A 114616-nucleotide genomic window follows, 5' to 3' on the forward strand; every position below is an offset into this window, starting at 1 on the left:
TGCAGCTCGACGTGTGCGGGCGTGCAGACGAGTTCGTCATAGCGCCGGTCAGTTCTTGCCCGGTTCCATTCGCGCGCCGCATTTCCCTGCAGCGGCGGGTGGCGGAGGCCCGGGTGCGCGTCCGAATCGAGTGTGATGAGGATTCCCTCTCCCGGATAGTCCAGACCGGGATACCACTTTGTGCCGCCGGCGTCCCTCCACGAGACATCGACGCGGGTCGCGCTGCGCTGGGGATCCACCATCCGGAAATAGCCCCGTTTGACCATGAGGACGCGCAGCCGGGGGATGGGTACGGCCCTGAGGCGGACCCCGGGGCCGTCCGCGGCTCCGGCACGCTGCGGGGTGATCTCAAAGCCAGCATCGGGGTCCCACGCCGCTCCGTGTGTTGCGGCCGACAGCAGGGCCTGCATCTCCGCATGGAGGAGTTCTTCCCGCGACCCGGGGGGCGGTTCGAGAAGCTCCAGGCAGGCGCGGATCACCCGTCTCGGGTCGTCCGAGGCCGCCCGGCGGATGTTCTCCACGGCGTCCCAGAGACGCGGCTGGCGGGTTGCCAGCCTTTGCAGCCTCCCGGTGAAGTCCTTCAGCCAGCTCTCCTCTCTGCCGGGGACCGGCGCGTCCAGCGATTGCAGGACGGCCATGATGGCCGGTATCTGAAGGAGCTGGTGCAGGCGTGTGTGCGCGGGTGGGAGCGTGAAGATGGCTTCGATGTCGGGGACGTAGAGATTGCTGGCCTGACGCTGCACAAGCACGGCGTGATGGTCACACCCCGTGCGCGTGGGAGGATCCTCGGGCCGCTCGCGCTCGGGAAACCGACCGCTGCAGGGCCACCTGCCCTCGTACAGCCGGGCGAGCGAAGCATCCGCCCCGCATAGCGGGCAGCGGACCCGCAGGTCGCGGATGCGGCTGACGCCGCCGAACCAGTGGAACCAGTCTCTGTGCTGGCACTGAGAGCCACGGCCGTGGATCAGCGAGTGCCAGCTGACCTCGTCCAGGTGACCCCTGCTGCAGGCCATGAGGAAGCGGACCGCCTGCACCCTCCTTTTCCCGCGCCCCCCGGGCCCGCACTCGGGACAGTCACGCGCGTAGAGGATGGAGTGCTCGGTGCAGATTGCCCACTTGGGGAAGGGCCGGGTGGGCCAGGGAGGATCGTGGACACCCGGAAGCCGGTACACCCGGCCGTCCAGCATGGCGGCCAGTCTGCCGGCAGAGATCTCCCTCTCCTGTGGATCCACCCGATCGGGGAAGTACCCGCAGTCGGGGTGGAGGATCATTCTCGGACCGTGAATGCTTTCCAGAAGCGCACCGGGCCCGTAAGTGATGAGGAACTGCGACTGGCGGACCTGCTGGCGGCCCATGGTCTTCCTCCGCGACCCGTCAGCCGGTGCTCACGGGCACCGTGTCCTCGACGTCCCGGAGCGACTGGGGTGCCATGTCGTAGACGGCACGACCGGCATTCCTGTGTTCGGCATCGCCCAGCACCACGCTGTGCTGCGGGGGATCCCCGAAACAGTACTCGACGTAAACGAGGTCATGCCACGCCGCCGACGCCTGAGCCCAACGGTCGAGAGCGGCGTCCAGGATCTGCCGGACGTGTCCGGGGTCAGGACGTCTGAGGCGCGGCTGTGCCGCGGCGCGGGCCTCAAAGGTCCCGGCAACCCACGCCTCGTCCTGGCGGCGGGAGCGCATGTCGCCTGCCGTTGTGTCCACATGCCAGGGGTGACCCGACTCCCTGGAGCACCGGAGCAGGGCGACGGCGGCCGGTCCGCCGGCCCGCCCGGCCACCTGCGGGGAGAAGGGCATCACGCTCACGGGCTCCACGAAGGCGTGAAGCCTGCGGTGGAACCCAATGAAGAACTCGTAGTGGCTGAGGTCCCTCGGCCTCGTCACCCGCAGGAAGGTGACCACCAGTCCGCCGCGGCCGCGGCCCACGCGCCCGGTGGCTTGGACGTAGGCCGAGGTTGTCTTCGGCTGGCCGGCCACAAACATCAGGCTGAGTCTCCGGACATCCACCCCGGTTCCGAACATGGAGGTGGTCAGCAGGATATCCGGGGCGCTGTCGGGCAGGCGCCGCTCCAGCCGGCTGAGGATTTCGGGCAGCTGGGTTGATCCGACACGGCTCGACAGCTCTATGAGGCCGTCCTCCGTGATGGGGCGCGGGTTCCCGTGGCCGGCGAGCGCGCCGCGGATCCATTCCTGGACGTCCTGCCGGCACAGGCTCCTGGCGCCGGCGAGCTCACGGATCGCGTTGAAGAACGCCACCAGGGTCCACCACGGATCAGCGGTGCTGTCTCCCAGGTCCAGGCGGACCTCGTGAGCGGACTGGAGAAGCCGCGCCATGATCCTGAACACCGGCGTCAGGGGGCCGCGACCGGGAGCGCAGACGCCGACGTAGAGGCGACCGGGCGGCCCCTCCTCAAGCGGGTGCGGCTCCCTCTCGCGGAGGAAGAAGCGGTCGTCCCAGCTCAGGCCGTGCGGCGGAAACACGTAGAGCCTCCTGAGGAAGAGGGATTCCACCTGGTCCTGCGCCTGGCGGATGGTGGCGGTCGACGCTATGTACTTCGCGTGGTACTCGGAATCGCTGCCCGCAGTTCGCCTGGCGCAGAGCTTGTCGACCACCGCCTCGTAGAGGCCGAACATGCTTCCGAGGGGGCCCTCCAGGAGGTGAAGCTCGTCCTGGATGATGAGCTGCGGAGGTTCGAAGGGAGCCACAACCTGTGCGAGTGCCTTGAGCACGGCGGGGCTTTCGGTTCCATCCCGGTAGTACCCCAGGAACGGATGGAACCGGTCGACGTTGCCGAATAATGAGGCCGCCCGCGGTTCCCAGGACAGCCTCGCGAACTTGTCCGCCGTTGCGATCACCACCGAGGGGCAGCGGCGGTAAATCTGCTCGTCCACGGTGAGAGCCGGGATGGGCACCGACACACTGAGGTAAGTCCTGTGACTGCCGGAGCCCGGGCGCACGAAGGCAGGTGCGGTGCGGAAGGCGAGGCCGTCCGGCGAGGTCACGGCCTGGCCACGGGGCAACACCAGCTGGTAGACCTGTGTGGCGCCCGTGTCCGCACCTGGGCCGGCGCTCGCGTCACACGGGACGCCCTCCGCCCAGAGCACCCCGTCATTCAGCGGGCACCGCGGCCGCGGGCAGAAGATGTCGAAATCGATTTCGTGAGCGCCACCCTTGGGCCCCGTGATCCTGCGGATGAAATAGCCGGGGCGCCCGGCGTGGGCGGTCAGCTGTACCCCGGACCCCTTCAGCACCGTCTCCAGCCAGTCGTGAATCTCGTCTGCCAGGACGTCCCGGCCGCAGGACAGGCGGACCTCCAGAGCAGCGGCGGTGCTGTCCGCCAGCCGAGTGAGGGAGACGTCGAGGACCTCAAAGGCGGGGTGGCCTGGCGATCGTCTCGCTGCCTGCAGGATCCGCTGGGGGCTCCGCGCTTCCACCAGCCAGGAAAGTGTGTGCACGCCCTGGGGAAGCGTGTCGAACGCCAGGACGCCGCCGCACGCCGGGCACTCCAGCACCTGAGCCGGCTCCCCCCGGTGGGCTCCACCGCCCGACGGCTTCTTCAGGGCGTACATGGCCCCAGGGTTCGAGGGCGGACCTGAACCGAGATGGTTCGGCGTGACGTTGCCGCCCACCCAGAGTCCTATGGCGAACCGCGCCGTGCCCCAGATGAATTGATCGCGGATGTTGCACCGGGCAGGCCTCCAGCCCACCGGCCCGCCGCCCCTCAGCCCGAGTACCCGGAGGTACTCGCAGGCGGTTATCATCCGGAGGGCGCGTCGGAACTGCTGGATGGTCAGAAGCCGGAGGGTGTACCTGGAAATCACGGCGGTGCCGGCCCCGTTGCCGACCCTCCGGCGCAGCGCGCGCCTCCGGCGGTACGCGATGGCGAAGGCCATCAGCGCCAGGTAGGCCTCCGTCTTTCCCAGTCCGGTGGGGACCCAGAGTAGGTCCAGGGCGTCCCTGTCGTAAGAGTCCGGCCTGACGATCGACTCCAGCACGCTCAGGATGAACGCGAGCTGGAACGGCCTCCAGCGGAAGGGTCCGGCCATTTCGCCGCCGGCCCAATGGTGCTGCAGGGACACCGCCCGGCAGGAGAAGCAGAAGGCAAGGCGGGCCTCCCTGTCGCTCAGCAGGAGCTCCAGCCCGGCACGCATCCGGCGGGCCGCGTCGCCGGCCTGGTTGAACAGATGCCAGACCGCATCGTGGTACCCGCGGCTCTCCAGGGCGATCCGATCGGCCTCCTGCTTCCACTCCGCGACCCGCTGCTCGAAGAGGCGGACGAGCGGCTCAAGGGCGCGGCGCAGCTCTTCCGGCTCCCAGCACTCGGCGAGAACATCCGCGCGCAGCTCGGGGGTGGATGGCAGGTCCTCCGGCCAGCCGGCGTCGGAGGTGAGCACCGCGTAAACCGGAATGAACTCGCTCCGGACGTGCGGGGCGGTGAACCTTTCCCGGATCTCCCGCGCCAGGACGGCACCATCCGGCCAGGTGAGGGCGCGGAGGTGTTCCAGCTGCTCCGGAGGAGCGTCAGTTCCGGGATCGCGCTCGGGATCCACCTCCCTCCAGACGGCGGAGCACATGTGGCCCCGCGCCCGAATCGCTCTGTGACGGTGGAGGAGCTCGAGGACCAGTGCCTCCCGGTCAGCACCGCCGGTCATCGGAGTCCGCATGGGCGACGGCTCCGGATGCGACAGCACCCGAAGCTGCGGCTGGAAGATGTGGTCCGCGGGGTCGGTCCGGGAGGACCGGCGCTGCAGCCGGTTTATCAGGTACAGCGTGACCGTCGCTCTCGTCCGCCGTTCCCCGGGAACCCACCGCGTCCGGATGTGCAGGGAAAGCTCGCAGTCGGGGTGCTGCTCCGGGAGCGCTCCGTTGGGGCCCAGGCATACGACCCGGGCCTCGCCAATCCCGACCGTCACATCGCCGACCCAGACCCGCGGGTGACGCCTCCACTCGCGGGGCTTCTGCCGGTCATCCTCCGGCAGGTACCGCGCCCAGGTGACGCACAGATCCAGGGACACCCGGGAGTCGGTCTCGACCTCGAAGGTGATCCCCATCCCGCAGGGCCGGGCAGCGGGGTCGAGCTCCGGTGGTGCCACGAAAGCGCCGGGTTCTCCGGCATCATCCGTGTCGTCCTCAGCTGACAGAAACTCCACCTCGTTCACCGGGATGGCCTGCTCGGCTTCGGGGTCACGGGACCGGGGGACATCTCCTTGTTCCGGCCGGGGTGCCAGGACCGCCGTCAGGTACAGCGCACAGGGGTCGTCCCGCCGGACGAGCTCCTCAGGCCCATCCCGCGGTCCGAGCAGGTCCCTGACAAGGTCCGTCAGGATTCGGAGCCTCGTGCCGTCCGCGAAGACCCCTCCGGATCCGGACATTCCTCCACACCCCCCTTCATGCAGGCGTCCTCCAGGGGGCACCGGGAGCACAGCGGCCCGCGCGGGCGGCACACCGTTGCCGCCAGGTCGATCAGGGCCCAGTTGAACTCCCTGGGCCGGCGCCGGTCCAGCAGGTGCTCCAGGAGCGCGGCCACCTCGCGGCTCCGCCGCGGCTCTCCCCGGCACCCGATTGCGAAGAAGCGAGACACAACCCTGGCCGTGTTGGTGTCAACGACCGCCACGGGGCGTCCGAATGCGAAGCACGCGACCGCCCTCGCCACGTATTCCCCGACTCCCGGAAGCGCCCGGAGCGCCTCGGCGTTCGCGGGCACCCTGCCACCGGCCTCGCGCCCGAGCAGCCTCCCCGCGCGCACCACGTCACCGGCTCGCCAGTGGAGTCCCAGGGGTCTCAGCACCCTCTTCACCGACCCCGGGGGCGCGTCTGCAAGGGACCGCGGGGTGGGGAAGAGCCGCAGGAAGCGCCTGAAAACCGGCACGACCTGCTCGGCTCGGGTTCTCCTGAGCATCATCTCGGCCATGAGCACGTGGTACGGATCGCGGGTGCGCCGCCAGGGGAAGCGCCTGCCCGCTGTTTCCCACCAGCGGATCAACCTCCGCCGGAACAGACGGGTGACCGCGGGCGGGAGTGGCACGGGTGGTCGGACCGCACCCCCCGCGGATGCGCTCATGACCGTGGCCCGCTCAGGGTGCGCACCACCGCCTCCATGACCGGAGGGCACACGGCGTTGCCCAGGAGGTGGATGCGCTGCCTGCGTGTGCCGTGACGGAGCACGAAGGAGGCGGGAAGGCCCATGGCTGCCCGGAGCTCCTCCGGTTGGAGCATCCGCATCAGCGGTGTTCCGGACTCCCACTTCACGATGGCGAAACGGTCGCGGGTGGTCACCGTCCGCAGCGGAACGTCGAGCCGCTGCCAGCCCCCGGCCCCATCCGTCCCATAGTACACGACCAGGAACGGTTCTCCGGGTCCGAGGGTGCGAATGGCCCGCATGGCGCGTTCCACCGTCGCCCGCGCGCGGCCCGGGGCGAACAGGGGAGTCCAGGCGTAGCGGCCGTCGAGGTCCACGACGCGCAGCGCCGGCACGAAACGGCGGCACCTCGGGATCACGGGAGGAGGCACCCGTTCGAGGTCGCACATGATGAACAGTCTCCTGCGCGACTGGGGCACGCCGAAGTCCCTCGCGTTCAGGATCTGCTCCCTGACCCGGTACCCGATGGAGGCGAGGCTTTCGAGCAGGCGGGGATACAGGTGCCAGCGTCGCATCTGCGGCACGTTCTCGATGACGACCCAGCGGGGCTTCAGGACGCGGGCGAAGCGCACCACCTCGAAGGCTGTCATGGAGCTGTCGTCCGGGATACACCACCCGCCCCTCGCGGGCGTGTGAGCACGGCACTCGGGGGAGCCGACGATCAGGTCCACGGCACCGACCTCGCGGGCGACCTGCCCCGCGCTGACGCGCCTCAGGTCGCAGCAGCGGGCGGCAGCCTCCGGGAAGTTGTCCCGGAACGTGCGGATCGCGAGGTCCCAGCGGTCGAACCCGGCCACAATCCTCGCCCCGGCGGCACGCGCTCCCACGCTTGAGCCGCCGGCCCCGCAGAACAGATCAACCGCGCGGATCACGCAGGCCATCTCCGCCCCACGGTTGCAACAAGCAGCCCTCTCCCCTTTTTGTTTGTCGCAATCCCCTCATTTCGGGTCTCGATCTTTCGAGCTGATGGAAGGGGCGCATACCCTTCTCATCGGAGCCGGGCGGGCGCTCGCATGGGACGTCCTCCTCATTCTCACTGGGAAGTGTTTCCCATCTTCTGCCTGGACGCTCCCACCAGCTCGAAGTACGGAGCGAACTCGGCCACCAGCAGCCCTCGTCCCGCGGGCGGCCCCTGGAAACCCGACCAGTCCTGCAACTTGGCATACACGGCGGTGAGCTGATTGGCCACGGTGCGGACGCTGCGGTGAAGGCGCCGGGCGATGGCGGCGTTGTCCAGGCCCTGGCAGGCCAGATGCGCCACTTCGCGTTCTGCGGGGGTTAGCCAGCGCTCCACGAACTCTCGCCGTCTGCGCATGCGTTCGCCCCTCACGATCTCTTCGTACCTGCGGATGGCCTCTGCGGGATCGTCGATCTCCGCGAGGGCCGCCAGCATGACCGCGGAATCCGTCCAGCGGAGCACCGGGATGGGAATCAAGCGGGCGGTCTTCCCAGGCGCCAGATGCATCTGGCGCGGAGCCCCCGGCGTCCAACCCTCGCTCAAGAGGTGCCACGCACGGTCGTCGGGGCCGAACAGGAGCTGTGCCACGACCATCGCCGCAACGCTCATCACCTTGCGGCCACCGGCCAAGCACAGGTGCACGGCCCCGTGGGAACGTTTGAGATCACGGACGGCCAGGTACAACACCGAGAGAAGCCGGCGAACGTCGGCCTCGGTGCGAAAATCGTCCAGGCCCCCAGCCTGGCCGCGCACTGGGATCGGCCGCAGCCGGATGGCCACATAGCGACCCGCCCTGAACTCCCGACGAATGCTGCGAACACCCTGCAGGACAGCCGCCGAGGTGGTGTGGACCACGGCCACTTCGCGGATGGGTCGGCGCCGTGCGAGGAGCAGGTCGAGGGCGATCGTAACGACCTGCGGTTCGTGGCCCAGAGTCGCCACCAGCGCCTCGCCGGTGGTGCCTGCGCGGCGGGCCGGAAGAGAACGTGGCGCGCGGAACGCGACGAGCGTGTCTCACCCCCTGAAGGGCAGGCCGATGCGGACCAGCCGTGTCCCTGGACGCAGAGAAGCCGCGTAGGGGCCCGCAGGATCTGGTCGGTCGCCGCCGTGTCCCTGCACGCAGAGAAACCGCGCGCGGCACATCCCGTACTGTGCTCCCCTATGCCCCGACGCCGCGTCTCAGGGCTGAATCGCCGCCAGCTCCCGCATGGCGGCCCGGATCGCGTCCTCCGGATACGCGAAGTCCTCGAGCTCCCCTGCCAGGTGCTTCTCGTAGGCGGCCAGGTCGAAGTGGCCGTGGCCGGACAGGCCGAACAGGATGACCCGCGGCCGGCCCTCTTGCTTGGCCTCCAGCGCTTCGTCGATCGCCTTGCGCACGGCGTGGGCCGATTCGGGCGCGGGGATGATGCCTTCGGCCCGGGCGAACTGCACCGCAGCGTCGAAGACCGTCCGCTGCCCGTAGGCCACCGCCTCGACGTAGCCGTGGTGGTAGAGCAGGCACAGCAGCGGGGCGTCGCCGTGGTAGCGCAGGCCACCCGCGTGGATCGCCGGGGGGACGAAGGTGTGGCCCAGCGTGTACATCTTGAGCAGCGGCGTGGTGGCGGCGGTGTCGCCGAAGTCGTAGAGGTAGTCGCCGCGCGTCAGCGTAGGGCACGCCTGGGGCTCCACCGCCACGAACCGCACGGCCCGCCCGCGGAACTTCTCGGGCATGAACGGGAACGCCAGCCCGGCGAAGTTGCTGCCGCCGCCGACGCAGCCGATGATCACGTCCGGTGCGTCTCCGGCCAGCTCCATCTGCTTACGGGCCTCGAGGCCCACCACGGTCTGGTGCATCAGCACGTGGTTGAGCACGCTGCCCAGCGAGTACTTGGTGTCATCGTGGGTGGCGGCGTCCTCGACCGCCTCGCTGATGGCGATGCCCAGGCTGCCGGGAGAGTCCGGATCTTGCGCGCGAATCGCCCGGCCGGCCTGCGTCCGGTCGGTGGGGCTGGGCAGCACCTCGGCGCCCCAGGTCTGCATCATGACCTTGCGGTAGGGCTTCTGCTCGTAGGAGACCCGCACCATGTACACGGTGCAGGCCAGGTCGAACAGCCGGCACGCCAGCGCCAGCGCGCTGCCCCACTGCCCGGCGCCCGTCTCGGTCGTCAGGCGACGGGTACCTTCCTGCTTGTTGTAGAACGCCTGGGCCACGGCGGTGTTGGGCTTGTGGCTGCCGGCGGGACTGGTGCCCTCGTACTTGTAGTAGATGCGCGCGGGCGTGTCCAGGGCGCGCTCGAGCCGCCGCGCCCGGTGCAACGGCGTCGGCCGCCACAGCCGGTAGACGTCGCGCACCGGCTCGGGGATCTCCACCTCGCGCTCGGTGCTGACCTCCTGCATGATGAGCGCCATGGGAAACAGCGGCGCGAGGTCTGCCGGGCCGATCGGCTGCTTGGTCCCGGGGTGGATGACCGGCGGCAGCGGGACCGGCAGGTCGGCGGCGATGTTGTACCAGGCCTTGGGAATGTCGTGCTCGGACAGCAGGATCTTGGTCGCGTCCATCGCGTCCCCCCTTGACCCGCACGCCCGCCGTCGCGCAACCGTCGCGTCAGGGTCGCGGTGGGTCGTGCGGGGCATCTGCGCTGTGAGGAGTGGGGTTCGGGCCGGAGGCGTCGGCTCCTGCAGCAGGACCCTCGGGGCCGAGGCGCACGAGGGCGACGTCCGCCGCTGCTGGTGCGCCGGGAGCCTCCGGTCCGGAGGCCGACGGCGCCTCCTCGGCGGCGGATGGCGTGGGCGGTGCGGGCGCCTCCTGCGGTTGGGAGCGCGCCGCGTCGAGATCGAGCGGCTGCCCGGGACGCCGGACGCGCACCTGCAGGGCGCGCAGGCGATTGAGCACCGCCGCCACCTCGTAGGGCCGCGGCAGCGCGTAGTCGCCCGATCCGCGTTCTCCCTCCGAGAGCAGGAGCAGGCCGCCGGCCTCGAGGTCGGCGAAGACCCGCGCCAGGATCTCGGCGATGGACGCCGCGCCGTCGATGTAGCCCTTCTCCACGGCGTAGAGGATCGCGTCGCCGGCCGCGCGCGCCTGGCCGGGCTCCACGAGTTGCGGCAGGCCGGCCAAGTCCACGCTCTCGCGCCCTACCACCAGCGCGCCGCGTCCGCGCATCTCGCTGGCGATCCGGCGCCCCCGCAGGCCGTTGAAGCCGCGCGGCAGCGGGCATCGGGGTGCGGGGACGGCGACCGTCGCCCGCCGTGCTGCCCGCGGTGCGCCCAGAGCCACCGCCTGCTGTGCCGCCGCGGTGGCCGCCCGCGGCTGAAAGGCGTCCATCACCAGCACGGTGTCGGCGACGGCGAGGAAGTCGCCGAGCCCCGCGGTGGCGACAATCGAGGAGATCTCCAGGTCCTCCCACAGGGGACGCACCACGTCCACCAGGCGGGTCAGAGGATCGTCCGCCGGCGGGACGAGCGCTTCCATGCGCGCGTCGCGGGTCAGCAGCGCGGCCGGCAGGTCGTCCTCGTCGAACACGAACAGGCTGGTCCCCACCTCGAGGGCCTCGGCAAGGGACGCCACGACCGACAGCGCTCCGCTGGCACGCTCGGCCGAGAACGCGCTGACCTCGGGCCGCCCCGGCACCCGGTGGACCATGGCGCTGAGGTCCACCCGTTCGATCCGACGGCCGGGTTCCGCGCGCACCATGACCGCGTCGGGGACGGTTGCCACCAGCTCGCGGCCGTCCCCTGGCACGTGCGGGTACACCCCGCGGGCGACCGCGGCCAGCAGCGTCGACTTCCCCGAGAAGGCGCCGCCGGTCACCACCGTCACGCCGCGCGGGATGCCAAGCCCCCGCACCGTCCCACGGTGCGGCAGCGAGACGGTCACGGCCAGCGCATCGGGCGCTTGTAGGGGCTGCGCCCGACCGCCGCGCAGCGGCCCGTCGCCTGGCGGCGTCTCGCGGGGCAGCACCGCGCCGTCGGCGAGGAACGCCACCAGGCCCAGCGCCGGGAGCTGCGCCTGCAACGCCAGGTAGTCCTCGACGGTCTCGACGAACCGGCGGCCGGCCTCGCCGTCCAGGCGTGCCCACACCAGCCCGGCCTCGACCACCGCGGGCAGTTCCTCGAAGAACAGCGTGATGGCGGCCCGGGCCGCGGCCTTCCGCCCCTCCGCGGGTAACCCGATGGCCACGCGCACCTCGACCCAGTCCTCGGCGATGGTACAAGCGGCGCGCCGGAGCACGGTCTGGCTGCCCGCGTCCACCGCCAGCGGCGGCGTCCGGCCGGTCCAGCGCGTGCGGACGTGCCGGCGAATCGCCTCGGCCAGCGCGCGCGCAAGGAAGTCCTCGAGAGCGGTTTTGCGCGGTGGCGTCGACCAGAGGGCCGGGGGTAGCTGCGCCTCGGCCTGGTCGATCCGCACGCGACCCCGGCTCGGCCCGGCCATGGGGTCGGGCTGGATGGCGTCGAGGTAGAGGACGAAGCGGTCGAAGCGGTAGGCGCCGACCAGGTCCTGGTAGGCCTGAAACGGTTTGTTGTTGGCGACGATCAGCTTGTCGCGCAGGCGGTCCGATGGCAGCATGCTCGCGTGGGTGTCCTCCAGCGTCGTCTGCGCGGGATGCGCGTCAGCGCGAGGATAGCACAGCCTGGCCCGTAGCGGCGCGGGGCACCACGGGCAGCGGCCCGGCCGCGGCGCGGGGGCAACACGGTGCGCCCCGGGCGGCGCGCAGGCGCTGACGCACGAGCTGCAACGCGCGCTCGAGCTGGCTGTCGCGCCCCTGGTCGAGCTCGGCGAGGCCCAGCGCGACCGCGACGTGCGGCGTCACGCCCACGCCCTCCAGACGGCGCCCGCGGCCCGTGGCCAGCCGCCGCACCGTGATCAGCAGCGCTGACCCATCAGCCAGCTCGAAGGTCGCGCCCGCATCCACGGTCCCGCTGGTCCGCTCGCCCACCAGCGTGGCGCGCTCGTGTTCCTGCAGGGCCGCCGCCAGCAGTTCCGCCGCGGACGCAGTGCCCTCGTCCACCAGCACCACCAGCGGCACGTGGCCGGGCAGCACGGGCGCCGCCCACGTCCGGACGACCTGCGTCGCGCCGCCCCGCCGGGTCTCCTGCAGCACGGGCACGCCGGGGGGCAGGAGGGCGTTCAGCACGAGGAGCAGTTCGTGCACGTAGCCGCCGGTGTTGCCCCGCACATCGAGGACCAGGGCCCGCAGGCCGCTGGCGAGCAGGCGCTCCAGGCGCTGGCGCACTTCCCGCCCCACCCCGTCGGCGAACAGGCTGTGCAGCTTGAGGTACCCGACGCCATCGTCGAGCACTCTGGCGTCGAAGACGGGCGGCACGCGGATCGGCGCGCGGACGACGGACACGGCCGTCGGCTCGGCGGCACCCGGTCGTTCTACGACGAGGGTGACGGTGGTCCCGGCCGGTCCCCGGATCATCCCCGACACCTGCGTGATGTCCAGGCCGGCGGTGGGCACGGCGTCGATGCGCACCACGCGGTCGAACGGCCGTAACCCGGCGCCCTCGGCCGGCCCGCCGGGAATCACGTCGCGGATGTAGACGCGCCCCTCGCGCGCCAGCAACACCACCCCGATGCCCGAGAACTGCGCCTGCCGGCTGGCCTGGGCGCGCAGGCGCTCGTATTCCTCGGGCGGCATGAACCCCGTGTGGGAGTCGGCCAGCACCGCCGTCATGCCCCGGATCGCGGCGTGGGCGAGCGCTGTGCGCGTCAGGCGTCCGCTGGCGGCTTCTGCCGCAGCGTCGAAGCGCGCGCGGAAGGCCGCCTGCGCCTGCGCGTCGGGCAGGTCGGCCGGCAGGTCCGGCAGGTCAACGCCGATCCCGGCCGCGACCAGGGCGGCGCGCATGCCACCGATGCCGCCGTTCAGCAGCGGGACGACCTCGAGGCGGTCGACGTAGTGCTGGCGCAACAGCGCCAGCGCCTGCAGCACCAGCCCCGCGTCGGCCTGCACGGGGGCGGCCGCAGCTGGCGGTGCCTGGAGCGGCACCACCGGCACAGCGGCCACCAGCACTGCCCCCAGCAGCCAGACCGCGATGGAGAGCGGGTGGCGCCTGGTCACGGTGTACGCCCGCCTGGCGGGCCCTCGCGCCGCGACGCGGCCGCAGGGCGCACGCGCTCTGCCGCCACGGCCAGGGCACGCAGCAACTGCGGGTCGACGCCGCGGTCCAGGTCGGCGGCGGCGAGCGCGACCGCGTGGTCGGGCCGCAGGCCCACGCCCTCCAGGCGCTGCCCCAGGCCCGTGGCCAGCCGCTGCACGGTGACGCTGAGCGCAGAGCCATCGGAGAGGTCGAGCACGACGCTCGCTTCGACGGCACCGCCGGTCGGCGTGCCCACCACGGGCGCCCCCAGGTGCTCGCGCAGCGCGGCCGCCAGGAGTTCCGCGGCGGACGCCGTGGCCTCGTCCACGAGCACGACGACGGGCCACCCAGCGGGCAACACCGGCGAGCCCGCCGTGTGCACGATCTCCGTGCGACCGCCCCGGTTCGTCTCGCGCAGAATGGGGCGCCCCGGCGGGAGCAGGGCGCCTAGGGCCGCGGCGAGCTCGTGGACGTAGCCGCCGGTGTTGCCACGCAGGTCGAGCACCACGGCGCGCGCGCCCTTCCGGACCAGGTCGGCCAGCGCCCCCCGGAACTCGCGGCCCGAGCGCGCGCTGAACTGGTAGAACTGAAGGTAGCCGATCCCGTCCGGCAGCACGCGCGCCGCGAAGACCGCCGGCACCTGAATGGGCGCGCGCGTCAGCGTCACGGCCAGCGGCCCGGCGCGGCCCGGCCGGTCGAGCACCAGCGTGACCGGCGTCCCTGCTGGCCCGCGTATTGCGCCCGCCACCTGCTCCACCTGCATGCCGCCCGTGGAGACGGCGCCGATGCGGGCGATGCGGTCGAACCGTCGCACGCCAGCACGCGCCGCCGGGCCGCCGGGGATCACGTCGCGGACGTAGAAGCGGCCGGCGCGCTCCAGCAACACGATGCCCGCGCCCGTGAACCCGGGCTGGCCGCGCTGGCGCAGCTGGCGCTCTCGGTTGGCATCGGGGGGCAGGAAGCCGGTGTGCGAGTCCCGCAGCACAGCCGTCATTCCGCGGATGGCCGCATAGCTCAACGCCGTGCGCGACAGCCGGCCGGCGGCTGCAGCGGCCGCGGCGTCGAAGCGGGCCCGGAACGCCGCGTCGAGGCCTCGGACGTCGGATCCGAGGGGCGGCACGGGGGTGGCCACGCCTGCAGCGGCCAGCGCCGCGCGCAGACCGTCCAGGGCGCCGTTCAGCAACGGCGCGGGCTCCACGGGATCCACGTACCGCGCCCGCAGCACGCGCAACGCCTCGAGGACAAGCCCGGCGTCCGCCGCCTGCGCGGACGGCCAGCCCGCCGGCGCCACCAGCACCAGCGCGACCAGCGCGACCAGTGCCAGCAGCCGGGAGCGCCCCATAAGTACTCCCGATCGGACACCCATCCGCCCATGCACGGGTGCGATCAGTGCCAGCAACCGGAAGCGCCCCATCAGAGCACCGGACGGAACGGGACGAGCCGGATGAGGTACGAGTTGAGCAGGAACAGCAGGTCGGTGACCATGGCCACGCCCATGACGAGCAGGAAGATGCCGCTGGCGGTGGTCACCGCCCGCGCGTGCCGTCGCAACCAGCCCAGGGCGTCGACGGCGGCGACGAGCAGCGCCGCGGTCACGAGGAACGGGATGCCCAACCCCATCGCGTAGGCGAAGAGGAGCAGCGCGCCGTGGGCGGCCGTCTGCGTCGCCGCGGCCAGCGTGAGCACCGCGGTCAGCACCGGGCCGACGCACGGCGTCCAGGCGAAGCCAAACGCCATCCCCACGGGCACGGCGCCCAGGAGGCCCAGGGGGCGGCGCGGCAGGTGCCAACGGCGTTCACGCGCCAGCCCCGGGACGCGGATCACGCCCAGAACCGCCAGGCCCAGCGCGATCACCACGGCGCCGCCAACCCGCGACAGCCACTGCCGGTTGCCCAACACCAGCTCGCCCAGCACCGAGGCCGACGCGCCCAGGCCCGTGAAGACCACCGAGAACCCCAGCACGAACAGCGCGGTGGCCAGCAGCACCCGGCCCGCGTGCTGCCGGCGCTGCTCGACGCTCAGCTCCGCCAGGGAGAGGCCCGAGACGAACGACAGGTAGCCGGGGATGAGCGGCACCACGCACGGGCTCAGGAACCCGAGCACGCCCGCCGCGAACGCCAGCACGAGATTGACTTCTGCCACGACGGGCCACCTCCTCGCCCGGGCTGCGCGCCCCGTCTGCCGGCCAGACCGCCGCGCTCCCTCCTCCAAACGCGCACGGGCGGTGTGCTATGCCGCTTGGGCCCGGCGGCGGAGACCGCTCCTCCCAGCGGGCAAGGACGCCCGCCGACGCCCACCTCCAGCGCCTGCGCGACGAGCCGCTCCTCCCAAGGTGCAGGGGCCGCCCTGAACCCCAGACCGCCCGCTGGCCGCCCTGGCTGTCGACGCGCGCAGCCCGCCGACGGGTCACCGCGGCGCCGCCAGCGCCGCCAGGGCGATCACGTCTCCAGGGCGATCACGTCTCCTGCGCGCACCCCGAGCTGTGCGGCCGCGTCACCCCGGTTCACCGCCACCTCCACGGTGCCCGCGCTGCTCACCAGCGCCAGGACCTCGCCTGGGGCGCCGTCGGCGTAGGTGCGCACCCGCCGGACCGGGGTACGTCCTCCACGATACACCAGGGCGACCCGCTCCGGGAGGTCAGCGAGCCAGGTCCCCGGGATGTCGGTGACGAGGTTTCCGAAGGGATCGCAGTAGACCACCCGGCCGCTCAGGCGCCCGGGCGCCCGTGCGGGCGATGCGACCTGCGACGCGACCGGTAGCGCGACCGGCGCGGCGATGGGCGACGCGAACGCCTCGGGGGGAACGCCCGACGCGACGGCAGCCGCCGCCGGCGCGAAGACGTCGCGGCCGTGGAACGTGGCCGACGGCGGCTCGCGCACCAGCCGGGCCGTGTCGATGGCGAACGCCTGCGGGCGCCCCACCGCCGTGGCGGCGGGTACCAGCAGGCCGTTGTCAGGACCGACGAACCACTGCCCGCCCGCAGCGATGACCAGCCCGCGCCGTGCGGTGCCGACGTCCGGATCGACCACGGCCAGGTGGACCGTGCCCGCGGGAAACGCCGGCGCGGCCGCGGCCAGCACCGCGGCACCGCAGGCGACGTCGTGCCGGGGGATGTCGTGGGTGATGTCCACCACCACGGCGCGGCTGGCCCGCAGCAGCACGCCCCGCACCTCGCCCGGGTAGGGCGACGACGACCCGAAGTCCGAGAGCAGCGTGACGATCGGCACCGGCGCGCGCAGACGCCCGCGCCCTCAGGCGGCGCACCAGTGCGATGCCAGGTGCGCCAGCACGTCGGCGCAGGTCACCACCGACGGCACGTCCACCCACTCGACGGCGGCGTGGGCGCCCGCACCGCCCGGCCCGAACATCACCGTGGGGATGCCCGCGGCGCCCAGCAGCGCGGCATCGAACCACGGGTGCTCGCCCACCAGCCGCGGCGACCGGCCGCACACCGCCCGCACGCTGTCGGCCAGGGCGCGTACCACCGGCGCCTCGGGCGATACCTCGAAGGACGGCCGGCTCATGACGAGCTCGACGCGCGCCTGGAGCCCGGGCGAGCGCTGCTGCGCCTCGGACACGGCGGCCTCCAGTTCGGCGAGGACGTCCGCGTCCTGCTCGCCGGGCAGCAGACGGCGTTCCACCTCCAGGACGCAGCGGTCGGGGTACGTGCTCCACCCGACCCCGCCCGCAATGGTCGACGCGTGCAGCGAGGGCCGGCCGAGCAGCGGATGCGTCCGCTGCGGGAGCACCTCGCGCTCCAGGCGATCCAGCGCCACCAGCACGTGGCCCATCCGCGTGATGGCGTCGTCGCCGGCATCGTACCGGCTGCCGTGCGCGGCGCGGCCGGCGGTCTCCACCCGGGCCCAGAGGAATCCCTTGTGCGCGATGCACACCTCCAGCGCCGTGGGCTCGGTGATCACGGCGGCGTCTGCGCGTTCGCGCCGGATCAGGTCGAGAGCGCCCAGGCTCGCGTGCTCCTCGTCGACCACGAACGCCGCCACCAGCTCTCCGGCGGGGAGGCCCGCGGCCGCCACCACCCGCATGGCCTCCACGATGGCGGCCACGCCGCCCTTCATGTCGTACGCGCCGCGGCCGTAGAGGCGGTCGCCCTCCAGGCGGGCCGAGAACGGCTCGGCCATGCCCGTGGTCGCCACGGTGTCGGTGTGTCCGCACAGCAGCAGCCGCCGTCCGGGCCGCGCACCGGCCAGGCGGGCGACCACGTTGGGGCGCCCCGGCGCGACCTCGTCGAGGCGCACCTCCAGGCCCGCCGCGCGGCATTCCGCTGCGAGCAGCGTGGCCACCGCGCCCTCGCCGGCACCTCCTGGCGCCAGCCCGGGGTTGACCGAGTCGGTGGCCACCAGGGCCCGCAACAGACCCACGATGCGCGCGCGGTCGGCAGGCATCACGCCGGCGCCTGGCGTCCGGTTGCGTCCGCCATCTCGCTCCGCATGCGCACGCCGGTCCGCACGGCCCCGCCCGCGCCCGCGGCGGTGTGCCCCACGGCCCCGGCGCACGGGTGGATCGGTGGCGCGTCGCCGACAGCGGACACCGCGTGCTCGCCGCCGGCGATCGCACCCACAATGCGCAGCACCTCGGTGCCGTCCGCCACCGCCTCGGGCAGCGTCGCGCACACGCCCGCCGGCGTCAGATCGACCTCAGCGGCAAAGCACCGGATGTACGGGCGCAACGTGCCCGGCCGCGCCGCGCCGGGCGCTGGATGGTCGCGGATCGTCCCGCGCAGCGCAGGGTACGCGTGTTCCAGCGCGTCGAGGACGTCACCCAGCGTGAGCGGTCCGGTAGGCCGGGCGACCGTCACGTCCACGACGGCCGACGACAGCCCGCACAGCCGTCGCAGGTGGGTCGGCAGCCAGACGCGCACGGCGACCGTCGTCATGGCGCCGGACCGAGGGTCTGCACCTCCACGGACAGCACCGGAGGCAGGTGTGTGACGACCGCATCCCACCGATTCCCGGCGTCCCGTGACGCGTAGAGCTGCCCGCCGGTGGTCCCCATGTAGATGCCGCACGGGTCGAGCCGATCGACCGCCATCGCCTCCCGCAGCACGTTCACGTAGCAGTGCCGCACGGGTAGCCCCCTCTCCAGCGGCTCCCACACCCCGTCGCCCCGCCGGCTGCGCCACACCCGCAGGGCGCCGTCGGGCGGAAAGTGCTCGGTGTCGCCGGTCATCGGGACCACGTAGATCGTCTCCGGCTCGTGGGCGTGCACCGCGATGGGGAAGCCGAAGTCCGACGGCAGGTTGCCGCTGATCCTGGTCCACGAGCCGCCGGCGTCGTCGCTGCGGTAGACGCCGTAGTGCTTCTGCATGAACAGCGTGTGTGGCCGCGCCGGGTGCATGGCGATCTTGTGCACGCAGTACCCGGCTTCGGGCTCGGGCGTGGCCAGGTAGGGCGCGCGCAGGCCGCGGTTGGCGACCGCCCACGCCTGGCCGCCGTCGTCGGAGCGGAAGACGCCTGCGGCGGAGATGGCCACGTACAGCCGTCCGGGGTGCCTGGGGTCCAGCAGGATGGAGTGCAGCCCCAGGCCACCGGCCCCCGGCGCCCAGGCCGGGGCCGTGGGATGCGTGCGCAGCGCCGGCAGCTCCGTCCAGGTGATGCCGCCGTCAGCCGACCGGAACAGCGCCGCGTCTTCCACGCCGGCGTAGACCGCGTCCCGGTCCTCTGCCGAGGGCTCCAGGTGCCAGACCCGCTTGAACTGCCAGGGCTGGGGCTCACCCGCAAACCCCTGGTGCACCGCATCGCCGTCGGCGTACGTGAACTGGTTGCCCACGGGCGACCAGGTGCGCCCGCCGTCGTCGCTGCGCTGGACGACCGTCCCGTGCCACCCCGTCCACAACGCCGCGTACACGCGGTCGGGATCGGCCGGCGAGGCCTCCACGTGGAACACCTCCCACCCGCCAAACAGCGGCCCGGTCACCGTCCAGTCACGCCGGTCCGCGTCGGCGGTCAGCACGAACGCGCCCTTCCGTGTGCCCACGAGCACTCGCACTGTCGTCACCCCGCCACCCCCCTGACACATCCTGAAGGCCGCGTCCCTGACGGTTCCCGAACGAAGGTGAGCGGCCCGCTCGCACCCTCGTGACCCCTCCCCCTGATGCGTCCCCGCGTACGCGTGCAAGGCCCCGGCACCGGGGGCGGTGCCCCAATCTACACGGGCAGCATCGCCGCCAGCACCTCGACCAGATGCTGTGCGCGGCGGCCCGTGCCATGGGCGATCTGCTGACGGCACGAGACGCCCATCGCCACAACCGTCACCTCCGCCGGCTGGCGTCGGACCGCGGGCAGCAGCCGCCGCTCGCCGATGGCGAGCGAGAGGTCGTAGTGCTCGCGCTCGAACCCGAACGCCCCGGCCATGCCGCAGCACCCGGCATCCACGACGTCGACCTGGCAGCCTGCGGCGCGCAGGACGCCGGTGGCAGCCTGCAGGCCCACGAGCGCCTTCTGGTGGCAGTGCCCGTGGAGCAGCACCTTGCGCGGGGCGCCGCCTGCCACGGTCGCCGGCGTTGGGGTGGGCGCACCGCCCACCGGGACGGGCTCCGCCGCGGTGGCGGCGGGCGCCCACCCGTAGCTCTGCACGTGCCGGAAGAGGAACTCGTCGATCAGCAGCGCTCCCCGCGCCACCGCCCTTGTGTCGTCGTCCGCCACCAGGTCCGGCGCCTCGTCGCGGAAGGCGAGCAGGCACGACGGCTCGCATCCGACGATCGGCACGCCGGCCCGGACGTAGGGCAGCAGCCGCCGCACGTTCTCCCGCACCTGGGCGGCAGCCCGGTCCAGGAGCCCTTTGCTGATCATCGGCCGCCCGCAGCAGACCACCGGCGGCACGTGCACGGTGTAGCCGAGGTGCTCCAGCACCTGCACCGTGGCACGGCCGACTTCCGGGTAGTGGAAGCGCAGGAAGGTGTCCGCGAAGAGCACCACCTGCGGCCGCGGCCCGCCCTCGACCCCGGGGACGCCACCCCCGCCGGCCTGATGGGGACGGCGGCGGCGCCACCAGGCGTCGAAGGTCGGCCGCGCGAAGGCCGGCAGCGGCCGACGGCGATCGATGCCGACCAGGCGCTCCAGCACCCAGCGCGTTGGGGCCGCCTGGGCGATCCACGTCGACAGCGGGGCGAGCGCGGCGCCGGCACGGCTCAGGCGGTGGATGTCGGCGAACAGCCGTGCCCGCACCGGCACGCCATGGGTCGCGTGGTACCGTGCCAGGAACTCGTACTTGAGCTTGGCCATGTCCACGTTGGCGGGGCACTCGGCCTTGCAGCCCTTGCACTCCAGGCACAGGTCCAGCGCTTCGTACAGGCGCGGGCCCGTCAGCTCCTCGGGCGGCAGCACCCCGGAGAGCACCGCCCGCAGCAGGTTGGCGCGCCCGCGGGTGGAGTGGCGCTCTTCCCGCGTGACCATGTACGAGGGGCACATGGTCCCCTCGGTCGTCTTGCGGCAGGCCCCGACCCCGCTGCACATCTCCACGGCGGCTGCCAGGCCGCCGTCCCGGCTCCAGTCGAACCGCGTGGGCACCGCCAGCGTGCGGTACGACGGCCCGTAGCGCAAGTGCTCGGTCATGGGCGGCGCATCCACGATCTTGCCCGGGTTGAGCAGGCCATGGGGATCGAAGGCCTGCTTCAGCCGGCGAAACGCCCCGTAGAGGGCCGGTCCGTAGTAGCGCTCGAGGAACCACGAGCGCACCAGCCCGTCGCCGTGCTCGCCCGAGAAGGCGCCGCCGAACTCCAGGACCAGGGCCCCCACCTCCTCGGCGATGGCGCGCATCGTGGCGACGTCCGCCGCCTCCTTCAGGTTGAGGTAGGGCCGCACGTGCAGGCAGCCCACGCTGGCGTGGGCGTAGATCGCGGCCTGCACACCGTGGCGCGCCAGGATCGCCTGCACGCGCCGGATGTAGGGCGCCAGGCGCTCGGGCGGCACGGCGGTGTCCTCCACGAACGCGATGGGCTTGCGGTCCCCCTTGACGCCCTGGAGCAGGCCCTGCCCGGCCTTGCGGACCTGCCAGATGTTGTCCTGCGCCGCCGGGTCCTCGGCCCGCACCACGGCATAGCCCGCGCCGGCCTGGCGGAGCGTGCGCTCGGCCGCGTCCAGCCGCGCGCGCACCTCCTCGGGGTCGTCGCCGCTGAACTCCACGACCAGCAGCGCCGCCGGATCGCCCTGGACGAAGGTCATGCGCCGCGCGTACTCGAGCTGCGCGCGGGTCATCTCCAGCACGTGGCGGTCGATCAGCTCCACCGCCGACGGCCCATGCGACAGGAGCAGCTGCGTGGCCTCCAGGGCCTCGAGCAGGTCGCGGAAGTGCACCACGCCCACTACGGCGTGCTGGGGCCGGGGCACCACGCGCACCGTGGCCTCGGTGACGATGCCCAGCGTCCCCTCGGAGCCCACCAGCAACCGGCTCAGGTTGAACGGGCGTGCGCGCAGCTCGGGCAGGTTGTAGCCGGCCACCCGGCGCAGCAGGCGCGGGTAGCGCCGGTCGATCTCGTCGGCGTGGGCCTCGAGCACCTCCAGGACCGTGCGGTAGAGCTCGCCCTCGCGCGACGGGGCCTGGCGCCTGGCGTCCAGCGCCGCGTCGTCCAGGGGGCCGGTGACGAGCTCGCTGCCGTCCCACAGCAGCACCCGCAACGCCACCACGTGGTCCACCATCTTGCCGTAGACGATCGACCGGGCGCCGGCGGAGTTGTTGCCGATCATGCCGCCCAGGGTGGCGCGGTTGCTGGTGGCGGTGTCCGGTCCCAGCCGCAGGCGGTGGGGCGCCAGCGCGGCGTTCAGGTGGTCCTGCACGACGCCGGGCTGCACGCGCGCCACCCCGGCCGCAGGGTCGATGGCCAGGATGCGATCCATGTACTTCGAGCAGTCGATCACCACCGCCCGGCCGATGGCCTGCCCTGCCAGGCTGGTCCCGGCGCCCCGCGGCAGCACCGGCACGCCCTCCTCGGCGCACAGCCGCAACGTGGCGGCGATGTCGTCCGCATCGCGGGGGATCACGACACCCAGCGGCATGATCTGGTAGATGCTGGCGTCGGTGCTGTAGAGGACGCGGGAGATCTCGTCGAAGCGCACCTCGCCGCGGACGGCCGCGGCCAGATGGCGGGTCAGGCGCTCGAGGCGGTCAGGGGCTGTGCTGGTCATGGGTGCGGCCGCGGCGGGATGCCCCTGGCATCGTGTGAACGCACGGTGCCAGCGGGCATGGCTTACGCGCTCCGTTGCCTGTCGAAGACCTCTTTTGCTGCTGCCAGGGCGTCATGAGTCGCGGGGACACCCTGGTAGGGCGCGAGCTGCACGATAGCTTCGACGATCTCGTCACGGGTCCAGCCAAGCCGGAGCGCGGCCCCCACATACCCGCGCAGCTGCGCTGAGCGCCCTTGAACCGACAGGGCTACCAGCGTGATCAACACCCGGGTCTTGAGATCCAGCTGTGGGCGCCCGTAGAGGTCGCCGAAGACACTGGCGTACACCCACTCTGAGAAGAACGGAGCCAGCTCTTGCGTGGCCGGCGTCCCCGGCGGGACACCAGGTCCCATGATCTCCTCGCGCATGCGACGGCCCCGTGCCACACGGTCAGCTCCCACGGGCAGTGTTTCGTCCCTACGCTGGTCCATAAGTCCTCCTTGAGCGGTCGGGCGCGTGCGCTCCGACGCGTAGGATCGCGGGTACCGGAGCGCCCAGACGGCTACCGTCGGCGGAGCCCCAGTTCGTCGATGATCCGCGTCAACCGAGCTTCCTCGCCAGCGAGAAACCGGCGGAAGTCCGCGGGCCCCAGATAAAGGTCGACCGCCTTGGCGTTGGCGTTGAACCGTTTCCACGCGTCGCTATCCAGCGCCTTCTGAAACGCCACGGTCAGCACCGCGATCCGCGACGGCGGGACGCCGGCGGGTGCCAGCACGCTCCGCCACTGGGTATAGACGACGTCCCAGCCTTTCTCCTTCAGCGTAGGCACCTGCGGAAAGATCGGACTGCGCCGCTCGCTGGCGACGGCGAACGGCACGATGCGCCGTGCCTCGATGTGCTGAAAGACCTCGGACACGTTGCCGACGAGCACCTCGGCGTTCCCTCCCAAGAAGGCCAACGTGGCAGGCCCGCCGCCCTCATGCGGAATGTACTCGACGTCGATGCCCGCTTCTTTCTCCCAGGTCAACACGACGAAGCTATCGATGCCACCAATCGCCGAACCGGCCACACGCACCCGGCGGGGATTCGCCCGGGCGAACGCCACGAGCTCCTCCGGCGTCTTCCACGGCGCGTTCGGCCGCACCATGAGCCACTCCTCCTCGCCGTGAATACGCGCCACCGGGTCGAAGTTGTCCCACTTGAGCTGGGGCTGGTTGGCAATGATGGGCGTGATGATCGACGACCCCGCGTGGGCGAACAAGAGCGTGTAGCCGTCCGCGGGGCGTGTCGCCACGAAGGCGTTGGCGACGGTTCCGCCGGCTCCTGGCCGATTCTCCACCACGAGCGGCTGCGGTAGAATCCCTTTCACGGCATCGGCCAGCGCGCGCGCAAAGACGTCTGCACCACCACCAGGCGCAAAGCCTACGACGAACGTCACGGGGCGCGTGGGGTAGTCCACCGGCCCCGCCAGCCCTCCGGTGGCCAGCGCGGCCACCGTCCCGCCGACCGCCGCTACGAGTCGCCAGCGCCGTAACGCCCACAGGTCGTTGCGTGCCATAGCTCTCCCCCCTCCCGGAGACGTTGCCAAGCGACGTGCCCTACGTAACGACCGTTCGCCGCGTGCGCCACAGCGCCCGCACGTACGGCACCGCAGGATAGAGCAGCGCTGCCAGCGTGAGGCCCAAGAGCGCCGCCGACGCCGGCCGCGTGACGAAGATCGTCCAGCTGCCATGCGCGATCAGCAGCGACCGGCGCAGTTCGCTCTCGACGAGGCCGCCCAGGACCACGCCGAGCACCGCCGCCGACGGCGAGAACCCGTATCGTCGCATCACGTATCCGACAAGGCCGAAGACGAGCGCCAGGATGGGGTTCAGCAGAAAGAGGTCGGCTGCGTAGGTTCCGATGACGATGAGCGCGAGAATGGAGGCCACGAACACCGGTGGGGGGAGGCGTAGGACCAGCAGGCACAGGCGCAGGATGACGATGCCCACGGGAATCATGAGTAGATTCACGAGGACGAGCCCCGCGAAGAGCGTGTAGACGAGCTGGCTGTGGCGCGCCAGCAGAAAAGGCCCGGGCTGGATCCCGTGCAGGATCAAGGCGGCCAGCATCACCGCCGCCGAGTTCGATCCCGGGATTCCCAGGGCCAGGGTGGGGACCAAATCGCCCCCCTGCACCGCGTTGTTGGCGGTCTCGGGGGCGGCCACTCCCTCCAGCGAGCCCCTGCCGAAGAGGTCGGGACGCCGCGACCAGCGCCGCGCTTCGTTGTACGCGACGAACGATGACGCAGTCGCTCCGGCGCCAGGCATGATCCCGACGACCAGTCCCACGATTGTTCCAACCAGTGTGGCCCGCGACACGCTGCGAAGCTCGGCCAGCGTTGGGAAGGCCGTGGACGCTGTCCTGACCGCTACCTGCGTTTGCCCGGCGGGGTGCGCCAGCTGATGGAGCATCTCCGAGACGGCGAAGAGCCCCACCATGACCGAGATGATGTCCAGGCCCGCCGTGAGCTCGGCGCGACCGAACGTAAAGCGGAGGGACCCGGTGAGCGTATCGAGACCGACCGTCGTGAGCAGCAGGCCGAAAAACCCCGACGCCAGTCCCTTCAGCATGCTGCGCTCGCCCAAGCTCGCTAGCAGCGTGAGCCCCCACAACGCCAGCAGACACACCTCTGGTGACCCGAACGCCAGCACCACATTGCCCAGGGGCACGACCAGAGCCATCAGGACCACGACGCTCGCCAGGCCGCCAATGGTGCCACACACCAGTGAGACCCCCAGCGCCTTGGCCGCACGGCCCTGTTGGGTGAGTTCGTATCCGTCCAGCAGCGCCGCCGCTGCGCCCGGGGTCCCGGGCATGCGCAGCAGGATGGCGGGGATCGAGCCCCCGTAGTTCGCGCCAGCCCAGACGCCGGCCAGCAGCACCAGGGCCATAGCAGCATCCAGGCCGAACGTGAAAGGGAGCGCCAGCGCGGTGGCTACCGCGCCGCTGATCCCCGGCAGGGCGCCGCCGATGACGCCCCAGGCCACCCCGATCGTCATGATGAGCAAGCCGGGCCCACTCAGGGCCACGCCAAACCCTCCCAAGAGCTGCTCAGCGAAGCTCACGGTGCACGCATCACCACGGAAGCCTTCCGTCCAGGAAACCGTCTGGAATCGGTACCCGCAGGCCGAATCGAAAGGCGGCGTAGAGGACGACCGTAACGAGCAACGGCGCCAGGCCCACGGCCCGCCGCGAGGCGCCGCCATGGAGCGTCATCACGCCTATCACGTAGCACGGGGTCGTCAGCAGGTAGCCCACGCGCTCGAAGAGCGCCAGGTACACAGCCGTCAGCGCGACGCCCGCCACGAGCCGCCGCAGCGAGCCCGCCACGGGCGTTTCCATGGCGTCGCCGGGCTCCACGTCCGACATGGGTAGCCGGCGCTCGACGGGGTTGGGGCCTGTCACGGCTAGCACGCCAAGTGCCAATCCACACAAGGCAATGCCGATACCGAGTCCCATGGGAAACGCACGTGGACCGAGCGGGTCGGTCGGCACACCGGGGGGAATCCGGGACGCAGCCACACCGACGAGCACACCGAAGCCCATGAGGACCAAGGCGGTCACGCCGTGTTGCCCCGCGTCCCGATCCGTGGCCTGCCCGCCCCCCCTTCGGGAAGTCCCCGGTGTCCGAGATGGAACACTGTATGTCGTACGAGACTTTTTAAGAATTCGGCGCGTCGCGTGGGACTCCCTCCCGTTCATGACGTCTCTGGGGACGTGTCTGGCGGGAGAGCCGAAGGCCCTCGGGCTCCCAGAACAACTCGGTGAGGTGATGATCGTTCACGCGCGCATAGGCAATCGTCTCTCCAGTCATGCCCTCAGGGTGACAGATTCACTGAGCCGTTGGGGGTGACAAAATCAATGAGCTATTTCAAGCCAGTACAAGCGTGTTGACGCCCGCACGCGACCATGGTACCGTGAGGGTGGCAGGTCCGGCGTGTCTGCACGTTCCTCAGGCGTGTTCCCCACGATCCGCAGGATGTGAGCCCGACGGTCTCTGTACGCTACACGAAAGGCAGGCATGGCACGATGGCCACAGGCACGGTCAAGTGGTTCAGCGCGGAGAAGGGCTACGGCTTCATCGCCGTCGAAGGCGGCAAGGACGTCTTCGTCCACTACTCCGCCATCGTTGGCGAGGGCTTCAAGACCCTCGAAGAGGGCCAGCGCGTCCAGTTCGACATCGTCGACGGGCGCAAGGGGCCGCAGGCAGCCAACGTCACGGTCCTCTAAGCCGTCACCAGGATCGCGCACACCGCGCAGCGCCCTCCCACGCGTGCCGGGGCCCGGGCGCTGCGGCTGTTCACGTGCGCCGGCGGACGCGCGCACCGATCCCGCCGGAGGGTGCGCAGGCAGTGCTGGCATGCACCCGCACGCACGGTGGTGACGCGCTGCGAGCGGGCACGGCGGGCTCCGGCAGGTGTCCGGAGCCCGTTCGTTGCCGGACGGGCCGACGCCCTGGTAAGATCGAGCTGCACCGCACCGCGAGGCGGGAGGGCGCATGGTCGCCGTCGACCTGCTCGACCTCGGCTTTCGGATCTTCCTCCTGCTGATCCTGGCACGCGTGGTGCTCTCGTGGGTGCCCGATCTGGCCGTCCGCTTCCCGGCCGTGGCCCACGTCGTCTGGCGCCTCACCAACCCGGTGCTGGACCCGGTGCGGCGCTTGATGCCGCCGGTGGCCGGGCTGGACCTCTCGCCCCTGGTCGCCATCCTGTTGCTGCAGCTGCTGATCGTGCTGCTCAGGGAGGCGCTGTTGAGCCTGCTGTGAGGTCTCCCGTGGAGGGCGTCCGATGGTGCAGGCGTACGTGCTGATCCGCATCCTGCCCGGCAAACTGGCCGAGGCCCTGGCGCAGATTCAGAAGACGCCGGGCGTGAAGATGGCCCACGCCGTCACCGGGCCCACCGACATCATCGCCTTCGTGGAAACCGAGAGCATGGATACCCTGGGCCGGTTGATCGTCTCGCGGTTCCAGGAGACGCCCGGCGTCACCCGCACCACCACCTGCGTGGTGACGCCAGTTAGCGAGGGATAGCCAGTCCGCGCGGTCGACGCGGCCGCGGGCAGCCACGTCGGACGCTGGCCCGCACGGCCAAGGCCAACGCACGGAGGACGCACAGGGGGGCGCGGCGACCGGCTGCGGTCGCGAGGCCTGTACCGGGGTGATCGCGGCTGCCGGGCGAGGGCGCCTACACGGAGCCGTCCGGGCGCGCAGGCGCATCGTCGGGTGGACGGCGGCGCGGGAGCGCCCAGACTGCGACCAGCCCCACGGCCGACAGCGCCAGGAGTACGCCCAGCGTGTGCGCCAGGCCGATGCGGTCGGCGAGGGCGCCCACCGCCGTCAACGAGATCCCCGCGATCCCCCACGCCATGCCCGTCACCATGGCGCTGGCGAGGCTCGCGCGCCGCGGCAGCACTTCCTGCGCAATGGCCACGTTGACGGGCGCCGAGAGGTAGAAACTCATGCCCCCGAGCGCCAGGGCCACCAGCCCCCACGGGCTCGTGGTGGACGTGAACAGCAACAGCAGCGGCGTGCCCACGACGAACGACAGCGCGAGGATGGCACGTCGGCCCAGCCGGTCCGAGAGCGCGCCGCCCAGCAGCCCGCCCAGGGCCCCGATCCCGCCGAAGAGGAACACCGCCGTGGCACCCACCAGCAGCGACTGCCCCCGTTCCCGCAACAGCAGCGGCAGGAAAAGGATGAAGGAGAGGATGATCACACTGCGGATGACGACGATGAGCCAGACGAGGGCCAGCAGCGGGCCGTGCCGCCGCAGGTCGCTGGCCAGGCGATCGGGCGCCGGCGGGAGCGTGCCCTGCCAGGTGCGCGCCCGTGCCCACAGCACGGCGCAGGCGAGCAGCCCTGGCACCGCTGCGGCGACGGTGCCGTGCAGCCCCAGGACGCCCACGATCGGCGCCACGAACAGGGGCCCGAGCGCGTAGCCCAGTTCGCCGCCCGCCACGAACACCGAGAGCGCCGTGCCGCGCCGGGCGCCACCGACCTCGCCGGCCAGCGCGAACGCCTGGGGGTGGAACGACGCCACGCCGAGCCCGGTGAGGAACAGGATGATCAGCATCAGCCCGTACGTCGGCGCCAGCCCCACCAGGCCCATGCCGAGGACCGTCACCGTGGGTCCCAGCACGGCGAACGCCGGTCGGCGCACGCGGTCGGCGGCGAGCCCAAACAGCGGCTGGGTGAGCGCTGCGGTGGCGTTGAACGCGGTACCCATCAGGCCTGCCAGCGCCAGCGACAGGCCGAACTTGGCCACGACCAGCGGCAGCAGGGGCGCGAGGAACGCGGCGTAAAGGTCGTTGGTGAAGTGGGCCAGGGCCATGGTCCACAGCCGGTCCCAGGCCACTGGCCGCGGGCGGGACGAACGGAGCGACCTGCGAGGCGCCTGCACGACGACGTCGGGCATGAGAGCTTCAGCGTGCTGCGCCGCGCAGGCGCGCGGCCGGACGCGCCGCGCCACGCCCCGGCGGCGCCGCAAGGTGCGCGAGGCTCGCCGCTTGGTCCGGCACTCGCGCTCGACCATGCGGCGTCCGCTGCCTGCGCTGGCAGGGGTACGCGCGGCCCGCCGCCGCGCCCGGCACCCGGATGGCCGGTCCCGCGACGTACAGGGCGGGCCTCAGCGTGCGCGGGACGCGCGGCGCGGCGGTCGGACGACCTTGGGCGACCGGGCCGCGCGGCGCCCGTCACCGGTGGGGAGCGTCTCCTCCCACGTCACGATGCTGTGGTAGAAGACGCGGTCACCCTCCTCCAGGCCCCGCGTGATCTCGGTAATGTGCATCGTGGTGGCGCCGAACTCCTTGAGGGCGTACTCCACGGCGGCCTCCGGCTTGGCGTCGTTGCCGCACGTGAAGATGTCCAGCGCCACGTAGCCGTACTCGGGCCAGGTGTGCACCGACAGGTGCGATTCGGAGATGACGACCACGCCCGAGACACCGTTGGGAGGGAAACGGTGGAACGAGATCGCCCAGACGGTGACGCCCGCCACTTCGGCCGCACGGACCAGGATCTGCTCGACGGCCTCGACCCGCCCAATGATCTCCGGATTGCACCCCGAGGCCTCGGCCACGTAGTGGTGTCCGACCGGTTCCATCTCCCACCTCCCCCGTGCCACGCGTGCCGTCGACCGAACGACCACTCATGGTACGGATCGCCGCGCGCGGTGTCAACGCGACCGACGACGCCAGCGTCTTTCGGCGCGCACAGACACTTCCCTGCCCGCGGCCCGCGGGCACGGCGCGCGCAGCGACGGCCGCGCTCACAGACGCAGTCGAGGATCCAGGGCGTCGCGAATGGCGTCGCCCAGCAGGTTGAAGCCCAGCACGGTGAGCATGATGGCCAGCCCGGGGAAGGTGACGCTGTGGGGCGCCAGGCGGATGTACTGACGGGCGCTGGAGAGCATCGTGCCCCACTCCGCCGCCGGCGGCTGCGCCCCGAGGCCCAGGAACCCTAGCGCCGCAGCCGACAGGATCGCGGACGCGAACTGCAGAGTCGACTGCACGATGATCACCGCCATGGTGTTGGGCAGGATGTGCCGCCAGAGGATGCGCCGGGCCGACGCGCCCAGCGCCCGGGCGGCCTCCACGAACTCCTGCCCCCGCATGGCCAGGACCTGACCGCGCACGAGCCGGGCGTAGACCGGGATGGACACGACGCCCACGGCCACCATCACCTGCGGCAGCCCCACGCCGAGGATGGCGACGAGCACGATGGCCAGCAGGATGCCCGGAAAGGCCAGTAACACGTCGATGGCGCGCTGGACCAGGAGGTCCGGCCATCCGCCGAAGTAGCCCGAGAACGCGCCGACGGGCACGCCGACACTCGCACCGATCGCGACCGCAATGGCCCCGATGACCAGCGACAGACGGGCACCGTAGACCACGCGGCTGAGGAGGTCGCGCCCGAGCTCGTCGCGACCCAACCAGAAGTCACGACTGGGGCCCTGCAGGCTGGCCTCCAGGGCGATCTCGTAGGGATCGTGGGGCGCCAGCCACGGCGCGAAGAGCCCGGCCGCCAGGAACGCGGCAAGGATCCCCAGACCCGCCAGCCCAGCCCGGTGGCGCCGAAGGTGGCGCCAGACGGCGTAGGCCCGTGCCGGCTTGACGTGAATCATTCGTAGCGGATGCGCGGGTCCACCACGGCGTACAGCACGTCGACGACGAGGTTGACCACCGCGAAGGCGAAGGCCACCACCAGCACGGCTCCCTGCACCACCGGGTAGTCGCGGGCCAAAACCCCCTCCACGAGCAGCCGGCCGATGCCCGGCCAGGCGAAGACGCTCTCCGTCAGGACCGCGCCCGACAGCAGGGTGCCCATCTGCAGGCCCACGACCGTAATGACGGGGATCAGGGCATTACGGAAGGCATGGCGGTTGACGACCACGCGCTCGGCCAGTCCCTTGGCGCGCGCCGTGCGGACGTAGTCGGCACGGAGCACCTCGAGCATGCTCGAACGCGTCATGCGGGCGATGATCGCTGCCGTGGCCAGGCCCAGCGTCACCGCCGGCAGCACCAGGTGCAGCGGTGTGCCGGTCCCCACCGCGGGCAGCCACCCCAGCCACACCGCGAACACCAGGATCATCATGAGGCCCGACCAGAACACGGGCATCGAGAGCCCCAGCAGGGCCGCCAGCATCACCAGGGTGTCGATCACCGAGTACGGGCGCATCGCCGACACCACCCCTGCCGCGATGCCGACGCTGACGGCGACGGCGAGCCCGGCCAGCGCCAGGGTCACGGTGTTCGGGATGCGCGCCCACAGCTCATGGGTGACCGGTGCTCGGGACCGCACGGAGCGGCCGAGGTCGCCGCGCAGTAGATTGGCCGTGAACGCGGCGAACTGCACCAGCAGCGGGCGGTCGAGCCCGAGTTCCCGGCGCACCGCCTCCACGAACTCCCGGGTGGCGGCTTCGCCGGCGATGACCTGGGCCGGGTCGCCCGGGATGACCCGCACCATGGCAAAGACCACGAAGGCGACGCCGAAGACCACCGGGACGGCCAGCAGGAGCCGCGTCGCGATGTACCGCCACATCCGAGGCTGGCGCCGGGGCCGCGGAGCGCGGCCCCGGCGCCTGTCAGCGCGGGGGATCCGCTACCGGCGCAACCACGCCGCGCTGGCGATGATCCGCTCGGAGGGGTGGACGACGACGCCCTGCACGGTGGTGCGCAGGCCGGTGACCTGCGACTCGCTGTGCAGGAAGACCCATGCAGCGTCCTCCATGATCAGCCGCATGGCCTCGGCGTAGATCCGGGTACGCTCGGCCTGGTCGACGGTGGTCCGGCCGCGGTCCAGCAGCGCGTCGACCCGCGGGTTGCTGTAGAAGCCGCGGTTGAAGCCCACCGGCGGGAACTGCGAGGTGTGGAACAGGGCGTACAGCCCGTAGTCCGCGTCGCCGGTCACGGTGCCCCAACCGAGCATGTACATCTGGATGTCGTTCTGCTCCCTGGGCCGCGCGGTCAGGGCGAGGTAGGCACCAAACTCGAGCGTCCGCAGTTCGAGCTCGATGCCGGCCCGGCGCGCCAGGCCCTGGATGCTCGCTGCGATCTCGGCGTCGCGGATGTACCGTCCCGTGGGGTGGTGGAACACGGCGCGCAACGGGCGTTCGCGGCTGTACCCGGCTTCCCGCAGCAGCGCTTCGGCGCGCTCCAGATCCCACGGGTAGGTCATGATCTTCGAATACCCTTGCACGTTGGGCGCGATGGGGGCGTCGGAGACGCGCGCCGTACCCGCCAGCGCCGACCGCACGATGGCCTCCTTGTTGACGGCGTAGTTGAGCGCCAGGCGGACACGCCGGTCGTTGAAGGGCGGCCGGGACACGTTGAACGCCGCGTAGATCGTCCGCAGGCTCGTGTCGACCGACACGCGGATGTCCCGGCTCCCCCGGAGTCGGTCGATCTCGCGGGGCGGGACGCGCACGGCCACGTGCAGCGACCCGGCCTCCAGCGCCGCCAGGCGCGCGCCGTCGTCGGGGATGACGCGGAACTGGACCTCGTCCAGCAGGGCCCGCTCGCCCCAGTAGTCGTCGTTACGGACCACCACCACGCGGTCCCCGCGTACCCACTCCCGGAACCGGAAGGGCCCGGTGCCCACGGGCTGACGCGCGTAGTCGGCGCCCAGGCGCCGAATCGCCGCGGGGCTCTGGATGCCGGTGCCGCTATGGGTGAGGTGGGCCAGCAGGGGCGCGAACGGGGCGTCGGTTGTCAGGCGCACGGTCATGGAGTCGACGACCTCCACTCGCTGCACACGGCTGATGAGGAAACGCCACGGGGCGCGCGTCGCCGGATCGAGAATCCGGTCGAGGTTGAACTTCACGGCCTCCGCGTCCAGGGCGGTGCCGTCGTGGAACCGCACACCGGGGCGCAGACGGATGGTGAACGTTCGGCCGTCCGGCGCGACCTGCACGCCTGTGGCAAGGCGCGGCTGGACCTTGCCCTCGGGGGTCAGCTCGAAGAGGGTTTCCACCATGTGCTCCATGATGGTCGCCGTCGGTGCGTCGGTGTACAGGTGTCCGTCGAGCGTGGTGGCATCGGTGCCCTGCCCGACGATGAGCGTCCCACCGCGTTGGGGCGTGACGGCCGGCGCCGCGCCGGCCGAGAGGCTTCCCAGACCAAGCACGCACACCAGGACTGCCATCACCGCGTTCCGCATGATCGCCCCCCATGGATGGGCGCGGCGGCGACCGTCGCCTCGCTGGCGGCGCCACGCCGCGCGGCCCCTGTGTCACGCCATCTATCTTCCTTCAACTTCTTTCAACGGCGATGACGCGATCCTTGCTTCCCCCGCCACGCGCGGACCACCTCGAGCCCGACGGGCAGCAGGGAGACCGCGATGACGCCCGCCAGCACCAGCGTCAGGTGCCGTTGCACGAGGGGGAGGTTGCCGAACCAGTAGCCGCCGAAGACGAAGATCCCCACCCACAGCAGCGCGCCCGTCACGTTGTAGACGGTGAACCGGCTGTAGGTCATGCGGCCCACCCCGGCCACGAAGGGCGCGAAGGTGCGCACGATCGGCACGAACCGCGCCAGCACGATGGTCTTGGCGCCGTGCCGCTCGTAGAACGCGTGGGTGCGGTCCAGGTGCTCCTGCCGGACGTACCGGCCGGCGGCGACCAGCCGGGCGCCCAGCGCGCGCCCGACCCAGTAGTTCACCGCGTCGCCGACGATGGCGGCGGCGGTCAACAGCGCGGCCAGGGCCCAGACGTTGAGGCCGCCGCGGGCGGCGATGGCCCCGGCGGCGAACAGCAGCGAGTCGCCCGGCAAGAACGGCGTCACCACGAGCCCGGTCTCGGCGAAGATCACCGCCGCCAGCACCGGATAGGCCCACACGCCATACGTCTGGACCACCGTGTTCAGGGAGCGGTCCAGGTGCACGAGGACGTCCAGGGCGCGCGCCAGGAACTCCACGCCTCGCGACCGGCTCCGGGGTCAGGACGACGGGGGCGCCGCGTTGGCCGCCGACGGCTGCGTGCGCCGCAGGGCCCGTGCGCGGTCCAGGGCGGCCGTGGCGGCCGCCAGCAGGGTCTCCGGGTCGGTGCCGGCCTCCGGTGCGGTGGCCACCGCGCCCTGCAGGCTGACGAGGATGCGACGGGAGCCGGCCGGGAGCGGCGTGGCGCCCGCCAGGGCCACGAGCCGCTGCAGGGCGGCTTCCGCGGCCGGACGATCGGTGCGGGGCAGCAGGGCTGCGAAGTCGTCGCCCCCGATGCGGAACAGCAGGTCGCCCGGCCGTACCGCGCCGTCCAGCAGGCGGGCCAGCTGCTGCAGCACGGCGTCACCCACCAGGTGGCCGTGGGTCTCGTTGATCTGCCGGAACTGCACGATGTCAAGCAGCAGGACGCTGAACGGCGTGTTGGCGCGCGCCTCGCGCCGGAACTCCTCCTCGAGCCGCAGGTGGAACTGCCGGCGGTTGTACAGCCCCGTCAGGGGGTCGGCCACGGCCAGACGCTCCACCGCCACCATGGCGTCGTCGAGCCGGCGCTCGAGGTCGGCGATCTTCCGCTGCGCCGCCCGCGCGGTGGCCACACCCCACGCAGCGACACCGACCAGGAGCCAGACCGCGCTGCCCAGGGCAAGGCCCATCGCCTCCGTCTCGGTCGCCTGCGCGAGCGCGGCCACCAGCACCCCGCCGGGCACCATGGCCGCAGGCGCGAGCAGCGCGTCGATCCCGACCGGCGGCCGCACGACGGGCCGCCGGACCGGCGCAGCCCGCCGCATCGCCGCCGCGACGGCCGCCCACACCACGGTGTAGACCGCACCGCCCAGGGCCACGGTCCACGCGCTGAACGCGTCGGCACCCGCGGGGGGCGTCACGGCGCCCGCGCCGCCCAGCGCGAGGACCTCCTGGCCCAGCGCGGCACCGATCCTGGTCGGCGCGCGCCGCTGGCGCACGCCGTCGACCACCAGACCGGGCACGAGCACCAGGAGGGCCGCAGGCCAGCCATAGCGGAACAGCACGCCCAGCGCCAGCCCGCCAAGCGGGGTGACCCCGATCCCCGACGGGAGCGCGATGCGCAACAGCGGCGTCACCGCCGACGCCACTCCCAGCGCGATCCAGCCCGCGGCGGACACGGCAGGCCGCGCGGTCGCCGCCAGGACCAGCAACACCACACCGACCACCGCCAGCGCCACCCCCAGCGGGCCCACCGCCCCCGCCGCCCCGGTCGGCCCGGTCGTCCCGTGCGCGCGCGCCGGTGGGGCGGCGGGCTCAGACGTTCCCATAGTGGTGGAAGAACCGGATGGTGGCCTCGATGCCCCGCGTGAAGTTGCGCAGGGCGAACTTCTCGTTGGGCGCGTGCAGGTTGTCGTCGGGAAGGCCGAAGCCCATCAACACCGCGGGCACCTGCAGGGTCCGCACGAACGCCCCCACCACGGGCACGCTCCCGCCCTCCCGCACGTAGACCGGCGGACGGCCGAACGTCTCCTCCAACGCACGGGCCGCGGCCCGTGCGGCCGGCGCATCGGGCGACGTCACCACCGGGGGCGTCGACGCGAGGTGGCGCACCTCCACGCGTACGCCGGGCGGCGCCTGGCGCTGCACGAACCGCGCGAAGCGCCGGAAGATGCGCCCGGGCTCCTGGTCGGGCACCAGGCGCATGGAGACCTTGGCCACCGCCCGGGCGGGAATCACGGTCTTCATGCCCTCGGCGGTGAAGCCCCCGGCGATCCCGTGCACGTCCAACGTGGGCCGCACCCACAGCCGCTCGAGCACCGGCACCCCGGCCTCGCCGGGCGCTACGTCGGTGCCCAGGGTCGCGAGGAAGGCCGCCTCGTCGAACGGCAGCCTGGCCCACGCCTCGCGCTCGGCGGGGGCGGGCTCCTGCACGCGCCGGTAGAACCCCGGCACGCGGATGCGACCCCGGCGGTCCTTGAGGGCGGCCACGATCTGCGCCGCCGCGCCCACCGCGTTGGGCGCCGCGCCGCCGAACTGGCCCGAGTGCAGGTCGCGCTGCGCGCCCCGCACCTCGATCTCGGTGTAGAGCAACCCCCGCAGCCCGGTGACCAGCGTGGGCAGATCGGGCGCAAACAGCGCGCCGTCGCTCACGAGCGCCGCGTCGCAGGCCAGGCGCCGGCGCCGCCGCGGCACGTACGTCGCCAGCGTGGGGCTGCCGATCTCCTCCTCGCCTTCCAGGAGGACCTTCAGGTTGACCGGCAGCCTGCCCGCCGTGCGCAGGATGGCTTCGACCGCCTTGAGGTGGACGAACAGCTGTCCCTTGTCGTCGGACGCGCCCCGCGCGTAGAGGACGTCGCCCTCCACCACCGGGTCGAAGGGCGGTGTGCGCCACAGCTCGAGCGGGTCCGGCGGCTGGACGTCGAAGTGCCCGTAGCACAGCACCGTGGGCCGCCCCGGCGCCCCCATCCACTCGGCCAGCACCAGCGGGTGGCGGGTGCCCGCCTCCACCCGTGCGCGCAGCCCCAGAGCCTCCAGGTGGGCGGCCAGCCAGTGCGCGGCGCGTGCGACGTCCGCCGCGTGCGCCGGTGCCGTGCTGACGCTGGGGATCCGCAGCAGCTCCTGCAGCTCGTGCAGAAACCGCGCCTGGTGCTCGCGCGCGTAGGCCAGGGCCGCGTCCACGCTCGCCACAATTCGACGCACGGGGCAGCTCTCCTGGAGCCGCCGCAGCCCGTCCGGTCGACTGTTTGCTGTGCCGGTCGCGTCCAGGCGTTCCCGGGATGGTGCGCGGCCTCGGCGGCCCACCCGCGCCGCCCCGGCATAGACTGCGAGGGCGGCGGCCTGTTTCGAGGGATGGTGCGCGGCCCCGGCGGCCTACCCGCGCCGCAGGCGCACCTGCAGCCGCACCGTGATCGGGTCCTCGGCCACGAAGATCAGGAAGCGGGGGATGGGAATGCCAAACGCCGAGAGCCGGATCGTGGTCTCTGCCGTGGCCAGGTACGCGTCGCCCAGCGCCGTCACCTCCAGCGGGATCTCGACCTCGCGCGTCACGTCGCGGATCGTCAGTGTCCCACGTGCCATGGCCGGAATGCGCAGGGCGGTGAGGCGACCCTGGGGGACCACCGTCCCGCGAAACACGATCTCCGGGTACCGGTCGGTCTGCAGGAAGTCCCGCCGCATCTGGGCGTCGCGCAGCCCGATGCCCGTCGACAGGGCGCGGGCGTCCACCCGGGCCTCCACCGTGGCCGCGAACGCGTCACCGTCTACCTGCCGGACGTGCACCGTGCCCGTGACGCGGTCGGTGCCGCCGGTGAACCCGCCGCGGTTGTCGCGCATGACGAACTCCACGCGGCTGGCCCCCGGCTCGATCTGGAACGCGCCGACCGGCACCAGCGTCGCCGCCTGCGCCACCAGCACCGCCATCCAGACCATGCCCCGCGCCATGGCGCCCCCTGTACCCGGGCTGCATGATCAACGCAGCGCGCGGCCCGCGCGTTCCCCGCCCGGCAAGGGTCGGGATGCTGCAAGGTTCATGGCGCGCCCGCTGGAGCGCGCGGTCCCCGCACGCAAGGGTCGGAAGCGCGCGCCGCGAACTGTCACCATATGGTCCTGCGCCTGTGGCTCGCCCGCCTGGCCGAGGGGCCGACGCGCGCGCGTGTGGCGCGCTGGCTGCTCGCCGCGTGCGCCGCCGGCTTCGTGCTCACGCTGGGCGCGATGCTGCTGGCCGGCGTCGGGCTCGATCGCTGGCTCTTCGCCCTGATCGTCTGGAGCGCGCTGATCTTCATCCCGCTGCGCATCACGCTGGACGCCTCCGGACCGCTGGGTGCCCGCGCCCTGGCCACCCTGCGACGCCGCCTCGCCGGTGACCCGGCGCGCTACGACCGCCCGGAGTGGCTGCCGGTGGTGGTCGGCGAGCTGTTCGCCCGTCGCGTGACGATGCCGCGCATCACCACGCCGGCGCACGCCCGGAAAGCGCATGACGCCGCCACCGCGGTCCTGCGCGGCCTCGTGGGCCGGGCCGATGCGCACACCCGGTTGGGCGACGCCATCCGCCTGACGGTGGCCGCCGCCGCGGCGGAGGCGATGCAGGTGAGCGCGCTGGCCAGCGGGCCCGCGGCCCAGCCCATTCAGGCGCGCTGGGACGGTGCGCGCGCGCTCGGCACGCTGGCGGCGCTGATCGACCTGCTGGCCGCCGCGTTCGCCGACCGCTGGGACCGGCCGCCTGTCGTGCCCGACCTGGCCGGCCGGCCGCTGCGCGACTTCTTGGATGCCGCGCTGGACTACTGCGACGAGGCCGCCCTGCAGGTGGACGCGCTCCCGTGGACCGAGCCGCCGCTGCTGCCGCTGCTTGCGCCTGCGGCTGTCGACGAGGTCCGCACCGCCTGGCGCGCGTTCGTGGACGCACAGCCGCCGGCGACTGCGGCTCTGCAGGCGTTCGTGCGCGCCGTCTTGCCCCCCGCGTAGTCAGCTGGCGTCGGCCGCCAGCCGCACCGCTGCCCCGCCCAGCACCTTGGCCGCCACCGGCAGGGCGTCTTCGTCGAAGTCGAAGCGGTTGGTGTGGTGCCGGCCGTCCAGCTCCCGCGCCCGGTTGCTGGACCCCACCACGAAGTAGCAGCCGGGCGCCCGCTCGAGGAAGTACGCCATGTCGTCGCTGCCGGTCGTGGGCCGCATCTCCTCGACGCGGCCGGGTCCCACGACCTCCTCGGCCACGCGCCGCACGACGTCGGTCACCTGGGGATCGTTGCGGACGACGGGGCAGCCCAGCCGTGTGGTCACCGCCGCCCGCGCCCGGAGGGCGCCCGCCACCCCTGCGGCGATCTCCCGAATGCGCCGCAGCGTCTGCTCGCGGATCTCCGGGGTGAAGGTGCGCACGGTGCCGCGCAGGTCCACCCGGTCGGGAATGATGTTGAAGGCCGTGCCGCCCTGGATCGTCCCGAACGACACCACGGCGGCGTCCAGCGGCGGCGTCTCCCGGCTGACGATGGCCTGCAGCGCCACGACGACGTGCGCGGCGGCCAGGATGGGGTCGGCGGCCTGGTGGGGAATGCCGCCGTGGCCTCCCCGGCCCTCCACGCTGAGCTCCAGCTCGTCCGCTGCGGCGAACACCGGCCCGGCGCGCACCCCGACGACGCCAGCCGGCAGGTCGTTCCACAGGTGCAGGCCGACGACGGCGTCCACCTTCGGGTCGTCCATCACGCCGGCCTCGATCATGGGCCGGGCGCCGGCGACGATCTCCTCGGCAGGCTGGAACGCGAAGACGTAGGTGCCCGGCAAGCTCTCCCGCCGCCGGGCGAGCAGCTCCGCGAGAACCACCGCGACCGCGGTGTGCCCGTCGTGCCCTCAGGCGTGCATCACCCCGGGGCGCTGGCTGCGGTAGGGCACCGCGTTGGCCTCGTCGATGGGCAGCGCGTCGATATCGGCCCGCACCAGCACCGTCCGCCCCGGCCGCCCGCCCCGCAGCACCCCGGCGACACCGGTGGTCGCGAGCCCGGTCCGCACGGCCAGGCCCGCGGCCCTGAGTCGCTCGGCCACGATGCCGCTGGTACGCACCTCCTGGAAGCCCAGCTCCGGATGGGCATGCAGATCCCTGCGCAGCGCCACCAGCTCATCGCGCGCCGCGTCGATATCCGCGAACAAATGTTCGACCAACGTCGGTGCCCCTCCCCTCCGCGCCATCTGCCGTGCAACTCACAGGACGAACAAGCCAAGCCACGCCGGCCGCGTTCCCACTCCCCCATGGAGATGTGGGTGCCTCACAGTTCGAGGAGGCACCCGAGAATCCCCTGTCATGGCCCGTTGTAGCCCCTTCTGGCCATGTCTGGCCTTCGTCCGGCACCGGATTCGGCGCCGAAGACAGGAAGCCTCCGCCAGGTTGGGGAACATTGAACCGTCATGGCGCTGTGGCTGCAGGAAGGCGACGTCGAACGACTGCTGGCGATGGACGACGTGATCGCCGCGGTCGAGCAGGGGTTCCGCTGGCTGGGAGAGGGGATGGCGGTGAACCAGCCGCGCACGCGCGCGGTCACCCCGCAGGGCGTGCTCCACGTGATGCACGCCGCGGTCCCGCCGCTGGGCGTGGCCGGCCTCAAGGCCTACGCGACGACGCCCGGTGGCGCGCGCTTCGTGGCGCTGCTCTACCGGCTGGAGGACGGTGAGCTGCTGCTGGCGGCTGAGGCCGACCGGCTCGGGCAGCTGCGCACGGGCGCGGCGAGCGGTGTCGCCACGAAGGTCCTGGCCCGTCCCGACGCGGGCACGCTCGGCGTCATCGGGAGCGGGTGGCAGGCCCGCACACAGGTGCAGGCGATCGCGCGGGTACGGCCCATCGCGCTGGTCAAGGTGTACAGCCGCACGCCCGAGCGCCGCGAAGCGTTCGCCGCAGAGCTCGTGGACGCCCTCGGCGTCGAGGCGGTCGCCGTGGAGCACGCGCAGGAGGCGGTCACCGACGTCGACGTCGTCGTGACGATCACCTCTGCGCGCGATCCGGTGCTCCACGGTGCCTGGCTCGCGCCGGGCGTCCACATCAACGCCGCCGGCGCCAACGCGGCCACGCGCGCGGAACTCGACGCCGAGGCCGTGCGGCGCAGCCAGCTCATTGCGGTCGACGCGCTGGATCAGGCCCGGGTGGAATGCGGCGACCTCCTGGCCGCAGAGCGTGCCGGCGATCCCGTGTGGTCGCGCGTCGTGGAGCTGGGGGCGATCGTGGCCGGCCGCCAGCCGGGACGGACGGCCCCCGAGCAGATCACGCTCTTCGAGTCCCAGGGCATCGCCACCGAGGACGTGGTGACCCTGGAACTGCTGTACCGACGTGCGGTCGCCGCCGGGGTGGGGCGGGAGCTCCCCACCTCGCCCGCGGCCGTCCGCGTCCGCCGGTAGCCGTTCCGGCGCGGCCGCGCGGTCGAGGACCCGACAGGCGGCGTCGATGCGGTCGTGGGCGTTCCCTGCGCCAGCGCGTCGGGGTGACGCTGTGCTGCGCGACGCCGGTACGAACGCCTGTCCCCTGCGCTCGCAGGCCGGGGGTAGGGCGACGAGCTTGAATGCGACAGGCAAGCACCTGTCTCCTGCGCCCGACGGCGGGTGGACCCGGGGTGTAGTTCTCGCTCCAATGGCGTGAGCCCACCCCTGTGCTCGAAGGCGGGTGGGCCCGGGGCCAGGCCAAGGGTCAGGGATTGACTACCTGTCTCCTGCGCCCGAAGGCGGGGGACCACCAGGGGGGAGCACATCGTGGCCGTACGCGTGCTCGTAGCCGATCCGTTGACGCACCGGTGCGACGCGCTGGCGGTGGGAGTGTTCGCGGCACCGGGACGGCTCGAAGGGCTGGCCGCCAAGATCGACCAGGCCCTGGGCGGCTCGCTGGTGCGCATCCTCACCGAAGAGCGGTTCACGGGCGAGGTCGGCAAGGTGCTGGTCGTGCACACGCACGGCCGCCTGCCGGCCGCGCGCATCGTGGTGGTGGGGCTGGGCGACCGTGACGCTTTCTCCCAGGATCGGCTGCGCCTGGCGGCCGGCGCTGCGGCACGCGCCGTGCAGGAACGACGGCTGGGCCGGCTGGCCTACCCGCCCGTGCAGTACAGGGACTGGGAACCTGCGACCATCGCCGCCCTGCGGACCGAGGGCGCGTTGCTCGCCACCTACCGCTTCGGCAAGTACCAGAAGGAGCGCCCCACCGAGGTGCACATCGACCTGCTGGCTGCCAACCGCGCGGAGGCCACGGCCGTGGAGGCGGGCCGCCGCCGCGGCCAGATCGTGGCCGAGGCGGTGAACTACGCGCGCGACCTGGTCAACGAGCCGCCCAACGTGCTCACCCCCGACGCGCTGGCCGCAGAGGCGCGGCGCATCGCCAGGAACACCAGGCTCAAGGTGCAGGTCTGGGGCCCGCAGGACCTCAAGAAGCGCGGCATGGAGCTCACGCTCGCCGTGGGCGGCGCCAGCGCCCACACGCCCCGCTTCATCCAGATCGAGTACGCGCCGCCCAAGCCCCGCCGCACCGTGGGCCTGGCCGGGAAGGGTGTGACCTTCGACACCGGCGGCGTCGACCTGAAGACCGCCGAGGGCATGGCCACCATGAAGTCCGACATGGCCGGGGCCGCCGCGGTGCTGGCCACCATGCAGGCGTTGCCGCTGCTGCAGGCGCCCGTCCGGGTGCTCGCGGGCATCGCCGCCGTGGAGAACGCGGTGGGCAGCCGCGCGTACCGGCCCGGCGACATCCTGCGGGGCCTCAACGGCACCACCGTGGAGATCGCCAACACCGACGCCGAGGGCCGCCTGATCCTGGCCGATGTCGTCGCCCACCTGGCCGCGGCCGCACCCGACGAGCTCATCGACCTGGCCACGCTGACCGGGTCCGCATCGATCGCGCTGGGGCCGTACGCCGCCGCGCTGATGGCCAGCGACCAGGTCCTCGCCGACCGCCTGCTGGCGGCGGCCGCGCGGGCAGGCGAGCGCCTGGTGCCCTTCCCCCTCTACGACGAGTACCGCGAGGCCATCAAGGGCGACGTGGCCGACATCAAGAACTCAGCGGGTCGGCTGGGCGGCGCGCAGAAGGGAGCGGTCTTCATCCGCGAGTTCGCCGGCCGGGTGCCCTGGGCCCACCTGGACATCGCGCCCGTGGCCTTCCTCGACCGCGAGGGCACCAACGCCATCCAGCCCAAGGGCGCCTCGGGGTTCGGCGTGCGCACGCTGCTGGAGTACCTGACAGCGCGCGCCTAGCGCGCGGCTTCCCGGGCGGCGCGTCGAGCGGCCGACGCAGACCCCGCACGTCCACGGAACGGCCGTAGACGGCGCCGCCGGGAGGGAACCTGTACTGACCGCAGGTCCATCACGACGCGGCGCGGAGGTCCGGATCGCAGCAGCGGCCGCACCAGCGCCCCGCCGAGGGGGCAACAGCCTGCAGGACCGCGCGACGCCCGCGGCCCGCCGGGCGCAGCATGCCGGCGGACCCGCGCGCCGCCGCGCGGCCTCTCAGCGCGTGGGTGGCAGCAACGCCCAGATCTCCTGCGTCGCCGGCAGCGCCTCCTTGCGCACGGTCGCGGTCGCACCCAGGCGCTTGGCCGTCTTCCCCTTGAGGTAGTCGTCCAGGGTGCCGATCGGCCAGTCTTTGTTCACCTCGGTCTTGAAGTGCATGGGGATCACGATCCTGGGCGCCAGCCGGGCCACGACGCTGTCGGCCTCGGCCGGCCCGATGGTGTAGAACCCGCCCACCGGCACCATCAGCACGTCGGGGGTGCCCACGGCGCGGGCCTGCTCGTCGCTCAGCGGGTGCCCCAGGTCACCGCAGTGGACGACCCGCAGGCCTTCCGCCTCGAAGATCGTGATGGTGTTCTTGCCGCGGGCGGCGCCCTGCTGATCGTCGTGGTAGGTCGCCACGCCCGTGATGTGGAACGGGCCCACGCGCTCGTCGACCGTGGCCCAGTCCTTGCCCTCGTTGCGGAGCCCGCGGATCACCCGGGGCGCGCCGCCGACCAGCCGCACGTTGTTGTGGTCGAAGTGCTCGTGGCTGACGACCACGGCGGCGGGCGTGACCGCAGGCCGCGGGTAGCCGATGTCGTCGTTGAACGGGTCGATCACGACGGTGGTGCCGTCGGCGGTCAGCGCGAACATCGCGTGCCCGAAGTAGCGCAACTCCACGGTGCTCACCTCCTGCAGGTCCCGTGTGCTATGCCGGACGGTAGACGCTGTGGTACACCCATCCGGCGACGAGCCCGCCCAGGGCGGGCCCGATCCAGTAGACGTAGTGCCCTGCCCAGGCGTTGGCGAACAGCGCCGGCCCGAACGCCCGCGCCGGGTTCATGGCGGCGCCGGTCAGCGGGCCGCCGGCCAGGATGTCCATGGCGATCACCAGGCCGATGAACAGCCCGCCCACGCGGGGCGCGCGCCCGTCGACCGCCGTGCCGAAGATCACGAACACCAGGAAGAACGTCAACACCGCCTCGACGACGATGCCCGTGCCCGGACTGACCCCGTCGGCCAGCTGCGGCGTCCCCAGGCGTGCGGCGGCGCGCACCGCCTCGGGAAACGCGCCGTCGAGGAAGAACGCCGCCAGCGACGCGCCCAGCAGCTGCGCCACGATGTAGGCGCCCGCCGCCGCCAGGCCCAGCCGGCCCGTGGCCGCGAACGCCGCGGTGACCGCGGGGTTGAAGTGGCCGCCGGAGAGATGGCCGGCCGCCGACACCATGGTGGCGATGGCCAGGCCGTGGGCCAGGGCGATGCCCACCAGACCCACCTTGCCGCCGGTGAGGGCGTCGGCGAGGATCGCTCCCGCGCCGACGTAGACCAGGGTGAACGTGCCCACCAGTTCCGCCAGCGCGGCCTTCCACAACGGCGGCGCCATCGCGCATCCTCCGGGGTCGGTCAGGTGCGGATGACCACCATCTGGATGGTGGTCATCTCCTCCACCGCGTAGCGCACGCCCTCGCGGCCGAGCCCGCTCTGCCGGTTGCCCCCGTAGGGCATGTGGTCCACGCGGAACGTGGGAACGTCGTTGACGATGACCCCGCCGAAGTTCAGCCGCCGGATGGCCTGGAAGACGCGGCCGATGTCGCGGGTGAAGACGGCCGCCTGGAGCCCGTACTCGGTGGCGTCGGCGGCGGCCAGCGCCGCCTCGAACTCGTCGTACTCCAGCACCGCCGCCACCGGCGCAAACGCTTCCTGCGCGACGACCTTCATCTCGGGCCGCACCCGGGTGAGCACCGTGGGCAGGTACACCGCGCCGGTGCGCTGGCCGCCGGTGACGACCTGCGCGCCGCCCGCCACCGCCTCGTCCACCCACCCCTCGATGCGCATCGCCTCCCGCTCGTCGATCATGGGCCCGACGTCGGTGCGCTCGTCCAGCGGGTCGCCGACGACCATGCTGCGGGCCGCCTCGGCGAACTTCTCGGCGAACGGCGTGGAGATCGTGCGGTCGGCGAAGACCCGCTGCACCGAGATGCAGACCTGCCCGGAGTAGTAGAAGGCGCCGAACGCACACCGTTTCGCCACCAGGTCGAGGTCGGCATCGGGCGCGACGATGACCGGCGAGGTGTTGCCCAGCTCCAGGGTGATCTTCTTGATGCCCGCGTGCCTGGTGATCTGCTCGCCGACGTCGCGGCTGCCCGTGAAGGTGACCTTGCCCACGCGCGGATCGGCCACCAGTTGCGTGCCCACGGTGCTGCCGGGACCGATGACCAGGTTGATCCCGCCCGGCGGCAGCCCGGCCTCCAGGAGGAAGCGGCACAGCGCCACCGACGTCAGCGGCGTGGTGCTGGCCGGTTTCAGCACGATGCTGTTGCCCGCGGCGATGGCCGGGGCCACCTTGTGGGCCACCAGGTTCAGGGGGAAGTTGAACGGGGTGATGGCCGCCACCACGCCCACGGGCCGGCGCACGTAGAACCCGAAGTAGCCCTCGCCGGCCGGCACCGCGTCCAGCGGCACCGTCTCGCCGTGGATCCGCTTGGCCTCTTCGGCGGCGAACGTGAAGGTGGACACCGCGCGATCGACCTCGACGCGGGCCCACTTCAGCGCCTTCCCCGCCTCGGCGGCGATGGTGCGCGCCACGTCCTCCCGGTGGGCCTGCAGCAGCGCCGCGGTGCGCAGCAGGATCTCGCTGCGCCGGTGCGCCGGCAGCGCTGCCATGACGGGCGCCGCCTCCGCCGCCGCGGCCACCGCGGCGTCCACGTCGTCGGGCCGCGACTGGGGCACGACGCCGATCACCGCGCCCGTGTACTTGTTCCGCACCTCCAGCGGGGCGCCCCCGTCGACCCAGCGCCCGCCGATCAGCAGCTTGTCCGTCATCTGCAACATGGGAGTCCTCCGAGGTGTGCGCGTCGCTCTTATCGTACATGCTAGAATGGGCGCCGTGAAGCGGACGTTCCGCACGGTGGACGAGCTGCGGGTCCTCGCCGCCACCGCCCGCGGCGACCGGCCGCCGGACCTGCTGCTCGTCGGGGGACGCGTCCTCAACGTCTACTCGGGTGAGCTCTACCCTGCGACCGTGGCCGTCGCCGCCGGCCGCATCGCCTACGTCGGCGAGCGCGCCCTTGCGCCGGGCCCCCGCACCACGGTGATCGACGCCCGGGACCGGGTGATCGCGCCCGGCTACGTCGATCCCCATGCCCACCCGTTTGCGCTGTGCACGCCCGACGCGCTGGCGCGCGCGGCGCTTGGCCTGGGCACCACCTGCATCGTGGCCGACACGATGCCGCTGTTGATGCTGACCGCCCCCGAGCAGACGGGCGAGGCGATGGCCGCGCTTGGCGACCTGCCGGTGCGCTGGTTCTTCTTCCTGCGCCAGCACGCGCAGGGCCACGTGCCCGACGAAGACGCGCGGTTTGGCGACGCCCGGCTGGCGGCGCTGCTCGGGCGCGAGGAGGTGCGCGCCGTCGGCGAGCTCACCCGGTGGCCGGAAGTCTACGCCGGGGACGAGACGCAGCTGCGCCGCATCGCCCGTGCCCTGGCGGCCGGCCGACGGGTGGAAGGGCACGCGCCCGGCGCCTCCGCCGACCGCTTGCAGGCCCTGGCCGCAGCCGGGATCTCGTCGGACCACGAGGCGCTCACCGCAGATCAGGCCCTGGCGCGTCTGCGCGCCGGCCTGTACGTCATGCTCCGCCACGGGTCGCTGCGACCCGACCTGGACGCCCTGGCGCCGGTCGCGACGGGACCACGCATGTGGTCGGGCCGGCTCATGCTGACGCCGGATGGCCCCTCGCCGCAGTTCCTGCGCGACTGCGGCTACATGGACTACCTGGTGGCCGCGGCGATGCGCGCCGGCGTCGAGCCCCTGGCGGCCTACCAGATGGCCACGCTCAATCCGGCCACCTACTACGGCCTCGACGAGGAGCTGGGCGGCATCGCCCCGGGGCGGCGCGCCGACCTGCTCCTGCTGGAACGGCTGGAGACGCCGCGCCCCGAGGTCGTGATCGCCGGCGGGCACCTGTGCGCGCGCGAGGGCCGGGTCATGGTCGAGCTGCCGCGCATCCCGTGGGACCGGTGGATGCGGCCGCTGACTCCGGGCCCATGGCGGCCAGACCCGGGGTTCTTCTCGCTGGACGGCCTGCCCTCGCCCGCCCCTGCGGCCCACCTGGAGAACACCGTGATCACCGTGCGCCGCGACATCGCCCTCGACGGCCAGCGTCTGCCCGCAGGGGTGCTGCACGCGGTGCTGTTCGATCCCGGCGGCCGCTGGCGCTGTCGGGCCCTGCTGTCGGGGTTCGCCGACCGTCTCGGTGGGCTGGCCGCGAGCTACACGGGCGGTGGCGGCATTCTCTGTCTTGGGCGCGCACCCGCCGACATGGCCCTGGCCGCTACCTGCGTGCTCGACCACGGCGGCGGCATCGCGCTCGCCGAGGACGGCGCGCTCCTCTTCCTGTTGCCGCTGCCCGTCGGCGGCATGGCGTCGCCGGATGCGTGCACCGAGGTGGCCGCCGCCCTCGACCGCCTGGACGGCCTGCTCGCCGCGCGCGGGTACCGGCACGGTGAGGTCGCCTACACGTTGCTGTTCTTCAACTTCGACGCGTTACCCTACGTGCGGTTGACCTATCGGGGGTTGTGGGACGTGGTGGCGGGGCGGGTGCTCTACCCCCGGGAGGACCTCGCCGACGCGCGCCGATAGCCACCGTCAGCGCCCGGTGACGTCGGCCCCAGCGCGGCGAAGTCTGACCGCTCGACCAGCAGCGAGGCGCACATCCCCGCCACCAGGGCCCAGAACGGCGCGGCGATGCGCAGGACGACCAACCCCGAGGTGGCCACCAGGAAGGCCACCAGAGCCCCCACCAGAAACCGCCCGCCGAACGCCTGCTGGAAGAACTGCGCCATCGGCCCCAGCAGCGCCAGGCCCCCGAGCACGTCCACGAGCGCGCGGGGCACCAGGCGCGTCACGGCGGTCACTGCCGGCGCGAGCAGGCCGGTGGCGATCCACAGCACGCCCAGCAGCACGCTGACGGCGTAGCGCCGGTCGAGCGGCCCGGACGCCGGGCCGGCCACGATGGCGGTCGACGGCCCGGCGATGCACGCCGAGTGGGCGCCGAAGAGCGCTGAGGCCAGGGAGCCCACGCCCGACGCGGTGGTCAGGGACGAGACCGGGGGGCGATAGCCGCTCGCCGTGAGCGCGGCGATCCCCTGCACGTTCTGCACCCCGACGACCATCAGCACCAGGGGCACCACGAGCTCCGCAGCGGCCGCCACGGAGAACGCGGGGACGACCGCCTGGGGCTGCCCGATCGCGACCGTCAGCGCGCCCCAGTCGGCCTGCCCCAGCACGGTGGCGCTCACCAGCCCGGTCACCAGCGCGACCAGCACGGGCGGCAACCGCCGCAGGCCCGGGACCACCCACGCGGCGAAGAACGCGGCCACGGTGAGCCCGCCGACCGCGGGCGCCTGCTGGACGCCGCGGACGATCGCGCCCACGAACGGCAGCAGCACGCCGGCCACCATGCCCATCATGATCGGCAGCGGCAGGCGCGCGGTCACCCGTTCTACCAGCCCCGAGACGCCCAGTAGCACGAGCACCGCCCCGGCGAGCCAGTAGGTGCCGACGACCTCCTCGAACGGCAGGTGGCGCAGCGCCGTACCCACCAGCACGACGCCGGGGATGGTGAACGCCCCCACGATGGGCTGGCGGTAGCGCAGGCTCAGCACGATGCTGAGCGCCCCGCCGGTGATCTGCACCGTCGCGATCCACGAGATGGCGCGCGCCTCGGAGAGGCCGGCCTGCTGCGCAGCGGCCAGCGTGATCAGCAGCGGGCTCAGGCTCCACAGCCACGCCACCACGGCGCTGGCCACGCCCCCGGGCGCAAGCGCCCGGGGCAGGTCGCCGAGGTTACGCGCCAGCGCGCGCAACACAGGCGCAGGACCGCCGGGCACTGCCTGGAGGGGCGGCGCGATCGCCGCCAGCCCGGCTGCCTCGTCGGGCTCGCTCACGGCGCGCGGGCGAACTGCGGCTTGCGCTTCTCGACGAACGCGCGCACGCCCTCCTGGCCGTCGGCGCTGCGGAACAGGCCGTCGAGGAGCTCGCGCTCGATGCGCAGGCCGTCGTCGAGGGCACGCTCGCGGCCCTGGTGCACCGCCAGCTTGATGGCTCCGATCGCCGACGCCGAGCCCTCGGCCAGGGCCTGGGCGTAGGCGCGGGTCTCGGCCTCGAGGCGGTCGGCGGGCACCAGCCGGTCGAGGATCCCCAGCGCGTGCGCCTCGGCGGGCCCCACCCGCCTGCCGGTGACCATCAGGTCGAGCGCCCGGCTCCAACCGATCAGCCGGGGCAGGCGCTGCGTGCCGCCGTTGCCGGGCAGCAGGCCCAGCGTCACCTCGGGCACGCCGAGCTGGTAGGCGCCCTCGGCGCCAAAGCGCAGGTCGCACGCCAGCGCGATCTCCAGGCCGCCACCCAGCGCATGCCCGGCGATCTGCGCGATGAAGACCTTGGGGATGGCGGCGATGCGGCCCAGAGTGCGGTGGGCCAGCCGGCACATCTCCATGTTCTGCTCGGGCGTGCTCTCGCTGAACGCCTTGATGTCGGCGCCGGCGCAGAAGAACTTCTCCAGGGCGCTGCGCACGATCACCGCCCGGCAGGCGGGATCGGCGGCCGCGGCCTCGATGGCGCGGCCCAGCGCCTCCATGAACGTGATCTCGTACGAGTTGGCGGGCGGACGGTTGAGCGTGATGACGCCCAGGGCACCCTCGCGGCTGTACTCGACGGCCATCGTCTCCTCCTCACCCCACTCCAGGTCGCACTCGCCCTACTCCAGGTCGCCGACCACCACCGACTTGAACTCGACGTAGTAATCCATAGCCTCGGGCCCGTGCTCCCGCCCGATCCCCGAGGCCTTCACCCCCCCGAAGGGCAGCTCGTCGTACCCGTAGTGCAGCTGGTTCACCCAGGTCATGCCGGCGTCCAGCTCCTGCGCAGCCCGGTGGATCCACTTGATGTTGTAGGTCCAGATGGACGACCCCAGGCCGTAGATCGAGTCGTTGGCCAGCCGGATCGCCTCGTCGATGCCCGCCACCTTGAACACCGGGAGCAACGGGCCGAACGTCTCCTCCTGCACCACGCGGCTGTCGTGCGGCGCGTCGACCACCACCGTCGGGGTGAAGAAGTACCCCGTGGTCCGGCCGTCGGGGACGCGCCCGCCGTGGAGGACCCGCGCGCCCCGCCGCACCGCGTCGTCGAGCTGCTCGACGATCTCCTGGCGCTGCGCCGCGGTGTGCAGCGGGCCCAGCCGGATCTTCGGCCGCTCGGCCCTCACCCAGCCCTCGCCCGGCTCGTAGCGCGCCACGCCCGCCAGCAGCTTCTCCAGGAACGCCTCGTAGACGTCGGCGAAGACGTAGACGCGCTTGGCCGCCAGGCATGCCTGCCCGCAGTTCCAGAAGCGGCCGATCAGCACGCCGCGGACGGCCTTGTCGAGGTCGGCGTCCGAGCAGACGATCACGGGGTCGGAGCCGCCGAGTTCCAGCGTGATGCGCTTGAACGCCGGCCCGGCCAGCTCCATGATGCGCCGGCCGGTGGCGGTCTGGCCCGTGAACGCCACGCGCCGGACGTCAGGGTGGGCGGCCAGCGCTTCGCCGACCTCGCGGCCGGGACCGGTCACGACGTTGAGGACGCCCGGCGGCAGCCCCGCCTCGTTCATCAGGCCGATGACTTTCAGCGTCGCCAGCGGCGTGGTGCTGGCGGGCTTCACAACGACCGTGTTGCCCGCGGCCAGCGCCGGACCGATCTTCGTGCCCATCAAGGTCAGGGGGAAGTTCCACGGGACGATGGCCGCGCACACCCCCACGGGCCGGCGGATGACCATGCCGTAGGCCTTCCCCAACGCCGAGGGCAGCGGTGCGTAGGCGCCCCGCTGCTTGCTGGCCAGGTCGGCGTAGAACTCCATCCCGTGCAGGAAGTGGGTGAGCTCGCCGGTCGCCTCGTGGAGGGGTTTGCCCTGCTCGCGCACCAGGAGGTCGGCGACCTCCTGGGCGTGCGCGCGCACTTTCGCCAGCCCCTGGCGGATCGTGTGCGCGCGCTCGTCGGGGTCGGTCTTCGCCCAAGCGTCGAAGGCACGCCGGGCGGCGGCCACCGCGGCGTCTACGTCGTCGGGCCCGGCCCTGGGGACGGTGTCCACGACCTCTTCGGTGGCCGGGTTGCGCACCGGCATCTCTGCGCCGCTCCTGGCCGGCACGGCCTCACCGTCGATCACCAGCAGCGCCATGCTCCCCCCTCCGTTCCGTATCGGCGTGCCACCGGGCGACGCTGGGCACCGGCCCGCGTCGATCACCAGCAGCGCCATACGCTGTAATGGTAATGCTCGTCGCCCGTGGGGCTCGTCCTGCGTGTCCGGCAGGCGCGAGTGCCCGTGGTGTTCCTCGACGCCGCGCTGCCCGCCCTGCACCCCCGGCGGGCGCACACGACGCCCCTGGGGCTACTTGCGTACGCGCTCGAACGGACTCCTGCACGCCCGGCACAGGTACTGCTCCGACATGAGCTGGGCACCGAACGCCCCGATGCGCTCGACGTCGTCCGCCCCACACCAGGGGCACCGCAGACCGTCGCTCGGGTCCCGGGAGCCCCCCGCCGCCCGCCCCTGTGCCGCGTCCGCCCCGCCGCTGCGCGCGTGGGCCGCATCGGCCTCGCGCGCCGGGCGCTCGTTCACGGGTCCAGCCGGCGCTGGATCGGGTTCCACCGCTCCCATGGCAGCGGCCCCACCTCCCAGACGCCGTCCTCCATGTTCCACCGCACCGGTAGACGCACGCCCACTTCCAGCAACAGCGGCGCCACGCGCTGGAGGTAGGCCTGGCGCAGGCCGTCGTTGGTCGCGCCCAGGTAGCCCGCCGCGCGCAGCGCCTCGACGCCCGCCTCGCCCGCCGGCCCAAACCAGCACAGCATCTCGGGCAGCGCTTCGTCCACCCGCGCCTGCAGCGCAACACGCCCCTGGGCCGTGGCGGCGAGGCGGCGGACCAGGCTCTCGGCGTAGCCCAGGTGTGCCCGCTCCTCGTCCAGCGCGCGCCGCACCCGGCTGGCCAGCGCCTCGTAGCGCGACCCGACCAGAGCGGCGAACATGGTCGTCACCGCGGTGTCGACCAGCGCGCACGTGGCGACCACGTGCGCCCACGTGGGGTGCGGCGCGTCCAGGTAGCGCACGCAGTAGCGCCGGTCACGGTCGGTCTCGCGCTCGAGCGGCTGCGGCCGGTTGGGGTAGGGCAGGTCCTCCAGCAGCGGGTAGAGGGCGCGCGAGTGGCCCAGGTCCTCCTGGGCGATGGCCGCGCACGCCACCGACGCTTCCAGGAACGGCGCGCCCGGCGCCCACTCGGAGATCCGCCGGCCCAGGAAGTACTTGGTATCGGCGAGGACCACGATCAGGTTGACCAGCGCCGGCAGCGCGCGCTCGTCGCTGGCGGTGACGGTGTGGCTCATGCCGTCGGCTCCAGGGTCGGCTCCAGGGCGTCGGACCCCACGACCCAGTGCACCGCGGCCACCGGCGCCAGCACCAGCTCGAGCCAGTCGGCCCCGAAGCGGGCCGTGGCCGCCGCGGCCGGATCCTCCCCCGCCGTCACGTCCAGCGTGCCCTGGTAGGTCAGCGCCTCGGGATACGCGCGGCGCGCGAGCACCAGGAAGCGGGCCGGTGCCGTCATTGCGGGTGGATCACTGCCACCAGCGCCTGGCGGGGCACGACGAACATCGCCCGCCAGCGCCACTCGTCGTAGAGCTTGTGGGCGAAGATGGCGGCCTCGCGGGCCGAGGTGGCCCGCACGGTGCCCACGTGCCGGAGCGGCTCGCCTCCCTCGGCGCGGGCGGCGAAGACCTCGTAGTACTCTTCCTCCATCATCCCACCCTCACACCACGCCGACGGCGCGCAGCCGGCGCCAGCCTTCCTCGGTGATGTGCGCGCGGCTCCACGGCTCCCAGGTGACCTCCAGCGCGACCCGCTCCACACCCGGTACCTGCCGCAGCCGCGCGACGATGTCGTCCTGGATCAGCTCCATGCAGGGACAGCCCATCGACGTGAAGGTCAGCCGCACGCGCACCTCGCAGCCCTTCACCTCCACGCCGCGGATCAGGCCCAGGTCCACCACGCTCACGGGGTACTCGGGGTCCAGCACCTCGCGCAGCGCAGCGGTCACCTGCTCCGGCGAGGGGGCGCCACCCGTGGTCGCCTCGGGTGCCGGCGGGGCAGGCGGCGCCGCGGTCCGTGCACCGGGCGGCGTGACAGCGTCGGCGCCGTGCGCGCGGGACACCGCGGGCCTCACGCGTCCAGCCGGCGCAGCTGCCGGTAGCCGCGCTGGATCTCGCCGACCAGCTCGCGGTTGGCGGGGCCCCGCTGGCGCCAGCGCGCCAGGACTTCGTCCCAGGTGATGGGCCCCTCCTCCAGCAGCCAGCGCTTGGCCGCGGCGTCGAAGCGGGCGGGGAACGGACAGGTGATCACCCACCGCCCCGCCGCCGCATCGTAGCGGGCGGGCACCTCCAGCCCCAGCTCCTGGCACAGCGGCACCGCCGTCGACAGCCACTGCTGGCGCAGCTGGTCGTTGGTGTACCCCTTGAGCCCGTAGCCGATCTGGTCCTTGTGGCGCTTGAGGTCGTCGGGCAGCCCGAACCACTCCACGGTCAGCAGGAACATCCAGTCCACGGCCCGCTGCAGCTCGGCCTTCGTCTGCGGCGTCGCGGCCAGCGTGCGCATCCACTTCTCGCCGTGGCGCAGGTGGAAGTTCTCCTCGCGGTCCACCTTGGCCAGCGCCCGCTTCCACGGCCCGTAGGTGGTGTGGCGGTAGATGTCGCCCAGCAGCACGAACCCCGCGCGGTCGTAGAACGCGTTGGCCACCACCAGCTCCGTCCACGTCTCCAGCGGTACGTCGAAGGCATAGGGGTGCTTGAACTGCGCCGGGTCGCGCTCGTAGACCAGCGCGTCGACGTCCACCCCCAGGTCGCGCAGCATCCGGTAGGCGATGTGGGCATGGCCCAGCTCGTCCTGGATGATGCCCACCGCCGAGATGTACGAGTTGATGCTGGGGGCGTCGCGCGCCGCCCGCAGGTAGGCCGGCGCGCTGATCAGCTCGGTGTCGGCCGAGACGATGAGCGTGCGCGCCAGCGCCTCGACGTACGCGGGGGTGGCGTAGGCCGGCCCCTCCACCAGCGCGCCGCGCTCCAGGCGCGCGCGCAGCGTCTCCTCGGTGACCGGGGTCATGACTCCTCCTCTCCCCTGGCGGCGTGCGCGCCGCCCGGCCGACTGTGGCTATCTCCCTCTTCTCTAGCAGTCTTTGACCGATCGGTCAATCCGGGTGCCGCCGCTCGATCGCCCGCAGGATCCGGGAAGGCCGCGCCGACGGGCGCGCCACCGGACGCCGACCGTACGCCCTGGGCTGCGCGCTCCCGTCGCCCGCCGTGGCCAGCGGTCCGCCCCCGCCAGGCGCCGATCGCGCGCCGCGCCCGCGCCGCCGCCTCGACCAGACCGCCCGGCAGCACCAGCACCACCACGACGAACAGCAGGCCGAAGATGAGCAGGTGCACGTCGACCAACGCCTGGGCCAGCACTTCGCGGACCAGCACGTAGAACACCGCGCCCACCAGCGGGCCTGCGAGCGTACCCACGCCGCCGACGAAGGCGATGAGCAACGCGTCGAAGGTCCAGCCCGGGCCGAACGGCATCTGGTGGTAGTAGCTGGTGTGGTAGAAGGCGAAGACGGCCCCCGCCATGCCGCCCAGGCCGGTGCTGACCACGAGGGCGAGCAGCTTGTGACGCACGACGTCGACGCCGGTCGCCGCAGCCGCGTCCTCGTCCTCGCGCAGCGCGACCAGGCCCAGCCCCAGCGGTGAGCGGACCAGCCAGGCCACCGTCGCCACCGTGACGACCAGCAGGGCCAGCGCCAGGTAGTAGCGGTGCACGAGGGAGTAGCCCGTGATGAACGGCGCGGGCAGCGTCGAGACCACCGGCAGCACGTTTCCCACGGTGATGCGCAGGATCTCGGCGAGGCCCAGCGTGCCGATCGCGAAGTAGGCGCCACGCAGCCGGAAGGCGGGCAGGCCGATCACCAGGCTGAAGGCGCTGGCGGCCAGCCCGCCCGCCAGCAGACCGAGGTACGGGTGCACGCCTGCAACCCACAGGTGGCGCATCACGAACGCGCCGGTGCCGAAGAACGCGGCGTGCCCGAGGTTGACCTGGCCCGCGAACCCCGCCAGCAGGTTCCAGCTCTCGGCCAGCGCCGCGTAGAGGAAGACCAGGAACGCCAGGTTGAGCACGTCGGCGCGCTGTGTCACCAGCGGCAGGCCGGCCAGCGCGGCCAGCACGCCGGCGACCCCCGGGCCGGTCAGGCGCCATGCCCCGGCCCTCATCGCCGGCCGAACAGCCCCTGCGGGCGCACCAGGAGCACCACCACGAAGAGCACCAGCGCCACCACCTCGCGGTAGGCGCCGCCGATCACGAGGGCGCTCGCCGACTCCGCCGCGCCCAGCAGCAGGCCGCCGGCGAGCGTGCCCGGCATGCTGCCCAGGCCTGCCAGCACCACCACGATCAGGGCCTTGAGCGTCCACTCCAGCCCGATGCCGGGGTTGATGGAGTAGCCCACGCTCACCAGGGTCCCGGCCGCGCCCGCCAGGGCGCTGCCCAGCGCGAACGCCAGCAGGTAGGTCCGGCGCAGGTCGATGCCGACCAGCAGCGCCGCCTCCCAGTCCTCGGCCACCGCCCGGACGGCGCGGCCGGGATCGGTACGCGTGAGGAACAGGTGCATGGCGGCGATCAGGATCACCGCCACCAGGAGCGTCCCCAGCCGCACCGCGGGCACCACCAGGCCGCCGGCATGGAGCACGACGCCGGTATACGCGGCCGCGATGGTGCGGTCGTCGGCGGTCCACAGGCGGATCGCCAGGTTGTGGAAGGCGAGGGCGAGCCCGAAGCCGATCAGCAGCGAGTTCTTGACCCGCGTCTCCTCGGGCAGGGTCTCGACCCGGGCGAAGAGCGCCTGGTGCAGGCCCAGGCCCACGACGAACAGCAACGGCATGCTCACCGCCAGCGAGGCGAACGGGTCGAGGCCCACCAGCGCGAACAACCAGAAGCTGGCGTAGCCGCCCAGCATGATCAGCTCGCCGTGCGCCACGTTGAGCACGCGCAGGACGCCGAAGACCAGCGACAGCCCCGCTGCGGCCAGGCCGTAGAGCGCCCCCGCCAGCAGCCCGAAGACCAGCGACTGGGCCAGCACCGCCGCGCTCACGGGCCGCCTGCCCCCACGTCGAGGAAGGCGCGGCGTACCTGCGCGTCGCGCGCCAGGGCGGCCGGCGTGCCCTCGCCCACGATGCGGCCGGCCTGCATCAGGTAGGCGCGCGTGGCCAGGGCGAGGGCGCCCGAGACGTTCTGCTCCACCAGCAGCACGGTGACGCCGTGGCGCGCGTTGATCTCGCGGATCACCTCGAACATGCGGCGCACCACCAGCGGCGCCAGCCCCAGGGACGGCTCGTCGAGCAGCAGCAGGCGCGGGCGGGCCATCAGCGCCCGCGCGATCGCCACCATCTGCTGCTCGCCGCCCGACAGCGTGCCAGCCGGCTGCCGGCGCCGCACGGCCAGGGCCGGGAAGATCTCGAGCACCTCGCGCAGCGTCTCCTGGCGCCGGGCGCGCACGGCCCGCGCAAAGCCGCCGAGCAGCAGGTTCTCCTCGACGGTCATGCTGGCGAACAGGCGTCGACCTTCCGGCACCAGGGCGATGCCATACTCGACGGTGCGGTGCGCGGGCTCCCGGTGGAGCGGCCGGCCCTCGAAGACGACCTCCCCGGCTGCCGGTCGCAGCAGGCCCGCGATGGTGCGCAGCAGCGTCGTCTTGCCGGCGCCGTTGTGCCCCAGCAGCGCGACGACCTCGCCGGCGGTCACCCGCAGGGACACGCCCCACAGCGCCTGGAGGTCGCCGTAGCGCACCGCGAGGTCGCGGACCTCAAGCACCGCCCGCATCCCCCAGGTAGGCTTCCAGTACCTTGGGATCACGCGCCACGGCCTCCGGCGGCCCTTCGGCGATCGCCTGGCCGGCGTTGAGCACCACCACGCGGTCGGACGTGCCCAGCACCGCATGCACCAGGTGCTCGATCATGACGATGGCGACCCCGCCGTCGCGGATGCGCCGGACCATGGCCATGGCCGCCGCCACCTCCTGCGGCGTCAGCCCCGCCATGAACTCGTCCAGCAGGAGGACGCGCGGCCGCGTGGCCAGCGCCCGCGCCAGTTCCACGCGCTTGCGGTCCACCAGGGTCAGGTGGCGGGCGGCCACGTGCTCCTTGCCCGCCAGGCCCACGAACGCCAGGAGGGCCGCGGCCTCGTCGATGGCGGTGGACAGGCGCCGCTGGGGGGCGCGGCCGTAGACGCGTCCGACGAGCACGTTCTCCAGCGCGGTGAGGTGCGGAAACGGCCGCACCAGCTGGAACGTGCGGGCGATCCCCCGCGCGCAGACGGCGTGCGGCGGCAGGCCCGTGATCTCCGCGCCGTCGAGCCACACGCGGCCCGCGTCCGGCGCCAGCAGCCCGGTGACGAGGTTGAAGGCCGTGGTCTTCCCCGAGCCGTTCGGCCCGATCAGCCCCAGGATCTCGCCGTCGCCAACGGCAAAGCTCAGATCGCGGACGGCCCGCACCCCTCCGAACGTCTTGGAGAGGCGCTCGGCGACCAGCAGGTGGCGCACGCGATGGCGCGACCCGGCGGCCTTAGCGCTGGCCCCACGGCGGAGCCGGGTACTGCAGCGGCGCCGTGGCGAACTCCTTGGGCCAGACCAGCTCCTGTCGGCCGTTCTGCCACTGGAGGAAGACCGTGACCACCACGCCCGTCCCGTCGGGGCGGAACCGCACAGGGCCCATGACCGTCGTGGTCTGCGTAGCCGCGATGGCGTCGCGCACCCTGGACCGCTCGAGGGTGCCGGCCCGCGCGATGGCATCGGCCAGGATCTGGACGGTGGCGTAGGCCGGGCCCGTGATCACGTCGGCCGGCCGCCCGAACGCGCGGCTGTGCTTCTCGTTGAGCTCGCGCACCCCGGGGTACTTGACGGCGTGGTGCCAGCCGGGCGCCAGGCTGAAGTAGTCGCCGTCCTTGCCCAGGTTGCGGCCCCAGACCACGGCGTCGGCCGCACGGATGAACATGTAGAACTTGGCGTTGAAGCCCAGCTCCTTCATCTGCCGCACCAGCGTGAACCCGTCGGGCGGCGTGGGAATGGCGAGCACCGCCTCGGCACCGGCGGCCCGGGCGCGGAGGATGATGTCCGAGAAGTCGCGGCTGCCCACCGCGTACTCTTCCTGCACCACCGCCTGGTAGCCGAACTCGGGCGCCCGCGTCGCCCACAGCCCGCCCATCTCGTCCCCCCAGTCGGTCTTCTCCTTGAAGACGGCGACCCGGCGGGGGCGCTGCGCCTCGGGGATCGACGCGTTCAGGAACCGGTAGGTCTCGCGGGCGAGATCCGGCGACTTGGGAAACGGGCTGAACAGGTACTTGAACCCCTGCTGGTGGATCTTGTGCAGCGCGAACGCGACGCCCAGATAGGGCACCCGGTTCTTCTCGGCGATCGACGCCGCGGCCGCGTGCAGGTCGCTGCCGAAGCCCCCCAGGTACGCCACGACCTGGTGCCCGGCGAAGAGCGTCTCCAGGCGCCCAACGGTCTTGGTGGGATCCGACTCGTCGTCGAGCAGCACGAGTTCCAGCGGGATCCGCCGGCCGACCTCGCGCACCATGACGCCACCCGCGCGGTTGACGTCCTCCACCGCGAACTCGTAGCCGGCCCGCACCTGCGCGCCCCCGGCGGCGTAGCGGCCGGTGAGCGGCACCACGGCACCCACCTTGATCGTCGGCGGTGCCTGGGCCGCTGTCGGCACCCCCGCGGCGGTGAGCCCCGCCCCCACCAGCACGACCCCGAGCAGCAGTCCCGTCCAGCGCATCGCGCTCCCCCCCTCGTGGATGTCTGTGGCGCGCGTCGCCCGTCCAGGTCCCTCGCCTGCCGGGGCGTCCCGCCTCAGGCGCCGACGCGCACCACGCGCTTGGCCTTCAGCTCGAACCGCGGCAGGCTGCCGGCCGGCACCGCACGCGTCTCGACCCGCAGGCCCAGGGTCTGCCTGAGCCCGTCGGCGACGGCCGCGACGATCCGGCCGCAGGCGTCGGGCCCATGGCGCCGCTCGTCGAGCTCCAGCAGCACCCGCAGCTGGTCCATCTCGTCCTGCCGGTAGACCTCGATGCGGAACTCGTCCACCTCGGCGTGGCGCCGTACCACCGCCTCGATGGCGCTGGGGAAGACGTTGACGCCGCGGATCACCAGCATGTCGTCGACCCGGCCGAGCACGCCCCCGTCGAGCCGCGCAAACGTCCGGCCGCAGGCGCAGGGCGCGGCGACCAGGCGCACGCGGTCGCCGGTGCGGTAGCGGATCACCGGCGACCCCACGCGGCCCAGGTTGGTGAGGACCAGCTCCCCCTCGCCCTCCGCGGCCACGGCACCGGTCCGCGGATCGAGCACCTCGGCGACGAACTCGCTCTCGTTGACGTGCAGCCCGCCGCCTGGCGCGTCGCACTCGAAGCCCACGGCTCCGACTTCGGTCATCCCGTAGTGGTCGACGCAGCGCGCGCCCCACGCCTGGGCGATGCGCGCCTTGGTGGCCGGGATGCTGGCGCCGGGCTCGCCGGCGTGGATCGTGACGCGCACCGACAGCGTCGCCGGGTCCCAGCCCTGCTCCCGGGCTACCTGCGCCAGGCGCAGGGCGTACGAGGGCGTACACACCAGCGCGGTCGCGCCCACCTCGCGCATCGTCCGCAGGCGCAGCGCCGAGTCCTGCCCGCCGCCCGGGATGGCCAGGGCGCCCAGACGCACGGCGGCGTCGAAGCCGGCCCAGAACCCGATGAACGGCCCGAACGAGAAGGGGAAGAAGATGCTGTCGGCCGGCCCGATGCCCGCGGCGCGGTAGACGAAGCCCCAGCAGCGGCACCACCACTCCCACGACTCCGGCGTATCCACCCATCGCAGCGGCCGCCCCGTCGTCCCCGAGGTCATGTGGAAGCGGGTGTAGCGTTCCAGGGGATACGTGAGGATCGTGCCAAACGGCGGGTGGGCCTCCTGGTCGGCGAGCAGCTCCTGCTTGGTGGTGAAGGGGAGCCGCCGCAGGTCGGCCAGCGCGCGCAGGCCGGCCACGTCGCCGACACCGGCGGCCTGCCACTTGCGCCGGTAGAAGGGGTTGGCCGCCGCCACCTCGGCCAGCACCCGGCGCAGGCGCTCCAGCTGCAGGGCCTCGAGCGCCTCCCGCGCCAGCGTCTCCACGTCCCGCTGGAAGAACATCGTCTCTGCGGGGACCCCGCGCGCGACCATGGCGCGGGCTAGATGGAACGGGCGCGTCGGGCAGGACGCGTCGGAACTGCCCGCATGCGGGCCTCCGGCCCCTCGTCGCCTCGCCGACCCGGCCGTGCGCGGCCGTGCACTAGCCCCACACCTCCCGCGCGGTCTCCACCACCAGGCGCAGCTTGGCCCACTGGTCGTCCTCGGTGAGCAGGTTGCCCTCCATCACCGAGGCGAAGCCGCACTGCGGGCTCAGGGCCAGGCGCTCCAGCGGCACGTAGCGGGCCGCGTCCTCGATGCGCCGGAGCAGGGTGGCCTTGGCCTCCAGCTGCGGCCGCTTGCTGCTCACCAGCCCGAGCACCACGGTCTTGTCGGCCGGGACGAACCGCAGCGGCGCGAACGTGCCCGACCGCTCGTCGTCGTACTCGAGGAGGAAGCGGTCGACCTGCAGCTCGCCGAAGAGGCGCTCGGCGATGGCGTCGTAGCCGCCTTCGGCGTACCACTGGCTCCGGTTGTTGCCGCGACATAGGTGGAAGCCGATCACCGCGCCCCGGCCGCGCGCGCCCTCCAGGCAGGCGTTGTCGGCACGGATGGCCTCGGCCAGCGCGGCGTCGGGGTCCATCCCCATCTCGGTCTGAATGTACGTCCGCCACCGCGGGTCGATGTAGTAGCTGTAGCGCGGTGCGTCGACCTGGATGTACTGGACGCCGTCGGCCAGCAGGGCCTGGACCTCCCGCCGCACGATGGGCACGATGTCCCACAGCAGTGCCGAGTGGTCGCGGTAGACGCGGTCCGTCACCCCGCGCTTGAACGCGATGGCGGGGAACTGGTTGGCGCTGGGCAGCGTGATCTTGATCGCCCCCGGGCAGTGCGCCTTCATGAACGCTACCTCGTGGGCGGTCAGGCGCCGCACCTGACGCAGCCTGGCCGTGACGATGCCGGTGACGCTGGCGGGCGCCACGCTGGTCCCGGCACCGGTCCAGGCGCGCCCGACCTCGTCGCGGAGGTCGAAGCCCTCGACGGCGTCGAGCAGGTCGCTCATGAAGTTGCGACGGCGCAACTCCCCGTCGGTGAACACCTCGAACCCCAGCTCCTGCTGTCGGGCGAGCACGCGCAGGATGTGGCGGTCCTCGAGCTCGCGCAGGCGCTCCGGGTCGACGCCCTGCGCCCGGGCGTCCAGGAGCTCGGCGGGACGCAGGAGGCTGCCGACGTGATCGGCGCGGTACGCCCCGGCCATGGCCCTCACCCCCCTTGTGGACCGGCAACCGACGACGTCACCAGTGTTCTGTGCGCCGCACCGCCATCCTCTCGGCGCTCGGTGCGACGTCGGCCACGGGCAACCCCGCCACCTCGCGCAACGCCCGCCGCACGTACACCCGTACCATCGCCTTCCGGTAGCCCAGCGTCAGGTCGGCGTTGTCCAGGGGTTTCGCCGGTTTCCAGGCCGCCTCGGCCGCTGCGTCGATCACCGCAGGGCCCAGCTGCTGGCCCAGCAGGACCCGCTCGGCCGCCTCGCAGCGTACCGGCTGCGACGCCACGGCCCCGAGCACGATGCGCGCGGCCGTGCACGTGCCGTCGGGGGCCATGCGCACGGCCGCGGCGACGCCGAGGATGGGGAAGTCGATGGCGCCACGGCGGCGCAACTTCCAGTAGGTGGCGCGCAGGCCGTCCGCGGGTGGCACGCGCACCTCGACCAGCACCTCGTCGGGCGCCTTGCCCAGGTAGACGATGCCGTCGTCGCGGTAGAGGTCGGCGACCGGAATGGTGCGCTCGCCGCGGGCGCCCGCCAGCCGGACCTGCGCCTCCAGGGCCACCAGCACGGGCGCCAGGTCCGAGGAGGAGATGGCCCAGCACCGGTGTCCGCCCGGTGCCACCCAGCACGTGTCGCCGTCCTTCTTCATGCAGAAGTCGATGGCCCGCCGCCACCAGTAGGGCATGTTGTAGTAGTTGCACCGCGTGTCGACCAGCAGGTTGCCACCGACGGTGCCCATGCAGCGGATCTGGGGGTTCGAGATCGTCGCCGCGGCCCGGGCGAGCACCGGGACGCGCTGCACCACCGCGGGGTGCTCGACGATGCGGCGCAGTACCACCCCGGCACCGATCCGCAGCCCCCCGTCGGCCTCGGCGGTGATCCCCTGCAGCTCGCGCAGGCCACGCAGGCCGACCAGCACCTTCGGCTCGACCTGCCGGCGCTTCATGTTGGGGAAGAGGTCGGTGCCACCGGCGACGGGCATCGCCTCGGGCCCGTGGTCGGCCAGCAGGCGCACGGCCTCGTCCAGCTCTCGCGGGGCCAGGTACACGAACGGGGGAAGGCGCATCATGACCGCGTCGTCACACGGACACCCGTTGCCAGCCCGGGGGCGGCTCCACGCGAATGGGATCTTTGAACCGCACCGCCGGCACCCCCGCAGGGCCCACCCGGCCCGGCCCACCCCGACGCCGATCGGCCAGCGCCGCCAGCACCTTGTCGGGCGTGATCGGCACCTCGTCGATCCGCACGCCCAGCGCATCGGCCACGGCATTGGCCACGGCGGGGATGACGGGCAGCAGCGGCCCCTGCCCCGCCTCCTTGGCGCCGAAGGGGCCCTCGGGGTCGACCGTCTCGATCAGGAACGTGTGGATCTGCGGCGTCTCCAGCGTCGTAGGGCTCTTGTACTCCAGCATCGAGGGGAACTTGTGCACGCCGCGGCGGAAGACCTGTTCCTCCATCAGCGCCTCGCCCAGGGCCATGTAGACGCTGCCTTCCACCTGTCCCTCGACCAGCAGCGGGTTGATGGCGCGGCCGATGTCGTGGGCGATCCACACGCGGTCGACGGTCACCCAGCCGGTCTCGGCATCGCAGGTCACCTCGGCCACGCACGCGGTGTACGAGTACGCGGGCGAGGGGCCCACGCCCGATCCCTTGTACGGGCCGGCCAGCTTGGGCGGCCGGTACGAGCCCGAGGTGAGCAGCAGCCCGACGCGCGCCTCGGCCAGGCGCACAGCCTCGGGCCAGTCGACGCCCATCTCGGGCTTCTCGCGGTTGAAGATGCGCCGCCCCCGCGCCGCCAGCAGCTCGACCGGCACCTCCAACGCCTCGGCCACCGCGGCGAAGATCAGGTCGCGCATCTTCTGGGCCGCTTCCAGCGCCGCGTTGCCGGCCATGAACGTCACCCGGCTGGAGTACGAGCCCAGGTCGATGGGCGTCAGGTCGGTGTCGGCCGTCACCAGCGCCACGTCCGCCGGCTCGATGCCCAGCACCTCCGCCACCGTGTAGGCCAGCACCGAGTCCGAGCCCTGGCCGATGTCGATGGCCATGGAGTAGACGGTGACCCCGCCGCCGCGGTCGATCTTGATCTGCACCTCCGACTGCGGCATCTCGTTCCAGTAGATGGGCAGCCCGGCCCCGCAGAGGTAGGCGCTGCAGGCAAACCCCAGCCCCTTGCCCGCCGGCAGCCGTCCGCGGCGCTGGAGGTACCCCGAGGCCTCGACCACCCGGTCGATGCACTCGCGCAGGCCGCAGCTGGTGATGCGCAGGTGGTTGACCGTCATCGAGTGGGGCTCGACCAGGTTGCGCCGGCGCAGCTCCACGGGGTCGAGCCCCAGGGCGACAGCCGCCTTGTCGAGGTGGCACTCCAGCGCAAACCGCGGCTGGGGCGTTCCGTGGCCGCGCTTGGGGCCACACGGCGGCTTGTTGGTGAAGACGCGCAGCCCCTCGAACTTGTAGCGTGGGATGCGGTAGGTGGTGGTCTGCAGCGCACCCGTGTAGTAGGTGGTCGCCACCCCGTACGACCCGTACGCGCCCCCGTCGAGGAACGCCTTGAAGTGCATGGCCGTGATGCGGCCGTCGCGGGTGAAGCCGGTCTTCACCCACATCAGCACCGGATGCCGCCCCCGGTGCAGGTAGAAGACCTCCTCGCGGGTGCAGGTGATCTTGACCGGTCGGCCGGTGACCATCGCCAGCTTCGCGGCCACGATCTCGTGCGCGAAGGGATCCGACTTGCCCCCGAACCCGCCGCCCACGGGCGTGGCGATGACGCGGATCCGGCTGGCCGGGTACTCCAGCACCTTCGCCAGCGCCCGGTGGACGTAGTGCGGCGTCTGCGTCGCCGACCAGACCGTGAGCTTGCCGTCGGCGTCGTACGTCGCTACCGCCGCGTGCTGCTCCATGGGCAGGTGCGTGCTGCCCTCGAAGTAGAACACGTCCTCCCGCACGTAGTCGGCTGCGCGGAAGCCTTCCTCCACGTCGCCGAACTCGAGGGCCACCATCTTGTGGACGTTGGCGGGCCCGTCGCCGTAGTCGTGGATGCGCACGTCCTCGCGGCGCAGGGCGTCCTCGATGGTCATGATGGCCGGGAGCGGCTCGTACACCACGTCGATCAACTCCAGGGCGCGCTCCGCGGTCTCCTCGTCGACCGCGGCCACGGCCGCCACCGGGTCGCCGACGAAGCGCACCTTGTCGACGCACAGCGCGTGCTCGTCCTGGCTGACGGGCAGGATGCCGTACTGCACCGGCAGGTCGGCGCCGGTGAGCACCGCGTGCACGCCGGGGAGCGCCCGCGCGCGGCTGGTGTCGATGCGCACGATGCGGGCATGGGCGTGCACGCTGCGCAGGAGCCGGCCGTAGAGCATGCGGGGCAGGTGCAGGTCGTCGGCGAACCGGGTCTGCCCGGTGGCCTTGGCCAGCCCGTCCACCCGCCGCAGCGGTCTGCCGATGATGGAGAAGTCGTGGGCCATGATGCGTTACGTGCCTCCCCCGCCAGCACCGGAGGCAGGCGGGTTGCCCACCTGCACCGTCACGGGCGCCACCGGCTCGTCGGTCATGCGCCGGGCCGCGAGCTCCACCGCCTCGAAGATCTTCACGTAGCCCGTACACCGGCAGAGGTTGCCCGCCAGCGCCTGGGCGATCTCCTCGCGGGTGGGGCGGGGCGTGGCGTCCAGCAGCGCCTTCGCCGTCAGCAGGATGCCCGGCGTGCAGTACCCGCACTGGGCCGCGCCCAGGTCGGCGAACGCCGTCTGCAGCGGGTGGGGCCGGCCGTCCTGCGCCAGCCCCTCCACGGTGACGATCTCGCGCCCCTGCACCTCGATCGGGAGCACCAGGCACGAGAGCCAGGGCTCGCCGTCGATCAGCACGGTGCAGGTGCCGCACTCGCCAAGCTCGCAGCCGTGCTTGGTGCCCGTCAGCCCCAGGTCCTCCCGCAGCACCTCCAGCAGCGTCTTGTGCACGGGCACGGCGACCTCGTAGACCTCGCCGTTGACGCGCAGCGTGAGCAGGACCCTAGGCATCTCCGGCCTCCACGGCCTCGGTCTTCGAGGCGGCGTCGCCCCGATGCCTGCTCCGAGCACGCCCCCCGGTGCCGGCCCTCACACGTCCGCGCCCACCGGGCAGTGCGCCGCGCGTCCGGTGCGGGGCGTCGCGCTTCGACGACCGCACACCCGCACGTCCGCCCGCACCGGATGGCACGCCGGCGTCTAGGGCCCCAAGTCGCCGGGAGAGCTCCCGGGCCTCGGCTACCACGGCGCGCACCGCTTCCGCCAGCCGCTTCCGGGTCACCCGGGCGCTCGAGCCGACGACCGTCAGCGTGGCCACCACCCGACCCCGCGCGTCGCGCACCGGGGCCGAGACCGCCCGCACACCCGGCAGGTACTCCTCGTCGTCGACGGCGTAGCCCAGGCGGTGCACTCGCCGCAGTTCCTGCAGGTAGCGCCGCGGCGCGGTGATGCTGCGGGGGGTGAACGCCGGCAGGCGGCCAGACAGGCGTGTTGCCAGCTCGGCGTCGGGCCGCTGGGCCAGCAGCACCTTGGCCACGGCACCGGCGAAGGGCGGCAGGCGATGGCCCAGCGGCGCCACCACCTTGAGGTCGTGGTGCGACTCGGCCCGGGCCACGATGATCGCCTCGTCGCCGGCCGGCACGTGCAGCACCGCGGTCTCGCCGAGCCGCTCACGCAGCCGCGCCAGGTGGGGCCGGGCAAGCTGGGCCACGTCCAGATGGCGGAGCGCCGCGCTGCCCAGCGCCAGCAGCGCCGCGCCCAACCGGTAGCCCCGGGAGTCGCCATCGCGCTCGACGAGGCCGTGGTGCTCCAGGGTGGCCAGCAGCCCGGAGAGCGAGCTCTTGCTCACCCCCAGCTGTCGCCCCAGGTCGGACAGGCGCGGGGCGGCGCCGTCGGCGGCCAGGGCGCGCAGCACCCGCACGGCGCGGTCCACCGCGGGAACCGTCCGAGGCCGCTGCGCGCGCTTCCCCATGCGACCGATATCGTCCGTGTTGTTCACCCTACCGAACACGGTTCGATATGACGCACGTACTTCCTGCAGCAGCCGCGCACGGGCCGCCGGGCACGTGCGCGCACGGGACCGCGGGTGCCCAGTGTGACGTTCGCCGCTCCCGTGACGGGCGGGGCTCGGCGCTCAGCCCGCAATTACGTCTGTTGCCCGGGGCCCAGCGCGGGAAAGTGCGTGAACAGGACCTGATGGTGCATTAGGATCTGTGAGGCGACGTCCGTCGACGCCGCACGCAATGGTCGCAACGCCCCAGGCGCGCGTACACCAGGTACCGTGCAGCCAGCCACCCACGTCGGTGCTTCCCGAGCAAACTCCCCCAGGCAGCGCCGACGGATGGTCAACGCCCCCGAGGTGACGCGAACGCACCGCTCCAGGTTTGCCACCCACCATGGCAACGACGGATCACTGTACACGATGCCGATATCGCCTACCACGAAGAGCGTCGCGGTTCTCCAGCGGTCTAGGCTTGGGGACTGTCCGAGAACATTGACCAGGTTGGTGGTGGGGCTTTTGAACAGCGCCTTGACGGAGTAGCCGCCATCTGTGTCCTCGAACCGCAAGTCCAGCTCGGTCTGCATCAGCCCACGATGACGCACAGGGATGCCGCACGCGCGAAGGGCGCAACCCACGATGAGCTCGACGACCCCTCCTACCACGAAACGGTTCTCCCGCAAGCCCGTGTCGTACTCCTCATAGATCTGGCGAATCGCCAGTTCGGTCGCAGTTCGTACCTGGCCGGCAAAGCGCTGGCGGAACTGCCGGAACCGATCTCTTTCAAGTGAGAAGGTCATCTCGAAGTCGCGTGCGACCGCATTGGTCGATGCAACGCTGGAACCTACCTCCTCCCAGCGAAGAGGTCCTCCAACAACGCGCCGCGCGTGGTGGCCAGACCGGACCCGTGGCGTGTGCGCGCGGCCTTCCGCGTCCTTCCCAACGCTCCTTGGGGAGCGTCAAGGGCCACTTTCGTGAACTGGGCGACGAGTTGCTGTGAACGCACCCGCAGCGGCTCGCTGAGGCGGTGGTGGGCATACTGGACATATTGTGGCTCGATGTCGTAGCCGATGGCGCACCGCCCCAGTGCGACGGCGACCTTGGACGTCTGCCCGGACCCGACGAACGGGTCGAGCACCACGTCCCCCGGGTAGGAGTAAAGCTGTACCAGGCGATAGGGGATTTCCTCCGGAAAGGGGCAAGGGTGACGCAGCTGGCCCGGAGGCACCGGGGCAATGTGCCACACGTTGTTGGCGATTTCGTGGGTGAACAGGGCGCCCAACGGTACCGGCGCGTGCGACCTAGCGGCCCGTCGTCGGTAGATCGGCGGGCCAGGCTTCCGGAAGATCACGATGTACTCCGTCATGATGTTGGGGTGGAAGTATCCAGGATACGGCCGCTGGATGAACACACCGGCGCGCTTGACGCCGGCAGTGGTCTTGTGCCACACGATGTCCTGGTGGAACTCCCACCCGTCCCGGACAAGACAGGCGACGAGGTCGAACGGCACCGGGTAGTGGGTGCCGTGGTAGAGCACGGTGCCGACGACAACCGCGAGAAAGCCACCGGGGCGCGTCACCCGCCGCGTCTCTCGGAACACGCCAGCGACCCATGCCAAGTACGACGCGTAGTCATCGAACCCGCTGGCGTACGACCGCGTCCGGTACGACGTTCCGGGGGTCGCGATGTGCCTGTCGTAGTCAATCGCGTTCCAATACGGGGGCGACGTGACGGTGAGCGTCACGGCATCGTCGGCCACCTCCGTCATCGAAGCGCTATCACCCGCGTACAGCCGCGCCCAGATGCCGTCGGGACGTCTGTACTCCAGACATGCTCGCGACGCAGCCCTCTCCGACACCATTGCCCGCACCTCCTCAGCGACCGCGCCGCGGAAAGAGCGGCACGAGGGCCGTTCGAGACCGAAAGCTGTCGACCCCGGCCTGCGGTACGGCCCACACCCGACCAACGCGTACCCCCGGCATGGCACCGCGACGAAGGAGACGACGAACGTACTGCACACTTACCCCCAAGCGCCGTGCGGCTTCCTGGGCTGTCAACAGTTCCTCGTTCATGATCGCATACCGTATATCTGTTCGGTTTCCTGAACGAAACCTTCGCTGCCCTCTTCCCACTTCCTCCTTCCCCCTGGGGGAACGCTCTCCCTGGAAAACGCTGCACCGACGTGCGCGTGTTTGCATGGTCGTATATGCGGGCTGCACAGGAACCGGTTGATCGCTCGTGACCGCCGCGGCATCCCGACGTGCTCCGACCGTACCCCGCACCGTGCCACACTCCTCTAAGAGACTCATCGTCGCCCGTGCGTCGTGCGTTCGGTGCCTGTACGCCGGGCCGAGCAGGCCGCTGTGGCGTTGCCCCCATGCCCGACCCCGCGAGCCATCAGGGCGCCGTGCGCCCCACGAGCGCCGGCCACCAGCCGCCGGCCTCGACGTCCGAGAGGTCGAAGATCATCAGGCCGTCGCTGTGGCGCGCCGCCGTGCGGATCGCCGCCACGCCCCGCGCGCGGTCGGTGCGGTAGAGGTTGAGCCACAGGCTGCCCACCACGGGCAGCGACCCCGCCAGGCGGCGCGCCAGCAGCGCGCCCCCGGCCACGTTGCCCCACCATACCCCGCCGCCCGCCAGCGCCTCGGCCGGCGTGAGCGAGCGGTAGTACAACCCCACCATGAGGTAGTCGAGGAAGGGCACCAGGCTCGCCTCGGCCCACGCGGGGCTCCACGCCGCGAACAGCACGGGCGCCTCGGGTACGGCCCAGTTCTGCCCCAGCTGGTAGATCGTGGGGTACCAGCCGCCGACGTACATCCCCAGCGGCAGCCCGGGCCGGAGCCGCTGCGTCAGCTGGCGTGCCGCGCGCACGTATGCGGTGATCACGCGCGCGCGCCAGGCGATCCACGGCCGGAACAGCGGCCCGGGCTCGAGCCGCCGTCCGGCCAGCTGCACGACGTCGTCCGGCCAGCGCGCCACCGGCCGGCCGAGGAACGCCTCGAAGCCTGCGCGGCTGGCGTCGGAGAAGTCGGCGTCGAGGCCGGCGAACCGCGCGCGGTCCAGCACGATCCCGTCGACCGGGTAGCGGGTGAGGACCTCCCAGAGCACCGCCAGCTGGTAGAGCACCACCTCGGGATGGGCTGCGCTGGCGAAGGCGATGTCGAGCGCCCGGCTGGAGGGCACGAGGGTGGCACCTCCCGCACCCTGGCGCAGGTGCATGCTCTCCCACGCCGGGCGCTCGTGCAGCAGCCCGACGGCCGGGAGCCCGCCGCCGGGCTGCAGGCCCTCGCCAAAGGCGTTCAGCGCCGCATGCACGCGCAGGCCGGCGGCGTGCGCCTCCTCGATGAGCACGGCCAGCGGGTCGTGATCGTGGGGAAACCACTCGCGGGGCGCCGGGTAGGCTGCGCGCGGAATCGGCGAGGTGCGGATGTGGGGCGCGAAGGCCGACTCGTAGATCACGTAGCCCCACGCGTTCTTCGCCTCGGGGATCAGCGTGTCGAACCCGGCCGTGCGCGCGCGGGCCACCAGCCCGCGGATCGCGTCACGGCTGGCCAGCGTGCGCAGGTTGGCCGAGGTCTCGATCCACAGGGCCCGGCGGGGCACTGGCCCTCCGCTGGTGGCGCCATGGACCGGTGCGCGGAACGCGTGCCCCGCGCGGAATGCCAACTCGGCGTCGCGCCCCGGTCCCCCCGCTGCCCCCGCAGGGCCCTCCGTCGCCCGCGCAGCGCCCGTTGCGACCAGCAGCAGCGCCGCCGCCAGGGCCGGTGCCGTCCGCCTCATCCGGCACCACGCCGGCGCACCATGTTCACGAACTCGCCCTCGGCGACCACCTCGTCGCGTTGGTTCAGCACGCGCACCACCTGCTCCATGATCCCGCGGTCGGGGTGGGAGGTGGGGCGCAACCCGGTGATCTCCGTCACCACCCGCAGGGTGTCACCGATCACGACGGGCCGTAGAAACCGCCAGCGGCGGATCTCCAAAAAGGCCATCATGGTGCCCTCGAACAGGCCCGTGCGCTGGCGCAGGCCGGTGGCCAGCGCCAGCACCAGGGTCCCGTGGGCGACGCGCTGGCCGAAGATCGTCTGCTTCGCGAACTCCGCGTCGGTGTGCAGCGGGTTGAAGTCGCCGGTGATGCCGCTGAAGGCGACGAGGTCCGCCTCGGTGACGGTGCGGCCGGCCGTGGTGAAGGTCATGCCCACCGCCAGGTCGTCGAAGTACAGCCGGGGCCGCGGGATCTCCATCGTCCTCCTCGTCTCCTGCGCGAGCGCACCACCAGCACCGCGCCCCACCGCCATCCGACGGCCTACGGGGCATCGGGCCCTACCCGGTGCCCCGCGTCCAGAACCCCTGCGGATCCAACCGGCGGATCAGGCGCAGCTCCTCGGGCGTGGGCGGTGGCGTCTCGGCCAGGTCGGGCGCGACGCGCAACGCCCACCCGGTCTGCGCGCGCACGTCCTCCACGCTGACCCCGGGATGGCACGACCGCAGCACCGCCTCGCCGGTCGCCGGGTCGAAGCCAAAGACCCCCAGCGTCGTGATGAGCGCCGCCGGCCCGCCCGGCAGGCCCAGGGCGCGGCGCTGTGCCGCGCCCCGCAGGTAGCCCGGCGAGGTGACGAAGTCGACGGCCTCGCGGAAGCGGTGCCGCTCGTGCGCCATGATGATGAGCAGGCGGCGGGCGAGGGAGGCGATGTCGCAGGCGCCCCCGCTGCCCGGTAGCTTGACGCGAGGCCGGTCCCGCGGGCCGATGTACGACGAGTTGACGTTGCCGAAGCGGTCGACCTCGGCGCCGCCGATGAACCCCACGTCGACGCGGCCGCGGCCCAGCAGGCTCATCACCAGCGAGAGCCGGGTGCACATGCTGGCGCCCACGATGTTGGGCGGATCGCCCATGGTGTAGAGGAACTGGTCGCTGGGGGTCTGGCGGACGACACCGTTCTCGAAGACCCCCACGGCCCGCGGCGCGTGGGTGAGCTTCGCCAGCTGGAAGGCGATGAGCGGCAGCCGCATCCCCACGAAGACCACGTCGCCGTCGCGGATCTCGCGGGCCGCTGCGGTCACCATGAGCTCGCCAGCGGTGAACGGCGCGTCCCTCATGCCTGCGTCCCTCATGCTGCGTCCCTCATGCCTGCGCCCCTCGCTCGTGGTCGACCCGGGACGCGGCGGGCTCGACCGCCGGCTGGCCCTGCTCCTGCCACCCGTAGTCGACGGGCGCGGCGGGCGCCGGGTGCAGACGGCGCAGCGCCTGCCAGCGCGCCTCGCCCAGGCGCGCGAGGTACGCCGCCCGGTCGGGCACCTCGTAGACCCACCGCGCCAGCCATGCCTCCATGCCCTCGACCGTGCGCGTCTCGCGGTGGTAGTCGGCGTAGAACGCGTGGTCCCGGCCGTAGTAGCCCTGCACCGGCGACGGATGACACCCGCCCGGACAGTGGACCACGGCGCTCACCAGAAACGGCGGGAAGAGCACGCGGTTGGGGTCGCTGGTCAACACCGCCTCGTCGACGATCTCCTCGGCCAGCAGCACGATGTGCTCGGCGGCCAGGCCGGCTTCCTCGGTGATGCCCAGGTTCCCCCAGGCGTGGGCGTGCCCTGCCGGGTCGGCACGCTGCACCGCCAGGATGGCCACGTCGGGCCGCAGCGCCCGCACCACCATCACCGGCTGGCCGTCGAAGGGCGACGGCACCTGGGCGAACCCGGGATGCCCGCGGGTGATGTCGCTGCCCGGCCCGGACCGCACCGGCACGAAGGGCAGCCCGTGCGCGCCAGCCCACAAAGCCAGCGCCACGGTGTAGTTCGAGTAGTCTTCGACGGTGAGCGGGCGGGGGATGCCGGCTTCGACCGCGCGGCGGTAGGCGTGGCCCAGCCCGGCGCTCACGTTGCCCACCCAGGCGGCCTGCACCTTCGCCACGCACCCCGCGCCGATGAGCTGGTCGACGACGATGTCGAAGATGGGGCCGATCACCGTGAGGTTGCGCCGGCGCTGGCGGATGATCTCGTGACCGGCCGCAAAGGGGATCAGCGACTCCAGGCACGCGCCGATGGCGACCGCCGCGCCGTCGGGCACGAAGCGGCCGATGGCCTCGGGAAGGCTCATGAGCTTGCCGGTGGCGGTCACGGGGTCTCCTGCTGCGCCTGCAGGCCGGCGCGTCCGTCGCCACCCCGTGTAGCGCGCCGGGCCCTCACGACGAGGTCGGCGTCGGCTGCGCCTGGCGCAGCTTGAAGCGCTGGATCTTGCCCGTGATGGTCTTGGGCAGGTCGGTGACGAACTCGACCAGCTGCGGGTACTTGTACCGCTCCAGCCGCGCCTTGCACCACTCCTGCAGCTCCTCCACCAAGGCCGCCGAGCCCGCGTGCCCTTCCTTGAGGATGACAAACGCCTTCATCTTCGTCAGCCCCTCTACCTCCACGCCAACCACGGCCGCCTCCAGCACCGCCGGGTGCTCGATCAGCACGTTCTCCACCTCGATGGGCGACACCCACAGCCCGCCGACCTTCAACATGTCGTCCGAGCGTCCCTCGTACCAGAGGAACCCGTCGGCGTCGATGCGATACCAGTCGCCGGTGCGCATCCACTCGCCGATCATCGTCGCCTTGGACTTCTCGTGGAAGTGCCAGTAGTACGGCGCGGCCGAGTCGCCCTTGACCATGAGGTGGCCGGCGCCGCCCGGCGGTACCGGGCGCCCCTCGTCGTCGACGACCTTGACCTCGTAGCCGGGCACCGGCTTACCGCTCGACCCGGGTCGCAGCGCCTCGGGCGTGTTGGACATGAAGATGTGGAGCATCTCGGTGGTGCCGATGCCGTCGAGGATCACCAGGCCGAACTCCTCCTTCCACCGCCGCCAGATCTCGGCGGGCAGGGCCTCGGCGGCCGAGATGCACAGGCGCAGCGACGAGAGGTCGTAGCGCCGGCGGTCGGGGAAGGCCAGGATGGCGTTGTAGAGGGTGGGCACGCCGAAGAAGACCGTGGGCCGGTAGCGCTGGATCGTCTCGAGCACGGTCGGCGGCGTCGGGCGCGCCGGAGTCAGCACCGTAGCCGCGCCCGCCCGGTAGGGGAACGTCATGTTGTTGCCCAGGCCGTAGGCGTGGAACAGCTTGGCGGCGGAGTAGGTCACGTCGGCGTCGGTCAGCCGCAGCACGTGCTTGGCATACGTCTCGCACGTGTAGGGGATGTCGTGGTGCAGGTGCACGACGCCCTTGGGCAGCCCGGTGCTGCCCGAGCTGTAGAGGATGAACGCCATGTCGTCGCGGTGGGTGGCGGCGGGCGGCACGTCGTCCTCACCGCCGGCCAGCAGGTCGTCCAGGCTGAGGGCGTCGTCGGCGCGCCCCCCGGCCACCACCAGCGTCACGTCCGGCAGGCCCGCGGCGGCCTGCCGCGCCTTGTCGAGGTGTTCGGCGTCGGCGACGACCACGCGGGCGTAGCTGTCCTCGATGAAGTAGCGGTGGTCCTCCCACCGCAGCAACGGGTTGGTCGGCACCGGCACGGCGCCGATGCGCAGGGCACCGTAGAACACCGTGGGGAAGGCCGGCGTGTCGTTGAGCACCATCACCACGCGCTCCTCGCGGCGCACCCCCAGCCGGCGCAGGACGCTGGCGCAGCGGCAGACCCGCTGCAGCAGCTGGCCGTAGGTGATCCGCTCGTCGCCGTAGTAGATCGCCACCCGGTCGGCCCGCCCGGCGTTCAGGTTCTCGTCCAGCACCACCGAGGCGTTGTACTGCCGCGGGATCTCCACCATCGTCGTTCCCTCCTTCACGAGGACCGCCGGACCACCACCGACTTCGTCTCCATGTAGTAGTCGAGGGCTTCGATGCCGTGCTCCTTGCCCACGCCGCTCTGCTTGACCCCCCCGAAGGGGAGCTCGTCGTAGATCTTCTGGGGGGAGTTGATCCACGTGTAGCCCGCCTCGAGCCGCTCGGCCGCGTAGGAGGCGCGGTCGAGGTCCCGGGTCCAGATGGACGAGCCCAGCCCGTAGACCGACCGGTTGGCGAGCGCGATGGCCTCGTCGAGGTCGCGCACCCGCCAGACGGGCAGCACCGGCCCGAACACCTCTTCGCGTGCCACGCGGGCGTCGTGGCTGGGCTCGAGCAGCAGCGTGGGCTCGTAGAAGAAGCCGCGGGAGGGCTCCGCCGGCCGCCGTGCGCCCGCCAGGACCCGGGCGCCCGCGGCGAGCGCGTCGGCCACCTGCGCCTCGATCACCTCGCGGCCCCGGGCCGTGTGCAGCGGGCCGAGCTGCACGCCGTCGGCGTCGCCCGGCCCCACCCGCAACCGCAGGACCCGCGCGCGCAACCGCTCGAGGAACGCGTCGGCCACCTGCGCGAACACGTAGAGCCGTTTCACCGCCAGGCACGCCTGCCCGCAGTTGAAGAAGCGCCCGACGCTGGCCGCGCTGGCGGCGGCGTCCAGGTCGGCGTCGTCGCAGACGATCATCGGATCGGAACCGCCCAGCTCCAGCGTGACACGCTTGAGGTCGGCGGCGGCGGCCGCCATGATCTCCTTGCCCACCGGCGTCGAGCCCGTGAACGCCACCTTGCGCACGCCCGGGTGGACCACGAGCGCGCGGCCGACCTCGGGGCCCAGCCCGGTGACCACGTTGACCACCCCGGGGGGCACGCCGGCCGCGTGCAGGACGGCGGCGACGCGCAACGTGGTCAGCGGGGTCGTCTCGGCCGGCTTGGCCACCACGGTGTTGCCGGCCACCAGCGCCGGCCCCAGCTTGTTGCCCAGCAGCGACAGGGGGAAGTTCCAGGGCACGATGGCGGCCACCACGCCCAGCGGCTGCTTGAGGATCAGACCGTAGGCGCCCTCGTCCAGGGCTGGCACGTACCCACCGCGAAGATTCTTGGCGAGGCCGGCGTAGTGTTCCAGCGTGTGCACGAACCGGCGGACCTCGAGCCGGGCCTCGCGCAGCGGCTTGCCCTGTTCGGTGGTGAGCAGCCGTGCCAGCTCGTCCAGGTGCGCGGCGACCGCGCGCGCCGCGGCGGCCACGATCTCGCCGCGGCGCGCGGCCGGCAGGTCGCGCCAGGCACGCTGCGCCGCCGCGGCGGCCGTCACCGCGTCGTCGACCGCGTCGGCACCGCCGCGCGGGACCGTGTCGACGACCTCTTCGGTCGCCGGGTTGAGGACGGGCAGGCGTTCGCAGGCCGGGTACGGCACGCTGCGACCGTCGATGAACATCTCTGCCATCGCGGATCTCCGCGTGCGGGTTTCGCCCCGGCAGGCCGGCGACTCCTGCCGGAGCCGGGATGCTACACGGGAGGAGCAGGGGCATGGACGTACAGGTTGTCTGGACGGCACCCAGGCGGTTCGACGGACGGTCACTGGAGACCGGCGCCCGCCTGACCATGGACGCGCGCCCCGACGCGGGCGGCACCGGCGCGGGGCCCTCGCCCATGGAGACCGTGCTCATGGCGCTGGCCGGGTGCACCGGGATCGACGTGGTCGGCATCCTGACCAAGATGCGGGCGCCGCTGGAGGGCCTGGTGATCGACGTCTCGGCCGACCGCGCGACCGACCACCCGAGGGTGTTCACGGCGATCCGGCTGCGCTACGTGGCCTGGGGCCGCGGTCTGCAGCGCGAGCAGGTCGAGCGGGCGGTGCGGCTGTCGGAGGAGAAGTACTGCTCGGTCTCGGCGATGCTGCGCAAGACCGCCACGATCACCGTGGAGATCGTGACCGGTGACCGGCCCCCGCAGGCCGCAGCTGCCGCACCGTGACCGCCCCGGCGCCGGAGAGTCCGGAGCGTACGCGTCCTCTGCGCGACGCGCTGTCGCTGCTCGCCCTGCTGAGCGTCGGCCGGTACCTTGCCTTCCTCGGGCGGCTCAACATCGTGCCCTTCTACCCCGAGCTCATGCACCGCTTCGGCACGAGCTACGCTGGCGCCGGCACGCTTTTCTCGGCCTTCTTCGTCGGCTACGCGCTGATGCTCGTCCCCGCCGGCGCGGCCGCCGACCGCCGTCATCCGCGTCGCCAGATGGCCGTGGGGCTGGCGCTGCTGGGCCTCGCCGGAGCCGTCGTGGCGCTCGCCCCCACCTACCCGGTGGCGTTCGCCGCCCGTGTCGCCGTCGGCGTCGCCGTCGCGCTGACCTACACCACCACGTTGAAACTCGTGGCCGTCGTCTTCTCCCGCGCCAACCGCGGCAGGGCCGTGGGCATCATGGAGTGGGCCACGAGCCTGGGCATGCTGACGGCGCTGAGCCTGCTCCCGGTGCTCAGCCAGTGGATCTCCTACCAGGCGCTGCTGCTGGCCCTGCCGGTGCTGTGCGCGGCCACGCTCGTGGCCTTCCCCCGCGTGCCGCTGGGCCCCACGCCATCCCCCGACCGGCCCGCCCGCCCGGCGCCGGAGTTCCGCAGCGTGGTGGGGCGCGACTTCGTGCTGATCGCCGTCTCGGCGCTGCTGGGCCTGTTCACCATCAGCGGGATCCTCAGCTGGCTGCCCTCGCACCTGACCGACGCCCTCGGGTACTCGAAGCCCCAGGCTGGCGCGGTGATGGCCGTGGTGCTCCTCGCGCAGATGCTCGGGGTCTATCCTGCGGGCAGCCTGTCTGACCGGCTGCGCCGGCGGCTCCCGCTGGTCTGGGGCGCCACCGCCGCCCTGGCGGTCTGCGCGCTCGCGCTGGCGGTCGCTCCCGCGGGCGTGTGGATCTACGTCCTGGCGTGCGTGCTGGGCCTTGGCATGTCGGCCAGCGTCACGCCCCTCACGGTGCTCAGCATGGAGCGGTTCGGGCCGGAACGCGCGGGTCTCGTAGGGGCGGTGACAGTCGCCTCGGGCCAGGCGGGCTCGGGGCTCTCCGGTGCCGTGTTCGGGTGGATCCTCGATCGGACCGGCAGCTTCACGGCCATCTGGCTCGTGGCCTCGGTGCTGGCCGCGCTGCGGCTGGTCACGACGATGCAGATTCGGGAGGAGCCGGCGGTCCCGCGGCAACCGGCGGATGCCCGCGCCTGAAGCCGTCCACGCCCCGTGCTCCGTCCCTCATCCTGCTCGTAGTGTATTGCACTCCAGGTCACAACGCCTCGGATGCCTCTGCGGGCACGAGGCGACGCCGTCTGCCTCGGCGCGTGCGGCCACGGCCCGGGCCAGCGGGTGCTCGGACGAGCGCTCCGCCCTGGCCGCGAGCCGCACCAGGGCCTCCGCGTCTCCACCGTGCCGCGTCGCCGTGGTGGCGTCCGTAGCCGGTCAGTACACGCAGCAGCTCATGCGTGAGATGTCCCGCCGGAACGCCTGCGCCGCGAGCTTGATCCCCTCACTCAGCGTCGGGAACACGTCAGCCCTGTTCATCTAGCGCAGTCTGTGCTCGTATAGCTCAGCCGTGCTCATGCAGGTCAGCTGGTGGCACGCGTGCTGACGTCGTCGGGCTCCGCCGGCGTGAATCCCTCCTCCTTGGTGTAGTGCACCACCCGACCCTGTTCGATGCGAATGATGAGGCGCCCGTACCGCATGCGTAGCGCCAGGGCCTGGAGATGTACCAGGACGTCCACCGTAATGGGCTGGTCCACTCCCGCAGGCGACCAGCCCGGACGCGTCGCGTCCATGGACGACCGTGTTGCCGCCATACACCACCCGCCTCGTCGCAGCCGCCACCGCGGTCGTCGTGCCTACGGCGTAGCCCGGCACCGCGTTGCAGGAAGTACGGTAAGAGGCGCCCGGGTGTCCGCACAACGGCCGCGCGTACTCACGGCGGCGGTACCGGTACGGACGTACCAAGCGCCGACCGGTGCGTGGCAGGCGTCGTGCCCATGTCCCTACGGGCCGCGCGTGTTTCCGTTGCGATGGTCCGCGGCGCAGGTGAGACGATCAGTCGGGTGGTGCCGGGGGACGGAATCGAACCGCCGACGCGCGGATCTTCAGTCCGCCGCTCTACCAACTGAGCTACCCCGGCGTCTGCAAACGCTAGTCTAACAACGGAGCCTCGAATCGGTCAACGACCCGGGGTAGTTGGGAAATGACTCGGGGCAGTTGGCGATCTTCTCAACACGTCCAGCAGGTCCTCCCGCGTGCACCAGACCGGCAACCCGAATACGGCGCCACATCATCGCGCATCTCGCCCCGCCGAAGCAGGAGGCGGGGGCAGAGAGCGAGAACGGCACCCCCCAATCAGGCCGATAGGGCCAGATAGGCGCAGGCTGGAGGGAGTACCGCCCTGCAGGTGGATCTGCCGGCCACCGCCACCCCGCTCATCGGGCGCGAGACGGAACTGGCCGCTGTCAAGGCGGCGCTGCTGCGCGACGATGTGCGGCTGGTGACGCTCACCGGCGCCCCCGGGATCGGGAAGACGCGCCTGGCGGTGGAGGTGGCCTCCGCCGTAGCGGGGGCATTTGCCCACGGCGTGACTTTCGTGGACCTGGCCCCGCTTGGCGATCCCGCACAGGTCAGCTGGGCCATTGCGCAGCGGCTGGGCATCCCCCTGCGCGCCAAGCCGCCCCCAGTGGAGGCGCTCGCCCAGGCGCTGCGGGACCGGCGGCTTCTGCTGCTCCTGGACAACTTCGAACACGTCGTGGAGGCGGCGCCTGAGGTGGCCGCCATGGTGGCGGCGACGCTACACCTCAAGGTGCTGGTCACCAGCCGCGAGCCGCTGCGCCTCAGCTGGGAGCATCAGATCGCCATCCCGCCCCTGCGGGTTCCCGACCTGAGCCGCCCGCTGGATCCGGCGGCGGTAGCGGCATCACCTGCCGCCATGCTCTTCGTGGCCCGGGCTCAGGCGGTTGATAGCGCGTTCGCCCTGACCCCTACAAACGCGCGGGCCGTCGCCGAGATCTGCGTGGGTCTGGACGGCCTGCCCCTGGCACTGGAGCTGGCCGCCGCGCAGGTGAAGGCGCTCCCCCCGGAGGCGATCCGCGACCGCCTGGACCACCGGCTCACCCTGCTCCAACGGGCGGCCCGGGACCTGCCGGCCCGGCACCAGTCGCTGCGGGCGGCCGTGGGGTGGAGCTACTCCCGGCTGGAACCAGGTCATCAAGCGCTCTTCCGCCGCCTGGCCGTGTTCGTGGGCGGGTTTCCTCTGGAGGGAGCCGAGGCCGTGTGCGCGGACCTCGACGTGGACGTGCTCGACGGACTGGCCTCTCTGGTCGACAAGAGCCTGCTACAGCGGGACGAGCACCCCGAGGGCAACCCACGCTTTCGGATGCTGGAAACCTTCCGTGCATTCGCCCTGGAGCAGCTGGCGGCGAGCGGTGAAGCCGAGCTCGCCCGTCACCGCCATGCCGACTTCTACCTCGCCCTGGTGGAGCGGGCCGAACCCGCACTTACCGGGCCGCAGCAGGCTCAGTGGCTCGACCGGTTGGAACGCGACTATCCCAACATCCGTGCTGTGCTGGATCGAGCACGAGCAGGTGACGTGGACGCCGCCATCCTCCCACGGTTGGCCGCCGCAGCATGGCGCTTCTGGAACGTGCGCGGCTACTGGGTGGAAGGACGCGCTTGGACCGCGGCCGCCCTGCCCCTCGTCCCGGCGGAAGCCGTCGCCCTGCGCCTGCGGGTGCTGTACGGCGCGGCCGTGCTTGCCTGGCGCGTCCGTGAGCATGCCGCAGCGACTGCTCTGGCCGAGGACGCCGTCGCCCAGGCCAGGCATCTGGGAGACAGCCAGACCCAGGCGCACGCCCTCCGCACACTGGCCCTGATCGCCAGGGACCGGCGTGAACTGGCGCGGGCGCGGGAGCTGGCTGCGCAGAGCCTGGCGCTCTTCGAAGAGCGGCAGGACAGGCAGGGGATGGCCACCGCGGCGCGGCTCCTGGGGCTGGTGTTCATCGAGGCGGATGACTTCCGGCACGCAAGGAAACCATTTGAACGGAGTCTTGCCCTCTCCCGGGAACTCGGCGACGACCGCGGCGCGGCCTGGTCCACGTACGGCATAGCCGCCGTCGCGCTGGCCGAGGGCGACCTGGTCCAGGCCGCGGCCCTGGGAGAGGCGTGCCTGCGCGCGTTCGAGGCGCGGGCGGAACGGGACGGCGTGGCTCAGACCCTGGTCCACCTGGGGCGCATCGCGCTGGCGCGCGGCAGCCACGAGGAGGCCGACCGACTCCTGACTCAGGCGCTGCACCTGCGCCGGCAGCTCGCAGATCCTGTCATGATCGCGTCCTCCCAGCGGGAACTGGCCGTCATCGCCCAGGATGCGGGGGCCGACGGGCGGGCGGCCGCCCTCTACCGGGAATCCCTGGAGCTGTTAGAGCGGGCCGGCGACCGGCTGGGGGTCGCGCGCTGCCTGGAGGGGGTGGCGGTGCTGGCCGCAGAGAGCGGGCAGGCAGACCAGGCGGCCAGGCTCTTCGGCGCCGCCGATGCGCTGCTGGATCGGATTGGTGTTGGCAGGTGGCCCGGCTGGCATCCTGCGGAGGTGCGGCCCGAGCGTCTGGCACGCGCGCGTTCTAGTGCGGAGGACCGGCTTGGCTCCGAAGCCTTCCGGCGTGCGGTGGCCGCCGGGGCAAGGCTCTCCTTCAGCGTGGCGGTGGCCGAGGCCTTGGGGGTGCGCGCCGGCAAAGCCGCGCCGCAGGCCCGGCCGGCACGGGCTGGGTCGCTGACGCCGCGGGAACTGGAAGTCGCCGGCCTGGTGGCTTTAGGTCTGTCGAACCGCGAGATCGCCCGCCGACTGTTCATCAGCGAGAACACCGCGGCTACCCACGTCCAGCACATCCTGGGCAAACTGGAGTTCTCTTCTCGCGCGCAGATCGCCACCTGGGCCGTCGAGCAGGGCCTCAAGCCGCAGGCCTGACCGACGGCGGGCCGGCCTTCCCAAAATCACCAACCTCTTACTGACTTGTGGTGATGCCGTGCGTTCCCCTGGCCGTCAGACTCTTGGGGGACGGCTGGAATGCTTATGACAAGGTGGCACATGCAGACAGTGCACGGCGGACCAGAACACCGAACGTGCCCCAGAGGAGTGCGGGAGGTGGCATCGTGACACGGTCCCTGCTCCTCGCGGTGTCGATGGTGCTGGCGGCGCCGGGGAGGGCGCTCGCGGCCCCGACCGCTCCCGCCTCCCTCCTGGGGACGTGGGTGCAGGATGATGCAGGACCGGTTCTCACTCCCGACGGGTGTACCGGTTCAACCGCGACGGGACGTATGAGTTCCTCTTCACGGTCCGGAACACCGGATCAACCGCACAGCGAGTGCTGGTTCAGGAACGCGGCCGCTACGCGCTGCGGGGGGATCTCCTGGTGATCACTCCGCAGCCCGGCCAGGCCCGGTGGCAGCCCGGGGTGGCCAGAGCGTTTCCCTGGCGGGTGGAACGACATCCCGGCGTGGGGGAACTCTGGTTGGTCCTGGTCCTCCCCGACGGCATCCTGGACGTCTACTACCGCCCCTGATATGGCAGGGACCGGTCAAGCCCTGCCCGTTGCGTGCCGTTTCATGATCACCTCCGAGCCGGGCGGCGGACCGACGCGGAAGGCCACGAGCGAAGAGGCATCGTCGACGGTTGATCATCCTGATGTACGCGGATCTGCGCCGCATGACTGTGAGCCGTCGGGAGCTGCCTCACTCTAGCCACGCGCGTTCGGGCCGAAGCCGTGAGCGCATAGGGGGACGTCGAGGATTCTCCGTACCGCGGCCATCCTCGCTCGCGCCCTCTCGCGCCGATCTGTGCCCGGCTCATGTGATGCGTCTCCTTGTGGACGTCCAACCCCACGTACGTGCTATCCTTATCCATGGACCGGACCTCCTCGCATGTAGCTCTGCGCTGTGCGCAGGCGTGCTCACCGCGTAACCTACGACGCTGCGAGCCGAGAGTCCGGTCCCTGCCATAATGTCTAGCTGGTCGAGCCCGGCGACTACCTCGTGCGCCTCGTCGAGCCGCCCATCTCCACCGTGCTCGCCTTCGACACGAGCGGCAGCATGGGCGGCGCCATCCAGGACCTGAAGGCGGCGGCCACCGCCTACGTGGACGCGATCCAGCCCCGGAGCAAGTGGCGCTCATCCGCTTCGGCGCTGACAGCCCGAACCGAGATCGTCGTCCTGACCGAGCGATTCACCAATGACCGGGCCATGCTGCACACCACGCCTGCTGTGACGCCGACGAGGAGGTCGGTGAGCGCCTCCGGGGGCACGACCCGGCGAGCATCGCCCGAGTCATCTCCGCCTGTGCCGACCGTCGTCACGAAGGACCAGCGAGATTAGGAAGCCGGTCGGGGCGATCTAGCGGTAGCGCTGCAGGGCAAGAGAGCGCTCTCGACCTCCTCCGGGCGCGCCAAAGAGACGCCCTGGCTCAGGGGAGGAGGCCGCCTCGCCCCCGGCGGTGATGCGGGAGATCCGCGCCTTGCTGCCCCTGGCGTAACCGGCTTCCCCGGGGCGGCCGGCGGGCATCACCCCACGTGGATTGCGGGAGGCGGGCGTGCCTGCCCGAAACGTCCGGTCGGCGCTGCTCAGAATCATTACCCGCGTACTGATTCCTGGTGACGCCGCCGGCGCCCGGCGGCCTTACCCTGTGGGAAAGGCATTCGCCCTCAGGGGGTGGTGGCCGTGTTGACACGGCGGGAGATCCTCCGCGGGTCCGCTGTGATCGCCGGGACGGTCGCGAGCGGGAGGTTCCTGGTGCCCTATCTGACTTCGCCGTTTGGCGTGCAGGCCGCGCCGGCCCCGCCACCCGAGACCAGCACCATCCGGCTCGGCTCGTTGCCCTGCGATCACCCTATCATGGCCTCCGAACCGTTCCTCCGGGAGGAAGGCTTCACCAATGTGGAGATTCTCGCCGGCGGCCAGCTGGCCAGCGGGCGGACCGACATCGAGGCAGGCTTCGGGGTCTGGAGCATCACATCGCTCCTGCAAGCCGGCCAGCGCCCGGTGGTGCTCGCTCCTTTGCACCCGGGCTGCATCGAGATCTGGGCGCAGCCGGGCATCCGGTCGCTGCAGGATCTGCGCGGCCGGAGGGTGGTAGTCACGGCCAGGACGTTCGAGAACTTGGCCTACAGTGGCTTCGCCATCGTCCTCAAGCAGGCCGGTCTCGATCCGGCCGAGGTCAACTGGGTCATCCAGCCTGACGCCAATCTTGTCGCCCTGTACCTCGCCGGACAGAACGACGCCGTCTGGAGCGCCTCGGTGGGCGCCGCCGCCCTGCGCCGGAACCCCGCCAACCCGGGTCACGTCATTCACAACCAGCTCATGGACCGGCCCTGGTCCCTGACGGCCTGTTGTCTTCTGCTCGCCCGGCAGGAGTGGTACCGCGCGCACCCCGTCGCGGCAAAGCGAGCCGTACGGGCTATCCTCCGGGCGGCGGACGCCCAGACGGCGAGCCGGGCCGACGCCGTGAAGCGGGCGACCGACCGTGGCCTGTTCGGCGGCCCGGCCAACTTCGACAACGTCCTCTACACCGCCAGCATGGTACCGGCGAACTGGCGCGATCTCGACATGGAACGCAGCCTCCGCTTCTACGCCCGACTCGTGGCGGATGTGGGCCTGCTGACGGTCGGCGTGGACGAGGTCGTCCGCACCGTCGAGCCCCGGATCTTTGACGAGCTCCGTGCCGAGCTGCGGCCGCGCTAGACGCGGCTCCGCGTCGCGCACGTGCTGGAGGTGGACGCCCGGGAACTGGTGGGGATGGACGGCGAGCAGCCGTGTGTGATCGACAACCCGACGGTGTGGGCGGGTGTCCCGCAGCTCCTGCGCCAGGCGCAGGCCGGACGGATTCGCTACCAGGACGTCTGGGGGTTCGAGGCCGGCGGGGCCAACAGCTTCATCGCGGAGTTCCGCTATGAATTACATGCATAAGGAGGGCGCGATGAGAGTCGCAGGGTGAATTGTAACGGTGCTCGTCGCAGCCGCCACCGCCTGGATCGCGGTCCCGGCTCCGGGATCCACGCAGGACGTGCGATACGAGGTGTGGACGATCGATCAGGCCGATGCGGCCCGCGGCGGGGCGAAGCTGCACATCTACAATGGGCAGCAACTGGAAACCGGCGCGGCGCAGCCGGAGGTCGTCGATCTCAACGCGGCGGCGTCCGGCGTCGGCGACGGCCCGGGTGTGCGCCCGCACATGCTCGGGTTCACGGCCGATCACCGCCATGCGGTCATCGCCAACGTCGCCAGCGGTCACGTGTACGTCATGCGGGCGTCCGACCGGAAGATCACTGCCAGCATCGATGTCGGCGAGCAGGCGCACCACGCCGAGGTCTCGCCCGACGGTGCTTGGATCTTGGTCGCCAACCAGAACGGCAAGCGGTCTGCGCGCATCCGGGCTGACTTTGCCGCCGAGCGCTTCTCCTACAATCGCGCCGACGACCTGGACCTGGGCAGGCTGGAGGGCGCGGGGACGCCGGACAACGCGCCGATCTGCCCGGTGATCACCGGCGGGAAGGCCTATGTGACGCTGCGCGGCGGCGGCCTCTACGTCGTCGACTACCGCAGCACGCCGATGCGCGTGCTGCGGTCGTACGCGCGCTCGGAGGTCGCGCCTACGGGCTGCGGCGGTGCCGTGGTCGGCTCGAAGGTGTACATCAACTCGGGGACGGCGGAGAGCTCCGACCTGTACGTGTTCGACGCCGCGTCCGACGCCCTCCGGAACAGCCTGCGGCTGTCCTGGACGGGAGAAGACGGGCACGGCATGGTCCTGGTGGGCACCTATCTGTGGATGGGCAACCGCGGCAGCGGCAACATCGTCACCATCAGCACGACAGTGGAGGCGCTGGCGGGATTCATCACCGACGTCGGGGCGGCGCCCGACATCATGGGGGTCTCGCCAAACGGCCGCTTTGTCTACGTGGCCTACCTGCCCGAGACGTCCGGTCGGCACCGCGCAGAATCATTACCCGCATACTGACTCCTGGTGACGCCGCCGGCGCCCGGCGGGCCTTACCCTGCAGAGGAGAATTCGCCCTCAGGGAGTGCATAGGCCATGGCGACAGAGTCTATGTGGTTCCTGGACACACTGGTCTCTGTGCGGGTCGCCTGGGCGGAGAACACCGACCACATCTCGGTCCTGGAGCACCGGGCGCCCGCAGGAGACTCCCCGCCCCTGCACGTCCACCACACCGAGGACGAGGTCTTCTGCGTCCTGGAGGGGGCACTTCGCCTGCGGGTGGGCGGGGAGGACCGCACCGTCGGCCCCGGGCAGGTCCTGGTGGCGCCCAAGGGTGTGGCCCACACCTACCGGGTCACCTCGCCGGAAGGCGCGCGGTGGCTCACCATCACCACGCAGCGCGACTTCGAGAACTTCGTGCGGGCCATGGCGCGGCCCGCCCTCCGTCCCGACCTGCCGCCTGTGTCCGGGCCTCCCACACCCGAGGCCGCGGCGGCGCTCGTGGAGACGGCACGCCGGTTCGGGATCGAGATCGTGGGGCCACCGCTGGCGTAGCCGGCGTTCCCTGGGCGGCCGGCGGGCGTCACCCACATCGGGTTACGGGAGGCATGACCGTGGCGCTCCTCCGCACGTACATGGCCGACTGCGATCTCCCTGGCATGACTGCTCAGCAGCTGGCGGGCACCGAGGCGCGCGCCCGTCGGGCATGCGAGCAGGCGGCCGCGGCCGGCGCTGTCGTCCGGTACCTGCGCGCCATCTGGGTGCCGGGAGACTGGCGCGTCATGTACCTGTTCCAGGCCCACGATGCCGCCGTCGTGGAAACCGTCTGCCAGGCGGCGCAGATCCCGTTCCTGCGCGTCGTCGACGTCGTCGACATGAGCGTGCGGTGAAGGCCATCACGCGAACGGCTTGAGCTGGGGGATCTCGCCGACCTCCGTGCCCAGCCGCCGGGCCCGGGCGCGGGCGTAGACGCGCCCGGCCACCACCAGGTCCTGCATCGCCGTGCCCACGGTCTTCAGCACGAGCACGTCGTCCGGATGGGTGCGCAGCCGCCGACCGTCACGCAGGACGTCGGCGAGCGGCACGAGGCGGTCCGGGGCCAGCACCCCCGCGTCCAGCGCGGCCCGCACGTCGCCCGACTCGGCGTGCACGCCGCGCACGGAGTCGACGAGCACCCAGCGGGCTCGCCGCAGCGACTCGACGTCGAGTTCCCGCAGGTCGAGCCGGGTCGACCCGATGGACAGCACCGTGGCGCCCGGGAGCACCCGCCGGCCGTCGAGCACCGGCTCGGCGCTCTTGGTGGCGAGCACGAGCACGGGCGCGCGGGCGACCACGGCATCGGCGGAGTCGACCGCGACGACCGGCCGTCCGATGCGCGCGCGCATCTCGGCAGCGAACGCCTCGCGGCTGGCGCGTCGCGGGCTGTAGACGACCGCCTCCGCAAACGGCAACGCCTCGGCCATGGCGGCCAGCAGGCCGCGCGCCTCGTAGCCGCTGCCCAGCACGCCCAGGACACCCACCGGGCCGTCGAGCATGTGTTGCGCGGCGAGCACCGCGACGCCCGCTGTGCGCATCTGCGTGATCTGGGCGGCGTCCATGACCGCCAGCAGCTCGCCGCTCCCGGCGTCGTAGAGGAGGATCAGGTAGCGGACGCCGGCGCCCCGCACCAGGTTCATCACCTTGCAACCCATGTAGCCCGCGCCGTCGATCCCCACCACCGCCGGCATGATCCGCAACCAGCCGGAGGGCACGTCGGTGGTCAGGCGGTCGGGTTGCACCACGCGTCCCTCGGCCTCGGCGCGAAACCCGGCCCGCAGGGCCTCCAGGACCTCGGCGGCTGTGAGGCAGGCCGCGACCTGCTCGGCGGTCAGCACCAGGGCCATCACAGCATCCCGGGCCGCGGCGCAGGCCCTCCGACCTCCTCAAGCGCTCGAACCGGGTCCCCAGCGCGAAGCACCGCCGAGACCACCGCGACCCCCGCAGCACCGGCCTGCAAGCACACCGCCACCGTGTCCCGGGTAACGCCTCCGATCGCCAGTACCGGCACCCGTGCCTCCCGGCAAAACTCGCGCAGCGCCTCCACCCCCACCCCCAAACCCGCTTTGGAGCCCGGAGCGAACACCGGGCCGAACACGACGTAGTGGGCCACTCGCTCAGCGGCCCGCAGGGCTGCCAGGTTGTGGACACTGGCGGATCTCATCAGTTGCGCCGCTTCCGGCGGAACTGCGTGGGGGATCTGAGACTCCGGCCAGTGCACTCCCGCGAACCCCAGCTCCCGCGCCATGCCCGCAGGTCCGTTGAGGGTCAGGGGAAAGCTCCGCCCGAGGATCTCCGCCGCCTCCCGGGCCAGCTTCTCGAGGGATCCGCTGGGCCTGTCTTTGGCCCTGACCTGTACGGCCGCGGGCACCGCGGGCTTTGCAAACCTGAGGCGCTCCAGCACCCGTCGCCACGAGGCCTCCCCGCCCGCAGCGTCCACGTCCGCCACCACCACCAACCGCGGAATCGGAAGACCACCCCGAGAATCGCTGGCACGATCGTTGGAAGCCCCGGGCTCCCTGTCCAAAACAGTTTCTCCTCGCTATGGCCAGGCGGGTTCTTCCACCCGGCCCTCCAGGGGCGAGGAGGGCTCCGCCCAGAACCGCTTCGGCATCCGGCCCGCCACGTATGCGGCGCGGCCCGCCATGGCGGCGTGCCGCATGGCCCGCGCCATGGTCACAGGGTCGTGCGCCCGGGCCACCGCGGTGTTGAGGAGGACCGCGTGGCAACCCAGCTCCATGGCGATGGCCACGTCGGACGCCGTCCCCACCCCAGCGTCCACGATCACGGGCACCTTGGCCCGGGACACGATGAGGGCGATGTTGTGCGGGTTGCGGATTCCCAGCCCGCTGCCGATGGGAGCGCCCAGGGGCATCACGGCCGCGCAGCCCACGTCCTCCAGCTTCCTGGCCAGCACCGGGTCGTCGTTCGTGTACGGCAGCACCACGAAGCCACGCGCCACCAGATCCCTGGCCGCCACCACCAGCTCCGCAGGGTCCGGAAGCAAGGTGTCCTCGTCCGCGATGACCTCCAGCTTGATCCAGTTGGTGCCCAGGGCTTCCCGGGCCAGCTCTGCCACCAGCACCGCCTCCGTGGCGGTGAAGCAGCCCGCGGTGTTGGGCAGGACGTCGATGCCGTGGGCCCTCAGCAGCCGGTACAGGTCCTCGCCCTCCGCAGATGGCCGCACGCGCCGCAGGGCCACGGTCACCATCTCCACCCCCGCAGCCGTCAACGCGTCCACCAGGACCTGGTAGCTGGGGTAGCGCGCGGTGCCCAGGATCAGCCGCGAGTGAAACGTGCGGCCCGCCAGCTCCCACGGGTCTGTGTCCCACAGCCCTTGCACGTGGACCACGTCAGCCTCCTTGAACTGCCCGGACGAACTCCACCCGGTCGCCCTCCTGTAGCTGGTACTGGCCCCACTGAGAGCCGGGTACGACCTGGCTGTTCACCGCCGCCGCCGACCCGGGCATGGGCTCGCCTAGCAACTCGGCCAGGGTGGTGCCTGCACGCACCTCCCGCAGCTCGCCGTTCACCCGCACCTGCACCGCACGGTCCACGGCTCACCCCCCCTGGAACCGCCGGGGGTCCACAGAGGCCAGCATGTGGTGGTCGGTCCCCTCCACCACGTGCCGGACCAACACGGCGCTCAGCGGCGCCAGCTCCACGCCTTTGCGGTAGTGGCCGGTGGCCACCAGGAGGCTGGCTCTCTCGTCCAAGGGCCCGACCGCGGGCACGTTGTCCCGGATGGCAGGCCGAAAGCCCACTGCCACCTCCCGCAAAGGCATCTCGTCCACACAGGGAAGCGGCCGCCGGCCTTCCCGCAAGAGCTCGTACACGCCCCCGGCCAGCGCCTCGCGCGCCCAGCCCCGTTCCTCCACCGTCGCCCCCAGCACCGTCTCCTGCCATGCTCGCGGGACCACGTAGACCCGCGGCGTCCTGACAACCCTCAGGGAGTCCAACCCCGCGCCCAACCGCAGCACGATCCCGCGCACAGGCCGCACAGGCAACGGGTACACGTCCTGCGGCAGCAGGGAAGCGCTCCAGGCACCCGCGGCCACGGCCACCTTTTCGGCCACCACCTCTTCTCCGCCCCGCAACCGCACGGCCCATCCGCCGTTCCGCCTGCGCACTTCCTCCGCGGGCGAGTGCTCCAGGATCCGCCCGCGGTGTACCTCCACACTGCGCCGGAGGGCCTGCAAGAGCCGCCGCGGGTCCACCTGCCAGTCGTGCTCCAACAGCAGCCCGCCCACCACCGACGGACCTAAAGACGGCTGCAGCTCCCGGGCTTGCTCCGTGGAAAGCCTCTGGGTCTGCAGCCCGAACCGCTTCTGCGCCTGCTCCAGGTGGGCCAGCTCCCGCAGGTCGTCCGCGTCCAGGGCCACCACCACCGTCCCCGACCGGTCGAAGCCCACGGAGACGCCAGACTCCGCCTCCAACCGCGCCACCCACTCCGGGTACATGCGGTGGCTCTCCAGGGCCAGATGAGTGGTGACCTCGGGAGTGGTGTCCGCCTCCGCCGCCGGGGCCAGCATCCCCGCGGCTGCAGAAGCAGCACAGCTATCCCCTACCCGGTCCCGCTCCAGGACCACCACGTCGTGGCCGTGGCGGGCAAGCTCTTCTGCGACTGCCAGGCCGATGATCCCTCCGCCCACGACCACGATTTCTGTCACGCCTGCAGCCCCCCGGAGACTTCGGACGCCCGCGTGGGCGGATCCGGCGATCCCCGCGAGCCCCGGCCGAAAGCGAGTGGCTTGATCAGGCGGGTGAGGGTCAACTGGAGGAACACGTATTGCGCATTCCCTCCGCCGGCATTACCCGGATCAGGTTCTACGGGTATCTCTCAGGCGAGCGAGTCCGCCTACCACCCCGTGCGCTCCAACACCATGGTCCACGAGCCGACGAAGGATTGTCAATCTTTGGGACGCGGGGTAACTGCGCCCCGCCCTTGGCCTACCGCAGTGGGCGGGCTCCCACCGCAGACCGAGGCAGCACGACCCTGACCGCTCGAGGCGGGTATGGCCCTTCGCGCCACGCGGCTCCCGGGCGCTGGCCTCCTTGAGGGCCGCGAGGGCTGCCACGGAGGTGCGCGGAATACTCTCCGGGAGAGCACCAGGAGGCTTTCGTCCGCGGGAGCGAAAGGGGTGAGTGTCGATGACGGTGCTGGTCCTAATCGCACAGCTTGTCCTCGGCATCTACTTCCTGATGGCGGCCTGGAACCACCTCGTGGCCAACCGCCAGGCCTTCGTGCAGTACGCCCAGGCCCGCGGCGTGCCGTCGCCATCGGTCACCGTGCCCCTCACCGGCCTCATGCACCTCGGGGCCGGGCTCAGCCTCCTTTTGGGCTACCAGGTGAAGATCGGCGCCTGGCTCGCGATCATCTTCCTGGTCCTGGCAGCCTTCCTCGTGCACCACTTCTGGACCGACGAGGGCATGGAGAAGATGGCCCAGATGGCCCACTTCACGAAGAACCTGGCGCTGGCGGCCGCGCTGCTCCTGGCGTCGCTGGTGGCGCCTGAGACGTGGGTGATCCGCCTGGGACCGTAGGGGTCGGACGCAGCTCCTCTCCTGTGGTCGAGGTGGCCGACCGCTCGACGCGGGCGGCCCGTGGGCCGTGCCGCGCCTGTAGGTGCTCGACGTCCGCCCATCGCCCCCGGGACCTTTGGCCGTCTCGTATCTTGGGACATCAGCGAGCGCCGCGTAAGCGCTGCTCGCCGTTGAGCGCTACTGGACACAGGTGGAGATCACGCAGGGAGCGTCGCCTGCGCGCACGAACTGCGACGGCGACGGAGTTCCCCAAACGGATGGGGTTCGCCAAAAGGGGGAGACCATGCGCCTGTGCTACCTGGGCGGCGAGGAGCGTCGTCGCTACCTGCAGGACGCCGCGAGTCCGGGGGTGACGGTCGAGACGCTCGACTTTGCGCCGTCGTGGCCGCGGCCGGACGTCATTGAGTCGCTCTACGACGAGGCGCTGCTGGCGCCGTGGACCGTCGAGATGTGCGTGGAGGCCGAACGCCGGGGCTTCGACGCGGTCGTCACGGGCTGCGCCGGCGACCCGGGCGTGGAGGCCGCGCGCGAGCTGGTCCGCATCCCCGTCATCGGGCCGGGACAGGCGGGCCTGTACGCGGCAGCCATGCTGGGCGACCGGTTCGCGGTGCTCTCACCGCTGGAGAGCACCGTGCGGCCGACACGCGCGCTGGTCCGCCACTACGGCCTGGCCGAGAAGTGCGCAGCGGTGCGGTCCGTGGACTGCAGCGTGACGGAGTTGCGGGCGGGCCGACACGAGACCTTCGAGAAGGTGCTCGCGGTGGCCCGCCGCTGCCTCGCCGAGGACGGTGCCGACACGCTGGTGCTGGCGTGCGCGAGCCTGAGCCACCGGTTCGGCGACGCGCTGGCTGCCGCGCTGCCCGTGCCGGTGGTGAACGTGCTCCGGGCGTCGGTGCGCCTGGCCGAGTTCCTGGTGGGCAGCCGCCTGTCGCACTCGAAGGTCGCCTACCCCACGCCGACCGCACGCGGGCACGGCGCGGCGGTGCGGGCAGGAGGTGGCGCGTGACGGCCCGATTGCGCGCGCGTCGCCCCGATGCCGCAGGGCACGACCTCCTGGCGCAGGTGTCGCTGCCCCGCATGTGGCGCGACCTCGAGGTCCTGTGCAGCATCGACCGCACCTCGGGCACCGCGGGCGAGCGGCGGGCCATGGACTACATCGTGCAGCAACTGCGCGCCGAGGGCATCCGCGTCGAGGTGCACGAGTTCGATGCGTACCTGAGTTACCCACGGGAGGCCCGCATCGAGGTGCTCGCTGGCGAGGGGCTGCCGCGCGAGATCGCGGCGAAGACGCGCGCGTTCTCCGGCACGACCCCGCCCGAGGGCATCACCGCCGAGGTCGTGTACGTGCCCGGCGGGGTCGACCTGTTCCGTGACACCGAGACCCACCGGCGGCTGGAGGCCGGCGCCATCGCCGGCAAGATCGTGCTCTCCGAGGCCGGCAGCCGGCGCAACATGCAGACCGCCCAGGAGCGCGGGGCGGTGGCCTACCTGCACACCTGGCCCAGCGACGAGGACGCAATCCACGAAGGGATCGTCTCGCCCGTCTGGGGCGCGCCGACGCCCGAGGTCGTCCACGCGTTCCCCCGCATCCCCATCCTGAGCATCACGAAGGCCAGCGGTGAGGCGCTGCGCGCCGCCCTGGCCCGGGGCCCGGTGCGCCTGCGGGTGCACAGTCGCGTCGAGACCGGGTGGCGGCCGGTGGTGTTGCCGGTGGCGCACGTGCCGGGCCGCACCGACGAGTTCGTGCTGTTCTCCGGGCACGTCGACTCCTGGCACCTGGGTGCGACCGACAACGCCACGGGCAACGTGGTCACCATGGAGGTCGCGCGGATCCTGCACGGCGCCCGGGCGCGGTTGTACCGGGGGGTGCGCTGGGCGTTCTGGCCGGGGCACTCCACCGGGCGGTACGCGGGCTCGACCTGGTACGCCGACCGCTTCTGGCACGAGCTGGCCGAGCGCTGCGTGTTGCACATCAACTGCGACTCGCCGGGTGTCGTCGGCGCGACCGTCTACGACCCCATCACTGCCACGGCCGACGTGGCCGGCTTCGGCACCGCGCTGGTCCGGGAGCTCACCGGGCAGACGGTGGGCTGGGAGCGGCCCGTGCGGGCCGGCGACCAGTCGTTCTGGGGCGCAGGCGTGCCGTCGCTGTTCATGGGCCTGTCGCTGCGGCCCCCGGGACAGCGCTGGCACGTGGGCGGCTCGGGCCTGGGCTGGTGGTGGCACACCGAGGCCGACACGCTGGACAAGGTCGATCCCGAGGTCCTGCGCCGCGACGCGCAGATCTACCTGCTGGCGGCCTACCGGTTCGCTGCAGTCCCCCTCCCGCCCCAGGAGGTGGCGCCCGCCGTGGACGAGTTGCGGACCGTGGTGGCGGCGTTGCAGCGCGACGTGGGCGATCGGTTCGACCTGACGCCGGTGGCCGCGGCCCTGGACGGCCTGGCGCAGCGGGCGCGCCGGTTCGACCGGATCGCCGCGGCCACCGCGCGCGCAGGCGGCCCGCCGCGCCGTGTCGAAGCGCTGGTGCGTGCGCGGCGGGCCGCCATCCGGGCGCTGGTGCAGGCGGGCTACGTGGCCGGCAGCCCTTTCGACCACGACCCGGCGGTGCCGCAGCGACCGCTGCCCGCCCTGGCCGATGCGCAAGACCTGAAGCACCTGGACCCGGCGTCGCACGAGGCGCGGCTGCTGGTCACGCGTCTGGGGCGCCGACGCACCCAGGTCGTCCACACGCTGCAGGCCGCCGCGGCCGCCCTGGACGCGGTGGTGGGCAGCGACCGATCTCGTCGGAGGTGAAGCACATGCATCCGATCCGTCGTGTGACGCTCCGGTTCGCCCCACTGGTGGTGGCGGCTGTCGCCCTGGCCGTGGCCGGCAGCGGGCTGCCGGGCGCCGCGCAGGCGCGCGGCGGGACGTTCACGCTGCCGATCATCGACAACGCCCGCATGTGGCCCATCGTGGGCGGCCTCCCCAACATCCTGGTCAACAAGGTGCTCTACAGCACCCTGGTCAAGTACGACCCCAACAACTGGCAGCCGGTGGGCGACCTGGCGGAGCGGTGGACCCTGGGCGACGACAGGCTGACGTGGACCTTCACCCTGCGCCGCAACGTCACCTGGCACGACGGCCAGCCCTTCACGGCCCGGGACGTGAAGTTCACCATCGAGCGCCTGTGGCTGAACCCGCAGGTGCCCTTCTTCCAGCGGGGCAACGTGAGCGAGATCAGCCGCGTGGACATCGTCGACGACTACACCGTGCGCATCGTGACCAAGACGCCGTTCGCCACGCTGCCGGTGATGCTGGGCTACCTGGCCAACATCCTGCCCGAGCACATCCTGGGCCGCTACACCGTCGACCAGCTGCGCAACCCCGTGGAGTTCCTGCGCAACCCCATCGGCACCGGGCCGTTCCGGTTCGCCGAGGCGGTGCTGGGCTCCCACGTCCGCCTGGTGGCCTACGACCGGTACTTCGGCGGCCGGCCGCGGCTCGATGCCATCGTCTTCCGCGTGGTGGCCGACCTGGAGCAGCAGCTGGCGCAGCTGCAGACCGGCCAGCTCGACCTGATGATCATCGAACCCCACCAGCTGAGCCTGGTGCAGCGGATGCCCAACGTCCAGGTGATCGACGCACCCCAAGTCAACTACACCTTCGTGGCCTTCAACCACAAGCTCGAGCCGTTCGGCGACCGCAAGGTGCGCCAGGCCCTGACCCACGCGGTGGACCGCAAGGCGATCCTGGACAAGATCTACCAGGGGAAGGGCCGCCTGGCCACCGGGCCCATCAACCCGCTGATCAGCTGGGCGTACACCGACAAGGTCCACCAGTTTCCCTACAACCCCGAGCTGGCCAACCGCCTGCTGGAGGAGGCGGGCTGGACACGGGGGCCCGACGGCATCCGGCGCAAGGGCGGGCAGCCCCTGAAGATCACCATCGACGTCGACCGCGGCAACCCGGTGCGCGAGCAGACCGCGGTGGTGACGCGGCAGTACTGGCGCGACGTGGGCGTGGACGCCGACGTGCGCGTGAGCGAGTTCAACGCCCTGCTCTCGCGCATCCGGTCGCGGCCCAACCCGCTGCAGACCTGGACGCTGTGGTACATCACGCCGCCGGAGGCCGACATCCTGGCCTACTACCACACCCAGGGCACCCTCAACGAGTTCGGCTACGCCAACCCCGAGCTCGACCGCCTGCTGGAGGCGGGCCGCGCGACCTTCGACCTCAAGGAGCGGGCGAAGATCTACCACCAGGCCCAGAAGTTCATGGCCTGGGACGCGCCGGTGATCTACCTGGTCTACCCCCACGAGCTGCAGGCGATGAACCGCCGCGTGCAGGGGTGGGTGAAGATGGGCTACCGGGACGCCCTGACGCACATGACGAACGTCTCGATCGGACGCTGAGCCGCGCCCCGCGCATGGTGGTTGCGGACATCGACCACGGCGCCCGGGGCGCATGCCTCGATCGGGCGCTGCGGCACGCCCTCCTGCCGTGAGCCGTTACCTCCTGCGCCGGGCGCTCCACACGGTGATTTTGCTGGTGGTGGTCACCGTGGTGGTCTTCGCCATGGTCACCCAGGCCCCGGGCGGGCCGTCGATCCTGCTCGACCGCAACATGGGCCCCGAGGAGCTGGCGCGGATGCGGGCGCTGCTGGGCCTGGACCAGCCCGTGCACGTGCAGTACGTGCGGTGGCTGGCCCAGGTGCTGCGCGGCAACCTGGGCGTCTCCTACCAGGCCGGGCTGCCGGTGCTGGAGATCATCCTCCAGATGCTGCCCAACACGCTGCTGCTGTCGGCGGCGAGCCTGGCCCTGGCGCTGGTGGTGGCGATTCCGGCGGGCGTGCTCTCCGCAGCCCGGCCCTACTCGGCGGTCGACCACGCGGTGACGACGCTCTGTTTCTTCGGCATCTCGGTGCCCACGTTCTGGTACGGGCTGATGCTGATCGTGCTGTTCTCCATCGTGCTGGGCTGGTTGCCGCCGGGCGGCATGCACACCCTGGGCGGCGAGCGCTCGGCGCTGGACGTGGCGCGCCACCTGGTCCTGCCCGCGGTGGTGCTCGGCACGGCCAACATGGCCCTCTTCGCACGCTACACGCGCTCGGCGACCATGGCCGTGCTGCGCCAGGACTACGTGCGCACCGCCCGCTCGAAGGGGCTGCCCGAGCGCAGCGTGCTCTACCGGCACGCGCTGCGCAACGCCCTGCTCACGGTGGTGACGGTGGTGGGCCTGCAGCTGCCGCGTCTGGTGGGAGGCGCGGCGATCACCGAGACCGTCTTCGCCTGGCCCGGCATGGGCAGCCTGGCCGTGCGGGCCGCGTTCGAGCGCGACTACCCCATGATCATGGGCATCACGCTGGTGATCTCGGCGGTGGTGGCGGCCAGTACGCTGCTGGTGGACGTGCTCTATGTCTACCTGGACCCGCGCATCCGCTACGACTGACCGCCTGCCGCCGGCGCAGAGGGCGCGGATGGCCCGGAGGGTCCGTCCGCGCGCCGCCAGCGCGGGCCGTGGCCCGGCGCGCGGTGGCGACGCGTGCAGGGCGGCGCGTGCCCTCCGTGCCACTGGCGGCCCGAGCCGGTGCGGCGCCGTGCGTCCGGGGCCGCCCGGCGCGGACGCACGGCGTGGGGAGGCGGGCTAGCCGTGGAGTGGCGCCTTCCGCGCGCTGCGCCGGTGCCCGCCCTGCCCCGGACGCGCACGCCCGCCAGCCGCATCGTGGCGCGCTTCCGGCGCAACCGCCTGGCGGTGGCGGCGCTGGGCGTGCTGGTGGTGATCCACCTGGCCGTGGCCGCGGCACCCTGGCTCGCGCCCGGCGACCCGGAGGCGATCGCACTCGGCGAGCGGCTGCGGCCGCCGGGCCGCCCTTACTGGCTGGGCACCGACGAGTACGGCCGCGACGTGCTCACGCGGCTGCTGTACGGGGGCCGGGTCTCGCTGGCCGTGGGGCTGGCGTCGATGCTGGCGTCGATGGTCATCGGCGTGGCGGTGGGCGCCGCGGCCGGCTACCTCGGCGGGGTCGCCGACGTGGTCCTGATGCGGATCACCGACGGGATGCTGGCGGTGCCGCTGTTCTTCGTGGCGCTGCTGGCCCTGGCGATGCTGGGGACGACCCTGCTGAACCTGGTGGCGGTGATCGCCCTCACGTCGTGGATGACCGTGGCCCGGGTGGTGCGCGCCGAGGTGCTGCGCACGCGCACGCTGGAGTTCGTGGTGGCCGCCCGCGCGCTGGGGTGCAGCGGGTGGCGCATCCTCACCCGCCACGTGGTGCCCCAGTCCATCCCCTCGATCACGGTGGCCGCCACCCTGGGCGTGGCGTACGCGGTGCTGCTGGAGACGTCGCTCTCGTTCCTGGGCCTGGGCGTGCAGCCGCCGGCGCCGTCGTGGGGCAACATGCTGTCCGGGGCACGGGCCTACCTGCGCACGGTCCCCGGGCTGGCGGTCTTCCCGGGCGTGATGATCTTCATCACGGTGCTGTGCTACAACTGGTTCGGCGATGGCCTGCGCGACGCCATCGACCCGACCCTCGCCGAACGGTGAGCCCCGCGGGCCGGCGCGACGCGACCGGCACGCCATGGCCTGGACGCTGGCGACGAGACTGCCGAGACGAGGTGCGCGATGCGTGAACCGATCACCATCGCCCTGACGGGCGACCTGATGCTGGAACGCCCCATCACCCCGGCGGGCGGCGGCCGCTCGCCGGGCAGCGCCGCGGTGTGGGAGGTCTTCCACCAAGCCGACCTGGTGTTCGTGAACCTGGAGGTGCCGCTGACGACGCGCGGCGCGCCGGCCGACAAGCACGTGGCGTTCCGCGCCGACCCCCAGCTGGCGGGCGAGCTCCGGGCGGCGGGCATCGACGTGGTGACGCTGGCCAACAACCACATGCTCGACTACGGCCCCGAGGGGTTGTTCGACACGCTGGAGGCGCTGCAGCGCGTGGGCCTGCCGGCGGTCGGGGCCGGGCGCACCCTGGCCGAGGCGCTGGCCCCGGCCGTGCTGACCGCCCGGGGCGTGCGGGTCGCGTTCCTGGGCCTGGCCTCGACCCTCCCGGTGGGGAGCGCCGCCGCCCCCGACCGGCCGGGCATCGCGCCGGTGCACGTCACGACGCTGTACGTGGTCGACAGCGCCGGGCTGGACGAGACGCCCGGCAAGGCGCCCTACGTCGAGACGCGGTGCTGGCCCGGTGACGTGGAGGCGGCGGCCGAGGCGACCGCACAGGCCAAGCGCCAGGCCGACGTCGTGGTGGTCGGTGTGCACTGGGGCGTGCCCCACGGGTTCGTCGCGGCCTTCCAGAGCCCGGTGGCCGCCTACCAGCGACCGCTGGCCGAAGCGCTCATCGACGCCGGCGCCGACGTCGTGGTCGGCCACCATCCCCATGTGCTGCACGGCATCGACGCCATCGGGGGGCGGCCCGTCTTCTACAGCCTGGGCAACTTCCTCTTCCACTCGGTGACGCCGGGCCGGTTCCCCGTGTTGCGGCGGCCCGACCCGCCCTATTCATGGAAGAGCCTGCGCTCGCCGGTCAACCTCGACTCGGTGATCGCCCTGGTCACCTGCGACGCCGGCGGCGTGCGCGACGTCGAGCTCGTCCCCGTGGTGATGAACGCCGAGGGCGATCCCGAGCTGGCCACCGGCACCGATGCGGCGCGCATCCTGGCCAGCCTGGCGGACCAGTCGGCACCCTACGGCGTGACGATCACCGTCGTTGGCGACCGCGGGCGGGTGGCCCTGCAGCCGGCCGGGGTGGCGCGGTGAGCCCCATGGACGTGACCATCGTCGGTGCGGGCGCCATCGGCGGCACGCTCGGCGCCTACCTGGCGCGGGCCGGGCATGCCGTCACCTTCGTGGATGCGGCCGCCGACCACGTGGCGGCCATCAACGCCCGCGGGCTCACCATCGAGGGCCAGCGGGAGACGTTCACCGTGCGGGCGCCGGCGCTGCTGCCGGCGCAGCTCCGCGGGCCGCTGGGCATGGTGTTCCTGGCGGTGAAGACGATGCACACCGAGGTGGCCACGGCGCAGATCGCCCCCCACCTGGCGCCCGACGGTGCCATCGTCTCGATGCAGAACGGCTTCAACGAGGAGCGCATCGCCGCCATCGTGGGCCCCGCGCGCACCATCGGGGCTTTCGTCAACTTCGGCGCCGACTACCAGGAGCCCGGGCGCATCCTCTACGGGGGCGGGGGCGCTCTGGTGATCGGGGAGCTGGACGGGCGGATCACCGACCGGGTGCGGGCGCTCGTGGACGCGCTGCGGACGGCGTTCCTCCCCCACACGCAGGCCACCGACAACATCTGGGGCTACCTCTGGGGCAAACACGCCTACGCCGCCATGCTCAAGGCCACCGCGCTGGTCGACGCGCCTATCGCGGACGTGCTGGCCGATCCCGGCGCGCGGCCGATGCTGGCCAACCTCGCGGCCGAGGTCCTGGCGGTCGCGGCGGCCGAGGGCGTGCGGCCCGAGGGCTTCGACGGCTTCGAGCCCGACGCGTTCGTGTTCCCGCCGCGCCGCGATCCCGCGCGCCTGGCCGCCAGCCTCGACCGGCTGGTGGCGTTCAACCGCGCGTCGCTCAAGGCCAAGAGCGGCGTCTGGCGCGACCTGGCGGTGCGCAGGCGCAAGACCGAGGTGGCGTGGGTCGTCGGCGAGCTACGCGCGCGGGCCGGCCGCCACGGGCTGCACATCCCGCTGGTCGAGGCCGTGGGCCAGATGATCGGCGAGATCGAAGCCGGCACGCGCCAGATGTCGTGGGACAACATCCGCCAGCTCGAGGCCCTCAACGCACGCGTGTACGGTCCGGACGCCACCGCGGGCGGCCCGGCCCGGGCAGCGGACCCGTCGGAGCGCACCGCCGGTCGTCCGGGGGGCGGTCCGCCGACCGCGCCCGCGGCAGGCGCAGGCACCGCGACCGCTGAGGCGGCTGCTGCCGGGGAGGCGACCGACGGTGTATGAGCCCGGGGCGTTTGCCGAGCGGGTGGTGCTGGTCTCGGGCGCGGCCCACGGCATCGGCCGCGGCATCTGCGAGGCGTTCGCGCGCCACGGCGCCCAGGTGTGGGCCACCGACGTCCTGGCGGCGGAGCTGGAGGAGACCGTGCGCCGCTGCCGGGCCGCAAGCGGGCGCGCCGAGGGACGGGTGCTGGACGTGACCGACGCGGCGGCCGTCGAGGCGCTCGTGGCCGACATCGGTCGCATCGCCGGCGGTGTGGAGATCCTGGTGCACGCTGCAGGCGGCGTGCAGGGCCAGGTGATGCAGCCCGTCGAGCGCGTCACACCCCAGCAGTGGCATGCCATCGTGGACGCCAACCTCACCGGGGCCTTCCACCTGGTGCGCGCCGTGGTGCCCCAGATGAAGGCCCGTGGGTTCGGTCGCATCGTCACGATCTCGTCGGGCGCCGGGCGCTCGTACAGCCAGACCGGCATCCAGGCCTACGCCAGCGCCAAAGCCGGGCTGATCGGCTTCACCCGGCAGATCGCGCGCGAGCTGGGCGCGTTTGGCATCACCGCCAACTCGGTGGCGCCCGGGTTCGTGCTCTCCAACCCGGCCTCGATCCGCCAGTGGGAGGACCTGGGGCCCGAGGGCCAGCGCCGGTTCTTCGACGCGCTGGCCGTCAAGCGCCTCGGCGAGCCCGAGGACATCGCCTTCGCCGTGCTGTTCTTCGCGTCGCCGCGCGCAAGCTACGTCACGGGACAGACCCTGAGCGTCGATGGCGGCCGCTGGATGCTGGGATAGCGCAAGCCGGCGCCGGGCAGCGCCGGCTGCGCGGGCGGCGTGTAGCGCTGCGGGAGCGTGTCGGCAGGCGCCCGGCGGCCCGCGAGGACCGCATGGCGCACGGGTACGCGCACAACGTGATCCAGGAGGACGACGATGCCACGGACGAGCACTGCGAACCAGATCCCCTTCGACCAGGTCCGCGCCGACCGCCTGATGGCCGACACCGAGGCGATCGCGCGGTGGGTGCGGCTGTCGGGCACCCCGGAAGAACTGGAGGCGGCGCGGTACGTGCAGGCCCAGCTGCGGCGGGCCGGATGCCGCACCCGGCTGCTCATGCACGACGCGTACATCAGTCTGCCGGGGCCGGCGGCCCTGACCGTCACCGCCGGCGGCGGGGCCACCGACGTGCCGTGCATCACGCACTCCTTCGCCGCGCCCACGGGCCCGGCGGGATTGGAGGCCGAGGCGGTCTACGCGGGCGGCGACCCGACGCGCTTCGCAGCGGCCGGGGTGGCGGGGAAGGTCGCCGTGGTCGACGGCCTCGCCAGCCCCGGCGTGATCGCGGCCGCGGAGCGGGCCGGCGCCGCCGGCGTGGTGTGCCTCAACCACGACCCGCACGTGCACGAGATGATCGTCTCGACGGTCTGGGGCAGTCCGCCGCCAGACGCGCTGGACCGGCTGCCGAAGATCCCGGTGGTCTCCGTGGCCGGCCGCGACGCCGGCCCGGTGCGCGAGACGATCCGCCGTGGCGGCGCGCGGGCCCGGCTGGTCACCGAGGTGCAGACCGGCTGGCGGACCACCCCGCTGGTGCTCGGTGACCTGCCCGGGGCGGTCGAGGACACGTTCGTGCTCTTCTCCGGGCACCTCGACTCGTGGCACCGCGGCGCCATGGACAACGGCTCGGCCAACGCCACGATGCTGGAGATCGCGCGGATCTTAGGCCGCGTCCGCCGCTATCGGGGCGTGCGCCTGGCGTTCTGGTCGGGCCACTCGCATGGCCGCTACTCGGGCTCGACCTGGTACGCCGATCACTTCTGGCACGAGCTCGACGCGCGGTGCGTGGCGCACGTGAACGTCGACTCGACCGGCGGGCTGGGCGCGGTGGTCAACCGCCACGCCTACGTCATGCCCGAGGCGCGGGCAGTGGTCGAGGCGGCGGTCCGCGCGGTGGCCGGCGGGCGGTTCGAGGGCGCGCGGGTCACCCGCATGGGCGACCAGTCGTTCCTGGGCATCGGCATCCCGTCGCTGCTGATGGATATCTCCGAGCAGCCCGGCGACTCGCCCCACGCCAGCCGCGACTTCAGCGTCTTCTCGGGCGGTGACACGGGCGGGCTCGGCTGGTGGTGGCACACGACCGAGGACACCCCCGACAAGATCGACCCCGCCCTGCTGGTGCGCGACTGCAAGATCTACCTGGGGGTGGTCTACACGCTGGCGACGGCGCCGGTGCTGCCGTTCGACTACGGCGCGACGGCCCGCGTGTGGCTGCAGGCGCTGCAGGCCGTCTCCGACGGCGCCCGGCGCTGGGTGGACCTGCGGCCCGCCCTGGCCGAAGCCCGCCGGCTGGCGCGGGCTGCGGTCGCGCTGCGGCGCCGCGCCGCAGCAGCAGCCCGTGCAGGCGACCGTCGCGCGGTGCGCGCGGTCAACGAGGCGCTGATGGCCATGGGGCGTGCGCTCATCCCGGTGGACTACACCCAGAGCGGGCGCTTCGACCACGACCCGGCCCTGACCCCCAAGGACCCGCCGCGGCTGGCCGCGCTGCGGGCGCTCGGGCAGGCGTCGGGCGACCAGGCCAAGCACCTGGCCGTGCGCGCCATCCGCGACCTGAACGCCATCCGCTACGCGCTGGGGCAGGCGGCCACGATCGCCGAACGGGCAGCCGCGGCGGCCGCGCCTGGCGCCCGGCGTGTCGCCCGGCGGCGCTGACCGCGACGCGGCACCAGGCGCACCGTAGCGTCCACGGCCGCCCCCAGGCGCACGCGCCGCCCGCGCAGTCAACCGGAGCGGCGTCCCGCAGCCAGGACCGCGTGCCCGCGACGTGGCGGCGACGACCGCGGCGGATTCACTCGGTGGGCGATCACCCCTCGGGGACCCCCACCGCCAGCAACGGGTCGCCAGGGTTCGTGGCGGGCGTCGTCACCACGAACAGCACCACGCCCGACGCCGGGCTGGTCACCTCGGTCAGCGGCCGACCGAACCAGTCGCGGATCTCGCCGACGAGCGCGCCGGCCTCCACGCGGTCACCGACGCGCACCCGGGGGTAGAACAGCCCCGCGTGCGCCGAGCGGATCCAGGGGAACGCGACGATCCGCACGGGCGGCCGCACCGGCGCGGGCCGGCCCCGCAGCACCCCCAGGTGCTTGAGCACGTTGGCCACGCCCCGGGTGTGCACGCGCACCATCGCGGGGTCCAGCACGCCCTGGCCGCCGGCTTCGGGCAGGATGGCCGGGATGCCCGCAGCGGTCGCCGCGGCGTAGGCTGCGCCGTCGACGACGCCGTCCACGATGTGGCGGATGCCGAACGCCTCGGCCATGGCGCGCGCACGTGCCGCGACCTCGGACGCAGCGCCGCCGTGGTAGAGCGTGAAGGGCAGCAGGGCCTCGTTCAGGTCGCCGCCGTGCAGGTCGATGTAGGCGTCAGCGCGGGCGATGGCGGCGGTGAAGACCGCGTGGGCGATGCGCTCGGAGGCGGTGCCCTCGGGCGCGCCCGGGAAGACGCGGTTGAGGTTCTTGCCGTCCAGGGGACAGACGTAGATCGCGCGCGCGGCGAACGCCGGCGGGTTCGTGACGGGCACCACCACCACGGTCCCCCGCAGCCGGTGCGGGTCGAGGGCCTGCACGGTGCGGATCGCGGCCTCGATGCCCACGTACTCGGCGCCGTGGATGCCCGCGGTGATGCACACCGTCGGCCCCGGCCGGCGGCCGTGCAGCACCGCCACGGGCAGCGCCACGTCCAGCCCGGGGACCGGGATCGTGCCAAACGCGCGCTGGCCGCGCGGCGCGACGGCGGTACCCACCGTGTAGGTGTCCATGGATGCCTCCGTGCCGTGATGTCGTCTCGCCGCCAGCCCCGGGCCGCCCTACACCCGCAGCCGCGGGTCCAGCGCGTCGCGCAGGCCGTCGCCCAGCAGGTTGAAGCCCAGCACTGCCAGCGCGATGGCCAGGCCCGGGAACGTGGCGATGTGCGGGGCCAGCAGCAGGAAGTCGCGGCCGGTGCTGACCATCAGCCCCCACGACGGGGTCGGCGGCTGGACGCCCAGCCCCAGGAACGACAGCGCGGCCTCCAGCAGGATCGCGCTGGCCATGTACAGCGCCGAGTAGACGATCACGATCGAGATGCAGTTGGGCAGGATGTGGCGCACGACGATGCGCAGCGTCCCGGCGCCCAGCGCCCGCGCGGCCGCCACGTACTCCTGCTCCTTGATGGACAGCACCGACCCGCGGATCACCCGGGCGAAGCCGGGCGTGGCCCAGATGCCGACAGCCAGGATCGTGTTCTCCAGGCCCGGCCCCAGGGCGCTGACGATGGCGATGGCCAGCAGCAGGTACGGGAACGCCAGCAGGACGTCCAGCGCCCGCATCAGCGCCTCGTCGACGCCGCCGCCGAGGTAGCCCGCCAGCGTGCCGAGCAGCGTGCCCAGCGCCAATGCGATCAGCACCGACACCACGCCCACCAGCAGCGCCACGCGGCTGCCGTAGATCAGGCGGCTGGCGATGTCGCGGCCGAACTCGTCGGCGCCCAGCAGGTACTTCGGGCCGGGCGGCGTGCGCTTGTCCTCCAGGACCTGACGCGCCGGATCGGCCGGCGCGAGCCAGGGCGCGAAGACCGCCGCGATCACCAGCAGGCTGACGATCACCAGCCCGGCGAGCGCAAGCCGGTTGCGCCGGAAGCGCCGCCACGCCGCGCCCCCGGCCGAGACGTAGCCCGCCGGTCGGGCCGCCGCTCCCGCCGCCACTGCTTCGGCGACGGCCGCGTCGTCGGCGCGCGGGCGCAGGCTCACGCCACCCACCCCGGGTGCCGGACGCGCGCACGCGCCGGACGGGCGTGCGCCGGCGTGCAGGCCGCCCCCGCGTCGACCTGCGGGCCGGCAGTGCGCCGGCGCGCGGCGTCTGTGGCCACGGCCACCCGGCGGTCGCACCCGCACCCGCTCATCGGTACGTGATCCTGGGGTCCAGCGCCGCGTACGAGAGGTCGACCAGCAGGTTGATCACCACGAACGTGACCGCCAGCACCAGGACGCCGCCCTGCAGCAGCACGTAGTCGCGGGCGAAGATGGCGCGCACGAGCATGCGGCCGATGCCCGGCCAGGCAAACACCGTCTCGGTCAGCACCGCGCCGCCCAGCAGCTGTCCGGTCTGCAGCCCCATGACCGTCACGACGGGGATCAGCGCGTTGCGCAACGCGTGGTGGACCAGCACCCGCCGCTGGCCAGCCCCCTTGGCCCGCGCCGTGCGAATGTAGTCCTCGCGCAACACCTCCAGCATCGTCGAGCGGGTCATGCGCGCCAGCATGGCGATCGTCGGGGTCGCCAGGGTGACGGCGGGCAGCACCAGGTGCAGCCACGTGCCGCGCCCGCCCGCCGGCAGCCAGCCCAGCCACAGGCTGAAGACCACGATGAGCACGATCCCGGTCCAGAAGATCGGCATCGAGAGCCCAAACAGCGAGACCACGCGCACCAGGTTGTCGAACAGCGAGTAGGGCCAGCGCGCCGACAGCACGCCGAGCGGAATGCCCACGGCCGTGGCCAGCGCCAGGGCGGCGAGGCCCAGCTGCGCGGTCGCCGGCCAGACGTCGGCGATCTCCTCGTTCACCCGCCGCCCTTCCCGAATCGACCGGCCCAGGTCGCCCTGCGCCAGGCGCCCCAGGTAGCGGACGTAGCGCACGGGCAGGGGCTGGTCGAGGTCCAGCGACTTCCGCAGCCGCTCCACCATCTCCTGGGTCGCGCCTTCCCCCAGCATCAGCGCGGCCGGATCGCCCGGGATCAGGTCGATGGTGGCCATGATGAGCAGCACCACGCCCAGCACGACCGGCACCGCGGCCAGGAGTCGACGGACGAGGAAGCGGGTCATGGCGGGCGCAGGACGTGCAGCGGCTCAGGTCACGGCCCGGTGCGGTCGGCCGGCCCACAGCGTGGCCGCGCTGTGCCGTGGCTCCACCCACATCGTGACCACGCCGTGCGGTGGGCCGATCCACATCGCGGTGACTCCGGTGACCGGCACGGGACGGTCGGAGCGAACCGGGCGCCCGCAGCGCGGGGTACTCGGGGTGCCCGAGGAATATGGCCGGTAGGCCCCAGGGGGGCGGGGCCGGCCGGCCCCGCCCCGTACGGGCTACCTTCCCCGACCCGCCCCCACGCTGTGCGCGGCCCCGCCCCGCGCCGTGCGCGCCTCACCCGGCAGGCCGCACCCGGGCATCGCCTCAGCGCTGGATCCAGATGTACGCGAACCCCTGGTTGTACTCGATCGGGTGCGGCACGAACCCCTGCACCGCCGCCTTCATCACCGCGATCTCCTTGGTGGTGTAGAACGGCACGAACATGATGTCGCGCGCGATCAGGTCCTGCGCCCGCCCGTACAGGGCCTGGCGCTCGGCGGGGTCGAGGCTACGGCGCGCGGCGTCCACCAGCCGGTCGAACTCGGGGTTGACGTAGCGCCACGTGTTCCACCCGCGGGGCGGTGCCTGGTCCGAGCGGAACATGGGCAGCAGGCTGTAGTCGGCGTCGGCCGTGGTCGTCACCCAGCCCAGGGTGAACAGGTGGTAGTCCAGCGTCGCGGCGCGCACGGTGGTGAAGACCGTCGCCCACTCCAGGAACGAGATCTCCAGCCGCACGCCGATCTGCCGGAGCTGCGCCTGGTAGGCCTCGGAGATCTCGGCGTCCTTGAAGTAGCGACCGCGCGCCGAGATGAGCGTCAGGACCAGCGGGATGCCCTCGCGCTGCATGATCCCGTCGGGCCCGGGCCGGAAGCCCGCCTCCTGCAGCAGCGCGCGGGCCCGCTCGGGGTTGTAGGGGTAGAGCGTGTCGAGCCCCATGGGCTTGTAGCCGAAGACGCCGGGGGCGAGGATGCCGTCGGCGGGGCTCGCCGCGCCCTCGAGGATGTTCTCGAGAATGGCCTTGCGGTTGGCGGCCATGACCAGGGCCCGGCGCACCCGCACGTCGGACAGCGGCGGGCGGGTCAGGTTCATGCCGATGAACACCACACGCAGCCCGGTCGCCTCGGCCACCGTGAAGTTCGGGTCGCGGCGGAACGCCGGCAGCTGGGCGGGCGCCGGCACCAGGACCATGTCCACCTCACCGGTGCGCAGCGCGATCATCCGGGCCGACTCCTCCGGGATCACGCGGAACACGATGCGGTCGAGGTAGGGCTTGGGGCCCCAGTAGTCGTCGTTGCGCACCACCGAGATCCGGTCGTTGGTCCGCCACTCCTCGAACTTGAACGGCCCGGTCCCCACGGGCCGGCGGCTGAACTCGGCGCCCAGCCGCTGCACGGCCGTGGGGCTGACGATGCCGGCGTAGACCATGGCCACGCTGTAGAGCAGGGGGGCGTAGGGCTCGGTGGTCACGATGTCGACGGTGTGGTCGTCCACGACCTCGGCCCCCTTGATCGGCCCGGCCAGGCTCGCCCAGCGCGCGGGCGTGCGCGGGTCGAAGGCGCGGTCGAAGGTGAACTTCACGGCTGCCGCGTTGAACGGCGTGCCGTCGTGGAACCGCACGCCGCGCCGCAGCGTGAAGCGGATGCGCGTGGGCGACATGACCCGGTAGCCCGTGGCCAGCACCGGCCGGATCTTCATGTCCGGGCCCATGGTGACCAGCGGCTCCAGGATCATCTGGTAGATCCACGCGCCCGGTGCCGTGGTCTCGAAGTGCGGGTCGAGCGACACGGCGTCGACGGGGCGCGCGATGGTGAGCGTCCCGCCGCGGGTCGGGCTGGCCGGGCCCGACAGGACCGGAGGGGCACCCACCATCACGGCCAGGGCCAGGACCAGCAGTCCCACGCGGACTCGTCGCATGCGTACGTCACCTCCTGGGTCGATGCAGTCGGTACCAACGACGCGCCGCACGCTGTCGGCACATATCGAGTGCTGCTGAACTTGATCGCGTACGATAGCGCCCCTGCGGCGCGCAACGGACTCTTGTTCGCGCGCGCAGGGCGTTTCCCTGCGGGATGGCGATGGCACCGGGGTCACTCGCCGAGCTCGGTCCGCCCCGGCCCGCGGCTGCCCTGCCGCTGCCAGCGTGCACCACCCGCGCAAAGTCGTCGACGGCCTGCGGGCCGGCCCGCAGGCCACCAAACCACCTGCGCCCGCACCCGGTCGCCGCGACCCGCCGCGATCGGGCGCCGTCATCGGCCTCCGGGCGACGACCGCGCCGGCGCGCCCAGCGCGGCCAGCACCTCCTCGGTGTGCCCGTCGACCTTGACCTTCGGGAAGATGTGCGCGATCCGGCCCTCTTCGTCGATGATGAACGTCGTGCGCTCGATGCCAAACCCCAGGCGCCCCGCCAGCGTCTTCTCCTTCCACACGCCGTAGGCGGTCACGATCTTGCGCTCGGGGTCGCTCAGCAGCGGAAACGGCAGGCCGTACTTCTGCTTGAACCGCCGGTGCGAGGCGACGCTGTCGGTGCTCACGCCCAGCACCACGGCCCCCCGCGCCTGGAGCGCCGCGTAGTGGTCGCGGAAACTGCAGGCCTCGCGGGTGCACCCGGGCGTGTCGTCCTTGGGGTAGAAGTAGAGCACGACCTTCTTCCCCCGGAAGTCGGCCAGCGAGACGGTCTCGCCGCTGTCGGTCTGGGCGGTGAACGCCGGTGCGCGATCTCCCACCTTGAGCATGGTCCTCCCTCCCGTCGAGCGCGCGGCCTTCCGACCGTACCTAGGCCGCACGCCGGAGCACGTCCTCCAGGGCCGGTCGCAGCTCGGGCCACCGGAACACGAAGCCGACCGCCTCCAGCGTCGCGGGCCGGACGCGCTGGCTCGCCAGGATCGTCTCGTCGGCCATCGCGCCCAGCACGAGGCGCAGCGCGACCGCCGGGACGGGCAGCACCGCAGGCCGGCGCAGCGCCGCGCCCAGCGCGCGGGCGAACTCGCGCTGCGTCACCGGCGCCGGACTCACAACGTTCATGGGGCCGTCGAGCGCGGGCACACGCAGCGCCGTCAGCACCGCGCCCACCACGTCGTCCAGGTGCACCCAGCTCCACCACTGCCGCCCACTGCCCAGCGGGCCACCGAGCCCCAGGCGGAAGGGCAGCAGCAGGGGCGCCAGCACGCCCCCGCGCGGCGCCACGACCAGCCCGAAGCGGGTGCAAACCACCCGCACGCCGTACGCCCGGGCGCGGCGCGCCTCGGCCTCCCACGCCTGCACGAGGTCGGCCAGGAAGCCCCGGCCCGGATCCGAGGACTCGGTGAGGACCTCGTCGCCGCGGTCGCCGTAGTAGCCGATGGCCGACGCCGACACGAACACCGACGGGCGCGCGTCCAGGCGCCCGATGGTCTCCACCAGCAGGCGGGTGGCGCCCACGCGGCTGGCCACCATCTCATCGCGGGCGCGGCGGGTCCAGGGCCAGCGCGCAATGGCCCGTCCCGCCAGGTTGACCACGGCGTCTGCCCCCGCCAGCGCCGCGGGGTCGAGGCCCCCGCCGGCCGGGTCCCAGGAGACCTCGTCCGGCGCCGCCGGCGCGCGCCGCACCAGGCGCTGCACCTGGTGGCCCTCCGCCCGCAGCGCCGCCGCGACCGCGCGGCCGATCAACCCCGAGGCACCGGCCATCATCACGCGCATGGGTGCCGCTCCATCGCCAGGTCGTTACGAGAACACGTAGGTACGGGAGTACGTCGGTACGGGCGCCTCGGTGCAGACGCCTGGGCACGAACGCATCGGCACGAACACCCCCCACCCGGCGGCCCCGGCGCGCGTCTGCCGGTCAGTGTCCTCTCGCGCTACTGCGTGTGTTCAGCGCTCCCCTCCGGCAGTGCCAGGTCGTGTGCCGGCCGGTCACCGTGCCGTCCACGCGGGCATCGGGTAGATCGGCGTCGCCACCCGCGCCTCGGGCGGCCACACCGCCACGACGCGCTGGTTCTGGATCTGGATGGGCACCGAGGTGCCCCGGACGTTCTTGCCCTGCTCGTTCCAGCCGATGGGACCCCAGAACGTCCGCGGCGCCAGGGACAGCAACGCCTGCCGGACGGCCTCGCCGTCGATCCTGCCCGCGGCCTGCAACGCCAGCTGCAACACGAGGCCCGCCATCGTCCCCGAGGCGGTGTGGTAGCCGGGCGTGTACCCTTTCCACCGCTCGATCGCCGTCGCGTAGTCCGCCGCGCAGCCAAACGGCGGGTCACCGCAGTACTTCAGGGTGGGCAGCCACCACTCCGACCCGTAGATGTAGTTGGCGTCGGCGCCCAGCGACCGGACGAAGTCGGGGATGGCTGGACCGGCCGTGAAGCCCATGATCCGCGGCGCAAACTGCAGCTCCTTGGCCTGCTTGGTGATCAGCAACGCGTCCTGGAACAGCGTCGTCGCCAGGAAGACCTCGGGGTTGAGCGCCTTGACCTGCGTGAGAATCGACGACACGTCGGTGGCGTTGGCCGGGTACCGCTCCTTGAAGACCACCTGGAACCCCCGCTGCTCGGCGTAGCGCGCCGCGCCCTCCCCTGCCGCGATGCCGAACGGATCGTCGCGGATCATGATGGCCATGCGGGTCGGGCGCGGTGTCGCCGCCGCGGCCATGTCGATCAGCCCCCGCAGGTAGGTGCTGGCGGGCGGCAGGATGGAGAAGATGTAGCGGTAGCCGCGTTCGTAGATCGTGTCGGCGTTGGCCTGGGGCGCGATGGTCACCACCCGGTAGCGCTCGGAGATGGTGCTGGTGGCCTGGAAGATGGCGCTCGAGAACGGCCCCAGCACGAACGCCACCTTGTCGTCGGTGATGAGCTTCTCGGTCAGGCGCGCCGCCGTCTCCGCCTTGGACTCGTCGTCGTAGTACTTGATCTCGACCCGGTAGCGCTGGCCACCGATAGTGATGCCGCCGCGCTCGTTCACGGTGCGCACCCAGAAGTCGTAGCCGTCCTTCACGAAGTTCCCTTCCCGCGACACCGGCCCGGTGAGCGCGATGGCCGCCCCGAGCCGGAGGACCGGCTCCTGGGCCTGTGCCCGGCCGGCACCCGTGGCTCCCAGGGTGACGAGCGCGGCCACAAGGAGCAGCACGCCGCCGGTCGCCACGCGCGCGTGCCATCGCGAAGCCCACCCTGTTGCCCTCGACATCCGCATAGGTGTCCCTCCTATCCGTGGGGTCCCACGTTGTGTACTCTGCCAGGACCTGGTCCATCCTGCCGGCCACGCCTCTCCGCCTTTCCGCCCCCCCTTCCTGCCGCTAGATGCCAACGAACGACTCGCGCACCCGGGCGTCGGCGAGGAGGTCGGCGCTGGGGCCGGTCAGCGTGATCGCGCCCGCCTCCAGCACGTAGCCCCGCGCCGCGATGCCCAGCGCCGTGGCCACGTCCTGCTCGACCAGCACCACGGCGATGCCCTGACGGTGGATCGCGTCGATGGCCTCGATGAGCCGGTCGACGACGATGGGCGCCAGCCCCAGCGACAGCTCGTCGATCAGCAGCAGCCGGGGACGCGCCATCAGCGCCCGCCCGATGGCGCACATCTGCTGCTCGCCCCCGCTCAACGTGCCCGCCAGCTGGTCGCGCCGCTCGCCCAGCACCGGGAAGAGCGCCTCCACCCGCTCCAGGTCGTCCGCGAGCACCGACGGCGGGCTGCGCCGCAGGAACGCTCCCATGAGCAGGTTCTCACGCACCGTCATGCCGGGAAACAGCTGCCGGCCCTCGGGCACCATGACCAGCCCCGCCGCCACCCGCTGGTGGGCTGGCCGTGTCGTGATCTCCTGGCCGTCGAACCAGATGCTGCCCATCCGCGCGGGCAGCAGCCCCGCCAGCAGGCGCAGCAGCGTGGTCTTCCCGGCACCGTTGGCCCCAATGAGGGCCACCGCCTCGCCCGCGGCCACGTGCATGGTGATGTTCCACAGCACCTGCACGCTCCCGTAGCCGCCACCCAGCCCCCGCACGTCCAGCAGCGTCGGGCCGGTCACGATCCGTCACCCTCTCCGCCCCACCGCCGGTGGACTCCCGCCCCCGGCCACACCAGCGGCGCACAGCCGGTCATCGCGCATCGCCCTCCCCACCGTGGTCGCGCGGCGTCGCTCCGGGCTCCGTGCCGGCGGGGGGCGCGTCGGTAGGCGATGCGCCCGCGCGCGCTACGTCCTCGCGCGGCGCCCCCGCGGCCCGGCGGGCGTATCGCTCGCCCAGGTAGGCACCGATGACGGCAGGGTCGGCGGCCACCTCGGCTGGCCGCCCCGTGGCAATGGGCTTCCCGTGGTGCAACACCAGCACCCGGTGGCAGAGGGTCATCACCACCCGCATCATGTGCTCGACGAGGATGACGGTCACCCCCTGGCCGTTGATCCGGCGGACCAGGTCCATCACCTCGAACACCTCGCGGGGCAGCAGCCCCGACATGACCTCGTCCAGCAGCAGCAGCTGCGGCGCCGCGGCCAGCGCGCGGGCCAGCTCCAGCCGCTTGCGTTCGCCGGTGGTGAGCGTGCCGATCTCGTCGTCGGCGCGCTGCTGCATGCCCACCCACGCCAGCACCTCGTCGGCCCGGACCAGCGCCTGCGCCATCGACAGGTGGCGGGCGGGGTTGCCAAACCGCGCGCCGATCGCCACGTTCTCCCGCACCGTCATCCCGACGAAGGGCCGCATGATCTGGAACGTGCGCGCGATGCCCAGCCGCGCCACGCGGTGGGGCGGCAGGCCGACGAGCGGCCGTCCGCGGAAGGAGAGCGTGCCCGCGGTGGGGGTATCCAGCCCGCTGATGAGGTTCATCAGGGTCGTCTTGCCCGCCCCGTTCGGGCCGATGACCCCGAAGATCTCGCCCTCGGCCACGGTGAAGTCGACGCGGTCGACGGCCACGACGCCGCCGAACCGCCGTGTGAGCCCCTGGGCCTGGAGGATCATCGCTCTCGTCCTCCGTGCGTCGGCAGCGACGCCACGCCACCCGATCCCCACCCCCAGGCGCGGGGGATCGGGCCGATCGCCCTTGCGGCAGGGAGCAGCGGCGTAGCCCCCGTCATCCGCAGGCTCCTTCGGTGCCGCGAGCGACGTGGCCGGCCGCAGGCGTGCGGCGGTCGTGGGCGCTCTTCATCCGCCGCCTCCTTCGGCACCGCGCGCGACGGCCCACGCCGGCGCGCGCCGCCAGCGCAACCCGCGCAGCGTCGGCACCACCCCGCCGGGGAGGAACAGCACGATGAGCACCATGGCCACGCCGAAGACCGCCAGGTGGCCGTGCAGGAACCGGCTCCAGACCAGCACGCTCAGGATGTGGAGGGCGAACGCGCCGACCAGCGGGCCGGCCACCGTGCCCGGGCCGCCCAGCAACATCATCATGAAGTACTCCGTCCCCATCACGACGTCGAACACGATCCGGGGCTCGATGAAGCTCTGCCAGATTGCGTAGACGCCGCCGACGAGCGCGGTGCAGGCCGCGCTCAGAGCCCACGCCGCCACCTTGTACAGCATGGTGTTGACGCCCATGGCGGCGGCGGCTTCCTCGTCGGCCTTGAGCGCCCGTAGGCCGTAGCCCAGGCTGCCGCGCGCGACGAGGGCGGCCACGCCGGTGTAGGCGAGCATGAGACCGAACATCACGAAGTACATGACGAGGGAGAAGACGCGGGGCTCGATGCGCACCAGCGGGATGTTCATGCCCGCGCCGCCGCCCAGGGCGGCGACGTTGGTGACGAGCTCGCGGGTCCCCTCCATCAGGCCGATGGTCGCGATCGCGAAGTAGTGCCCCTTCAGCCGGAGAATCGGCACGCCCACCGTCGCCGCCACCACCGCTGCCACCGCCGCCCCGGCGGCCACCGCCAGGGGCAGCGGCACGCCGTGCTGCATGGCAAACCCCGTGGTGTAGGCGCCCAGCCCGAAGTAGAGCACGTTGCCGAAGTCGGCGCGGCCCCCGAACCCGGCGATGAGGTTCAGGCTTTGGGCCAGCGCCGCGAACATGAACGTGCTGGTGAGGATCCGCAGCCAGTAGCCGCTCAGCCCCCACGGCACGGCCAGCGCCGCGGCCAGGGCGACGCCGAGGACGAGCCACACGACCACCCGTCCGGCGACACGCCTGTCGTGCCGCCCGATGACCATCTCGCCGGCGGGATTCCCGCGGCGCAGGCCCGTGGCAGTGCCCGCGGTGCCGTTCCCAGGGCCGCCCGTCGGTGTCCGCGCGGTCATCCGCACCCGGTGCTCCCTCACTTCACCTCGGCGAAGAATTTCTTGCCGAGGATGCCCTCGGGGCGCAGCACGAGCACGAGCAGCAGCAGCGCGAACCCCAGCGCCTGCTGGTACGAGGGCCCCAGCACCGCCGCCCCCAGCGACTCGGCCAGCCCGAGTAGCAGGCCGCCCACGAGCGCCCCCTGGACGGTTCCCAACCCGCCCAGCGTGGCGATGACGAACGACTTGCCGATGAAGGTGTTGCCCATGAACGGCGAGATCGTGATCACCATGGCGAGCATCGAGCCCGCCGCGCCCGCGAGGGCTGCGCCGATGCCGAACGTCACCGCGTAGATCTGGTGGATGTCGACCCCGCACAGCTGCGCCGCCTGGCGGTTGAGCACGGTGGCGCGAATGGCGCGCCCCATGCGGGTCGCGGTCAGGAACAGGTGCAGGGCGGCGATGAGTGCCAGGGCAATGGCAAGGATCGCCAGCCGCTGGTAGGGGATGACCAGACCGCCGAGGCTCAGGCCGCGTCCCGCGTAGGGCGGCGTCACCGACCGGTAGTCGGCCGAGAACGCCAGCAGCGCCGTGTCGATGAGGAACAACGAGAGGCCGAACGTCAGCACCAGCGTCATGAACACGCCGTGGGCGATGACCCGGTTGATGAGCACCCGCTGTATCACGTAGCCCACGACGAACAGGGTGAGCATCGCGATCGGGATGGTGAGGAACGGGTCGAGGCCAAAACGCGAGAACAGGAAGAAGGTGACGTAGGCGCCCAGCATGACCGAGGCGCCGTGGGCGATGTTGATGATGTTGAGCACGCCCCACACCAGGGAGAACCCCGCGCCGACGGCGGCGTAGATGCCGCCCAGCAGGACGCCGTTCACCAGGACTTGGGGAGTCACGGTCCGCCGTCCCTCCTCCGGAGGACCCACACTCAGGACCCACACGCCCGCCCGACGCCCGGTCCGCGAACCGCGCGCACACGCTGCCGCAACGATGCTGTCCCCGGGGCGTGCGACGTGTCGCCTTCTCTTCGGCGCGACCCGCTGGCAGCCCTGCGCAAGGATGACGCGCCAGGCCGCCTGCTCCGACATTGGCGCCTTCGGCAGCCCTGCGCGGCGGTGACAACCATCCGTCCCGTCACCCCACGACGATCATGTCGTCGCCAGCGGCCCTGCCGCGCCTCCACGGGAGGGCGAGGCCGCATGAGGCCAT

Annotated in this window: 104 protein-coding genes, 1 tRNA gene, 1 pseudogene and 1 riboswitch (1 of these 107 running past the window's edge); of the genes and pseudogenes, 27 read left to right on the forward strand and 79 right to left on the reverse strand. The window is 72.4% G+C overall.

The annotated features are described in order from the left end of the window. The 19 genes from QN157_00500 to QN157_00590 all read right to left on the reverse strand — a co-directional run. On the reverse strand, positions 1-1355 hold the 5' portion of the coding sequence (locus tag QN157_00500; GenBank protein MDR7554063.1) for a DUF1998 domain-containing protein. Its footprint begins 394 nt before the window's first position; the window shows 1355 of its 1749 coding nt (coding positions 1-1355); the start codon lies at positions 1353-1355; its stop codon lies off the left edge, out of view. Between the two features lie 19 nt (positions 1356-1374). After that, positions 1375-5376, reverse strand: coding sequence for a DISARM system helicase DrmA (drmA, locus tag QN157_00505; GenBank protein MDR7554064.1), 4002 nt, complete (start codon positions 5374-5376; stop codon positions 1375-1377). Then, a complete protein-coding gene (locus QN157_00510; protein MDR7554065.1) occupies positions 5325-5915 on the reverse strand; it encodes a DNA glycosylase in 591 nt (196 codons plus the stop codon). Before QN157_00510 ends, drmA begins: the two co-directional genes overlap by 52 nt. Before the next feature lie 146 nt (positions 5916-6061). After that, positions 6062-7015 (reverse strand): DNA cytosine methyltransferase, encoded by a 954-nt coding sequence (locus tag QN157_00515; protein MDR7554066.1) that lies wholly within the window; start codon positions 7013-7015, stop codon positions 6062-6064. A 161-nt stretch (positions 7016-7176) separates the two neighbouring features. Continuing rightward, on the reverse strand, positions 7177-8043 hold the full coding sequence (locus tag QN157_00520) for a CRISPR-associated ring nuclease (protein MDR7554067.1): 867 nt from the start codon (positions 8041-8043) through the stop codon (positions 7177-7179). A 237-nt stretch (positions 8044-8280) separates the two neighbouring features. Then, complete coding sequence (locus QN157_00525; GenBank protein MDR7554068.1) at positions 8281-9639, reverse strand: TrpB-like pyridoxal phosphate-dependent enzyme; 1359 nt, start codon at positions 9637-9639, stop codon at positions 8281-8283. Between the two features lie 46 nt (positions 9640-9685). After that, complete coding sequence (locus QN157_00530; GenBank protein ID MDR7554069.1) at positions 9686-11644, reverse strand: ABC-ATPase domain-containing protein; 1959 nt, start codon at positions 11642-11644, stop codon at positions 9686-9688. A gap of 43 nt (positions 11645-11687) precedes the next feature. Further along, on the reverse strand, positions 11688-13139 hold the full coding sequence (locus QN157_00535; protein MDR7554070.1) for a S41 family peptidase: 1452 nt from the start codon (positions 13137-13139) through the stop codon (positions 11688-11690). Continuing rightward, a complete protein-coding gene (locus QN157_00540) occupies positions 13136-14500 on the reverse strand; it encodes a S41 family peptidase (GenBank protein MDR7554071.1) in 1365 nt (454 codons plus the stop codon). The genes QN157_00535 and QN157_00540 overlap by 4 nt, the downstream gene beginning before the upstream one ends. A gap of 71 nt (positions 14501-14571) precedes the next feature. Next, positions 14572-15300, reverse strand: a complete 729-nt coding sequence (locus tag QN157_00545; protein MDR7554072.1) for a cytochrome c biogenesis protein CcdA — start codon at positions 15298-15300, stop codon at positions 14572-14574. 296 nt (positions 15301-15596) lie between these two features. Next, positions 15597-16385, reverse strand: coding sequence for an SAM-dependent chlorinase/fluorinase (locus QN157_00550; protein ID MDR7554073.1), 789 nt, complete (start codon positions 16383-16385; stop codon positions 15597-15599). Between the two features lie 24 nt (positions 16386-16409). Then, complete coding sequence (locus QN157_00555) at positions 16410-17561, reverse strand: M20/M25/M40 family metallo-hydrolase (GenBank protein MDR7554074.1); 1152 nt, start codon at positions 17559-17561, stop codon at positions 16410-16412. After that, positions 17561-18052 (reverse strand): MoaD/ThiS family protein, encoded by a 492-nt coding sequence (locus QN157_00560; protein ID MDR7554075.1) that lies wholly within the window; start codon positions 18050-18052, stop codon positions 17561-17563. Before QN157_00560 ends, QN157_00555 begins: the two co-directional genes overlap by 1 nt. After that, positions 18049-19173 (reverse strand): sialidase family protein, encoded by a 1125-nt coding sequence (locus tag QN157_00565; protein MDR7554076.1) that lies wholly within the window; start codon positions 19171-19173, stop codon positions 18049-18051. The genes QN157_00560 and QN157_00565 overlap by 4 nt, the downstream gene beginning before the upstream one ends. A gap of 149 nt (positions 19174-19322) precedes the next feature. Then, entirely contained in the window at positions 19323-22298 is a 2976-nt protein-coding gene (locus tag QN157_00570) for an FAD-linked oxidase C-terminal domain-containing protein (protein MDR7554077.1), read from the reverse strand. A 62-nt stretch (positions 22299-22360) separates the two neighbouring features. Further along, positions 22361-22768 (reverse strand): carboxymuconolactone decarboxylase family protein, encoded by a 408-nt coding sequence (locus QN157_00575; protein MDR7554078.1) that lies wholly within the window; start codon positions 22766-22768, stop codon positions 22361-22363. Positions 22769-22839: 71 nt separating this feature from the next. Beyond that, positions 22840-23835 carry a tripartite tricarboxylate transporter substrate binding protein gene (locus QN157_00580; GenBank protein ID MDR7554079.1) on the reverse strand — a complete coding sequence of 332 codons (996 nt, stop codon included), beginning with the start codon at positions 23833-23835 and terminating at the stop codon, positions 22840-22842. A gap of 40 nt (positions 23836-23875) precedes the next feature. Continuing rightward, a complete protein-coding gene (locus QN157_00585) occupies positions 23876-25384 on the reverse strand; it encodes a tripartite tricarboxylate transporter permease (GenBank protein MDR7554080.1) in 1509 nt (502 codons plus the stop codon). A 10-nt stretch (positions 25385-25394) separates the two neighbouring features. Then, complete coding sequence (locus QN157_00590; protein MDR7554081.1) at positions 25395-26021, reverse strand: tripartite tricarboxylate transporter TctB family protein; 627 nt, start codon at positions 26019-26021, stop codon at positions 25395-25397. Between the two features lie 327 nt (positions 26022-26348). On the opposite strand from QN157_00590, the gene QN157_00595 reads away from it, so the two are divergent. From QN157_00595 to QN157_00605, 3 genes are all read left to right on the forward strand, one after another. Beyond that, the gene (locus QN157_00595; protein MDR7554082.1) at positions 26349-26549 is read left to right on the forward strand and encodes a cold-shock protein; all 201 of its coding nucleotides are present in this window, start codon (positions 26349-26351) and stop codon (positions 26547-26549) included. Between the two features lie 268 nt (positions 26550-26817). Then, positions 26818-27084 carry a YggT family protein gene (locus QN157_00600; GenBank protein MDR7554083.1) on the forward strand — a complete coding sequence of 89 codons (267 nt, stop codon included), beginning with the start codon at positions 26818-26820 and terminating at the stop codon, positions 27082-27084. 22 nt (positions 27085-27106) lie between these two features. Beyond that, positions 27107-27349: an Lrp/AsnC ligand binding domain-containing protein gene (locus QN157_00605; protein MDR7554084.1), complete on the forward strand. Its 243-nt coding sequence runs from the start codon at positions 27107-27109 to the stop codon at positions 27347-27349. A gap of 154 nt (positions 27350-27503) precedes the next feature. On the opposite strand, the gene QN157_00610 is transcribed toward QN157_00605, so the two are convergent. The 9 genes from QN157_00610 to QN157_00650 all read right to left on the reverse strand — a co-directional run bounded on the left by QN157_00610 (position 27504) and on the right by QN157_00650 (position 37150). Then, positions 27504-28649: an MFS transporter gene (locus QN157_00610; protein ID MDR7554085.1), complete on the reverse strand. Its 1146-nt coding sequence runs from the start codon at positions 28647-28649 to the stop codon at positions 27504-27506. Positions 28650-28943: 294 nt separating this feature from the next. After that, positions 28944-29417: an adenosylmethionine decarboxylase gene (gene speD, locus QN157_00615; protein ID MDR7554086.1), complete on the reverse strand. Its 474-nt coding sequence runs from the start codon at positions 29415-29417 to the stop codon at positions 28944-28946. 165 nt (positions 29418-29582) lie between these two features. Then, entirely contained in the window at positions 29583-30437 is an 855-nt protein-coding gene (locus QN157_00620; GenBank protein MDR7554087.1) for an ABC transporter permease, read from the reverse strand. Beyond that, the gene (locus QN157_00625) at positions 30434-31354 is read right to left on the reverse strand and encodes an ABC transporter permease (GenBank protein ID MDR7554088.1); all 921 of its coding nucleotides are present in this window, start codon (positions 31352-31354) and stop codon (positions 30434-30436) included. Before QN157_00625 ends, QN157_00620 begins: the two co-directional genes overlap by 4 nt. Positions 31355-31414: 60 nt before the next feature. Further along, the gene (locus QN157_00630; protein MDR7554089.1) at positions 31415-32971 is read right to left on the reverse strand and encodes a glutathione ABC transporter substrate-binding protein; all 1557 of its coding nucleotides are present in this window, start codon (positions 32969-32971) and stop codon (positions 31415-31417) included. Between the two features lie 101 nt (positions 32972-33072). After that, positions 33073-33726 (reverse strand): DedA family protein, encoded by a 654-nt coding sequence (locus QN157_00635; protein ID MDR7554090.1) that lies wholly within the window; start codon positions 33724-33726, stop codon positions 33073-33075. A gap of 21 nt (positions 33727-33747) precedes the next feature. Beyond that, entirely contained in the window at positions 33748-34962 is a 1215-nt protein-coding gene (locus QN157_00640; GenBank protein ID MDR7554091.1) for a GGDEF domain-containing protein, read from the reverse strand. Positions 34963-35023: 61 nt separating this feature from the next. Then, positions 35024-36409 carry a dipeptidase gene (locus QN157_00645; GenBank protein MDR7554092.1) on the reverse strand — a complete coding sequence of 462 codons (1386 nt, stop codon included), beginning with the start codon at positions 36407-36409 and terminating at the stop codon, positions 35024-35026. Between the two features lie 171 nt (positions 36410-36580). After that, on the reverse strand, positions 36581-37150 hold the full coding sequence (locus tag QN157_00650) for a YceI family protein (protein ID MDR7554093.1): 570 nt from the start codon (positions 37148-37150) through the stop codon (positions 36581-36583). 159 nt (positions 37151-37309) lie between these two features. On the opposite strand from QN157_00650, the gene QN157_00655 reads away from it, so the two are divergent. Then, a complete protein-coding gene (locus QN157_00655) occupies positions 37310-38170 on the forward strand; it encodes a hypothetical protein (GenBank protein MDR7554094.1) in 861 nt (286 codons plus the stop codon). Here QN157_00655 and QN157_00660 read toward each other — a convergent pair. Together QN157_00660 and QN157_00665 are read right to left on the reverse strand one after the other, a co-directional pair. After that, a pseudogene (locus tag QN157_00660) lies at positions 38171-39034 on the reverse strand (amidohydrolase). It abuts the gene before it with no gap. 12 nt (positions 39035-39046) lie between these two features. After that, entirely contained in the window at positions 39047-39355 is a 309-nt protein-coding gene (locus QN157_00665; protein MDR7554095.1) for a hypothetical protein, read from the reverse strand. Positions 39356-39598: 243 nt separating this feature from the next. On the opposite strand from QN157_00665, the gene QN157_00670 reads away from it, so the two are divergent. Together QN157_00670 and QN157_00675 are read left to right on the forward strand one after the other, a co-directional pair. Continuing rightward, positions 39599-40579, forward strand: coding sequence for an ornithine cyclodeaminase family protein (locus QN157_00670; GenBank protein ID MDR7554096.1), 981 nt, complete (start codon positions 39599-39601; stop codon positions 40577-40579). Between the two features lie 348 nt (positions 40580-40927). Continuing rightward, positions 40928-42412 (forward strand): leucyl aminopeptidase, encoded by a 1485-nt coding sequence (locus QN157_00675; protein ID MDR7554097.1) that lies wholly within the window; start codon positions 40928-40930, stop codon positions 42410-42412. Positions 42413-42664: 252 nt separating this feature from the next. On the opposite strand, the gene QN157_00680 is transcribed toward QN157_00675, so the two are convergent. From QN157_00680 to QN157_00690, 3 genes are read right to left on the reverse strand one after another with little or no spacing between them, the layout of a single operon-like run. Further along, the gene (locus tag QN157_00680; GenBank protein MDR7554098.1) at positions 42665-43339 is read right to left on the reverse strand and encodes an MBL fold metallo-hydrolase; all 675 of its coding nucleotides are present in this window, start codon (positions 43337-43339) and stop codon (positions 42665-42667) included. A 19-nt stretch (positions 43340-43358) separates the two neighbouring features. Next, entirely contained in the window at positions 43359-44033 is a 675-nt protein-coding gene (locus QN157_00685) for an aquaporin (protein MDR7554099.1), read from the reverse strand. A 20-nt stretch (positions 44034-44053) separates the two neighbouring features. Further along, positions 44054-45481, reverse strand: a complete 1428-nt coding sequence (locus QN157_00690; GenBank protein ID MDR7554100.1) for an aldehyde dehydrogenase family protein — start codon at positions 45479-45481, stop codon at positions 44054-44056. A gap of 55 nt (positions 45482-45536) precedes the next feature. On the opposite strand from QN157_00690, the gene QN157_00695 reads away from it, so the two are divergent. Next, positions 45537-47288: an adenine deaminase C-terminal domain-containing protein gene (locus tag QN157_00695; protein MDR7554101.1), complete on the forward strand. Its 1752-nt coding sequence runs from the start codon at positions 45537-45539 to the stop codon at positions 47286-47288. On the opposite strand, the gene QN157_00700 is transcribed toward QN157_00695, so the two are convergent. From QN157_00700 to QN157_00835, 28 genes are all read right to left on the reverse strand, one after another. Beyond that, a complete protein-coding gene (locus QN157_00700) occupies positions 47252-48595 on the reverse strand; it encodes a benzoate/H(+) symporter BenE family transporter (GenBank protein ID MDR7554102.1) in 1344 nt (447 codons plus the stop codon). The two genes, QN157_00695 and QN157_00700, sit on opposite strands and share 37 nt — an antisense overlap. Beyond that, complete coding sequence (locus QN157_00705; GenBank protein MDR7554103.1) at positions 48592-49368, reverse strand: enoyl-CoA hydratase-related protein; 777 nt, start codon at positions 49366-49368, stop codon at positions 48592-48594. The genes QN157_00700 and QN157_00705 overlap by 4 nt, the downstream gene beginning before the upstream one ends. A gap of 36 nt (positions 49369-49404) precedes the next feature. Then, entirely contained in the window at positions 49405-50856 is a 1452-nt protein-coding gene (locus QN157_00710; GenBank protein ID MDR7554104.1) for an aldehyde dehydrogenase family protein, read from the reverse strand. 437 nt (positions 50857-51293) lie between these two features. Next, a complete protein-coding gene (locus QN157_00715) occupies positions 51294-52058 on the reverse strand; it encodes a Phenylacetic acid catabolic protein (protein MDR7554105.1) in 765 nt (254 codons plus the stop codon). Then, on the reverse strand, positions 52055-52276 hold the full coding sequence (locus QN157_00720; GenBank protein MDR7554106.1) for a hypothetical protein: 222 nt from the start codon (positions 52274-52276) through the stop codon (positions 52055-52057). The genes QN157_00715 and QN157_00720 overlap by 4 nt, the downstream gene beginning before the upstream one ends. Further along, positions 52273-52470 carry a hypothetical protein gene (locus QN157_00725; protein ID MDR7554107.1) on the reverse strand — a complete coding sequence of 66 codons (198 nt, stop codon included), beginning with the start codon at positions 52468-52470 and terminating at the stop codon, positions 52273-52275. Before QN157_00725 ends, QN157_00720 begins: the two co-directional genes overlap by 4 nt. Positions 52471-52477: 7 nt before the next feature. Then, positions 52478-52879 (reverse strand): metal-sulfur cluster assembly factor, encoded by a 402-nt coding sequence (locus tag QN157_00730; GenBank protein MDR7554108.1) that lies wholly within the window; start codon positions 52877-52879, stop codon positions 52478-52480. A gap of 8 nt (positions 52880-52887) precedes the next feature. After that, a complete protein-coding gene (locus tag QN157_00735) occupies positions 52888-53823 on the reverse strand; it encodes a Phenylacetic acid catabolic protein (GenBank protein ID MDR7554109.1) in 936 nt (311 codons plus the stop codon). Continuing rightward, the gene (locus QN157_00740) at positions 53820-54968 is read right to left on the reverse strand and encodes a branched-chain amino acid ABC transporter permease (GenBank protein MDR7554110.1); all 1149 of its coding nucleotides are present in this window, start codon (positions 54966-54968) and stop codon (positions 53820-53822) included. Before QN157_00740 ends, QN157_00735 begins: the two co-directional genes overlap by 4 nt. After that, positions 54965-55843 carry a branched-chain amino acid ABC transporter permease gene (locus QN157_00745; GenBank protein MDR7554111.1) on the reverse strand — a complete coding sequence of 293 codons (879 nt, stop codon included), beginning with the start codon at positions 55841-55843 and terminating at the stop codon, positions 54965-54967. The genes QN157_00740 and QN157_00745 overlap by 4 nt, the downstream gene beginning before the upstream one ends. Further along, positions 55840-56571, reverse strand: a complete 732-nt coding sequence (locus QN157_00750; GenBank protein MDR7554112.1) for an ABC transporter ATP-binding protein — start codon at positions 56569-56571, stop codon at positions 55840-55842. The genes QN157_00745 and QN157_00750 overlap by 4 nt, the downstream gene beginning before the upstream one ends. Next, positions 56555-57289: an ABC transporter ATP-binding protein gene (locus QN157_00755; protein ID MDR7554113.1), complete on the reverse strand. Its 735-nt coding sequence runs from the start codon at positions 57287-57289 to the stop codon at positions 56555-56557. Before QN157_00755 ends, QN157_00750 begins: the two co-directional genes overlap by 17 nt. A gap of 22 nt (positions 57290-57311) precedes the next feature. Continuing rightward, positions 57312-58529, reverse strand: coding sequence for an amino acid ABC transporter substrate-binding protein (locus QN157_00760; protein ID MDR7554114.1), 1218 nt, complete (start codon positions 58527-58529; stop codon positions 57312-57314). A 74-nt stretch (positions 58530-58603) separates the two neighbouring features. Beyond that, positions 58604-59941, reverse strand: a complete 1338-nt coding sequence (locus QN157_00765) for an AMP-binding protein (protein ID MDR7554115.1) — start codon at positions 59939-59941, stop codon at positions 58604-58606. Between the two features lie 109 nt (positions 59942-60050). Further along, complete coding sequence (locus tag QN157_00770; GenBank protein MDR7554116.1) at positions 60051-61145, reverse strand: methionine synthase; 1095 nt, start codon at positions 61143-61145, stop codon at positions 60051-60053. A 37-nt stretch (positions 61146-61182) separates the two neighbouring features. Further along, positions 61183-62229: an FAD binding domain-containing protein gene (locus QN157_00775; GenBank protein ID MDR7554117.1), complete on the reverse strand. Its 1047-nt coding sequence runs from the start codon at positions 62227-62229 to the stop codon at positions 61183-61185. A 10-nt stretch (positions 62230-62239) separates the two neighbouring features. Then, positions 62240-64624, reverse strand: coding sequence for a molybdopterin-dependent oxidoreductase (locus tag QN157_00780; protein ID MDR7554118.1), 2385 nt, complete (start codon positions 64622-64624; stop codon positions 62240-62242). A gap of 6 nt (positions 64625-64630) precedes the next feature. After that, complete coding sequence (locus QN157_00785) at positions 64631-65173, reverse strand: (2Fe-2S)-binding protein (GenBank protein ID MDR7554119.1); 543 nt, start codon at positions 65171-65173, stop codon at positions 64631-64633. After that, positions 65166-66092 (reverse strand): IclR family transcriptional regulator, encoded by a 927-nt coding sequence (locus tag QN157_00790; GenBank protein ID MDR7554120.1) that lies wholly within the window; start codon positions 66090-66092, stop codon positions 65166-65168. The genes QN157_00785 and QN157_00790 overlap by 8 nt, the downstream gene beginning before the upstream one ends. 212 nt (positions 66093-66304) lie before the next feature. Then, a complete protein-coding gene (locus QN157_00795; GenBank protein MDR7554121.1) occupies positions 66305-66958 on the reverse strand; it encodes a hypothetical protein in 654 nt (217 codons plus the stop codon). 44 nt (positions 66959-67002) lie between these two features. Next, positions 67003-67926 carry a site-specific DNA-methyltransferase gene (locus QN157_00800; GenBank protein MDR7554122.1) on the reverse strand — a complete coding sequence of 308 codons (924 nt, stop codon included), beginning with the start codon at positions 67924-67926 and terminating at the stop codon, positions 67003-67005. Positions 67927-68032: 106 nt separating this feature from the next. Next, complete coding sequence (locus QN157_00805) at positions 68033-68467, reverse strand: helix-turn-helix domain-containing protein (protein ID MDR7554123.1); 435 nt, start codon at positions 68465-68467, stop codon at positions 68033-68035. A gap of 88 nt (positions 68468-68555) precedes the next feature. Next, the gene (locus QN157_00810) at positions 68556-69938 is read right to left on the reverse strand and encodes a family 10 glycosylhydrolase (protein ID MDR7554124.1); all 1383 of its coding nucleotides are present in this window, start codon (positions 69936-69938) and stop codon (positions 68556-68558) included. Further along, positions 69935-70399, reverse strand: a complete 465-nt coding sequence (locus QN157_00815; GenBank protein MDR7554125.1) for a MaoC/PaaZ C-terminal domain-containing protein — start codon at positions 70397-70399, stop codon at positions 69935-69937. The genes QN157_00810 and QN157_00815 overlap by 4 nt, the downstream gene beginning before the upstream one ends. Before the next feature lie 79 nt (positions 70400-70478). Continuing rightward, on the reverse strand, positions 70479-71252 hold the full coding sequence (locus QN157_00820) for a CoA-transferase (GenBank protein MDR7554126.1): 774 nt from the start codon (positions 71250-71252) through the stop codon (positions 70479-70481). A 25-nt stretch (positions 71253-71277) separates the two neighbouring features. After that, positions 71278-72270, reverse strand: coding sequence for a CoA-transferase (locus QN157_00825; protein ID MDR7554127.1), 993 nt, complete (start codon positions 72268-72270; stop codon positions 71278-71280). 64 nt (positions 72271-72334) lie between these two features. Further along, positions 72335-73888 (reverse strand): benzoate-CoA ligase family protein, encoded by a 1554-nt coding sequence (locus QN157_00830; GenBank protein MDR7554128.1) that lies wholly within the window; start codon positions 73886-73888, stop codon positions 72335-72337. Between the two features lie 14 nt (positions 73889-73902). Beyond that, on the reverse strand, positions 73903-75336 hold the full coding sequence (locus QN157_00835; protein MDR7554129.1) for an aldehyde dehydrogenase family protein: 1434 nt from the start codon (positions 75334-75336) through the stop codon (positions 73903-73905). An 83-nt stretch (positions 75337-75419) separates the two neighbouring features. On the opposite strand from QN157_00835, the gene QN157_00840 reads away from it, so the two are divergent. Both QN157_00840 and QN157_00845 read left to right on the forward strand, forming a co-directional pair. Further along, entirely contained in the window at positions 75420-75866 is a 447-nt protein-coding gene (locus QN157_00840) for an OsmC family protein (GenBank protein MDR7554130.1), read from the forward strand. Next, positions 75863-77095: an MFS transporter gene (locus tag QN157_00845; GenBank protein MDR7554131.1), complete on the forward strand. Its 1233-nt coding sequence runs from the start codon at positions 75863-75865 to the stop codon at positions 77093-77095. Before QN157_00840 ends, QN157_00845 begins: the two co-directional genes overlap by 4 nt. Positions 77096-77472: 377 nt before the next feature. Here QN157_00845 and QN157_00850 read toward each other — a convergent pair whose 3' ends face one another. Beyond that, on the reverse strand, positions 77473-77703 hold the full coding sequence (locus QN157_00850) for a hypothetical protein (protein ID MDR7554132.1): 231 nt from the start codon (positions 77701-77703) through the stop codon (positions 77473-77475). A 250-nt stretch (positions 77704-77953) separates the two neighbouring features. Continuing rightward, a tRNA-Phe gene (locus QN157_00855) sits at positions 77954-78029 on the reverse strand. Positions 78030-78296: 267 nt separating this feature from the next. Between QN157_00855 and QN157_00860 the strand changes: the two genes are divergently transcribed. The 8 genes from QN157_00860 (at position 78297) to QN157_00895 (ending at position 85759) form a co-directional block, all read left to right on the forward strand. Continuing rightward, positions 78297-80852 carry a LuxR C-terminal-related transcriptional regulator gene (locus QN157_00860; protein ID MDR7554133.1) on the forward strand — a complete coding sequence of 852 codons (2556 nt, stop codon included), beginning with the start codon at positions 78297-78299 and terminating at the stop codon, positions 80850-80852. Positions 80853-81174: 322 nt separating this feature from the next. Then, positions 81175-81447: a hypothetical protein gene (locus QN157_00865; GenBank protein ID MDR7554134.1), complete on the forward strand. Its 273-nt coding sequence runs from the start codon at positions 81175-81177 to the stop codon at positions 81445-81447. 469 nt (positions 81448-81916) lie between these two features. Continuing rightward, a complete protein-coding gene (locus tag QN157_00870) occupies positions 81917-82255 on the forward strand; it encodes a hypothetical protein (protein ID MDR7554135.1) in 339 nt (112 codons plus the stop codon). A gap of 378 nt (positions 82256-82633) precedes the next feature. Next, positions 82634-83617, forward strand: a complete 984-nt coding sequence (locus QN157_00875) for an ABC transporter substrate-binding protein (protein ID MDR7554136.1) — start codon at positions 82634-82636, stop codon at positions 83615-83617. Between the two features lie 21 nt (positions 83618-83638). Next, positions 83639-83842, forward strand: coding sequence for a hypothetical protein (locus QN157_00880; GenBank protein MDR7554137.1), 204 nt, complete (start codon positions 83639-83641; stop codon positions 83840-83842). A 109-nt stretch (positions 83843-83951) separates the two neighbouring features. After that, positions 83952-84890 carry a hypothetical protein gene (locus tag QN157_00885; protein ID MDR7554138.1) on the forward strand — a complete coding sequence of 313 codons (939 nt, stop codon included), beginning with the start codon at positions 83952-83954 and terminating at the stop codon, positions 84888-84890. 75 nt (positions 84891-84965) lie between these two features. Then, on the forward strand, positions 84966-85424 hold the full coding sequence (locus tag QN157_00890) for a cupin domain-containing protein (protein MDR7554139.1): 459 nt from the start codon (positions 84966-84968) through the stop codon (positions 85422-85424). A 53-nt stretch (positions 85425-85477) separates the two neighbouring features. Next, a complete protein-coding gene (locus QN157_00895) occupies positions 85478-85759 on the forward strand; it encodes a DUF4242 domain-containing protein (protein ID MDR7554140.1) in 282 nt (93 codons plus the stop codon). Positions 85760-85765: 6 nt separating this feature from the next. Here the strand turns inward: QN157_00895 and QN157_00900 are convergent, their stop codons facing one another. From QN157_00900 to thiO, 5 genes are all read right to left on the reverse strand, one after another. After that, positions 85766-86752 (reverse strand): ornithine cyclodeaminase family protein, encoded by a 987-nt coding sequence (locus QN157_00900; GenBank protein ID MDR7554141.1) that lies wholly within the window; start codon positions 86750-86752, stop codon positions 85766-85768. Next, positions 86752-87354, reverse strand: coding sequence for a thiamine phosphate synthase (locus QN157_00905; GenBank protein ID MDR7554142.1), 603 nt, complete (start codon positions 87352-87354; stop codon positions 86752-86754). The genes QN157_00900 and QN157_00905 overlap by 1 nt, the downstream gene beginning before the upstream one ends. A gap of 93 nt (positions 87355-87447) precedes the next feature. Continuing rightward, entirely contained in the window at positions 87448-88248 is an 801-nt protein-coding gene (locus QN157_00910; GenBank protein MDR7554143.1) for a thiazole synthase, read from the reverse strand. Between the two features lie 10 nt (positions 88249-88258). Beyond that, complete coding sequence (gene thiS, locus QN157_00915; protein ID MDR7554144.1) at positions 88259-88462, reverse strand: sulfur carrier protein ThiS; 204 nt, start codon at positions 88460-88462, stop codon at positions 88259-88261. A gap of 3 nt (positions 88463-88465) precedes the next feature. Continuing rightward, positions 88466-89575 (reverse strand): glycine oxidase ThiO, encoded by a 1110-nt coding sequence (gene thiO / locus QN157_00920; protein ID MDR7554145.1) that lies wholly within the window; start codon positions 89573-89575, stop codon positions 88466-88468. A 109-nt stretch (positions 89576-89684) separates the two neighbouring features. After that, positions 89685-89784: riboswitch (TPP riboswitch) on the reverse strand. A 272-nt stretch (positions 89785-90056) separates the two neighbouring features. On the opposite strand from thiO, the gene QN157_00925 reads away from it, so the two are divergent. The 10 genes from QN157_00925 (at position 90057) to QN157_00970 (ending at position 102068) form a co-directional block, all read left to right on the forward strand. Beyond that, positions 90057-90449 carry a DoxX family protein gene (locus QN157_00925; GenBank protein MDR7554146.1) on the forward strand — a complete coding sequence of 131 codons (393 nt, stop codon included), beginning with the start codon at positions 90057-90059 and terminating at the stop codon, positions 90447-90449. A 283-nt stretch (positions 90450-90732) separates the two neighbouring features. Continuing rightward, positions 90733-91455: an aspartate/glutamate racemase family protein gene (locus QN157_00930; GenBank protein MDR7554147.1), complete on the forward strand. Its 723-nt coding sequence runs from the start codon at positions 90733-90735 to the stop codon at positions 91453-91455. After that, a complete protein-coding gene (locus QN157_00935) occupies positions 91452-93242 on the forward strand; it encodes a M28 family peptidase (GenBank protein MDR7554148.1) in 1791 nt (596 codons plus the stop codon). Before QN157_00930 ends, QN157_00935 begins: the two co-directional genes overlap by 4 nt. A 5-nt stretch (positions 93243-93247) precedes the next feature. Continuing rightward, the gene (locus QN157_00940) at positions 93248-94843 is read left to right on the forward strand and encodes an ABC transporter substrate-binding protein (GenBank protein ID MDR7554149.1); all 1596 of its coding nucleotides are present in this window, start codon (positions 93248-93250) and stop codon (positions 94841-94843) included. Positions 94844-94931: 88 nt separating this feature from the next. Next, a complete protein-coding gene (locus QN157_00945; protein MDR7554150.1) occupies positions 94932-95879 on the forward strand; it encodes an ABC transporter permease in 948 nt (315 codons plus the stop codon). Positions 95880-96080: 201 nt separating this feature from the next. Then, positions 96081-96974: an ABC transporter permease gene (locus QN157_00950; protein ID MDR7554151.1), complete on the forward strand. Its 894-nt coding sequence runs from the start codon at positions 96081-96083 to the stop codon at positions 96972-96974. Positions 96975-97052: 78 nt separating this feature from the next. Continuing rightward, positions 97053-98189 carry a CapA family protein gene (locus QN157_00955; GenBank protein MDR7554152.1) on the forward strand — a complete coding sequence of 379 codons (1137 nt, stop codon included), beginning with the start codon at positions 97053-97055 and terminating at the stop codon, positions 98187-98189. 5 nt (positions 98190-98194) lie between these two features. Beyond that, positions 98195-99382 carry a 2-dehydropantoate 2-reductase gene (locus tag QN157_00960; protein MDR7554153.1) on the forward strand — a complete coding sequence of 396 codons (1188 nt, stop codon included), beginning with the start codon at positions 98195-98197 and terminating at the stop codon, positions 99380-99382. Beyond that, on the forward strand, positions 99375-100160 hold the full coding sequence (locus QN157_00965) for an SDR family NAD(P)-dependent oxidoreductase (GenBank protein MDR7554154.1): 786 nt from the start codon (positions 99375-99377) through the stop codon (positions 100158-100160). The genes QN157_00960 and QN157_00965 overlap by 8 nt, the downstream gene beginning before the upstream one ends. 135 nt (positions 100161-100295) lie before the next feature. After that, on the forward strand, positions 100296-102068 hold the full coding sequence (locus tag QN157_00970; GenBank protein MDR7554155.1) for a M28 family peptidase: 1773 nt from the start codon (positions 100296-100298) through the stop codon (positions 102066-102068). Positions 102069-102219: 151 nt separating this feature from the next. On the opposite strand, the gene QN157_00975 is transcribed toward QN157_00970, so the two are convergent. The 11 genes from QN157_00975 to QN157_01025 form a co-directional block, all read right to left on the reverse strand. Continuing rightward, entirely contained in the window at positions 102220-103173 is a 954-nt protein-coding gene (locus tag QN157_00975; protein MDR7554156.1) for a succinylglutamate desuccinylase/aspartoacylase family protein, read from the reverse strand. Between the two features lie 48 nt (positions 103174-103221). Then, positions 103222-104142: an ABC transporter permease gene (locus QN157_00980; protein ID MDR7554157.1), complete on the reverse strand. Its 921-nt coding sequence runs from the start codon at positions 104140-104142 to the stop codon at positions 103222-103224. 148 nt (positions 104143-104290) lie between these two features. Continuing rightward, positions 104291-105211, reverse strand: coding sequence for an ABC transporter permease (locus QN157_00985; GenBank protein ID MDR7554158.1), 921 nt, complete (start codon positions 105209-105211; stop codon positions 104291-104293). A gap of 349 nt (positions 105212-105560) precedes the next feature. Continuing rightward, positions 105561-107150, reverse strand: a complete 1590-nt coding sequence (locus tag QN157_00990; protein ID MDR7554159.1) for an ABC transporter substrate-binding protein — start codon at positions 107148-107150, stop codon at positions 105561-105563. Between the two features lie 332 nt (positions 107151-107482). After that, positions 107483-107968 (reverse strand): thioredoxin-dependent thiol peroxidase, encoded by a 486-nt coding sequence (gene bcp / locus QN157_00995; protein MDR7554160.1) that lies wholly within the window; start codon positions 107966-107968, stop codon positions 107483-107485. Between the two features lie 40 nt (positions 107969-108008). Then, a complete protein-coding gene (locus QN157_01000) occupies positions 108009-108911 on the reverse strand; it encodes a TIGR01777 family oxidoreductase (GenBank protein MDR7554161.1) in 903 nt (300 codons plus the stop codon). Between the two features lie 213 nt (positions 108912-109124). Then, positions 109125-110345 carry an amino acid ABC transporter substrate-binding protein gene (locus QN157_01005; protein MDR7554162.1) on the reverse strand — a complete coding sequence of 407 codons (1221 nt, stop codon included), beginning with the start codon at positions 110343-110345 and terminating at the stop codon, positions 109125-109127. Between the two features lie 151 nt (positions 110346-110496). Further along, positions 110497-111219 carry an ABC transporter ATP-binding protein gene (locus tag QN157_01010; protein ID MDR7554163.1) on the reverse strand — a complete coding sequence of 241 codons (723 nt, stop codon included), beginning with the start codon at positions 111217-111219 and terminating at the stop codon, positions 110497-110499. A 70-nt stretch (positions 111220-111289) separates the two neighbouring features. Next, positions 111290-112144 carry an ABC transporter ATP-binding protein gene (locus QN157_01015; GenBank protein ID MDR7554164.1) on the reverse strand — a complete coding sequence of 285 codons (855 nt, stop codon included), beginning with the start codon at positions 112142-112144 and terminating at the stop codon, positions 111290-111292. 183 nt (positions 112145-112327) lie between these two features. Beyond that, positions 112328-113413: a branched-chain amino acid ABC transporter permease gene (locus tag QN157_01020; GenBank protein MDR7554165.1), complete on the reverse strand. Its 1086-nt coding sequence runs from the start codon at positions 113411-113413 to the stop codon at positions 112328-112330. Positions 113414-113430: 17 nt separating this feature from the next. After that, the gene (locus QN157_01025) at positions 113431-114303 is read right to left on the reverse strand and encodes a branched-chain amino acid ABC transporter permease (GenBank protein ID MDR7554166.1); all 873 of its coding nucleotides are present in this window, start codon (positions 114301-114303) and stop codon (positions 113431-113433) included. Positions 114304-114616 lie beyond the last annotated feature (313 nt).

It is taken from the genome of Armatimonadota bacterium, from assembly GCA_031459855.1.
GTDB classification, from domain to species: Bacteria; Sysuimicrobiota; Sysuimicrobiia; order Sysuimicrobiales; family Humicultoraceae; genus Fervidifonticultor; species Fervidifonticultor primus.

Coding starts and splice junctions, on each gene's coding strand:
- QN157_00705 (MDR7554103.1), bottom strand. CDS start 49,368: ATGGCCGTCGAGTACAGCCGCGAGGGTGCCCTGGGCGTCATCACGCTC.
- QN157_00595 (MDR7554082.1), top strand. CDS start 26,349: ATGGCCACAGGCACGGTCAAGTGGTTCAGCGCGGAGAAGGGCTACGGC.
- QN157_00540 (MDR7554071.1), bottom strand. CDS start 14,500: ATGGGGCGCTCCCGGCTGCTGGCACTGGTCGCGCTGGTCGCGCTGGTG.
- QN157_00810 (MDR7554124.1), bottom strand. CDS start 69,938: ATGAGGCGGACGGCACCGGCCCTGGCGGCGGCGCTGCTGCTGGTCGCA.
- QN157_01020 (MDR7554165.1), bottom strand. CDS start 113,413: ATGACCGCGCGGACACCGACGGGCGGCCCTGGGAACGGCACCGCGGGC.
- QN157_00960 (MDR7554153.1), top strand. CDS start 98,195: ATGGACGTGACCATCGTCGGTGCGGGCGCCATCGGCGGCACGCTCGGC.
- drmA (MDR7554064.1), bottom strand. CDS start 5,376: ATGTCCGGATCCGGAGGGGTCTTCGCGGACGGCACGAGGCTCCGAATC.
- QN157_00925 (MDR7554146.1), top strand. CDS start 90,057: ATGACGGTGCTGGTCCTAATCGCACAGCTTGTCCTCGGCATCTACTTC.
- QN157_00795 (MDR7554121.1), bottom strand. CDS start 66,958: ATGACCTTCTCACTTGAAAGAGATCGGTTCCGGCAGTTCCGCCAGCGC.
- QN157_00620 (MDR7554087.1), bottom strand. CDS start 30,437: ATGATTCACGTCAAGCCGGCACGGGCCTACGCCGTCTGGCGCCACCTT.
- QN157_00610 (MDR7554085.1), bottom strand. CDS start 28,649: ATGGCCCTGGCCCACTTCACCAACGACCTTTACGCCGCGTTCCTCGCG.
- QN157_00955 (MDR7554152.1), top strand. CDS start 97,053: ATGCGTGAACCGATCACCATCGCCCTGACGGGCGACCTGATGCTGGAA.
- QN157_00890 (MDR7554139.1), top strand. CDS start 84,966: ATGGCGACAGAGTCTATGTGGTTCCTGGACACACTGGTCTCTGTGCGG.
- QN157_00510 (MDR7554065.1), bottom strand. CDS start 5,915: ATGGCCGAGATGATGCTCAGGAGAACCCGAGCCGAGCAGGTCGTGCCG.
- QN157_00715 (MDR7554105.1), bottom strand. CDS start 52,058: ATGAGCCACACCGTCACCGCCAGCGACGAGCGCGCGCTGCCGGCGCTG.
- QN157_00670 (MDR7554096.1), top strand. CDS start 39,599: ATGGCGCTGTGGCTGCAGGAAGGCGACGTCGAACGACTGCTGGCGATG.
- QN157_00800 (MDR7554122.1), bottom strand. CDS start 67,926: ATGACGGAGGTGGCCGACGATGCCGTGACGCTCACCGTCACGTCGCCC.
- QN157_00570 (MDR7554077.1), bottom strand. CDS start 22,298: ATGACCAGCACAGCCCCTGACCGCCTCGAGCGCCTGACCCGCCATCTG.
- QN157_00815 (MDR7554125.1), bottom strand. CDS start 70,399: ATGGAGATCCCGCGGCCCCGGCTGTACTTCGACGACCTGGCGGTGGGC.
- QN157_00900 (MDR7554141.1), bottom strand. CDS start 86,752: ATGGCCCTGGTGCTGACCGCCGAGCAGGTCGCGGCCTGCCTCACAGCC.
- QN157_00940 (MDR7554149.1), top strand. CDS start 93,248: ATGCATCCGATCCGTCGTGTGACGCTCCGGTTCGCCCCACTGGTGGTG.
- QN157_00590 (MDR7554081.1), bottom strand. CDS start 26,021: ATGAACGGGAGGGAGTCCCACGCGACGCGCCGAATTCTTAAAAAGTCT.
- QN157_00525 (MDR7554068.1), bottom strand. CDS start 9,639: ATGGACGCGACCAAGATCCTGCTGTCCGAGCACGACATTCCCAAGGCC.
- bcp (MDR7554160.1), bottom strand. CDS start 107,968: ATGCTCAAGGTGGGAGATCGCGCACCGGCGTTCACCGCCCAGACCGAC.
- QN157_00685 (MDR7554099.1), bottom strand. CDS start 44,033: ATGGCGCCGCCGTTGTGGAAGGCCGCGCTGGCGGAACTGGTGGGCACG.
- QN157_00750 (MDR7554112.1), bottom strand. CDS start 56,571: ATGCGGGCGGTGCTTGAGGTCCGCGACCTCGCGGTGCGCTACGGCGAC.
- QN157_00850 (MDR7554132.1), bottom strand. CDS start 77,703: ATGGCGGCAACACGGTCGTCCATGGACGCGACGCGTCCGGGCTGGTCG.
- speD (MDR7554086.1), bottom strand. CDS start 29,417: ATGGAACCGGTCGGACACCACTACGTGGCCGAGGCCTCGGGGTGCAAT.
- QN157_00735 (MDR7554109.1), bottom strand. CDS start 53,823: ATGACCCCGGTCACCGAGGAGACGCTGCGCGCGCGCCTGGAGCGCGGC.
- QN157_00530 (MDR7554069.1), bottom strand. CDS start 11,644: ATGCTGCCATCGGACCGCCTGCGCGACAAGCTGATCGTCGCCAACAAC.
- QN157_00710 (MDR7554104.1), bottom strand. CDS start 50,856: ATGGCGCTGCTGGTGATCGACGGTGAGGCCGTGCCGGCCAGGAGCGGC.
- QN157_00990 (MDR7554159.1), bottom strand. CDS start 107,150: ATGCGACGAGTCCGCGTGGGACTGCTGGTCCTGGCCCTGGCCGTGATG.
- QN157_00820 (MDR7554126.1), bottom strand. CDS start 71,252: ATGAGGGACGCGCCGTTCACCGCTGGCGAGCTCATGGTGACCGCAGCG.
- QN157_00985 (MDR7554158.1), bottom strand. CDS start 105,211: ATGACCCGCTTCCTCGTCCGTCGACTCCTGGCCGCGGTGCCGGTCGTG.
- QN157_00605 (MDR7554084.1), top strand. CDS start 27,107: ATGGTGCAGGCGTACGTGCTGATCCGCATCCTGCCCGGCAAACTGGCC.
- QN157_00770 (MDR7554116.1), bottom strand. CDS start 61,145: ATGGCCGGGGCGTACCGCGCCGATCACGTCGGCAGCCTCCTGCGTCCC.
- QN157_00575 (MDR7554078.1), bottom strand. CDS start 22,768: ATGGACCAGCGTAGGGACGAAACACTGCCCGTGGGAGCTGACCGTGTG.
- QN157_00600 (MDR7554083.1), top strand. CDS start 26,818: ATGGTCGCCGTCGACCTGCTCGACCTCGGCTTTCGGATCTTCCTCCTG.
- QN157_00655 (MDR7554094.1), top strand. CDS start 37,310: ATGGTCCTGCGCCTGTGGCTCGCCCGCCTGGCCGAGGGGCCGACGCGC.
- QN157_00690 (MDR7554100.1), bottom strand. CDS start 45,481: ATGTTGCAGATGACGGACAAGCTGCTGATCGGCGGGCGCTGGGTCGAC.
- QN157_00765 (MDR7554115.1), bottom strand. CDS start 59,941: ATGGTCGCGCGCGGGGTCCCCGCAGAGACGATGTTCTTCCAGCGGGAC.
- QN157_00970 (MDR7554155.1), top strand. CDS start 100,296: ATGCCACGGACGAGCACTGCGAACCAGATCCCCTTCGACCAGGTCCGC.
- QN157_00560 (MDR7554075.1), bottom strand. CDS start 18,052: ATGACGACGGTCGCCGTGCGCGTCTGGCTGCCGACCCACCTGCGACGG.
- QN157_00555 (MDR7554074.1), bottom strand. CDS start 17,561: ATGCCTGCCGACCGCGCGCGCATCGTGGGTCTGTTGCGGGCCCTGGTG.
- QN157_00895 (MDR7554140.1), top strand. CDS start 85,478: ATGACCGTGGCGCTCCTCCGCACGTACATGGCCGACTGCGATCTCCCT.
- QN157_00630 (MDR7554089.1), bottom strand. CDS start 32,971: ATGCGGAACGCGGTGATGGCAGTCCTGGTGTGCGTGCTTGGTCTGGGA.
- QN157_01015 (MDR7554164.1), bottom strand. CDS start 112,144: ATGATCCTCCAGGCCCAGGGGCTCACACGGCGGTTCGGCGGCGTCGTG.
- QN157_00835 (MDR7554129.1), bottom strand. CDS start 75,336: ATGGCAGAGATGTTCATCGACGGTCGCAGCGTGCCGTACCCGGCCTGC.
- QN157_00650 (MDR7554093.1), bottom strand. CDS start 37,150: ATGGCGCGGGGCATGGTCTGGATGGCGGTGCTGGTGGCGCAGGCGGCG.
- QN157_00930 (MDR7554147.1), top strand. CDS start 90,733: ATGCGCCTGTGCTACCTGGGCGGCGAGGAGCGTCGTCGCTACCTGCAG.
- QN157_00785 (MDR7554119.1), bottom strand. CDS start 65,173: ATGCCTAGGGTCCTGCTCACGCTGCGCGTCAACGGCGAGGTCTACGAG.
- QN157_00780 (MDR7554118.1), bottom strand. CDS start 64,624: ATGGCCCACGACTTCTCCATCATCGGCAGACCGCTGCGGCGGGTGGAC.
- QN157_00725 (MDR7554107.1), bottom strand. CDS start 52,470: ATGATGGAGGAAGAGTACTACGAGGTCTTCGCCGCCCGCGCCGAGGGA.
- QN157_00760 (MDR7554114.1), bottom strand. CDS start 58,529: ATGCGCTGGACGGGACTGCTGCTCGGGGTCGTGCTGGTGGGGGCGGGG.
- QN157_01000 (MDR7554161.1), bottom strand. CDS start 108,911: ATGCGCGTGATGATGGCCGGTGCCTCGGGGTTGATCGGCCGCGCGGTC.
- QN157_00580 (MDR7554079.1), bottom strand. CDS start 23,835: ATGGCACGCAACGACCTGTGGGCGTTACGGCGCTGGCGACTCGTAGCG.
- QN157_00805 (MDR7554123.1), bottom strand. CDS start 68,467: ATGAGTCTCTTAGAGGAGTGTGGCACGGTGCGGGGTACGGTCGGAGCA.
- QN157_00775 (MDR7554117.1), bottom strand. CDS start 62,229: ATGATGCGCCTTCCCCCGTTCGTGTACCTGGCCCCGCGAGAGCTGGAC.
- QN157_00720 (MDR7554106.1), bottom strand. CDS start 52,276: ATGACGGCACCGGCCCGCTTCCTGGTGCTCGCGCGCCGCGCGTATCCC.
- QN157_00830 (MDR7554128.1), bottom strand. CDS start 73,888: ATGGTGGAGATCCCGCGGCAGTACAACGCCTCGGTGGTGCTGGACGAG.
- QN157_00740 (MDR7554110.1), bottom strand. CDS start 54,968: ATGAGGGCCGGGGCATGGCGCCTGACCGGCCCGGGGGTCGCCGGCGTG.
- QN157_00975 (MDR7554156.1), bottom strand. CDS start 103,173: ATGGACACCTACACGGTGGGTACCGCCGTCGCGCCGCGCGGCCAGCGC.
- QN157_00625 (MDR7554088.1), bottom strand. CDS start 31,354: ATGTGGCGGTACATCGCGACGCGGCTCCTGCTGGCCGTCCCGGTGGTC.
- QN157_00840 (MDR7554130.1), top strand. CDS start 75,420: ATGGACGTACAGGTTGTCTGGACGGCACCCAGGCGGTTCGACGGACGG.